The sequence below is a fragment of the Hymenobacter cheonanensis genome (genome assembly GCF_030581075.1).
In the GTDB taxonomy this organism is placed as follows: domain Bacteria; phylum Bacteroidota; class Bacteroidia; order Cytophagales; family Hymenobacteraceae; genus Hymenobacter.
This window is the reverse complement of sequence record NZ_JAUQSW010000009.1, coordinates 166,679-254,226: the sequence shown is the minus strand read 5'-3', so window position 1 is coordinate 254,226 and position 87,548 is coordinate 166,679. Positions and strand designations below refer to the sequence as shown.

80 protein-coding genes, 2 tRNA genes and 1 pseudogene (1 of these 83 cut by a window edge) are annotated in these 87,548 nt (G+C 61.7%); 39 read left to right on the top strand and 44 right to left on the bottom strand.

Going from position 1 to position 87,548, the window contains the following annotated elements; all coding sequences use genetic code 11:
* The first annotated feature begins 3 nt into the window (after nucleotides 1-3).
* The 8 genes from Q5H89_RS17470 to Q5H89_RS17435 all read left to right on the top strand — a co-directional run bounded on the left by Q5H89_RS17470 (nucleotide 4) and on the right by Q5H89_RS17435 (nucleotide 4,403).
* Nucleotides 4-76, top strand: a tRNA-Lys gene (locus Q5H89_RS17470).
* Between the two features lie 208 nt (nucleotides 77-284).
* Entirely contained in the window at nucleotides 285-617 is a 333-nt protein-coding gene (locus tag Q5H89_RS17465; RefSeq protein ID WP_305020627.1) for a hypothetical protein, read from the top strand.
* 869 nt (nucleotides 618-1,486) lie between these two features.
* Nucleotides 1,487-1,699 (top strand): hypothetical protein, encoded by a 213-nt coding sequence (locus Q5H89_RS17460; protein WP_305020626.1) that lies wholly within the window; start codon nucleotides 1,487-1,489, stop codon nucleotides 1,697-1,699.
* 182 nt (nucleotides 1,700-1,881) lie between these two features.
* A complete protein-coding gene (gene hemE, locus Q5H89_RS17455; RefSeq protein WP_305020625.1) occupies nucleotides 1,882-2,907 on the top strand; it encodes a uroporphyrinogen decarboxylase in 1,026 nt (341 codons plus the stop codon).
* Between the two features lie 3 nt (nucleotides 2,908-2,910).
* The gene (locus tag Q5H89_RS17450) at nucleotides 2,911-3,399 is read left to right on the top strand and encodes a hypothetical protein (protein WP_305020624.1); all 489 of its coding nucleotides are present in this window, start codon (nucleotides 2,911-2,913) and stop codon (nucleotides 3,397-3,399) included.
* Nucleotides 3,400-3,530: 131 nt separating this feature from the next.
* Complete coding sequence (locus Q5H89_RS17445; protein ID WP_305020623.1) at nucleotides 3,531-3,902, top strand: hypothetical protein; 372 nt, start codon at nucleotides 3,531-3,533, stop codon at nucleotides 3,900-3,902.
* 71 nt (nucleotides 3,903-3,973) lie between these two features.
* Nucleotides 3,974-4,189: an alkylphosphonate utilization protein gene (locus Q5H89_RS17440; protein ID WP_305020622.1), complete on the top strand. Its 216-nt coding sequence runs from the start codon at nucleotides 3,974-3,976 to the stop codon at nucleotides 4,187-4,189.
* 4 nt (nucleotides 4,190-4,193) lie between these two features.
* Nucleotides 4,194-4,403 carry a hypothetical protein gene (locus tag Q5H89_RS17435; RefSeq protein WP_305020621.1) on the top strand — a complete coding sequence of 70 codons (210 nt, stop codon included), beginning with the start codon at nucleotides 4,194-4,196 and terminating at the stop codon, nucleotides 4,401-4,403.
* Between the two features lie 42 nt (nucleotides 4,404-4,445).
* Here Q5H89_RS17435 and Q5H89_RS17430 read toward each other — a convergent pair whose 3' ends face one another.
* From Q5H89_RS17430 to Q5H89_RS17420, 3 genes are all read right to left on the bottom strand, one after another.
* The gene (locus Q5H89_RS17430) at nucleotides 4,446-5,444 is read right to left on the bottom strand and encodes a bifunctional heptose 7-phosphate kinase/heptose 1-phosphate adenyltransferase (RefSeq protein ID WP_305020620.1); all 999 of its coding nucleotides are present in this window, start codon (nucleotides 5,442-5,444) and stop codon (nucleotides 4,446-4,448) included.
* Nucleotides 5,445-5,747: 303 nt separating this feature from the next.
* Nucleotides 5,748-8,282 (bottom strand): ABC transporter permease, encoded by a 2,535-nt coding sequence (locus tag Q5H89_RS17425; protein WP_305020619.1) that lies wholly within the window; start codon nucleotides 8,280-8,282, stop codon nucleotides 5,748-5,750.
* Between the two features lie 259 nt (nucleotides 8,283-8,541).
* Nucleotides 8,542-9,228, bottom strand: coding sequence for an ABC transporter ATP-binding protein (locus Q5H89_RS17420; RefSeq protein ID WP_305020618.1), 687 nt, complete (start codon nucleotides 9,226-9,228; stop codon nucleotides 8,542-8,544).
* Between the two features lie 296 nt (nucleotides 9,229-9,524).
* Here Q5H89_RS17420 and Q5H89_RS17415 point away from each other — a divergent pair, with 296 nt between their 5' ends.
* On the top strand, nucleotides 9,525-10,205 hold the full coding sequence (locus tag Q5H89_RS17415) for an arylesterase (RefSeq protein WP_305020617.1): 681 nt from the start codon (nucleotides 9,525-9,527) through the stop codon (nucleotides 10,203-10,205).
* The gene (locus tag Q5H89_RS17410; RefSeq protein ID WP_305020616.1) at nucleotides 10,206-10,730 is read left to right on the top strand and encodes a GNAT family N-acetyltransferase; all 525 of its coding nucleotides are present in this window, start codon (nucleotides 10,206-10,208) and stop codon (nucleotides 10,728-10,730) included.
* Between the two features lie 45 nt (nucleotides 10,731-10,775).
* Here Q5H89_RS17410 and Q5H89_RS17405 read toward each other — a convergent pair whose 3' ends face one another.
* Nucleotides 10,776-11,009 carry a hypothetical protein gene (locus Q5H89_RS17405; protein ID WP_305020615.1) on the bottom strand — a complete coding sequence of 78 codons (234 nt, stop codon included), beginning with the start codon at nucleotides 11,007-11,009 and terminating at the stop codon, nucleotides 10,776-10,778.
* Nucleotides 11,010-11,130: 121 nt separating this feature from the next.
* Between Q5H89_RS17405 and murI the strand changes: the two genes are divergently transcribed.
* Both murI and Q5H89_RS17395 read left to right on the top strand, forming a co-directional pair.
* Nucleotides 11,131-11,964 (top strand): glutamate racemase, encoded by an 834-nt coding sequence (gene murI, locus Q5H89_RS17400; RefSeq protein WP_305020614.1) that lies wholly within the window; start codon nucleotides 11,131-11,133, stop codon nucleotides 11,962-11,964.
* Nucleotides 11,964-12,746 carry an energy transducer TonB gene (locus Q5H89_RS17395; RefSeq protein WP_305020613.1) on the top strand — a complete coding sequence of 261 codons (783 nt, stop codon included), beginning with the start codon at nucleotides 11,964-11,966 and terminating at the stop codon, nucleotides 12,744-12,746. Before murI ends, Q5H89_RS17395 begins: the two co-directional genes overlap by 1 nt.
* Nucleotides 12,747-12,758: 12 nt before the next feature.
* Here the strand turns inward: Q5H89_RS17395 and Q5H89_RS17390 are convergent, their stop codons facing one another.
* The 4 genes from Q5H89_RS17390 to Q5H89_RS17375 all read right to left on the bottom strand — a co-directional run bounded on the left by Q5H89_RS17390 (nucleotide 12,759) and on the right by Q5H89_RS17375 (nucleotide 18,123).
* On the bottom strand, nucleotides 12,759-15,770 hold the full coding sequence (locus Q5H89_RS17390) for a PAS domain-containing sensor histidine kinase (RefSeq protein ID WP_305020612.1): 3,012 nt from the start codon (nucleotides 15,768-15,770) through the stop codon (nucleotides 12,759-12,761).
* Nucleotides 15,771-15,900: 130 nt separating this feature from the next.
* On the bottom strand, nucleotides 15,901-16,227 hold the full coding sequence (locus tag Q5H89_RS17385; protein WP_068335803.1) for a HesB/IscA family protein: 327 nt from the start codon (nucleotides 16,225-16,227) through the stop codon (nucleotides 15,901-15,903).
* 156 nt (nucleotides 16,228-16,383) lie between these two features.
* Entirely contained in the window at nucleotides 16,384-16,800 is a 417-nt protein-coding gene (gene iscU / locus Q5H89_RS17380) for a Fe-S cluster assembly scaffold IscU (protein WP_157565727.1), read from the bottom strand.
* Between the two features lie 108 nt (nucleotides 16,801-16,908).
* Complete coding sequence (locus Q5H89_RS17375; protein ID WP_305020611.1) at nucleotides 16,909-18,123, bottom strand: IscS subfamily cysteine desulfurase; 1,215 nt, start codon at nucleotides 18,121-18,123, stop codon at nucleotides 16,909-16,911.
* A gap of 192 nt (nucleotides 18,124-18,315) precedes the next feature.
* Here Q5H89_RS17375 and mce point away from each other — a divergent pair, with 192 nt between their 5' ends.
* Nucleotides 18,316-18,729 carry a methylmalonyl-CoA epimerase gene (gene mce / locus Q5H89_RS17370; RefSeq protein WP_305020610.1) on the top strand — a complete coding sequence of 138 codons (414 nt, stop codon included), beginning with the start codon at nucleotides 18,316-18,318 and terminating at the stop codon, nucleotides 18,727-18,729.
* Nucleotides 18,730-18,832: 103 nt separating this feature from the next.
* On the opposite strand, the gene Q5H89_RS17365 is transcribed toward mce, so the two are convergent.
* The gene (locus Q5H89_RS17365; protein ID WP_305020609.1) at nucleotides 18,833-19,732 is read right to left on the bottom strand and encodes an alpha/beta fold hydrolase; all 900 of its coding nucleotides are present in this window, start codon (nucleotides 19,730-19,732) and stop codon (nucleotides 18,833-18,835) included.
* A 139-nt stretch (nucleotides 19,733-19,871) separates the two neighbouring features.
* On the opposite strand from Q5H89_RS17365, the gene Q5H89_RS17360 reads away from it, so the two are divergent.
* The 4 genes from Q5H89_RS17360 (at nucleotide 19,872) to Q5H89_RS17345 (ending at nucleotide 23,211) form a co-directional block, all read left to right on the top strand.
* Complete coding sequence (locus Q5H89_RS17360; RefSeq protein WP_305020608.1) at nucleotides 19,872-20,444, top strand: L-threonylcarbamoyladenylate synthase; 573 nt, start codon at nucleotides 19,872-19,874, stop codon at nucleotides 20,442-20,444.
* A 94-nt stretch (nucleotides 20,445-20,538) separates the two neighbouring features.
* A complete protein-coding gene (locus Q5H89_RS17355; protein ID WP_305020607.1) occupies nucleotides 20,539-21,996 on the top strand; it encodes a CCA tRNA nucleotidyltransferase in 1,458 nt (485 codons plus the stop codon).
* Nucleotides 21,997-22,278: 282 nt separating this feature from the next.
* Nucleotides 22,279-22,794, top strand: coding sequence for an HPP family protein (locus Q5H89_RS17350; RefSeq protein WP_305020606.1), 516 nt, complete (start codon nucleotides 22,279-22,281; stop codon nucleotides 22,792-22,794).
* A 3-nt stretch (nucleotides 22,795-22,797) separates the two neighbouring features.
* Nucleotides 22,798-23,211 (top strand): DUF1622 domain-containing protein, encoded by a 414-nt coding sequence (locus Q5H89_RS17345; RefSeq protein WP_305020605.1) that lies wholly within the window; start codon nucleotides 22,798-22,800, stop codon nucleotides 23,209-23,211.
* A gap of 7 nt (nucleotides 23,212-23,218) precedes the next feature.
* On the opposite strand, the gene kdsB is transcribed toward Q5H89_RS17345, so the two are convergent.
* Nucleotides 23,219-23,971 carry a 3-deoxy-manno-octulosonate cytidylyltransferase gene (kdsB, locus tag Q5H89_RS17340; protein ID WP_305020604.1) on the bottom strand — a complete coding sequence of 251 codons (753 nt, stop codon included), beginning with the start codon at nucleotides 23,969-23,971 and terminating at the stop codon, nucleotides 23,219-23,221.
* A 196-nt stretch (nucleotides 23,972-24,167) separates the two neighbouring features.
* Between kdsB and Q5H89_RS17335 the strand changes: the two genes are divergently transcribed.
* Both Q5H89_RS17335 and Q5H89_RS17330 read left to right on the top strand, forming a co-directional pair.
* Nucleotides 24,168-25,097: a DPBB and LysM peptidoglycan-binding domain-containing protein gene (locus Q5H89_RS17335; RefSeq protein WP_305020603.1), complete on the top strand. Its 930-nt coding sequence runs from the start codon at nucleotides 24,168-24,170 to the stop codon at nucleotides 25,095-25,097.
* A gap of 175 nt (nucleotides 25,098-25,272) precedes the next feature.
* Nucleotides 25,273-26,031: a TIGR02757 family protein gene (locus tag Q5H89_RS17330; protein WP_305020602.1), complete on the top strand. Its 759-nt coding sequence runs from the start codon at nucleotides 25,273-25,275 to the stop codon at nucleotides 26,029-26,031.
* A gap of 32 nt (nucleotides 26,032-26,063) precedes the next feature.
* Here the strand turns inward: Q5H89_RS17330 and Q5H89_RS17325 are convergent, their stop codons facing one another.
* Nucleotides 26,064-26,465, bottom strand: coding sequence for a hypothetical protein (locus tag Q5H89_RS17325; protein ID WP_305020601.1), 402 nt, complete (start codon nucleotides 26,463-26,465; stop codon nucleotides 26,064-26,066).
* Between the two features lie 692 nt (nucleotides 26,466-27,157).
* On the opposite strand from Q5H89_RS17325, the gene Q5H89_RS17320 reads away from it, so the two are divergent.
* The gene (locus Q5H89_RS17320) at nucleotides 27,158-29,596 is read left to right on the top strand and encodes an endonuclease MutS2 (protein WP_305020600.1); all 2,439 of its coding nucleotides are present in this window, start codon (nucleotides 27,158-27,160) and stop codon (nucleotides 29,594-29,596) included.
* Between the two features lie 27 nt (nucleotides 29,597-29,623).
* Here the strand turns inward: Q5H89_RS17320 and Q5H89_RS17315 are convergent, their stop codons facing one another.
* The gene (locus tag Q5H89_RS17315) at nucleotides 29,624-30,310 is read right to left on the bottom strand and encodes a DUF4919 domain-containing protein (protein WP_305020599.1); all 687 of its coding nucleotides are present in this window, start codon (nucleotides 30,308-30,310) and stop codon (nucleotides 29,624-29,626) included.
* Nucleotides 30,311-30,511: 201 nt separating this feature from the next.
* Here Q5H89_RS17315 and Q5H89_RS17310 point away from each other — a divergent pair, with 201 nt between their 5' ends.
* Together Q5H89_RS17310 and Q5H89_RS17305 are read left to right on the top strand one after the other, a co-directional pair.
* Complete coding sequence (locus Q5H89_RS17310) at nucleotides 30,512-31,642, top strand: alginate lyase family protein (protein WP_305020598.1); 1,131 nt, start codon at nucleotides 30,512-30,514, stop codon at nucleotides 31,640-31,642.
* 105 nt (nucleotides 31,643-31,747) lie between these two features.
* Complete coding sequence (locus Q5H89_RS17305; RefSeq protein WP_305020597.1) at nucleotides 31,748-32,134, top strand: hypothetical protein; 387 nt, start codon at nucleotides 31,748-31,750, stop codon at nucleotides 32,132-32,134.
* A 26-nt stretch (nucleotides 32,135-32,160) separates the two neighbouring features.
* On the opposite strand, the gene Q5H89_RS17300 is transcribed toward Q5H89_RS17305, so the two are convergent.
* From Q5H89_RS17300 to Q5H89_RS17240, 13 genes are all read right to left on the bottom strand, one after another.
* Nucleotides 32,161-33,306 carry a putative sensor domain DACNV-containing protein gene (locus Q5H89_RS17300; protein WP_305020596.1) on the bottom strand — a complete coding sequence of 382 codons (1,146 nt, stop codon included), beginning with the start codon at nucleotides 33,304-33,306 and terminating at the stop codon, nucleotides 32,161-32,163.
* A 140-nt stretch (nucleotides 33,307-33,446) separates the two neighbouring features.
* On the bottom strand, nucleotides 33,447-34,652 hold the full coding sequence (locus tag Q5H89_RS17295) for a sensor histidine kinase (protein ID WP_305020595.1): 1,206 nt from the start codon (nucleotides 34,650-34,652) through the stop codon (nucleotides 33,447-33,449).
* A 9-nt stretch (nucleotides 34,653-34,661) separates the two neighbouring features.
* A complete protein-coding gene (locus Q5H89_RS17290; RefSeq protein WP_305020594.1) occupies nucleotides 34,662-35,093 on the bottom strand; it encodes a response regulator in 432 nt (143 codons plus the stop codon).
* Nucleotides 35,094-35,124: 31 nt separating this feature from the next.
* Nucleotides 35,125-37,434, bottom strand: coding sequence for an ATP-binding protein (locus Q5H89_RS17285; protein ID WP_305020593.1), 2,310 nt, complete (start codon nucleotides 37,432-37,434; stop codon nucleotides 35,125-35,127).
* Nucleotides 37,431-38,003, bottom strand: a complete 573-nt coding sequence (locus Q5H89_RS17280; RefSeq protein WP_305020592.1) for a biliverdin-producing heme oxygenase — start codon at nucleotides 38,001-38,003, stop codon at nucleotides 37,431-37,433. The genes Q5H89_RS17285 and Q5H89_RS17280 overlap by 4 nt, the downstream gene beginning before the upstream one ends.
* 171 nt (nucleotides 38,004-38,174) lie before the next feature.
* Nucleotides 38,175-39,179: a hypothetical protein gene (locus Q5H89_RS17275; protein ID WP_305020591.1), complete on the bottom strand. Its 1,005-nt coding sequence runs from the start codon at nucleotides 39,177-39,179 to the stop codon at nucleotides 38,175-38,177.
* Nucleotides 39,180-39,303: 124 nt separating this feature from the next.
* Nucleotides 39,304-40,347: a UDP-N-acetylmuramate dehydrogenase gene (murB, locus tag Q5H89_RS17270; RefSeq protein WP_305020590.1), complete on the bottom strand. Its 1,044-nt coding sequence runs from the start codon at nucleotides 40,345-40,347 to the stop codon at nucleotides 39,304-39,306.
* A 221-nt stretch (nucleotides 40,348-40,568) separates the two neighbouring features.
* Entirely contained in the window at nucleotides 40,569-41,039 is a 471-nt protein-coding gene (locus tag Q5H89_RS17265; protein ID WP_305020589.1) for a hypothetical protein, read from the bottom strand.
* Nucleotides 41,040-41,380: 341 nt separating this feature from the next.
* Entirely contained in the window at nucleotides 41,381-42,790 is a 1,410-nt protein-coding gene (locus tag Q5H89_RS17260; protein WP_305020588.1) for a sugar MFS transporter, read from the bottom strand.
* Nucleotides 42,791-42,861: 71 nt separating this feature from the next.
* On the bottom strand, nucleotides 42,862-43,338 hold the full coding sequence (locus tag Q5H89_RS17255) for a hypothetical protein (protein WP_305020587.1): 477 nt from the start codon (nucleotides 43,336-43,338) through the stop codon (nucleotides 42,862-42,864).
* Nucleotides 43,339-43,479: 141 nt separating this feature from the next.
* Nucleotides 43,480-44,070: an AAA family ATPase gene (locus tag Q5H89_RS17250; RefSeq protein WP_305020586.1), complete on the bottom strand. Its 591-nt coding sequence runs from the start codon at nucleotides 44,068-44,070 to the stop codon at nucleotides 43,480-43,482.
* A 15-nt stretch (nucleotides 44,071-44,085) separates the two neighbouring features.
* Nucleotides 44,086-44,883 (bottom strand): hypothetical protein, encoded by a 798-nt coding sequence (locus Q5H89_RS17245; RefSeq protein WP_305020585.1) that lies wholly within the window; start codon nucleotides 44,881-44,883, stop codon nucleotides 44,086-44,088.
* A 287-nt stretch (nucleotides 44,884-45,170) separates the two neighbouring features.
* Nucleotides 45,171-46,346, bottom strand: a complete 1,176-nt coding sequence (locus Q5H89_RS17240) for an epoxide hydrolase family protein (RefSeq protein WP_305020584.1) — start codon at nucleotides 46,344-46,346, stop codon at nucleotides 45,171-45,173.
* Between the two features lie 189 nt (nucleotides 46,347-46,535).
* Here Q5H89_RS17240 and Q5H89_RS17235 point away from each other — a divergent pair, with 189 nt between their 5' ends.
* From Q5H89_RS17235 to recQ, 5 genes and pseudogenes are all read left to right on the top strand, one after another.
* Complete coding sequence (locus Q5H89_RS17235) at nucleotides 46,536-47,699, top strand: THUMP domain-containing class I SAM-dependent RNA methyltransferase (RefSeq protein ID WP_305020583.1); 1,164 nt, start codon at nucleotides 46,536-46,538, stop codon at nucleotides 47,697-47,699.
* A gap of 25 nt (nucleotides 47,700-47,724) precedes the next feature.
* Complete coding sequence (locus Q5H89_RS17230; protein ID WP_305020582.1) at nucleotides 47,725-48,393, top strand: hypothetical protein; 669 nt, start codon at nucleotides 47,725-47,727, stop codon at nucleotides 48,391-48,393.
* Between the two features lie 237 nt (nucleotides 48,394-48,630).
* On the top strand, nucleotides 48,631-49,794 hold the full coding sequence (locus Q5H89_RS17225; protein WP_305020581.1) for an alpha/beta hydrolase: 1,164 nt from the start codon (nucleotides 48,631-48,633) through the stop codon (nucleotides 49,792-49,794).
* Nucleotides 49,795-50,040: 246 nt separating this feature from the next.
* Nucleotides 50,041-50,433, top strand: a pseudogene (locus Q5H89_RS23305) (endonuclease domain-containing protein); the annotation flags it as partial.
* A gap of 102 nt (nucleotides 50,434-50,535) precedes the next feature.
* Nucleotides 50,536-52,797: a DNA helicase RecQ gene (recQ, locus tag Q5H89_RS17220; RefSeq protein WP_305020580.1), complete on the top strand. Its 2,262-nt coding sequence runs from the start codon at nucleotides 50,536-50,538 to the stop codon at nucleotides 52,795-52,797.
* Here recQ and Q5H89_RS17215 read toward each other — a convergent pair whose 3' ends face one another.
* Nucleotides 52,798-53,601, bottom strand: coding sequence for a formylglycine-generating enzyme family protein (locus Q5H89_RS17215; protein WP_305020579.1), 804 nt, complete (start codon nucleotides 53,599-53,601; stop codon nucleotides 52,798-52,800).
* Nucleotides 53,602-53,917: 316 nt separating this feature from the next.
* Here Q5H89_RS17215 and Q5H89_RS17210 point away from each other — a divergent pair, with 316 nt between their 5' ends.
* The 4 genes from Q5H89_RS17210 to Q5H89_RS17195 all read left to right on the top strand — a co-directional run bounded on the left by Q5H89_RS17210 (nucleotide 53,918) and on the right by Q5H89_RS17195 (nucleotide 57,349).
* Entirely contained in the window at nucleotides 53,918-54,592 is a 675-nt protein-coding gene (locus Q5H89_RS17210; protein WP_305020578.1) for a DUF2306 domain-containing protein, read from the top strand.
* Complete coding sequence (locus tag Q5H89_RS17205; RefSeq protein ID WP_305020577.1) at nucleotides 54,589-55,431, top strand: hypothetical protein; 843 nt, start codon at nucleotides 54,589-54,591, stop codon at nucleotides 55,429-55,431. Before Q5H89_RS17210 ends, Q5H89_RS17205 begins: the two co-directional genes overlap by 4 nt.
* A gap of 18 nt (nucleotides 55,432-55,449) precedes the next feature.
* Nucleotides 55,450-56,331: a hypothetical protein gene (locus Q5H89_RS17200; RefSeq protein WP_305020576.1), complete on the top strand. Its 882-nt coding sequence runs from the start codon at nucleotides 55,450-55,452 to the stop codon at nucleotides 56,329-56,331.
* A 211-nt stretch (nucleotides 56,332-56,542) separates the two neighbouring features.
* Nucleotides 56,543-57,349 (top strand): XRE family transcriptional regulator, encoded by an 807-nt coding sequence (locus tag Q5H89_RS17195; protein WP_305020575.1) that lies wholly within the window; start codon nucleotides 56,543-56,545, stop codon nucleotides 57,347-57,349.
* A 149-nt stretch (nucleotides 57,350-57,498) separates the two neighbouring features.
* Here the strand turns inward: Q5H89_RS17195 and Q5H89_RS17190 are convergent, their stop codons facing one another.
* The 3 genes from Q5H89_RS17190 to Q5H89_RS17180 form a co-directional block, all read right to left on the bottom strand.
* Entirely contained in the window at nucleotides 57,499-59,235 is a 1,737-nt protein-coding gene (locus Q5H89_RS17190) for a phospho-sugar mutase (RefSeq protein WP_305020574.1), read from the bottom strand.
* Between the two features lie 118 nt (nucleotides 59,236-59,353).
* Complete coding sequence (locus Q5H89_RS17185; protein ID WP_305020573.1) at nucleotides 59,354-59,842, bottom strand: hypothetical protein; 489 nt, start codon at nucleotides 59,840-59,842, stop codon at nucleotides 59,354-59,356.
* A gap of 105 nt (nucleotides 59,843-59,947) precedes the next feature.
* Nucleotides 59,948-60,379 carry an OsmC family peroxiredoxin gene (locus Q5H89_RS17180; protein WP_305020572.1) on the bottom strand — a complete coding sequence of 144 codons (432 nt, stop codon included), beginning with the start codon at nucleotides 60,377-60,379 and terminating at the stop codon, nucleotides 59,948-59,950.
* A gap of 241 nt (nucleotides 60,380-60,620) precedes the next feature.
* On the opposite strand from Q5H89_RS17180, the gene Q5H89_RS17175 reads away from it, so the two are divergent.
* Together Q5H89_RS17175 and Q5H89_RS17170 are read left to right on the top strand one after the other, a co-directional pair.
* Nucleotides 60,621-62,114, top strand: a complete 1,494-nt coding sequence (locus Q5H89_RS17175; protein WP_305020571.1) for a GH3 auxin-responsive promoter family protein — start codon at nucleotides 60,621-60,623, stop codon at nucleotides 62,112-62,114.
* 90 nt (nucleotides 62,115-62,204) lie between these two features.
* A complete protein-coding gene (locus Q5H89_RS17170) occupies nucleotides 62,205-62,699 on the top strand; it encodes a hypothetical protein (protein WP_305020570.1) in 495 nt (164 codons plus the stop codon).
* 38 nt (nucleotides 62,700-62,737) lie between these two features.
* Here the strand turns inward: Q5H89_RS17170 and Q5H89_RS17165 are convergent, their stop codons facing one another.
* Nucleotides 62,738-63,739 carry an SMP-30/gluconolactonase/LRE family protein gene (locus tag Q5H89_RS17165; protein WP_305020569.1) on the bottom strand — a complete coding sequence of 334 codons (1,002 nt, stop codon included), beginning with the start codon at nucleotides 63,737-63,739 and terminating at the stop codon, nucleotides 62,738-62,740.
* Between the two features lie 296 nt (nucleotides 63,740-64,035).
* On the opposite strand from Q5H89_RS17165, the gene Q5H89_RS17160 reads away from it, so the two are divergent.
* The 3 genes from Q5H89_RS17160 to Q5H89_RS17150 all read left to right on the top strand — a co-directional run bounded on the left by Q5H89_RS17160 (nucleotide 64,036) and on the right by Q5H89_RS17150 (nucleotide 66,913).
* Entirely contained in the window at nucleotides 64,036-64,683 is a 648-nt protein-coding gene (locus Q5H89_RS17160; RefSeq protein WP_305020568.1) for a zinc ribbon domain-containing protein, read from the top strand.
* Nucleotides 64,684-64,739: 56 nt separating this feature from the next.
* A complete protein-coding gene (locus tag Q5H89_RS17155; RefSeq protein WP_305020567.1) occupies nucleotides 64,740-65,342 on the top strand; it encodes a Uma2 family endonuclease in 603 nt (200 codons plus the stop codon).
* An 89-nt stretch (nucleotides 65,343-65,431) separates the two neighbouring features.
* Nucleotides 65,432-66,913, top strand: a complete 1,482-nt coding sequence (locus tag Q5H89_RS17150; protein WP_305020566.1) for an NCS1 family nucleobase:cation symporter-1 — start codon at nucleotides 65,432-65,434, stop codon at nucleotides 66,911-66,913.
* A 31-nt stretch (nucleotides 66,914-66,944) separates the two neighbouring features.
* Here the strand turns inward: Q5H89_RS17150 and Q5H89_RS17145 are convergent, their stop codons facing one another.
* The 5 genes from Q5H89_RS17145 to Q5H89_RS17125 form a co-directional block, all read right to left on the bottom strand.
* Entirely contained in the window at nucleotides 66,945-67,571 is a 627-nt protein-coding gene (locus Q5H89_RS17145; protein WP_305020565.1) for a hypothetical protein, read from the bottom strand.
* Nucleotides 67,572-67,635: 64 nt separating this feature from the next.
* Entirely contained in the window at nucleotides 67,636-69,486 is a 1,851-nt protein-coding gene (locus Q5H89_RS17140) for an ABC transporter ATP-binding protein (protein ID WP_305020564.1), read from the bottom strand.
* Nucleotides 69,487-69,711: 225 nt separating this feature from the next.
* Complete coding sequence (locus Q5H89_RS17135) at nucleotides 69,712-70,218, bottom strand: energy transducer TonB (RefSeq protein WP_305020563.1); 507 nt, start codon at nucleotides 70,216-70,218, stop codon at nucleotides 69,712-69,714.
* A gap of 66 nt (nucleotides 70,219-70,284) precedes the next feature.
* A complete protein-coding gene (locus tag Q5H89_RS17130; RefSeq protein ID WP_305020562.1) occupies nucleotides 70,285-71,787 on the bottom strand; it encodes a sodium:solute symporter in 1,503 nt (500 codons plus the stop codon).
* 39 nt (nucleotides 71,788-71,826) lie between these two features.
* Nucleotides 71,827-72,840: an MBL fold metallo-hydrolase gene (locus Q5H89_RS17125; RefSeq protein WP_305020561.1), complete on the bottom strand. Its 1,014-nt coding sequence runs from the start codon at nucleotides 72,838-72,840 to the stop codon at nucleotides 71,827-71,829.
* A gap of 120 nt (nucleotides 72,841-72,960) precedes the next feature.
* Between Q5H89_RS17125 and Q5H89_RS17120 the strand changes: the two genes are divergently transcribed.
* Nucleotides 72,961-73,695: a Bax inhibitor-1/YccA family protein gene (locus Q5H89_RS17120; RefSeq protein WP_305020560.1), complete on the top strand. Its 735-nt coding sequence runs from the start codon at nucleotides 72,961-72,963 to the stop codon at nucleotides 73,693-73,695.
* 94 nt (nucleotides 73,696-73,789) lie between these two features.
* Here the strand turns inward: Q5H89_RS17120 and Q5H89_RS17115 are convergent, their stop codons facing one another.
* From Q5H89_RS17115 to Q5H89_RS17085, 7 genes are all read right to left on the bottom strand, one after another.
* On the bottom strand, nucleotides 73,790-74,617 hold the full coding sequence (locus tag Q5H89_RS17115; protein WP_305020559.1) for an ATP-binding cassette domain-containing protein: 828 nt from the start codon (nucleotides 74,615-74,617) through the stop codon (nucleotides 73,790-73,792).
* A complete protein-coding gene (locus tag Q5H89_RS17110) occupies nucleotides 74,617-75,396 on the bottom strand; it encodes an ABC transporter permease (RefSeq protein ID WP_305020558.1) in 780 nt (259 codons plus the stop codon). Before Q5H89_RS17110 ends, Q5H89_RS17115 begins: the two co-directional genes overlap by 1 nt.
* A gap of 159 nt (nucleotides 75,397-75,555) precedes the next feature.
* Entirely contained in the window at nucleotides 75,556-77,334 is a 1,779-nt protein-coding gene (locus Q5H89_RS17105; RefSeq protein WP_305020557.1) for an OmpA family protein, read from the bottom strand.
* A gap of 247 nt (nucleotides 77,335-77,581) precedes the next feature.
* The gene (locus Q5H89_RS17100; protein WP_305020556.1) at nucleotides 77,582-78,580 is read right to left on the bottom strand and encodes a hypothetical protein; all 999 of its coding nucleotides are present in this window, start codon (nucleotides 78,578-78,580) and stop codon (nucleotides 77,582-77,584) included.
* A gap of 23 nt (nucleotides 78,581-78,603) precedes the next feature.
* A complete protein-coding gene (locus tag Q5H89_RS17095) occupies nucleotides 78,604-79,278 on the bottom strand; it encodes a hypothetical protein (RefSeq protein ID WP_305020555.1) in 675 nt (224 codons plus the stop codon).
* Nucleotides 79,279-79,502: 224 nt separating this feature from the next.
* Entirely contained in the window at nucleotides 79,503-81,890 is a 2,388-nt protein-coding gene (locus tag Q5H89_RS17090) for a M61 family metallopeptidase (RefSeq protein WP_305020554.1), read from the bottom strand.
* A 110-nt stretch (nucleotides 81,891-82,000) separates the two neighbouring features.
* Complete coding sequence (locus Q5H89_RS17085; protein WP_305020553.1) at nucleotides 82,001-82,696, bottom strand: class I SAM-dependent methyltransferase; 696 nt, start codon at nucleotides 82,694-82,696, stop codon at nucleotides 82,001-82,003.
* Between the two features lie 239 nt (nucleotides 82,697-82,935).
* Here Q5H89_RS17085 and Q5H89_RS17080 point away from each other — a divergent pair.
* Nucleotides 82,936-83,017, top strand: a tRNA-Leu gene (locus Q5H89_RS17080).
* A gap of 128 nt (nucleotides 83,018-83,145) precedes the next feature.
* The gene (locus tag Q5H89_RS17075; RefSeq protein ID WP_305020552.1) at nucleotides 83,146-83,877 is read left to right on the top strand and encodes a phosphatase PAP2 family protein; all 732 of its coding nucleotides are present in this window, start codon (nucleotides 83,146-83,148) and stop codon (nucleotides 83,875-83,877) included.
* Between the two features lie 632 nt (nucleotides 83,878-84,509).
* On the opposite strand, the gene Q5H89_RS17070 is transcribed toward Q5H89_RS17075, so the two are convergent.
* Both Q5H89_RS17070 and Q5H89_RS17065 read right to left on the bottom strand, forming a co-directional pair.
* Entirely contained in the window at nucleotides 84,510-86,897 is a 2,388-nt protein-coding gene (locus Q5H89_RS17070) for a GAF domain-containing protein (RefSeq protein ID WP_305020551.1), read from the bottom strand.
* An 83-nt stretch (nucleotides 86,898-86,980) separates the two neighbouring features.
* Nucleotides 86,981-87,548, bottom strand: partial view of a hypothetical protein gene (locus tag Q5H89_RS17065; protein WP_305020550.1) — the 3' portion only. The gene runs 104 nt beyond the window's last position; only the last 568 of its 672 coding nucleotides appear in the window; its start codon lies off the right edge, out of view; it ends in the stop codon at nucleotides 86,981-86,983.

The following is an 87,548-nucleotide window of genomic DNA, read 5'->3' as shown; positions in this document are numbered from 1 at the left end:
ATTGGTTCTGTAGCTCAGCTGGTAGAGCAGTACACTTTTAATGTACGGGTCCTGGGTTCGAATCCCAGCGGAGCCACAATGTGCAGCCTCAACCTTCCCAGGTTGAGGCTATTTTTTTGTCTATTCCCGGAGCGATGATAATGCCCGGGTTTGCCGGCTAAGCAACGAATTGGGGTGCTGGCAAACCGCCGCCCTGGGCCAGTAGGACAATGCCGTAGCATAAGCAGGATTATAACGGGTGCAAGGCCTTGTGCGTAAGTAAATTATATCCTATAACTTGTGTCATGACCAGTTCCTACCTGCAAAGCCTCGGCTTTATACCCACTACCAAAAATTCGCCGGCCTCCTTTGCACACGCCTGGCGCTACCAGTACAACCACCTGGCGGCCGACGGTGCCCGCCTGTTTATTGAGCACCCGCTGGGCATTGATGCGTGCCAGCTGAGCGAGCTGGAGGCCCCGCTGGCCGCCCAGGACGTATTTGCCAGCGTAGGCCTGAACGACCGGCCCGCGCTGGCCGCAGCCATGAAGGCTTTTTATGCAGCCCATGGCGGCATGGGCCCCTCCCTGCCGGCCGTGGCCGACAGCGTTTTCCGGCCTTTCCGCCGCCAGCAGTAGTCGGCGCTGGCTCTCGGGCCGGAGCTTTTGCCGGCCCGGGCGCGTGTAAAAGCTGCCGCGCATGTGTAAATTCAAGGATGGAATACCTCCTGAAAGCTCTTGCCCAGCACGGGGCCCTGAGCCCTGCCCACTACTGGCACCTGCGCCTGCTCAGCTCCATCTCGCTGGGGCCGCTGCTAGGCATCCTGTATCTGCTTTTTTTCGGCAAGCGCAGGCGCTCTGGCTTGCCTGCTGCCGGCCCTGCCGCACCTACTATGTGGGTTAACAGCAAAGGCCAGCTACTGTCGCATTCGCGGTCATAACGCTGCCTCGGCGCAGTCCCAGCAGCTTTAAGGCCCCCTTTTTAGGAGAGGCCGCCGCCTCCCCGGACGCAGGCAGAGCTTCCGGAATTTTCTGAATGACCAAAAAACCAGAGACCCAAAAGGCCTCGTCAATACCTTGACGAGGCCTTTTGGGTCTCTGGTTTGGAAAAGGAAAATGTTGAAAAGGTCAGTAACCCAGCGTAGTGGGAGGGTGCACAAAGAAAGGCTGTTGCCAGAGCCCACAAAAGGAAAACTGTCCTTAATTTGTGACATTGAAAATTCGCTTAAAAATTATTTTAATTAAAAAAAATGTGAGTAAAGTATAATATTTGGGTTAATTTTACTTTGCAATATAGGTTGCTAGCTGGTTACCAGTAGATTAGTTAGAAGAAGGTAAATCAAATTGTTAGCGAGAGAGTGACTTTTAGGAAAATTATAATTTGCTTTTGCACAGAGCTACTAGGGATAATTTTTCGACTTTCTGCTACGCCGGCCCGTTCCTGACCTAAGCGCCGAGGCCATTTCGAGAGGTAAACCTAGTGGTGGGTAGCTTGCGTAGAAGGCCGGATGAAGCAGAACCTGCTGGGTCCGTCCCCTTTAGCGCCCCTTAGCACCGCGCCGCAGCCTACCGTAGAGCTGGCTGAAATTGACCTGATTTTTGTGCAGGACCTCGGCCTCGTGCCCAAGCGGCTCGTGACGCTGAGCCGCCCGGCTACGCCGCCCAATGCCCAGCGAAAGTGGCTAGGAGCTGATTTCTCGCACGTTATCGTTTCGCAGTAGCTCAGCCACCGAGGGGCGGCTGCCGGCAGCTAGGCGGAAGTGGGTACTGCCTGCGGCGGCGGCCGCCGCAGTAGTGGCTGTTTCCGGGGCCGGATGGTGTGCCGGTAGGGCAGGGGCGTGTGGCTGCTACCTTTGCGGCCCGCTAGTGCCAGGCTCCCAGGGCCTGGTTTGCTTTCTCCCTCATGCTCAAAAACGACCTTCTCCTCCGCGCCGCCCAGGGCGAAACCACCGCACGCACTCCCGTTTGGCTTATGCGCCAGGCAGGCCGCATTTTGCCCGAGTACCGCGCGCTGCGCGGGCGGCTCTCCGGCTTCAAAGAACTGGTAGAAACGCCGGCGCTGGCGGCCGAGGTCACCATTCAACCCGTGGATGCGCTGGATGTAGACGCGGCCATCATTTTCTCCGACATCCTGGTGGTGCCCGAGGCGATGGGCCTTACCTACGAGATGATTGAGGCCAAGGGGCCGCTCTTTCCGGAGGTAGTGAAAAATGCCGCCGATGTAGAAAAGCTGCGCGTGGCCGACCCCGAGGAGCACCTGGGTTACGTGCTCGAAGCCCTGCGCATCACCAGGCGCGAGCTGGCCGGGCGGGTGCCACTCATTGGCTTCGCGGGCGCGCCCTGGACCATCCTGGCCTACATGGTGGAGGGCCACGGCTCCAAAACCTTCAGCAAAGCCCGCCGGATGCTGTACCAGGAGCCGGCGCTGGCCCACCAGCTGCTCGAAAAAATTACGGTAACCACCATTGCCTACCTGCAGGCGCAGGTGGCGGCCGGGGCCGACATTGTGCAGATATTCGACTCGTGGGCCGGCATTCTGCCGCCCGCGCACTACGCCGAGTTTTCGACCCGCTACATCAACCGCATTAGCGCCGCGCTAGCCCCGCTGGTGCCCGTTACGGTGTTTGCCAAGGGCGCGTGGTGGGCCGTGGAAGACTTTGCCCACTCGCCCTGCCGCACCATCGGGCTCGACTGGAACCAGGCGCCGGCCCAGGCGCGCCGGCTAGCCCCCGGTAAAACGCTGCAGGGCAACCTCGACCCCTGCGCCCTCTACGGCACGCCTGCCCAGGTAAAGGCCGCTACCGAAGCCATGCTGGCCGAGTTTGCCGGCGGCCCGCACATCGCCAACCTCGGCCACGGCGTGTACCCCGATACCAACCCCGATAATGTGAAGGTGTTCGTGGAAACGGTGAAGGCGTGGCGGGGATAGGCTATGAAGCTGCTCTATGTCACTTGCCTATTCTTCTCCACGCTTCGTTTGCAAGCGCAAAGAGTAAGTGTCAAATTCAATGCAAATGCCATACTAGTCCTAGAGCGAGTACCTTTCAGTGCCGTGGGGAAGAGCTTGAAATATTATCCTAGCAAGGAGACAAATGAAAGGAGGTCAGTTGCTTCTATCAATGGCAAGCCCTTTTTTGGTAGTGATGGAGAAGTGCCTCGGTATACTTTAGCTAAAGCGGTTCTGCTACTTAACGGCCGCCCATATAAGTTGCGAGTTGATAGAATGTACAATCCTTGGTTTGGTAATAGTGACAAGGATTATCCGAATAAAAGGGAATTCAGGTTGTTAAAAAAGGGAAGCAAGTATAAGCTTCGAGGTATGTTTTCTGACGGAGCGGGTGGTTATGTAGCAGAATGGCAGTTTACAGGTAAATCATTTGTACGAACTGTTCTAACGAATGATGAAACCTTCTTTTTTTAAAAACCTTCGGTAGATGCTTTTGCCAAATACAGCAACGGTGTCATTCTCGCCGAAGGCAAACTTAATTCTTCGAAATACTTGGTTACTAAGTAGCTTCCTGGCTAGCCCGCCGCTCTTATTTATCTGCCCCAATGGCATTATTCCGCTCGTTGCAACTGCCGGCTAAATTCCACTTCACCGACCCCTACTTTGCCGGCAAGTCGTTTCGCCTGCTCGACATTGGGGCGGGCAACCACTCGGCCAGCGTTACCAAAAAGTGGTACCCGAGCTGTGAGTATTACGGGGTAGCCCTCGACAAGCACTACGCCAGCGATGAGCAGAATTTCCGGCTGATGCCGGCTGGCTGCGCAATGAGCCCGGAGGAGCAAGCTGGATTACGCCGCCATTCCGGACAATTAATTCACGGCAATCTCCACGTGCTCACGTATTTGCTGCCAGCGCTTTGCAACCTACTGGTGCGCCAGCGGCGCACGGAGCCGGCTGGCAGCACCATGCGCCGCTAGCCGGCTTCAGCGCGCTCACTTCCTTGCGCCCTGTGCCACCCAACGGTTACTAACCAACTTTTTATTGCGCTATGGACGCTCCCACCAAAGACAGCAACGGCACGGTGCTCGCCGAAGGCGACGCGGTAACCCTCATCAAAGACCTCAAGGTCAAAGGCTCGTCGCAGACGCTCAAGCGCGGCACGCTGGTCAAGAATATCCGCCTCACCACCTCGCCTGCCGAGATTGAGGGCCGGGCCGGCGGCAGCACAATGGTGCTGAAAACGGAGTTTTTAAAGAAGGCCTAGCCCCATGCCGCTCGTGAAAGCAGACCTGGGCCTGGGCTTCTACGCCGCGTCGATAGTAGTATCGGCGCTGCTCTTTTTTGGGTGGCGGCGGTTGTTTCGGCGCGTGTTTCGCGCCGAGGCCGTAGTGGTAGTAGCCACCGCGATGGCGGCCATCATCAGCACGCCGCTGGTGCTGCTGGCCCTGCTGTGGGTGCTGCACGCGCTGGCCGGCTAGGCTCAACCAGGTAGCCAAAGCCCACTTGCTGGCTGGCCCGCGCTACAGCCCCGCCGCTTCGGCCTCGGCCAGCAGCAGGGGCTTTTCGATGGGCACTACGCCCACCTGCTCGCACACCAGGCCGCCGCCGAGGTTGGCCAGGGCTGCGGTGAAGGCCGCAGGCTGGCCCAGCGCCACGCACAGCGCGGCAATGCTGATAACGGTATCGCCCGCGCCCGACACGTCGGAGATGGTGCGCAGGTGGGCCGGGAGGTACGTTTTTTCGGCGTTCTGCTGGGCAAAAACGCCGTGTTCGGAAAGCGTGACGAGCACAATCTCGGGCGTGAGCACCTCGCGCAGGCGGGCCACGGCGGCCTCGAAGCCGGGGCGGTCGGCATCGGGGGCGCCAAATTCCAGCTTGAGGCCTTCGCGCAGCTCCTTGAGGTTGGGCTTGAAGAGGGTGCAGTGGCGATATGCCAGAAAATTCTTTTTCTTAGGGTCTACTACCGTGGGCACGCCGCGCTCGCGGGCGCGGGCAATGCACTGGGCAATAACCGCTTCGGCCAAAACGCCCTTATCGTAGTCCTCAAAAATAACCACGTCGGCGCGGGGCAGCAGGTCATCATAAGCCGCTAGCAGCTGGGCGGCTTCCTCGGCATTGAGGTCGGTTTCGACCTCCGAATCGATGCGCACGAGCTGCTGGCCGTGGGCCAGAATGCGCTGCTTGAAGGTGGTGGGCCGGTGCGCGCTGCGGATAATGCCGGTGTCGGGCAGGTGGTGCGTGTGCAGCAGCTGCAGCAGCTGGTCGCCACCCTGGTCGTCGCCCACCACCGAGCACAGCAGCGGCGTGGCCCCGAGGGCCTGCACATTGAGGGCCACGTTGGCGGCGCCGCCGAGGCGGTTTTCGGTGCGGTCTACGTTTACGACGGGCACCGGCGCTTCGGGCGAGAGCCGGCTGGCGCGGCCCCACACGTAGGCATCAACCATAACATCGCCCACGATGAGCACTTGAAGGTTGTTGAAATCGGCGAAGAGCTTGGCTAGGGGAGAAGGGGCAGGCATGAGGCAAAATTAGGCCCGTGTGCGGGTTTGAGCGGCGGAGCAGCCCGGCGGGGCCGCGGCGTGCGTTGCCCCGCCGGGCCGGTAGCCAACCAAAAAGCGCAACCAGTTGGCCGGCGAGCCAAACAAGTTGCGCTTTTTGGCCAGTCAGTTGGCCCCGCTCCCCAACTAGTTCTTCATTTTGACGAACAAGCTGCGCTTTTTTGGCAGCCAGTTGTGCTTGCTGCGAAACAAGTTTCTCTTTTCAGGCAACCAGTTGGGGGCTGACCCCAACTGGTTGTTCTTTTTAAGCAACTAGTTGGGGGCCTAGCCCTCGGCGCGCAGCACGGCCAGCGGCGGCTGGCTCAGCACCGAGCGGCTGTTGAGGCCCCCGATAAGCGCCGTGAGGCCCGCCACGAGCGCCACCAACACCGGCAGCGGCCACAGCGCGCTGAGGGCAAAGGGCGTTTCGAATACCCAGGTAGCCAGCGCCCAGGCGGCCAGGCTAGCCAGCAGCACCCCTGCCAAGGCCGCCAGTGAGCCCAGCAGGGCGTATTCGAGCAGCGTAATGCGCAGAATCTGGCTGCGGCTGGCGCCCAGCGTGCGCAGCAGCACGCTCTCACGGGTGCGCTGGTAGCGGCTGATGAGCACCGAGCTGGCCAGCACCAGCAGCCCGGTGAGGATGCTGAAGCCCGCCATGAAGCGAATGACGAAGGAAATTTTGGTCAGAATCTCGTCTACCGTTTGCAGAATCAGGCCCAGGTCGATGGCCGACACGTTGGGAAAGTCGCGCACCAGCGCGCGCTGGGCGGCGGCCAGCACCGCGTTGCTCGGGGTGCGGGTGAGGATGACGTGGAACTGCGGCGCCTGCTCCAACACGCCGGTGGGGAAAACGACCAGAAAATTGGTTTGCACGCGGCCCCAATCGACCTCGCGGGTGCCGCCTACCACCGTGGCGATGGGCGCGCCCTGCACGTTGAACGTCAGCGTGTCGCCGAGCTTCAGCTTCACGCGCTCGAAGTAGCCGGCATCGACCGACACGCGGGGCAGGCCGCCGGCCGGGGCACGCTGGGGCGGGGTGCCCGCCACCAGCTTCTCGGTTTTGCTAAGGGTGTCGCGGTAGGTCACGCGGTACTCGCGCGTTAGCGCCCAGGGCGGAATGCCGTTGGCGGTATCCTTTTTAAGTTGGGTTACCGACTTACCGTTGATGGCGGCCAGCCGCATGGTCACGATGGGTACGCGCTGCAAAATGGGCAGTTTTTGGGCCGTTAGCAATTGCTCGACGCCGCGCTCCTGCTCGGTTTGAATGTCGAACAACACCAGGTTGGGCTGATTGCCGGCGCCCGAAAGCTGCACCCGGCCCAGCAGCACCGCCTGCGTGAGGTAGAGCGTAGCCAGCAAAAACGTGCCCAGTCCCAGTGATAAAATGAGCGTAACGGTCTGGTTTTGGGGCCGGAACAAGTTGGCTAGCCCCTGCCGGGCCACGTAGCTCCAGCCGGTGGGAAAGAAGCGCCGCAGGGCCCAGCGCAGCCCCAGGCCCAGGCCCGCCAGCGCGCCCAGCGCCGCCAGTAGCCCGGCCGCGAAGCCCAGCGCCAGCTTCCAGTCGCGGGTTTGGTAGTACGAAAAGCCCAGCACAAACGCCCCAATGCCCCCTAGCACCAGCCCGCGCAGCGGGTCGGGCGTGGCGGTGTCTTCCTCCAGCGAGGCGCGCAGCACCCGCAGCGGCGACACCCGCCGGATGCTCAGCAGCGGCAGCAGCGCAAAGAGCACCGCCATGGCTAGCCCCGTCAGCAGCCCCAGGGCCACTGAGGCCGGCGATACCGACACGGCCACATCGACGGGTAGAAAACCACCTAGCACCTTCGGCAGCAGCAGCTGCACCACCGCGCCCAGCCCCGCCCCGATGGCCGCGCCCAGCAGCCCCAGCCCCGAAGTCTGAATCAAGTAAATAAGCAGCGCCTGCCGCCCGCTAGCCCCCAGGCAGCGCAGCACGGCCACGCTGGCCAGCTTTTCCTTCACATAAAGGCTCACGGCGCTGGCCACGCCCACGCTGCCCAGCAGCAGCGCCACGAAGGCCACGAGGCTCAGAAACCGGGTGAGGTCGCGGAAGGCGCGGCCGGTGGCCTGCTGGCGGCTCGCCACGGTATCGGTGTCGATACCCGTCTGGTCGAAGCGCGTTTGCAGGGGCTTGATGGCGGCGGCCACGTCGGCGGTGGGCGCAAACTGGTAGTAGGTGCGGTACTGCACCCGGCTGCCGCGCTGCACGAGGCCGGTTTTAGCTAATAAGGCAATGGGAATAAACACCTTGGGCGCCACGGCGGCGCTGAAGCCGCTCTGGCCCGGCGTTTTGAGCACGCGCCCCACAATGGGCACCGTGAGGCTGCCCACCTTCACCGAGTCGCCCACGCGGGCGTTGAACTGGTCGAGCAGCACGTCATCGACGAGCGCGCCGCTCGCCCGCCCGGCCCGAAACTGGGCGCTGGCCTGCGCCGGCTGCGTTTCCCAGGCGCCGTAGTACGGGAAGCCCGCGCCCAGCGCCCGCACCTGCGCCAGCCGCACGCCCTGCGTGCGCGGAAACGACACGAGCGAGGCAAACGATACCTCCTCGGTGCGGGTGCGGCCCAGCCGCTGCAAGGCCGGCCGCAGGGTAGAGTCGAACGGCTGGCTTGAGGACAGCACCAGGTCGGCACCCACCAGCTCGCGGGCCTGCGCATTGATGCTGCGCGCCAGGTTGTCGCCAAACGAATTGATGCCCACCAGCGCCGCAATGCCCAGCACAATGCTCGACATAAACAGCGCCAGCCGCGAGCGGCTGCGGCGCGAGTCGCGCCACGCCATTGTAATCAACCAACTGAAATTCATAATAATCTGGATACTGGCTGGGTGCTGGCGCGAGTTTAGGCGTAGCCCTAACTCGCGCCTGGCTTTACTGCGGAGGCTGCGCCTCCGCTGCCGCGCTAGCGGCAATTGTTGCTCACTTGGTTAATGCCTTGTTATTCTACACTGTTCTGCCGCAGGATGCCGCTGGCGCGGCAGTGGAGGCACAGCCTCCACGTCATGGTTAAGCACGAGTTACGGCTACGCCTAAACTCGCGCCAGTATTCATCAGCAAGCGCTAGGGCTACACCGCCCGCGCCACGGTTTCCTCCACCACCTTGCCGCCGCGCATACGCAGGATGCGCTGTGTTTTGGCGGCCAGCTCCAGGTCGTGGGTTACGAGCACGAGCGTGGTGCCAGCCTCGCGGTTGAGGTCGAACAGCAGCTCCACCACCGTGTCGCTGGTATCGGGGTCGAGGTTGCCGGTGGGCTCATCGGCGAAGAGAATCTGGGGCCGATTGGCAAAGGCGCGGGCCAGGCTCACGCGCTGCTGCTCGCCGCCCGAGAGCTGGGCCGGGTAGTGGTGGCCGCGCGCCCCCAGCCCCACGCGCTCTAGCAGCGCTAGGGCCTGCTTGGCCACGTTGCGCTCGCCGCGCAGCTCCAGCGGCACCTGCACGTTTTCGAGGGCCGTGAGGGTGGGCAGCAGCTGAAAATTCTGGAAAATGAAGCCCACGTGCTGATTGCGCACCGCCGCCCGCTGGTCCTCGCTTAGCTTATCAAGCTGAATGCCCTGCAGCCACACGCTGCCGCTGGTGGCCCGGTCGAGGCCCGCGCACAGGCCTAGCAAGGTGGTTTTGCCGCTGCCGCTGGGGCCCACAATGGCAAACGTATCGGCGGGCTGCAAGCTAAAGCTGACTTCGTGCAGCACCGTAAGCTCGCGCCCGGCGCTGGGGTAAGTTTTGGTTAAGTTCTCGACTTGGAGGCTGGTCATTCAGTTGCTTGTGAAGTCTAAAGGATGAGGTATGAATTGCTGAGCAGGCGGCGTGGGCGAGCCAGCGGGCGATAAAAACGGCTGTCATGTTAAACGAAGCGAAACAGCTGCGCCGCATCGCTGGCTAGTGCTGGTGAAGCGAGCGAGCTGCTTCACTTTGCTCAGCACGACGCCTTTTAAAACGCGCTAGTAAGCAGGCAACAATCTTTGGGGAAGAAAAACGTCATCCCGGCGGTTATACGCTACGTAGGACGCACAACGCCGGCCTATACTTTCGCCCGATTTTGCCTTTCCCCATGAAGTACCTGCCTGGAAGCGCGCTGCTGCTAGCCCTGCTGGCCGCCGGCTGCCAATCCGACTCTTCTTCCGCCACCAAAACCCCGGCTAGCCCCGCGGCAACAGCCGAGGCACCCGCACCCAAGGGCCAGGCCGCCATCCTGTTCTTCGGCGACAGCATCACGGCGGGGCTGGGCGTGGAGCCCGACGAAGCCTACCCCGCGCTCATCGAGGCGCGCGTCGATTCGCTGCACCTGCCCTACACCGTCGTCAATGCCGGCCTCAGCGGCGAAACCACGGCCGGCGGCCGCTCGCGCATTGGCTGGGTGCTGAGCCGCCAGCCGGTGGGCGTGTTTGTGCTGGAGCTGGGCGGCAACGACGGCCTGCGCGGCCTGCCCCTCACCGATACCCGCAAAAACTTGCAAGCCATCATCGACACCGTGCGCCAAAAGGCCCCGCAGGCCAAAATAGTGCTCGCCGGCATGCAGATTCCGCCCAACATGGGCGCCGCCTACGCCGCCGATTTCAAGAAGCTCTACGCCGAAACGGCCGCCAGGAACAAGCTGACGCTCATTCCGTTTCTGCTCGAAAACGTGGGCGGCATCGCCAAGCTCAACCAGCGCGATGGCATTCACCCCACGCCCGAGGGCCATAAATTGGTGGCGCGCACCGTGTGGCGCACTTTGCAACCCATTCTGTAAATGACCATTCCCGTGCTCGAAACGGCGCGCCTGCGGCTGCGCGCCTACCAGGCCGCCGACCTGGCGCCCCTGCTGGCCATGTGGCAGCAGCCGCAGTTTTACCAATACATTACCGGGCAGCCGGCCACGGAGGCCGACGTGTGGCCCCGCCTGCTGCGCGACACCGGCCTGTGGGTGGTGTGCGGCTTCGGGTACTGGGCCATCGAGGAAAAAGCTACGGGCGAGTACGTGGGCGCCGTCGGCTTTGCCGACTTCCGACGCGATATCGTGCCCGCCCTGGCGTGGCCCGAAGCCGGGTGGTCGCTGGCCCCGCACGCCCACGGCCGGGGCTACGCCACCGAGGCCCTGGGCGCCGCCCTGGCCTGGGGCGATGCGCACCTGCCGCAGCCCCGCACGGTTTGCATCATCAGCCCTGATAATCAGCCCTCCCTGCGGCTAGCCACCCGCCTGGGCTACCAGGAGGTTGGCCGCACCACCTTCAAAAACCAGCCCGTGGTGGTGCTGGAGCGCCTAGCGCCGGCCTAGCCAGCCGCGCAGCGGCGTGTTGGCGCCATCCGTTAAATCTGCGGTCTAGATTATCCGCAGGGCGTCTACGTTCACCTCGTCGCGCAGCAGCTCCAGGTTGCGGTAGGTGCGGGGGCGGCCGGCATCGGTGCTGAGGGCAGGCGGGGCGCCTAGCTGCGCCACATCGAGAATCAGCTGGGTAAACTTGCGCTCGCCCAGGTACACGGCCACCGGGCGGGCCCCGAGCCGGGCGTGGTAGCTGGCCAGGGCCTGGTCTATTTCCAGTAAAACTGTGCTCATAAAATAGTCACTACGAAGGATAAACGAGCGCGAAAAATAGAAACGAACCCAGACTTGTGCAAGTTGGGCTAGCCCCCGCACCCGCCCAAACCGCCGAATTGCCCGACCTTTGCCCGTACCTATGACGACTTCTGCTCCCGACCTAGCCGCCCGGCCCATTGGCATTTTCGACTCCGGCATCGGGGGGCTCACCGTGGCCCGGGCCGTGGCCCAGCGCCTGCCCCACGAGCGGCTGGTGTACTTCGGCGACACCGCCCACCTGCCCTACGGCGAGAAAAGTACGGCCGCCATCCAGGCCTACGCCGTTAAAATCTGCGATGTACTGCTGCGCCAGCACTGCAAGCTCATCCTCATTGCCTGCAACTCGGCCAGCGCCGCCGCCTACGAGCTGGTGCGCGAGTACGTGGGCTCTAAAGCCGTGGTAGTGGGGATGATAGACCCCGTGGTGGCGCACGTGAGCCGGCACTACGCCGGCCGCTCGGTGGGCCTCATCGGCACCAAGCAAACGGTGGGCTCCAACATCTACCGCAAAAAAATCGACCAGCTCGACCTGGGCGTGGACCTGCACGCGCTGGCTACGCCGCTGCTCATTCCGATGATTGAGGAAGGCTTTGCCCAGGGCCGCGTGTCGGAGGAGATTATTCGTGCTTACCTCGACCACCCGACCCTGCAAGGTATTGAGGCCCTGCTGCTGGCCTGCACGCACTTCCCGCTCATCAAGCCCCAGATGGAGGCCTATTACCAGGGCCGCGTGGCCGTGCTCGACCCTTCCGACGTGGTGGCCACCACCGTGGCCGAGGCCCTGGCCGCCCGCCAGCTGCTGGCTAGCCCCGCCGAGGGCGCCAGCCCCGCGCACCACTTCTACGTCAGCGATTTCACGCGCTCTTTTGAGGAAAGCACGCGCCTGTTTTTCGGCCAGGAAGTGCAGCTGGAGCACTACCCGCTCTGGGAGTAGTGGCTAGGGCTGCCCCGCCCGCCCGCGCTGGCCGGCGCCTGGCCCTGAGCGGCCTGCTGCTTGGCCTGTGCCTGTGGCCGCTGGCCAGCCGGGTCTCGGAGATAGACCACATATTAGCCGGCGCGGCGACCCTACTGTACTGGCTGGTGGGGCTGGCGGCCGGCGTGGCTGCGCTAGTAGTGCTGGTGGTGGTAGTGGCCACCCCGGCCGCCGAGCGCCGCACCGGCCCGGCTTGGCTGGCGGGGCTAGCCCTCATCAGCCTGCTTTGCCTGGGCCGGGCGGGGCTGTTCGAGGTACTGCGCGCGGGGTGGGCGGGGGGAGAGGACGAGGCCAGGCCCTTCGGGCTGGTGCTGCCCGCCCGGCAGCCTGCCCCCTCGCCGGGCTTGCTGGCCGAGATAGCACGGGTAAATTCGGCCGATACGGCGCGGCCGTCGCCCATCTATACCTACGTGGCGGCCATGCCGCACCTGCCCGGCGGCGATAGCACGGCGAGCCAGCGCGTGCGGCAACTGCTGCAGTACCCGGCCGCCGCCCGGCTGCACGGGGCCAGGGGGCTGGTGTACCTCAGCTTTCTGGTGGGCACGCGCGGCGAGGTGCTTAACCCGCACGTAGTGAAGAGCTTGGGCTACGGCTGCGACGAAGAGGCACGGCGCGTGCTGGCCGCACTGCCCCCGTTCGTGCCCGGCATCCAGAATGGACGGCCGGTAGTAGTACAGCTGCTGTGGGCATTTTCCTTCCGCCCCAGGCCTCAAAGCGCCGCCGCACCGGTGCGCCGGCCCTAGCCGGCGGGCTGCTTAAGCTTTGGCCGCATCCTGGTCGGGCAGCACAACGGTGAAGGTAGAGCCCACCCCCGGCTGGCTTTGCACCGTAATGGTGCCGCCCGCGTTTTCGACTATTTTTTTCACCATGTACAGCCCCACGCCCGAGCCCTCTACGTGGCTGTGCAGGCGCTGAAACATCTGGAACAGCTGGCTCTGCTGCCCCTCATCAAGGCCCAGGCCGTTGTCCTGCACCTCCAGCACCACCGCGTGCCGGGTGCGGTGGCAGCGCAGCTGTACCACGGGCGCCCGCTCGGGCGCGCGGTACTTAAGCCCGTTGCTGAGCAGGTTATAAATAATACTGCGTAGGTTTTTGGCCGAGAACGCTACCGTGGGGCAAGCCGCCACGTCGAGCGTGAGCGTAGCGCCGTGGGCTAGCTCGGGCAGCAGGTCGAGGCGAATGTCTTCAACCAGCGTGGCCAGGTCTACCAGCTCGGGGGGCTGCGCGTGCGCCTGCTGCAGCTTGGAAATATCGGCGAGCTGGGCAATAGTTTTCTGAAAGCGCTCGACCGAGCCCTGCATCATGGCCAGCAGCGGCGCCACCTGCTCGGCCCGGCGCACGGCCGGGGGCAGCTGCTCGCGCAGCGCCGTCAGCAGCCCCTCAATGTTGGTGATGGGCGCCTTCAGGTCGTGCGAGGCCGTGTAAATGAAATTGTCGAGGTCCACGTTGGTGCGCACCAATTGCTGGTTGGCCTCGTCAAATTCGGTATTGATGGCCCGCAGCTGCTGGTTGGCATGCGCTATCTGCTGGCGGGCGGCCACCTGCTCGCTCACCTCGGTAGCCACAATGGCCACGCTGTCGATGCACCCGGCCTCATCGCGCAGGGGCTGGTACACAAAGTTAAGGTATACCGTATCGAGCTGCCCGTGGCGCTCTAGCAGCGCGCTTACCTCTTGGGCCAGAAAGGGTTGGCCCTCCTGCATCACCTTGGCCAGTATTTCCGGAAAGCCCTGTTCACGCGCCTCCGGCAGGGCATCAAACAGCGGCTGGCCCAGCAATTGCGCCTGGGTGCGCCCCCAAATGCTGGCAATCAAGGGGTTGGCTACTTCTATGAGGTAGTTGGGGCCCTGCACAATGGCAATGGCCACGGGGGCCTGCTCCAGCACGGCTTGTAGCTGGGCCTGCGCGGCGGCGCGCTGCTGGCGGGCCAGCACCTGCTCCGTTACATCGGTAGCAAAAACGGAGATGCCCACTATCCGATTATCCTCCCGATAGGCCTGATAAGTGAAATTGAGGTACACCGTTTTGGCCGGCTCGGGGCCTAGCGGTGCCACTTCGAGCGGCACCTCTACGCCAAAATACGTTTCGCCCGTGGCGTACACGTGGTCCAGCAAGGCGATAAACCCTTGGGTTTCGGCTTCGGGCTGCATGTCGATTACGGTGCGGCCCCGCATGGGGCGCCCACCCAGCAGCAGCTGGTAGGCTGCATTGTAATAGCTTACGCGGTGCTCGGGGCCCCGTAGCAAGCCAATAACGGCGGGCGTATGCTCAAAAACCCGGTAGAAGGTTTCGCGCTCCTGTACCTGGCGCTGGGCAGCAGCCAGCAGCTGCGCCTGCAAGGTTTCGGCGCGCTGCTGGGCTAGCACCTGCGTTGTGACATCGAGGGCAAAAACCAGCACCCCGTCGATGCGGCCCTGCTCATCGTAGCGTGCCTGCTGAATGTAATGAAAGTAAAAATCTTCGAGTGGCCCGCCCTCGTGCTTCGCCACCGCAAGGTGAATATCCAGCTCCTCGTGGGTCTGGCCCGTGGTATATACCTGGCCTAGAGTGTGCCATACCGGCTGGTCGGCCAGCTCAGGCAGGGCTGCCAGCAGTGGCTGGCCCAGCAGTAGCCGGCCCGGAAACAGTTTTTGGTAGGCCGGGTTCACTAGCTCAAATACAAAGTCGGGCCCGTCGAATATGCAAATGGCCGCCGGGGCCTGCATAAAGAAGCGCTCCAGGCGTCGGCGCTGCTGTTCGGCGTCGGCGCGGGCCTCCAGCAGGGCCTGGGTGCGCGCCAGCACCCGGTCTTCGAGCTGCTGGTTGAGCTGCTGCAGCTGCGCCTGGGTGTGCGCCAGCTCGGCATTGCTGGCCAAAAGCTCCCAGTTGGCGGCTAGCAGCTCCTCGTTGGTGGCGGCCAGTTCCTCGTTGAGGTGCTGCACTTGCTGGCGGGCCAGCACCTGCTCCGTCACGTCGGTGGCAATGTCGAGGACCCCTAGCAGCTCGCCCCGGCTGTCGTACAGCGGCTGGTACACAAAATTGAAATAAGCGGTTTCCAGCCGGCCGTTCTGGGGAAGCTGCGCGGCGGCCTCGCGCCCCACAAACGGTACGCCCGTGCGGGCCACGGCGGCAATTTGTTCGGTAAAGCCCTGGCCGCGCAGCTCGGGCACGCCTTCCAGCAGCGGCTTGCCCAGCACCTGGGCCGGCGCGTAGCCCCACATGGCGCAGAGCTGCTCATTAGCCGCCGCCACCCGCTGCTCGGGGCCCTGAAACAACCCAATGGCTACCGGCGCCTGCTGCAACACCGTATCGAGCAGGTTGCGCTCGTGCTCTACGGCCAGGCGGGCGGCCTGCTCGCGCGCCTGGCTGGTACGCAGGGCCTGCTCCACGGTGGCCGGCTCGTAGGCCGAGCTGTCGGTGAGGCTCACTACCAGCAGCTGGCCGCTGCGCTGCGCCGCTACCAGGTAAAAGCCGTCGTGGCCGTCGGTGTGGTGCGTAAAATCATACTTGCTAGCCTCGCCCGTGGTATACACGCGGCGGTAAAAATCCAGCAGCCCATTGGTAACTACGTGCGGAAACAGCGCGCGCAGCGTACCGGCCGGCTGCTCGGGCAGGTTTACAATGCGCTGCGCGGCGGGGTTCAGGTACTCCACCACAAAGTCAATTATCTCACCGCCGGCCCCTGGCACCGGGCGCAGCAGATTAATGGCCGTCAGCGAGACGGCCAGCGTGGCCCGCAGCAAGTCATCGGCCGCAGAAAGCGTAACTGTGGAAGGCGCAAGAGCCATTTATAGCAGAAATTCAATCGGTGCGGCAACGCGTTGGCCACGCCCGGCCGTTGCTGCTGTCAGCAGCGAAGGTATAAAAAAAGGCCTCCGCGTATGCTACGCGGAGGCCTTTTGAAGTCGTAAAATCGGATTATACCGAAAAACTCTCGCCACAGCCGCAGGAGCGCGAGGCATTTGGGTTGTGAAACTGAAAGCCCTTGCCGTTCAGGCCGTCCGAAAAATCAAGCTCGGTGCCGGCCAGGTACAGAAAGCTTTTCATGTCTACCACCACGCGCACGCCCTTGTCCTCAAACTCCTGGTCCATCGGACGCGTTTCGTTGTCAAAGTCCAGCTTGTAGCTCAGGCCCGAGCATCCGCCGCCCGCCACCGAGGCGCGCAGCCGGTACGTAGCATCGAGCTGCGAGTCGCGCATCAGATGCTCCACTTTTTCCTTGGCTTTATCCGAAACGGTAATCATAACAAGTAGGTAGCTAGGGGTCGTAGAAAGAATAGCCGCGCGCCGGGCCCGGTAGGCCGGCGGCACCTTCTTAACAAAGATACCACTAAGAAGGATTCTAAATAACAAAAAAAGACGGCCCCAGGCGGGGCCGTCTTCACAATGGGGTAGGGCAGCCTAGTGGTGCGACTTTTCCAGCTCCAGGGCGGGCAGACCATTTTTTACGCGGTAGTCGTTGATAGCCATTTTGATAGCATCCTCAGCCAGTACCGAGCAGTGGATTTTTACGGGCGGCAGGGCCAGCTCTTCCACAATCTCCATGTTGTCGATGGCCAGAGCCTCGTCCACAGTTTTGCCTTTCAGCCACTCGGTGGCCAGGCTCGACGAAGCGATGGCCGAGCCGCAGCCGAAGGTCTTAAACTTGGCGTCGGTGATGGTGTTGGTGGCTTCGTCTACCTCAATCTGCAGGCGCATTACGTCGCCGCACTCGGGGGCGCCAACCAGGCCGGTGCCCACCGTTTTCTTGCTTTTGTCCAGCGTGCCCACGTTGCGGGGGTTGCTGTAATGGTCGATTACCTTATCGGAGTAAGCCATGGTATTTTGGGAGTTATGAGTTAAAAGTTATGAGTTATGAGTTGTCAGCCACAAGTTTAGAGCGCACAGCGGGCAACTCATAACTCATAACTTTTAACTCATAGCTTTCTAGTGTTCTGCCCACTCAATGGTGCTGAGGTCAACACCTTCTTTGTGCATTTCCCACAGCGGCGACATTTCGCGGAGCTTGGTCACGGCCTCTTTTACGTGGCCGATGGCGTACTCGATTTGCTCGTCGGTGGTGAAGCGGCTCAGGCCGAAGCGCAGCGAAGAGTGCGCCAGGTCGTCGCTCAGGCCCAGGGCCTTGAGCACGTAGCTAGGCTCTAGCGAAGCCGAAGTGCAGGCCGAGCCCGAAGATACGGCCAGGTCTTTCACACCCATCATCAGGCCTTCGCCTTCTACATACTTAAAGCTGATGTTGGTAACGTGCGGCAGGCGGTGCTCGCGGCTGCCGTTCACGTAGCTTTCCTCCAGGGGCAGCAGCGAGTTTTCGAGGTGGTCGCGCAGCTTGCTCAGGCGCTCGGCATCGGCGGCCATTTCGAGGCGGGCCAGCTCACAGGCTTTGCCGAAGCCCACAATGCCGGGCACGTTGAGCGTGCCCGAGCGCATGCCGCGCTCGTGGCCGCCACCATCCATTTGGGCGGTTACTTTTACGCGCGGGTTTTTGCGGCGCACGTAGAGGGCGCCCACGCCCTTGGGACCGTACATTTTGTGGGCCGTGAAGGCCATCAGGTCAATGCCATCGGCCTGCACATCCACCGGGATTTTACCTACGGCCTGGGTGCCGTCGCTCATGAAGAGCGCACCGTGCTTGTGGGCAATGGCGGCAATTTCGCGAATGGGCTGGATAGTGCCCGTCTCGTTGTTGCCGTACATGATGGTAACCAGGATGGTCTGGGGCGTCATGGCCGCTTCCAGCTCGTCCAGGCTAATCAGGCCTTGCTCGTTTACGGGCAGGTAGGTGACCTTGCCGCCGAGCTTTTCGATGTGCTTGCAGGTGTCGAGCACGGCTTTGTGCTCGGTGGTAGTCGTGATGATGTGGTTGCCGCGCTGGCTATACATCTCATATACCCCCTTGATACCCAGGTTGTCGCCCTCAGTAGCGCCGCTGGTGAAAATAATCTCCTTGGGGTCGCAGTTGATGAGCTGGGCAATTTGGTTGCGAGCATAGTCTACGCCTTCCTCAGCAGCCCAACCGAAGGGGTGGTTGCGCGAAGCCGCGTTGCCGAACACGTCGGTGAGGTAGGGCATCATGGCTTCCAGTACGCGCGGGTCGAGCGGCGTAGTGGCGTTGTTGTCCAGGTAGATAGGTAGCTTAAGCATGGCGCTGGGCTGAATTTTCTGGTAAAGGCTAATAACTAGGCGTTGGCTGCAGATGAAACAGAATTTTGGCCTAAACAGTTTTTTCGAATCCACAAAAATAGCTGGAATCTGTCTAAAAACTACACCCTTCTCTGGGCTAGCCCCCGCCGCCGGTAGCTTTGCGCCGCTGGGCTAGCCCCCTGGCTTCTTGTTATGCTTACCAACCTCGAACACTTGGGCCTGGCCGTGCGCGACCTAGCCGCCGCCACCGACCTCTACACCCGCCTGCTCGGCCAGCCGCCCTATAAAACTGAGCACGTGCCCAGCGAGGCCGTAGACACGGTTTTCTTCCAGGTCGGCGGCTCCAAAATTGAGCTGCTGGCCGGCACCAGCCCCGAAAGCGCCATCACGAAGTTCTTGGAAAAAAAGCCTGAGGGCATTCACCACGTAGCGTTCGAGGTCGATGATATTGAGGCCGAAATGGCGCGCCTGCGCACCGAAGGCTTCACGCTACTAAACGAAGCACCCAAGCGCGGCGCCGATAACAAGCTGGTGTGCTTTGTGCACCCCAAAAGCGCGGGCGGCGTGCTGGTAGAGCTTTGCCAGTCGATAAAAGCAGCTGACTAAGGAAATTATCTGTCATGCTGACAAAGGAATCATTTTCTTGCCGCTGAACGAATTATGCGAACCCAGTAAGATGCTTCCTTCGTCAGCATGACGAGTCAGGGGGCTAGTGGCCGCCGACCAGCACCGCGGCCACGATAGCGTCGGGGGCTTCGCGGGGCACGTAGTGGCCCACGCCAGGCAGCACGCGGCGCGCGTAGGGGCCGCTGAAATACTGCTCTTTGCCTTCGGAAGAAGCGACGAGGCTAGCCCCGTCCAGCTCGCCGTGGAGCACGGTGGTGGGCACGCTGATTTTGGGCTGCGGCTCGGTTTGCTTTTCCAGGGCGGCGTAGCGCGGGTCGGGCGGGGCGGCGCCCCAGCGGAAGCAGTAGGCGTGAAGCACCACATCGACCCAGTCGGGGTTTTCCCAGCTGGCGGCGGTGCGCTCGAAGGTGACCTCGTTGAACTGCCAGGTGGGCGACCACAGGTGCCAGATGTAGTGGCAGAATTCGCGGCGGTTGTTTTTCAACGCTTCGTGGCCGCGCTCGGAGTGGAAAAACCATTGGTACCAGTAGGCGTGAATCTGCTCGGCCGGAAGCTGTTCGCCCGGCTTGATGCCCGTTTCGTACCCCACCGAAATGGCCACCATCCGCTCGATGCGCGCGGGCCACAGCGCGGCCAGCAGGTAGGCGGCGCGGGCGCCCCAGTCGTGGCCCACCAGCACCACTTTGTCGATGCCCAGGTGGTCGAGCAGGTCGATGGCATCCTGGGCCAGGGCGGTGGTTTGGCCGCTGCGCATCGTAGCAGCATCCAGGAAAACGGACCCGCCGCAGCCGCGCATGGAGGGGGCCAGGGTTTGGTAGCCGGCGGCCACGAGCTGCTCGGCTACGGCATCCCAGGTACGCAGGTCGTCGGGAAAGCCGTGGAGCAGCAGCGCCACGGGCGCGTGGGCAGGGCCGCGCCGCTCGTAGGCAATGCGCAGCGTGGGCGCCTCGAAGGTGTGGGCGGTGGGGGAGGAAGAAGCCATAAGAGAAACCTGCATCTTTGCAGGTGCTTGGCTGAACGGCCGCCGCGCCGCGCGGTTTCACCACTTGGCTAGCCCCGGCAAAATGCCCTTAGGCTAAGCTGAGCCGTATTTCTGCCTTATTTTCCGTCTTATGTCGTCTATGAATTTTTTTCGCCAGGAAGTAGATGCCGCCGTCGACGAGCTGCTGGCCCAGCAAGTCATTCTGTATCCTACCGATACGGTGTGGGGCCTGGGCTGCGACGCCGAGGTGCCCCGGGCCGTGGAGAAGCTCTACAAGCTGAAGGGCCGCGCCGAGGGCACGCCCAGCATCGTGCTGGTGGCCGACCTGGAGATGCTGCGCCGCTACGCCGCCGAGGTGCCCCCCGCGCTGGAAGCCGCCCTGGCCGCCCAAACCCGGCCCACCACCTACATTGTGCCCGCCAGCCGCGCCGTGGCGCCCAACCTCGTGGCCCCCGATGGCACGGTGGGCCTGCGCGTGGTGCAGGATGAGTTTTGCCACAAGGTGGTGCGCCGCCTGGGCCACGGCCTGGTGAGTACCTCGGCCAACAAAACCGGCCAGCCCACGCCGGCCGTTTTCAGTGAGGTAGACCCGGCCATCGAGCGGGGCGCCGACTACGTGGTGAACTGGCGCCAGGACGACCAAACCCGCACCGCGCCCTCGCGCATTGTGCGGCTAGGGGCCGGCGGCGCCCTCGAAGTAGTGCGCGAGTAATGCGTCAAGCACGAAGTAGCGCGAACTTTGTGGTTCGCATCTCCGCACAACTGCCAGCCCGGCGAGGCGAATTACAAAGTTTGCGCTACTTATTATGACCACCCCCACGCTGCCCGACCTGCCCATCTTTCGCACCATCGCCGACGCTGCCCACGAGCTGGGCCAGCCAGCCTACGTTATTGGCGGCTACGTGCGCGATTTGGCTTTGAAAAGAAGCAGCAAAGACATTGATGTGGTGACGGTGGGCGACGGCATCCGGCTAGCCCAGGCGGTGGGCCGGCGGCTGCCGGGGCGCGGGCGCGTCACGGTATTCAAGAACTTCGGCACGGCCATGCTGCCCACCGAGGAGGCCGGCGAAATTGAGTTTGTGGGCGCCCGCAAGGAAAGCTACCGTGCCGAAAGCCGCAAGCCTGAGGTAGAAGCTGGCACGCTGGAAGACGACCTGGCTAGGCGCGATTTTACCATCAACGCGCTGGGCCTGAGCCTGAACGGCGAGGACTTTGGCGCGCTCGTGGACCGCTACGACGGTATGAAGGACCTAGCAGCTAAGACCATCCGCACCCCGCTGGGGCCCGATATTACGTTTAGCGATGACCCGCTGCGGATGCTGCGTGCCATCCGCTTTGCGAGCCAGCTCAACTTTGATATTGAGCCGGACACCTACGACGCCATCGGCCGCAATAAGGAGCGCATCAAAATCGTGTCGCAGGAGCGCATCACGATTGAGCTGAACAAGATTGTGGAATCGCCGGTGCCGAGCTACGGCTTCAAGCTGCTGTTTCAAACCGGCCTCTTGCAGCTCATTTTTCCGAAAATGGCCCTGCTGCACGGCGTGGAAAAAGTGGGCCAGCACGCGCACAAAGACAATTTTTATCACACCCTGCAAGTGCTCGACAACGTGGCCGCCGCCGGCGGCGACTTGTGGCTGCGCTGGGCCGCCGTGCTGCACGACATTGCCAAGCCCGCTACCAAGCGCTACGACCCCAAGGTAGGCTGGACGTTTCACGGCCACGAGGACAAGGGCGCGCGCTGGGTGCCGGGCATTTTCACCGACCTCAAGCTGCCGCTAGGGGAGGAAATGCGCATGGTGCAAAAGCTGGTGCGCCTGCACCTGCGCCCCATTGTGCTGAGCAAGGAAATCGTGACCGACTCGGCGGTGCGCCGCCTGCTCTTCGAGGCCGGCGACGACATCGACCGCCTCATGGTGCTGTGCCGGGCCGATATCACCAGCAAGGACCACCAGCGCAAGGCCCGCTACCTCCAGAATTTCGACGTGGTGGAGGAAAAGCTGCGCGAGATTGAGGCCAAAGACCACCTGCGCAACTTCAAGCCCGTCATCACCGGTGAGGTCATCATGGAAACCTTCGGCCTGAAACCATCGCGCCAGGTGGGCGAGCTGAAGGAAGCCGTGCTCGAAGCCATTCTAGAGGGCGAAGTGCCCAACGAGTGGGCGCCCGCCTACGCCCTGCTGCTGCGCCGCGGCGCGGCGCTGGGGCTAGCCCCGGCCGTGCAAGTGCCGCCGCCCGCGCTGCCCGCGCCCGCCGCGCAGTAGCCAACCGGGAAAGCGGATGTCCCTTTTCTGCCAACGCATTGGCTAAAAAGGCGAATTCATTCGGCGGCGACCCGAACTCATTCGCCAAAGTGGGCAACTCATTCAGCCGCGCGGCGAATTGAATCAGCAAAAAGGCGAACTCATTCGGCCGCGACCCGAACTTATTGGCTAAAAAGGCGAATGAGTTCGGGTCCGACCCTATTTAATTGGGGTCCGACCCCAATTAAACCACCCACCGGGCGGCCGATTTACCGTAAGAGGCGGAGCTTATTTCTTCGGCCTATGCCCCCTGCTACTACTCCGGCCGCACCGCTCGGCCGCCCGCGCCTGGGCGGGCGCCGCGAGGTGCTGCTAGCCCTGCTGCCCACCCTCACGGTGCTGGGGCTGCTGTGGCTGCTCAAGGCGCTCAGCAATCAGCAGCTGCTGTTTGCTTCGCTGGCCAGCAGCTGCTTTTTGATATACCTCGACCCTAGCCATCCGGCCAATAGTGCGCGCACGCTCGTCGTCAGCCAGCTAGGGGCGGCGGGGCTGGGCTACCTGTTTCATGCCTGGCTGGGGCCGAGCTACGGCAGCGCGGCGCTAGCGCTGGTGAGCGTGATTGGGCTAATGATTGCGACCAATACTATGCACCCGCCGGCCGTAGCCACGGCGCTCAATTTTGCGTTTCGGGCCGGCACGGGCGAGGGCAGCCTGGCTTTGTTTGGGCTGGCGGTGGGCCTGGTGGTAGTGCTGCTGGCCGTGCAGCGCGGCTCCGCGTATCTGGTGCGGCGGTTCACGGCCGCCGGTTTAGTTTCTTAGCCTATGCTACTTGCTGTCGAAAATTCCGTCACGTTGTTTGCCCGCACCGAAGAGGGCGTGGTGGCCGGCGTGCAGTGGCTCAAACTGGGGGTAGAAGTAGTGGGCGCCTCCATCATCGCGCTGGGTATTCTCACGGCGGGCGGCCTGCTGGTGAAAGCCCTGCTGGCCCGGCGCACGGCCGATTTTACGGCCATCCGGCTCACGCTGGCCCGCTACCTGGCCCTGGCCCTGGAATTTCAGCTCGGGGCCGATATCCTCAGCACGGCCATTGCCCCAAGCTGGGAGCAGATTGGCAAGCTCGGGGCCATTGCCGTTATCCGCACGGCGCTCAACTTCTTTCTATCTAAGGAGATGGAGGAGGAGCGCAAGCAAAGCGGCGACGAAAAAGAAGTAGTAGCCCGCTCGCTAAAAGAGTAGGGCCAGGCTAGCCCACCCCCAGCCGCTGGCGCGCCCGGGCCACGTCCTCGGGCGTGTCGATGCCGAAAGCATCCAGCTCGGTAATGGCCGTTTGGATGACAAAACCGGCCTCCAGCCAGCGCAGCTGCTCTAGGCTCTCGGCCAGCTCCAGGGGCGAGGGCGGCAATTGCGTGAGTTGGCGCAGCACCGCGGGCTGGTAGGCATACAGGCCCAGGTGCCGGTAGTAGCGGTGGTGGGCCAGCCACTGCTGGCTAGGGTGCTGGCGCTGGTAGGGCAGGGGGTGGCGGCTGAAATACAGCGCCTCGCCCCGCTGGTTGGTTACCACCTTGGGCAGGTGCGGGCTGAATAATTCTTCCTCCGTGAGCACCGGCTTGATGAGCGTGGCAATGGCCGGCGCGGGCTGCTGGGCAAACAAGTCCACCAGGGCATTAATCTGTGCCGGCTGGATAAACGGCTCATCGCCCTGAATATTGACGATGCAGCTCACCTCGCCAGGCTGGCCCAGCAGCGCAAAGGCTTCCCACGCGCGGTCGGTGCCGCTGGGGTGGTCGGCGCGCGTGAGCACCGCCTCACCGCCGAAGCCGCGCACGTGGTCGAGAATGCGCTCATCGTCGGTGGCCACCACCACCCGGTCTAGCCGGGCCTGGCGGGCCTGCGCCACCACGCGCTCAATCATGGTGCGGCCGCCCAGGTCTACGAGGGGCTTGCCGGGCAGGCGGGTAGAGGCGTAGCGGGCCGGAATAATGCCGAGGGCAGCCATAGTGGGCAGGGGCGAAGACGGGAACGGAAGCAACGAGCACTAGGCCCTGGCCGGTACTAACCCGGCCCGATTGCCCGTTAAGAAAGGCCGAAACTACGGCGGGCCGGCCGCTGCGTAGTTACTTTGCCTACCGCTGGCCCTGGGCCGGGGCCGGCCCAGGGCCGGTTTTGGTACACCTTTAGCTTTGCTTCTGCGCATGAGTCTGCTTGCTTCTTTCTTGATACTTAACTCGCTGCACGGCCCCCTGGCCCCGCTGCCCCCTAGCCACCGCCTGCCCACCGACTCTATTGGCCAGGAAATGCGCGGTGGCCAGCGCTTTGTGCGCCACCGCGTGGCCCAGGGCGAAACCATGTTTGCCCTCAGCCGCCGCTACCACGTAACGGTAGACCAGATTACCGCCGCCAACCCGCAGCTCAAAACCGGCCTCGGCATCGGCGAGGTGGTGCTGATTCCGCGCGGGGCGGCCGGGGGCACCAAGGCCGCAGCGCCGGCCGCTGGCCCGGCCCGGCTGCCCACGGCCGCCGCTACCGCCGTGCCCGACCGCTACACCGTGGCCAAGGGCGAAACGCTCTTCGGCATTGCCCGGCGCTTCAACCTGGCGCCCGCCGACCTGATTCTCTACAACCACCTGCCCGCCGGCGGCGCGGTGCGCGTGGGCCAGGAGCTGCTGCTGCGCGCCGCCGAAGGCGGCACCCCGGCCGTAGCGGCTAGCCCGGCGCCCGCCGCGCCCGAGGCGCCGGCCCCCAAAATCAACCCCGCCGCGCCCGCCCAGGTAGCTACCGTAACGCCCGCCACGCCCGCCGAGCGCCGCGAGGAAGCCGCCGAAACCAAGAGCCCTACCCACGCCAGCGAGCTGGTGCAGCGCAAAACCGACGTGGGCATCGCCACGGCCATCGCCAACAACGGCACCGACAAATACCTGGCCCTGCACAAAACGGCCCCCGTGGGCACCATTATGCAGGTCAAAAACCAGATGAACGGCCAGTCGGTGTACGTGCGCGTTATCGGCACGCTGCCCGACACGGGCGAGAATGAGAACATCCTGGTGCGCCTCTCGCCCCGCGCCGTGCAAAAGCTGGGCACCACCGACGCCAAGTTTCGGGTCGAGACGAGCTACGTGCCGTAGGGCCGGGCTAGCCGCCCCAATTGCCGCGTCATGCTGAGCGCAGCGGAGCGGAGCCGAAGCATCTTGCCCGGTGAACTAACCCCTGGCGTTAGGTTTTACTGCACCGGGCAAGATGCTTCGACTCCGCTTTGCTGCGCTCAGCATGACGTTTTGCTTTTTTCTTATCTCGAAGTAGATGCCTAAACTAGACCTGGCGGCGCTGCGCGCCCTGCTCGACGCCCGCGCCAACCAGTACAACCAGCCCACGTTTCTGCTCAAAGACCCCGTCAGTATTCCGCACCGCTTCACGCGCTTGCAGGATATTGAAATCAGCGGCCTCTTTGCCGCGCTGCTCGCCTGGGGCCAGCGCCCTACCATTCTGAAGAAAACGGCTGAGCTGATGACGCGCATGGATGATGCGCCCTACCAGTTCATCACCCAGCACCAGGACGAGGAGTTAAAAAAGCTGCTCGGCTTCTGCCACCGCACTTTCTGCGATACCGACCTGCTCTACTTTGTGCACTGGCTGCGGTGGTTTTACGAAAGCCATACTTCGCTGGAAGACGCCTTTTTGCACGGCACCACCATGCGCGAGCGCCTGATAAACTTCCACAACCTGTTTTTCAGCTTGCCCGAGGCGCCGGCCCGTACCCGCAAGCACGTGGCCACGCCCGCCCGCAATTCGGCCTGCAAGCGCCTCAACATGTACCTGCGCTGGCTGGTGCGCCGCGACAATAACGGCGTCGATTTTGGCCTCTGGATGCGCATCAGCCCTAGCGAGCTTATCTGCCCCATCGATGTGCACGTCGAGCGCCAGGCCCGCCTGCTCGGCCTGCTCCAGCGCGATAAGGTAGACTGGCCGGCCGCCGAGGAGCTGACGGCTAACCTGCGCCTGCTCGACCCCAGCGACCCGGTAAAGTATGACTTCGCGCTCTTCGGCGAGGGCGTGGGCTAAGGCAGGGCAAGCGTTGGCTTGTCTGTTTTACCCTACGCGCCCGCTCCCGTCACTACCGGCAGCAGCGCATCTTCGCCGCTGCGCGTGAGGCGGTGGTAGCGGGTGCGGCCCCGATAAAACCATTCGGCGAGGCCCCATTCGGCCAGGCGCAGCAAGTGGCGGGCCGTCATGCGCGGGCCCAGGCCCGCGGCCGAGGTGAGCGCGGCCGTAGGCGCCTCGGGGTGGGCTAGCAAGTGCAGCAGTAGCTGGGCAAAAGCGGCGCGGGCGCGGTAATCGCGCACGTGGTGGGTTGTTTCGAGCCAGTGCGCCAGCCGCTGGGCAATGGCTTCGGGCGTCTGGCTTGGTGGCTCGGGCGGGCGCACCACGTCGCGCTCGGCCACGCGCCGGGCAAAGCTGGCCGCCAGGTCGGCGGGCAGGGAAGTGGGAAGAGGCATAGGAAGGGGCTGCGGTGGGTAGGGCGCAAGGTAAGCTATCCGCGTCATACTAGCTAGAGTAAGCGTCTGTCTGGCTCCAAAACAAGTCTTTTTGTGTTTAAATAAAGTCTCTTGATGAGAAGCTAAGGTCTTACAGCAGATAATACAGGTACTCTGGGTGAAAACCTAAGCCACACTACTCGTAGCGTGCGTCTGCTTTGAGTGAAAAAGAGTACTTTAGTCTGTATTACACGTCCTACAAGCAGTAGTATGCGTCGCCCGGCTGGCAATTCAAGTCTTACTGGCCAGCACCGGCACGCGTTACGCCGCGTAACCTCGCGCCAGTGCTGGCCGGTAAAGAAGCAGGCTAGCCACTCGCCGGGCTCGGAACGTATAGCGTACCATGCTTCAGCATTCTAAGAGCGTGTTTGGATTTTCAATTTCCGGGTCATGCTTCGACAAGCTCAGCATGACAAAAACCGTGTTTTTTACACTTTCCAAACACGCACTCAGCGCGGCCTGGGTGGCGCGATGCCTAAGCCAGGGAGCGAGCGGCCTGGCTTACTTGCCGCTGTTGCTACTACTGCCTTACCTGGCCAGCTGGGCCAACTTTTACTATGAGCGCCGCTAGCCCTGCGTTTTGCGAATCTTCCCGCCCCGATTGCTGTTTTACCTTCGCGGCCAGTTAGTCAGTTTCCCCGCTTGTATTCGATTTGTTAGCTCCCCAAAATTTTGAAGCCAAGATTGGCTTCGCCACCCTGCGCGAGCTGCTCGAGCAGCTCTGCCTTTCGGCGCTAGGCCGGCAGCACGTGGCCAACATGCAGTTTATCACCCAGCACGAGCAGCTCAGCAAGTTGCTGGCCCAGACCGACGAGTTTCGGCAGCTGCTGAGTGGCGGCAGCGAGTTTCCGGGCGCGTTTTATTTCGACGTCACGGTGCACCTCAAGCGGGCCTCGCTGCCGGGGGCTTACCTCGACGCGGCGGCGTTTTACGAGGTGAAAATGAGTTTGCGCACCATCCGGGCGGCGCTCACCTTCTTTACCCACGCCCCCGAGCCGCTCTACCCCAACCTGCGCCTGCTGGGCATCGGCATTCAGGCCGACCGCAACCTGCTGGCCGCCATGGACAAAGTGGTGGACGACGAGGGCCACGTGCGCGACGATGCCTCGCCGCTGCTGCGCCAGGTGCGCCAGGAGCTTATTCAGCGCCAGGGCCAGCTGCGCAAGCAGATTGCCAGCGTGCTGCGCCACGCCAAAAGCGAGGGCTGGATTCCGGGCGATGCCGAGCCTACCATCCGCGGTGGCCGCCTGGTGCTGCCCGTGGTGGCCGAGCACAAGCGCCGCCTGCGCGGCCTCATCCACGATGAGAGCGCCTCGGGCCAGACGGTGTTCATCGAGCCGGCCGAGGTGTTTGAGCTGAACAACGACATTAAAGACCTCGAAAACGCCTATCAGCGCGAGCTGATTCGTATTCTCACCAGCCTCACCGACCAGCTGCGCCCGCACCTGCCCGACCTGCGTAAGGCCTACGGCTACCTCGGCCTGCTCGATTTCATTCGGGCCAAGGCCCGGCTGGCCCGCGAACTCGACGCGCAGCTGCCCGAGCTTAGCAGCCGGCCGCTTATTCGGTGGCGCGGGGTGCGCCACCCGGTGCTGGCGCTCACGTTTAAGGAGCAAAACAAGGCCGCCGGCAAAGACGGGGAGAAGCGCGAAGTAGTGCCGCTCGATATTGAGTTGACGCCTGAGCAGCGCATCCTCGTCATCTCGGGGCCGAACGCGGGCGGCAAGTCCGTGTCCCTGAAAACGGTGGGCCTGGTGCAGTACATGCTGCAGTGCGGCCTGCTCATTCCGTGCGACGACTACTCGGAGGCCGGCATGTTTGAGGATATTCTGCTCGACATCGGCGATGAGCAAAGCCTCGAAAACGACTTGAGTACCTACTCCTCGCACCTGCTGGCCATGAAGCAGTTCGTGACGGTGGCCAATAAAAAGAGCCTGGTGCTGATTGACGAATTCGGCACCGGCACCGAGCCCAGCCTGGGCGGTGCCATCGCCGAGGCCGTGCTTGAGCAGCTCAACCAGGCCCGGGTTTTTGGAGTGATAACCACGCACTACACCAACCTCAAGAACTTCGCCGAGAAAACCGAAGGGCTGGTGAACGGCGCCATGCGCTACGACCCCGAGCGCTTGCAGCCCCTCTATCGCCTCGAAATCGGCAAGCCAGGCTCGTCGTTTGCCATCGAGATTGCCCGCAAAATCGGCCTGCCCCGGCAGCTCGTCGAGCGGGCTAGCCAGCTGGTGGGCAAGGATAAAATTCGCTACGACCGCCTGCTCGAAGGCCTGGAGCGCGACAAAACCGAGCTTGAAACCAAGCTGCGCGACACCGAAAAGCTGCAAAACGGCCTGCGCAAGTTCACCCAGGAGTACCTGGATTTGAAGAAGCACCTCGAAGACACCCGCCTCGAACGCCTGCGCGACGCCAAGCAGCAGGCCCAGAAGCTGCTCAAGGATACCAACCAGCAAATCGAGGCCACTATCGGCGAAATCCGCCGCTCGCAGGCCGAGAAGGAAACCACCAAGCAGGCCCGCCAGAAGCTTGACACCTTCGTGCGCGAAAAGCTGCAAGTAGAGCCGCCCAAGGCCCGCCCCACCCGCGAGCTGGCCGATGCCAACACGCTCGGCGCGGGCGACCGCGTGGCCATTCTGGGCCAGGAGGGCCACGGCGAAGTGGTGAGCGTGAAGGGCAAAACTGCTGAAGTGCTCTTCGGCGGCATGAAGACGCTGGTGAAAGTGGCGCTGCTCGAAAAGCTGAGCCGCGCCGAAGTGCGCGAGCGCGAAGCCGCCGCCCGCAAAACGGCCGCCGCCAACAACAGCGGGGCTAGCCTCGACCTCACCGGCCGCATGGCGGGCTTCAGCCCCACGCTCGACCTGCGCGGCGAGCGCGCCGAAGACGCCCTCACCAAGCTCATGTCGTTTGTGGACGACGCGGTGATGTTTGGTATTCCGGAAATCAAGATTCTGCACGGCCGCGGCAACGGCGTGCTGCGCCAGATAGCCCGCGACTACCTGCGCCGCAACCGCACCATTGCCAGCGTGGGCGACGAGCACGCCGACCGCGGCGGCGACGGCGTGACCCTGGCCGTGCTGAAATAAGCAGGCAGGCAGTAGGGGGCTAGCCCCCTACTGCTTGCCCTTGTACTCGCGGGTGAGGGCGGCCAGCGACTGCGTGACGTCGAAATACACTTCGCGGGCTTTTTCGCCCGTGGGCTGGCCGTTGTCGTCGACTGGCGTGGCGGTCAGCACATCGGTATGGCCCACCAGCGCCTGGCGGCTAGAGCTTAGGCGCTGCTCTTTGAGCACCTCGTACTCGTCGTGCACCACGGCTACTACGTAGGCCGTGGCGATGCTTTGGCCATCGCCGCTGCGCATGATAGCATTCAGCAAGCCATAGTACTGCCGGGCATACTGCCTGGCGTGTGGCCGGTCGCCGAGCACGTGGTAGCACACCAGCAGCTTAAATAGCATGTTCAAGTCGAGCGGGGCCGCTGCCAACAGCTTTTCGCCCAGCGGAATAGCCTCGGCGTACTGCTGCTTGTTGTAGAGCGTCCGGAAATCATCCTGCTTGCCCCCGCCGTAGGGTGCGTACTGCGCCGTAAATACCTGGCCGTAGTACAGGTAGCTATAATCCTGGCGGGTGAGTGTGGTGTCGGCCGCCTGAAACCGGGTGAGCAAAGCCGGGAAATAACGGCTTGAGTTAGCCTTGCGGGTTTCGGTACGCACGCTGTCGAAGTCGATGCGGGAAATGCGCTGCGCCAGGGCCGGTGAGGCGCCGCCTAAAAATGCGAGGAAAAGTAACGTGTAGCGCATGGCGTGAAAAGTGTGGGCAGTGGGTGAGCATAGCAGCAATGACAGCAGCAAGATGCCAAACAAGCCCAAATTCACCACCAGGCAGCAGAATTTCAGCAAGCCCCCGGCTAGCCCTGCCGCGCCCACCCAAGTGCTTTGAGCCGTGCTACTTTTGGCCCGGCCAGCTGCTTGTGCTGCTGGTACCCTCCGCAAGCCCATCCGATGAACGCTCGTTTTCCTTGGTTTCTACCAGCTGGCCTGGGACTGGCCGCCCTGATAGGGGGCGCCCGGCCGGCTGCCGCGCCGGTGGCCCCGCCTACCTTTCGGCACCCCGGCGTGCTCAATACCCAGGCTAGCCTCGACCAGGTGGCTGCGCAGCTCAAGGCGGGCGACAAGGCCCGGCAGGCGGGCTATCAGCAGGTGGTAGCTTACGTAGCTAAGCACCCTGTTCCCAGTACGTTCCCCAGCGTGGTGTATGCCGTGGCCGGGGCCGGCAGCCCCACCGAGGACCAGATAAGACGCGATGCGGAGCTGGCCTACGCCTGCGCCCTGCGCTGGGCTACCACCGGCGAAGCCGCTTATGCCCGGCAGGCCCGGCAGGTGCTCGATGGCTACGCCCGTACTTTCCAGCGCTACAGCACCGCGCCCAAGCCCGATGGCTCGCCCACCGAGTTTCGGCAAACCTACCTGGAGGCGGCCTGGGTGGCGCCCACCTTCGTGGCGGCAGCCGAGATTATCCGCTACTACCGGCCCGGGGGCCAGGCGGGCGCCGGCTGGCCCGCTGCCGATGTAGCCGCCTTCAGCGGCTTTCTGAAAAAGCTGCAAACCGACTACGTAGACCCCCTGCCCGCCGGCGCCAACTGGGTGAACAACTGGCAGGTATCGTGCGCCTACGCCCAGCTGGCGCTAGGGGTGTGGTTTGATGATAAGGCCGAGTACGAAAAGGGATTTCGCTACGCGCTGGCCGTGCAGCCGCAGGTGTTTTACGCCAATGGCAACGTGAAGGAGCTGTGCGACCGCGACTGCCACCACCCGCAGTACACCCTCACCGGCCTCACCAACGCCGCCGAAATTGCCCGCCTCCAAACCGGCGATACCACGCTCTACGCGCTGCACAACCAGCAATTGCGGGTGGGCTGGGAAAAGCTGCTCGACGCCCTGGAACTCGCCCCCGGCAGCTGCACCGACTGCTCGGCGCACCCCGCCGTGTGGCCCGGCATCGAAACGGCGTATGCCTACTACCGCACGCCCCGGCTAGCCACCCTGCGCGCCCGCGGCGCCCCTTACGGCGTGCCCGGCGATGACACCTTTGCCGGCTTCACTTCGCTCACGCAGCCCGGCGGTGGGCACTAGGTTAGGGCGCACCGGCCCCGGCCGTTAAAAATAAGCTGCGGCAAAAGGCTGCTAGCAGCGTATTTTTGACGGCTTATGCCGGCTACTGCTGATTCTATCATTCTTTTGCGCAATTCTGCGGGCCAGGTAAGCTTCGAGCCGGCCGGCTATGTGCGCCTGGATTGGGGACGCCAGCCGCGCTCCTTTGCGGCTACCTGCGCCATCTTCAATGCAGCGGCCCAGGCTATGCAGCAGTACGGCTCGGGGCGCGTGCTGGTCAATCAGACTGAGATGCAGCCTTTTACCTCCGAGGAGCAGCTGTGGATAAGCCAGCAGTGGCTGCCGGCTGCCGTGCGCGACAGCGGCTACCGCTACGGGGCCGTGGTGCTGGCCGCCAACGTCCTGACGCGCCTGGCTACCGCTTTTGTGACGAGCACGCCCGTGCCCGGCCTCAAGTACCGCTCTTTTGGCAATGAACCGGAGGCCCTGGCCTGGCTGCTGCAGCAGGTATAATAAGTTGGTTTGCTGGCAAATAGCTGTCAAAGCAGCAGCACATCGATGCGGTGGGCGTGCACCACCTGCAAGGCTTCGGACCACGAGAAAACGGTGAAGTTGCCGTCTTGCGAGGCCACCATAGCCAGGGCATCGTGCTGGTCGTGCACAAACTGGGCGGCCGCCAGGTGGCGGGTGCCGCCGTTTTTGGCCGGGTGCAGGCGGGTGGCACTGCTGCCCACCACCGGCTCCGTCACCACGAGGTCTTCGACCGAAGTGCCGTCGGCGCGCCGCGTTACCTTGGCCCCGAAGGCTAGCAGCTCATAGTGGCTAGTGAGCACGGTGGCCCCGTCTACGGCCGTGAAGCCGCCCACTATCTCAATGGCATCCAAGATGTTCTCCTGCCAGTCGCGGTGGCTGCGGTCGGCGCTGGAAAGCAGCGTCGCGATGCTGCCGAAGGCTGGCGCCACCGGGTAGCCCAGCGGCTGCACCACCGAGGCGCGCCACTCATCGGCGCCGGGCGGCACCAGCAGCAGCAGGCCGCCGCGGCCGTGGGCGCGCATGGCGCGGGCCAGCTCCAGCAGCACATCTACCTTCACCTGGCGCGGGTCGTAGGTACCGGGGCAGGGAATGGGCGGCAGCGAGGCGCGCAAGGCCGGGTAGTCGGCCAGGCCCTGGCTTTCTTCATCCACCACCCGTATCTGGTCGCCGCGCAGCACGGCCACGTTCACAAATTTGCCAAAGCCATCGGCCCGGCGGTGCTTGGCTACCAACAGGCCAGGCTCCACGACTTCGAGCACAAAGCACACCGGCGGCACCTGGCTGGCCGTGCCCCACACGTAGAGGCCCTCCTCGTCGAAGCCCACGCCGAGGTGAATGCCCGGGTGCTCCACGGCCGGCGCCAGCTTGATGAGCACCTGCGGGGTAAGGCGCAGCCGGTGCCCAAACAGCAGGGGCTGCCCCGCGTCCTCGGGCTCAAGCAGGGCTAGTGAGATGCGCGGTGGGCGGCCTTCCTCGCGCCGCAGGCTAGCCCAGAAAGCCACATCGATAATGGCTTCGAGCAGGCTGGCGGGTGGGGGTGAGGGCAGCGGCGGCCCACCCAGCCGCGCGGCCTCGTCGCGGTGCTGCGCGAAGTGGTTGGCGAGGGCCGGGGCCACCATGCGGGCCGCCAGGTAAGTTGGTTCGGAAAGCATAAGAAAGGAAGGGCACAGCCTGGTAACCCAGGCCGGCTGCCCGGCAGCCAAACAAGCCAACCCCCTAAATTGCTTGCCGCCGACCCCAAAAACGGCCGCCCTTTCGGCTAGGGCCACCCGCTGCCGCTCACGCCAGCTGCCTAAAAAAACACGCTGAACGTGGTGCCGCAGTCGGGCTGGCTAGCCACCTCCAGGTGGCCGCCCTGCGCCTGCACTAGCCGGTTTACCAAAAAAAGTCCTACGCCCGTGCCCGGCGCCGCCTCAGGATGGAAGCGCCGAAACAGCTGAAACAGCTCAGCGCCGTGCCGCTCCAGGTCGATGCCCAGGCCATTGTCTTGCACCTCCAGCACGGGGCGGTTGCCGGCTAGCCGGGTGCGCAGCTGCACGTGCGGCGGCTGGCCCGGGCGGTGGTACTTCAAAGCATTGGCCAGCAGGTTGAGCAGGATGGTGCGCAGGCTGCGCGGCACGTAGCGCAGAGTAGGCGCCGCCGCAAAATCTGTAGTAATAACGGCCTCGGTATCAGCTATCTGGGGGTGCAGCGTTTGCAGGGCCTCGGCTACTACGTCGGTGAGGGCTACTTCTTCGGCCAGCTCCTGGGCGGGGCGGCGCTCTTCCTGCACCACGGTGGCCAAGTCGGCAATGGTGGTGGCCAGCACCCGCAGCGAGTCATCGGCCAGGCGCCACATGTGCGGCGCGGCTGGGTCTTCAAACGTAGCGGTGTGGCGCAGCTCCTCAAATAGTCCACGCAGGTTGTTCACCGGCTGCTTCAGGTCGTGGCTGGCCGCGTACACAAAGTTGTCGAGGTCAGCGTTGGTGCGGGCCAGCTGCTGGTTGGTAATCTGCAATTCAGCATTTTTGGCGCTCAGGGCGCGGCGCGTTTCCTCCACCATATCCAGCGACTCGCGCAGCTGCTGGTTCATCAATTGCACCTCGTGGTGGTAGCGCGCCTCGTACTGCCGCCACTCGTTTTTCTCGATGGCGTGGCGCACCGTTTTGCCCAGCAGCTCGGGGTCGAACTGCTGCTTCACCAGGTAGTCGAGGGCGCCGGTGTTGAGGGCGCGCACGGCCAAGGCCTCGTTGCCGCCGCCCGTTATCATCACCACGCACAGGCCGTTGGGCGGGGCTAGCTCCTTTAGTTTTAGCAGTAGGTCGAGGCCGTCGGTATCGGGCAGGTTGTAGTCGAGCAGCACGCAATCGGGTTGCGAGGCCGTGAACTGCGCCACCGCCTCGGCGCCCGTAGTAGCCTCCACAATGGCTACCCGCTCGTGGCCCAACTGTTTGCCCAGATACCGCCGGTACAGCTGCCGGTCTTGCTCATTATCATCAATCAGCAGAATCTTCTTCACGCGGCGCGGCTAGTTCAAGGGGGGCAGTTCCGAGGTGCCCAGCCAGTAATTAATAGTAAGGCGGATTTTTTCTTCCAGTGCCGCGTACTCGATGGGCTTGGTGAGGTAGCTGTTGGCCCCTAGCCGGTAGCAGTCCTCGATATCGCGCACGTTCGAGGAAGTGCTGAAAATAATGACGGGAATAGAGTGCAGCAGCGGGTCTTGCTTGAGAACATTGAGTACTGCCCGCCCGTCGGTGCCGGGCAGGTTCAGGTCGAGCAGCACAATGGCAGGCAGCGTGGCCGGCCAGCCAATGGCCTTGCCATAGCCCTGCAGGTAAGCCAGGGCCTGGTCACCGTCCTCACAGCGCAGCACGGGGTTTTGAAGCGCGTGCTTACGGAAAGCCCGCCCTAGCGCCGTGAAGTCCTCGGCACTGTCTTCTACTACTAATACGGGTTTCAATGCGCTAGTAATCACGGCTTTATTTTCTTAATTATAGGGCAGCTATTTCTTTGGGCAGGGCAAAATAAAAGGTAGCTCCCTGACCTAACACAGAGTCAACCCAGAGGCGGCCGCCATGTTTTTCAATCATTTTCTTGGCGATGGCCAGCCCGGCCCCGGTGCCCCCGCCATATTTCTCCTGCGCGTGCAGGCGCTTGAAGAGCTTAAAGATATTTTCGTGGTGCTTGGGGTCAATTCCAATGCCAAAGTCTTGTACGTAAAAAACGTGATAGGCGGATGAAGCCTCGCCCGCGCCGGGCAACGCGGTGCCGGCGGGCGCCTGGCCCACCACCACCGTTTTGGTAGGTTGGTCGCTGTACTTTATAGCGTTGGTCAGCAAGTTGTTGAACACTTCCATAAGCCGCACCCGGTCGGCGGGCACGCTGGGCAGCGGGCCCTCTACCACCACTGTGGTATGGGTTTGCTCGAGGCGCGGCTGCAACAGGTCGAGTACTTCGGCCAGCAGCTCGTTCAGGTCAACTTCGGTGAGCGCCAGCTCGGTGCGGCCCACGCGCGAGAGCTGCAGCAAGCCCTCAATCAGCCCCTCCATGCGCTGGCTCAGGCGCACCAGGGTTTGCAGTTTGTTTACGCCGTCGGCATCGAGCTGGTCGGCATAGTCTTCGAGCAGAAAGAGCGAGTAGTTGTGGATGCCCCGTAGCGGCTCCTTGAGGTCGTGCGAGGCTACGTAGGCAAAAGAATCAAGCTCATCATTGCTGCGCTCCAGCTCGGTATTGAGGCGGCTCAGGGCCTGGGCGCGGCTGTGCAGCTCGTTGAATACCTTGAGGCGCACGTCGGAAATATGCAGCCGGATTTCGGTGGCCGCCTTTATTTCGAGCGGCTTCCAGGGCGCGCTGGTGTTTTCCACCAGCTGCTTCCAGGCCTCGAACGACTGCCGGGGCGAGAGGAAAAGCTGGCCATCAGCCAGCTGCTGGGGCTTCTCGTTCTGGCCGGCCCAGCTCACGGTTTGCACCACTTCGGGCCGAAACCAGAGCAGGTAGTTGCCGGGCGCCTCGGCCAGCGAGGCCGCAATAAAGCCGCTGGCCGTGCCGCGCAGGGCTAGCCCCGCCGGGTTGAGCGCGGCGTAGCAGGTGGTATGAAAGATGTCCTGCTGCACGTTGGCTTGCAGCCAGGCCAGCAGCTCCTCAATCTGGGGCTGGCTAGGGGTGTTGCCCAGCGTAACTATCTTATCGTCAAAACAAATGGCCGCCCCGCCGCAGTCGAAGATGTCCATCAGAGTCGGGGTTTTCTGATAGAGCCCCTCGGTAAAGTTGGGCGTGTTGGATACGTGCTCGAACAGCCGTGCCTGGCGCTCGCGCACCTGCAGCTGATACACCTGCTCGTCTTGCCGCTCCTTGGAGCTAAGCAAAGCCGAAAACGTTTTGGCAATAAACTGGCACAAATCGCGCAGCTCGTAGCTCACCAGCTTGGGCGTGAGGTGGTGGCAGGTTATCATGCCCCACAGCTGGCCATCCTGGATGAGCGAGATGGTCATGGTGGCCGCCGAGCCCAGGTTGTGCAAATACTGGATGTGGATGGGCGACACGCTGCGCAGCACGGCGTAGGTCATGTCGGGCGGGCGGCTGGCGCGGGGCGGGCGCAGCGGCACCAGGCGGGCCGGCACGTAGCTGGCATCCGGAATAAAGCGCAGCCAGTTTTTGAGGTACATGGCCCGCGCCTGCTGCGGAATGTCGGAGGCTGGGTAGCGCAGGCCTAGCCAGGGCGCCAGGTCGGGCCGAATGGCCTCGGCCGCGACCTCGCCGCTCTCATCGGCCGCAAAGCGGTAGATGGCCACCCGGTCGAAGTCCGTGATGGCGCGCACCTGCTCCACGGCATACTGGCAAAACTCGGCCACCGAGCCGGCCGCCAGCATCTGGCTCAGCGCCGAGTTGAGGTAGGGCAGGTCGAGCCTGGCGGGCCCCGATTCCTCTACCGGCTCAAACTCCAGCCACAGCAGCTGGTCGTAGCGGTGCATGATGAGCTTGTAAAACGGCTGGCCCGCCACCCGTTCGAGGCGCACGCCCAGCAACTGGTGCACCTCAGTGAGCGAGGCAAAGCACGCTTTAAGCTCGGCTACCCGCTCGGGGGCTAGCAGGTAGTCCAGGCCCGCGCCCACCAGTTCGGCGGGGTCGATGCCGAGCAGCGCCTGCGTGTTTTCGCTGGCGTAGGCCACGTGGTGCGACACCTCATCGAGGCACAGCATAAAGCCGTAGGGCTGAATGGCGCCCGGAATATGAATGGGCTCGCGGTCGCAGTTAGTCAGCGTAATGGGCTGGTCGAGCAGGTTCTCGTCGGGTAAGCTCACGGGCGGGCTAGCCAGGCGGCTAGGTGTTGAAACGTATGAATGGCCGACTGCACAATTTCCTCCTCCGTGGCGGGGGTGGCGGCGGCGGCCAGCAGCTGGCAAAACGCCTTCCAGCGCGGGCCGGTTCGCTCGCCGTAGCCCACGAAGTAGCGGCGCAGGTCGCTGCCGGCCTTGGCCAGCTGCCGGGCCAGCACCTGGCCGCCCAGCGTCGAGCCCTCCAGCACGTACATGGCCCCTAGCACCTGCGGCACGGTAGCCAGCGGCGGCAGGGCCGGGCACAGCGGCAGCTGGCCGGGCGCGGCGCGCAGGTCTTCCAGAATAAGGTGGGCGCGCAGGCGCTCGGGTATTTCCCAGGCGGGGCCCAGCGCGGCGGCGTGGCCTAGCAGCGCCGCCTCGTAGGGCGCCAGAAAGCCATACATCTTGGCCAGAAACCGGGCCGTGGCCGCCTCGCTCGGGGTGCCGGTGGCCAGCGCCTGGTTGAACTCGTTCTGCTCCACGGCATCGTGGTAGGGGCGGGTTTCGGCGCGCAGGCGGGCCAGAATGGACGCGGGGGCAGGCGGGGTGAGCAAGGCAGAAAGGCGGGTAAGCAAAAAGCAGAAACCGCAAATTAACCGCCAAACGGCCAAGTAAAAAGCAAGACGCTCCTTCCAGCCTCCCGCAAAAGCACGTAGCCCGCTCAGCCTCAGCCGAACGGGCTAGCGACGGTGCAGCTTAGCTTGCTAAACGTGCGGCGCGGCAGCCTAGCGGCGGCTGCGGCTGCCCTTTTTACCGCCCGTAATGATGGGCACCGCCGGGGCCGTGGCCGTGCCGGCGGTATTGCGCGAGGCCACCTGCACGTAGTAAGTAGTGCCCGGCTCCAGGCCATCGACCGTGATGCGGTGCTGGGTCGAGAAGCCCTCGGCTACGCGCTCCTCGGTAAGCTCGGTGGCCGAAGGGCCGAATTTAAGGCGCGTATCGCCGGGGTACAGCGTGGTGTATTCCAGGGTAAAGCTCTGGGGCGTAGTGCCCACCGGCACCGGCTCGGCCGTGATGCGGGGCAGCCCGCCGCCGCGCACCAGGTCGCTGCTCAGGCGCGGCAGCAGCTGGTAGCCGCCCGTGCCGCTGGGCGAAAACTGACTCAGGATGCCGCGCACGTCAAAAGTTTCGCCCTTGGGCACGGCCGCGTCGATGACGCCCCCGGGGCCAGTGCTGGAATTGGTGACGCGCAGGGCCGCTGCCTTGTCGCCATCGAGCAAAAAATTGGCGTTGGCCGCCAGCGTTTCCACCGGCGCGCCCGCCGGGGTCGTGAGCTTGCTCACCCCCGTTATTTCGAGCAGGCGGCCCTCATTGGCCTCCACGTAGGCACTGCTGATGTCCTTCACCGGCACTTTCAGCACGCGCACCTTGTGGCCGCCGCTGATTTTGCGCACCGTCGCGATGGGGTCCAGCTCCAGCAGGCCGTTGTAGCTTTTGAGCTGCCCGGTTACCTGCAGGCTGTCGCCGGCCCGCAGCTCGTCGTAGCCCGGCACGCGGGTGGGCAGCGCGTACAGGGCCAGGCCCGCTTCCGCATCCTGCACAAAGCGCAGCGCCCCTAGCTCGGGCCCGTTGCTGACCACGCCCCGCACCGTAACGGTGGCGCCGGGCCCCAGGGCCTTAGCCGCTTTTATCGTGAGCACCGCCGGGCCGGGCGGCGCTGGCTTGGGGCCGGGGCCGGCTGCCAGGTGGCTGCCCAGGCTAGCCAAGAGCAGGGAAGTAGAGAAGAGCATAAGCAAGCTGAAAAAGGCTGAATACGAGCTGTCAGCGCAAAATAACGGCGAAAACTAACTGGACCGCACCCCGTGCTTGTTAAGCCTGCGTTAAGCGGCGCGGAAGGCTGGCTAAGCGCTTTATTTATAAAATGTTAACTTCCGGGTGTAATTCGATGCCGAACTGGGTGCGCACGGCCCGGATTATTTCCTCGGCCAGCTCGCGCAGCTCCTGGCCAGTGGCCCCGCCGTGGTTCACGAGCACCAGCGCCTGGCGGTCGTGCACGCCGTGGGTGCCCGTGCCGGTGCCCCGCCGCAGCCCCTTAAAGCCGGCTTGCTCGATAAGCCAGCCGGCGGGCACTTTCACGGCGCCCGGCACGGGGTAGCCGGGCAGGCCCGGGTAGCGGCTTTTAAGCTCGTCGAACTTGGCCGGCGATACCTCGGGGTTTTTGAAAAACGAGCCGGCGTTGCCGATTTCGGCCGGGTCGGGCAGCTTTGAGCGCCGGATGTGTACCACGGCCTGGCTCACGTCGCGCGGGGTGGGCTCGGCCTCAATGCCTAGCTCGGCCAGCGTTTCCTGAATGGCGCCGTAGCTGCTATTGGTGGGCCGCTGGGCCTCGGCGCGGTGCAGGCGCAGCACCACGGCCGTAACCACGTACTGGTTTTTGAGCGGGCCCTTAAACACGCTTTCGCGGTAGCCGAAGCCGCATTCTTCCTTCGAAAACACGCGCAGCTCGCCGGTGCCAATGGCTAGGGCCTCCAGCCGCTCGAAGGTGTCTTGTAGCTCGGCGCCGTAGGCGCCGATGTTCTGGAGCGGCGCCGCGCCCACCGTGCCGGGGATGAGCGACAGGTTTTCGACGCCACTCAGGGCTTGGTCGAGGGCGAATTCGACCAGGCCGTGCCAGCTTTCGCCGGCGCCGGCGCGCAGCAGGGCGGTGTGGGTGTCGGCATCTTCCGAAATGATTTCGAGGCCCTTAAGCTCGTTTTTCAAGACTACGCCGCCGAAATTCTGGGTCAGCAGCAGATTAGAGCCGCCGCCCAGGATGAGCAGCGGGCCGGCCTGCGCCTCGGGGCTGGCCAGCAGCTGGCGCAGCTCCGCTACCGAAGTGAAGCGGGCAAAATAGCGGGCCTGCACATCGAGGCCAAAGGTGTTGTAGGGGCGGAGCGAAACGTTTTCTTCGAGCTGCATGGCCGCAAAGGTCGGCAGGTAGCGCGGACTTTGTAATCGGCGCTGCCCACCGCCGGGGTCGCCTGGTACTACTGGCTAGCGAGGCGCCGCCGCCCAGAAGCCGGGCAGCGGCGAGCGGCTGATTGAGGCCAGGCCACCGCAGTGCTTACGTGAGCTGCCAATATTAAAGAACGGGTACAGAGCCAGGTCTGTACCCGTTCTTATTGGCCCGCGCACCGCCGCTAGGGCAGCGTGGCGCGCACGTTGAAGCGCGAATCGGCGCGCACATCGGTGTTCTGGCGCAGCGTTTGGGCCAATTCGGCGGTGGTGGTCAGGGTATACGAATCGCCTTTCAGGTACTGGTCGAGCTTGCCGCCCGCCGGCGTCAGGCTGATGCTGGTTTGGCCCGTGGGCACGGCGGCCAGCGAGGCCAGCAGCATTTTGTTGGAGCCCGCCGCGTCGGTCGAGATGTAAATGCTGATGCTTTTCAGGAAGTCAAAATTCTGCGTCGAGGGATTGGTAACCGTGAGCGTGAGCCGGTCAAGCGTCACGTCCTGCACGTAGGCGGCCGAGGTATTATTGTTCTGGTAGGTGCTCTGGGCGGTGGTGCGCACCGTCAGGACCGGAAAATTGATGGCTGCCCCCGTGATAAACGGGGTGCCCGGCACCGTGAAGCTGCTAGAGTCGCTGACCTGGAAGGTAATCAGGTTCACAAGCTTTTTGCAGCTCAGTACACTTATAAGCAAAAAAGGTAACAGTAACAGATAAGATTTTTTAAGCAAAACAGTGCGCATAGTGTATTGCAGAGTAGGGGGTGAAAAGGATTATACAATGAACAACCAAACTAAATTACGAAGCTGGCCTGGCAACTGGTTTTTTCGCTCAACCCAGGCGGCGGGTGGGTAAAGGGCTAGCCTGCACTAGTAAGGCCGCGCCAATACTGCCGGGCTTACCGGCCAGGTGCAGGCTTTTAGGAGCAGCCACCAAAAGGGATGCCCCAGCGAGCTACTCGAAAGAAGTAGCTCGCTGAGGCATCCTACTAGCTCGGTAAACCCTACCGCACCCGGTAGCCGCTGAGCGCATAAAACAAGAGGTAGGCGTAGCACAGCGCGGGCACCAGCATGGCCACCCGCAGCCCGCCGCCGTGCGTGGAAATAAAGCCCATGAGCGGCGGAATAATGGCCCCGCCCACAATGGCCATTATCAAATACGACGACCCTTGCTTGGTGAACGGCCCTAGCCCGGTAATGGCCAGCGGGAAGATAACGGGCCACATAATCGAGTTCATCAGCCCGCAGAGCACAACGAGCCACAGCGCGGTTTCGCCCTGGCTCAGCACCGACGCGCCCACCAGCGTTACGCCCGCTGCGCACACCGCCACCAGCAATACCCGGTTGTGAAACTTAAGCAGGAGCGGAATACCCACCACGCGCCCCACCAGCGACCCAAACCAGTACGACGACACCAGCACCGCGCCCACCGCCTTGGTGAAGCCCGCCGCCGTATCGAGCGGGCTAGGGGTGGCGCCAAACAGGAAGTAGGCGTAGTTGGTGGCCGCGTTGAGCCCCCGCACCAGGCTTTGGGTGAAGGCCGAAAGCTGCTGAATGTGCTGGCTTTCGCCGTAGCGAATCAGGAACGAGCCCAGCCCCACTTCCACGCCCACGTACACAAAAATGGCCCCGATGCCCAGCACCAGGTGCCGGTAGTTGAGGGCCGAGCGGCGGCCGGCCGCTACCGGCTGATGCTCCAGCGCTTCCTCCTCGGGCAGGCTCTCGATGTCGGGCAGCCGCACCACGAAAAACAGCCCCGCCAGCACCACCAGCAGCGCCGCCAGGCCCAGGTACGGGCCCTTTACCAGCTGCGCCTTCAGCGCCAGCTGCTGCATCAGGGGCAGCGCCGCCAGGCGCCTGGCCGCCGCGCTGCTGGCCGCTACCGCGCTGCCAAACAAAATAAGCCCGCCCACCAGCGGCGAAATAGCCCCGCCAAAGTTGTTGGCCACGCCCACGATGCTCACCCGCGAGGCCGCCCGCCGGGCCGGGCCCAACACGCTCACGTAGGGGTTGGCCGCCACTTGCAGCAGCGTAATGCCCGCCCCCAGCACCGCCAGCGCCGTGAGGAATAGCGGGAACGCCCGCGTATTGGCCGCCGGCACGAAGAGCAGCGCCCCGCCCGCCATCACGAGCAGCCCGACTACAATGCCACGCTGGTAGCCTAGCCGCTCCAGCACTTTGCCCGCCGGCAATGACATCAGAAAATACGCCCCAAAAAACGCCGACTGCACCGCCGACGATTGCAGGTCAGTGAGTTGGCACACGTCCTTGAGGTAGGGCATGAGCACGTCGTTGAAGTTCGTGACCGCCCCGAAGAGCAGAAACAGCAGGGTCATGAGCACCATCGGCCCGGCGTAGGAGCGCGTGACAGTGTCCGAATTGGAGCGGAGGGGAGAAGTAACGGGAGTAGCCATACGGGGCGGAAGGTACAAAAAAAGCCGGCTGCGGGGCCGGCTGGGGGGATAGATGCTTGTCTTGGTTTCCGCTAGTCCTCATCCGCAAACCAAGCAATGCCTATTTTATCAGTATCACAAACGATGAGGCCCGAATCAAAGGTTGCTTCAGTGAAGGAAGTCCAGGATGTTTGGCCCAGTTCAAAGTACTTAGTTGCCTCGCAGTATTCATTTTTGTTCCAAGTCGAATTTGAAAAATACACGGCTTGTTCGCTGAATAAGGAGATGAATGCACCAGCGAGCGAACTGGCTTTTCCCCGCGGTATTATTTCTGTGCCGTAAGCGAGGTCATGGTGGAGTAGTTCGGTTAGAATATCGCGAGCAAGCTTACTAGTACCAATTCTAGTCAGAGACGCTTTGAAGTTATCTGCCGGGATACAAGTCGTTTGCAGATGCTCTAGGACGGATGACTCCCATTCAAAATCAATAGATTTTTCATAAATGGTTAAATAGACATTGCCGCAGTCACGACTAGCTGTTATCTCCTGCAATAATTCGCTTGTGGTCATTGGTGCAGAAAATAATGTTAAGGCTTTAGCCGCACAATCTTTCCTTCACGCATCACTACAACCTCACTGTTCTTCTGGCGCTTAAATTCCAGCATCCGCTCGTAGGCGAGTTCTAGGCCAGCCAGAATTTTCTGTCGCCGCTCAATTTGCGCTTCCGGTTTCATAGGTGCTTCTTAACTGCTGATACAATACGTCATTCTCAATGTGAAAGCTCCCGGCTAGCTTCTCCGCCAATAAAACAGGCTTGCCGTTTGAGTTATCAAAAATCAGTGCTCTATACACCAGCGGCAAATAACTATCGAAAAGCCGGTTGATTCCCTGCCAGTACCGCCGCTCAATTACGTCGGGCGGAATAGAATGGCCGCCTTCCCGCACCCGCGTTTTCACGCGCTCCTGGGCTAGCTCGGGGCTGCTGAGCCAAAAATACAGCAGCGTAACGGAATAGCCCTGCTGCTGCGCGGCCCGGATTTTCTGCTGATAAATCTTCGTGGCTAGGGTGGTTTCGAGCGCGAAGGTTTCGCCGCGGCGCAGCAATTCCTCCACGCGGTGCAGCATGATGCGGCCGGCTTCGAAAGCTACTTTTTCGGGCTGAAAAGGCGACAAGCCACGGGCGATTTCGTCGGCGTTAACAAACTCGCGGCAGTCCAGCACTTCGGGCAGGATGGTGAAAGAAGCCGTGGTTTTGCCCGCCCCGTTGCAGCCCGCAATGATATACAGATTCTTGTTCGGCATGACTAGGGTAATGAATCAAAGCTGCCAGTTATGTTTCAGCGCATCGAGCCGGGGCACAAGGCACGATTTAGTTTCGTCGGTGTCGGAAACGAAAATGTCAACCGCGTCGCCGAATTTCTTTTCCCGCACCAGCAGCAGGTCATCGGTCGGCGACTCGCCCGCGAGCTTTTGCCCGGTGAGACTCGCGTAGTCGTAGCTCACCACCAAAACGCTTTGCTGGCTGTGGCGCGACGTGGAAATAACTCGGCTCGAAATGCCCGTTACCGTTGCCTTTCGCACAATGCCGTGCCGGTAGAGCTGGTAAGCGCGCCAGGCCGGCAGGAAGCCCCACAGAAAAAAGGGTAGCCCCACAAGCAAAAAAACGCCCGGCAGAATGAAAAAATAGCCAAACGGGAAGCTAAACGGCCGTAGCGACGGGATGATGCTCTGCTGGTTCAGCGCCCGGATGCGGATGGTGTCGCCCGCTTGCAGGCCGCCGAGCTTGGCTAATTCCAGCGTCTGAAACTGGTCGGCCACATTGCCAGCCGGGCTAGGGTAGGTGTAGCTGATAACGCGCGGATGCTCACCGTTGATGGTGGTATTCAGCACCGGCGTGATACTGATAATATGGGCCGTGGCCACCGTGCCGTGGTCCCGGATGGCGTCGTAGTCGTAGCGCTCGTAGGACTGCGTGAAGTTGCGAGAGGCGACGAGTAGCGCCGGCGTCAGCACAAAAAGCGACCCCAGCACGAAAACCAGCCCGAGTACGCCCGCGGGCCCCCGGAGCCTGCTTAGCTTCAGCAAAACGGTGAGTGGTACGGGTCTGTCGGGCATGGGGAAGGGGCTAGCCGGTAAAGTAGATGATACCAAGGAAGGCTGCCCCTACTGGCGCGAGTTTAGCGCAGCGTAACTCGTGACAAAACTATGAGGCGGAGGCTGTGCCTCCACTGCCGCCCTAGCGGCAAACTTGCGCCTGGGTAGAGCTGGTTTTTAGCAAATGCTTGTGGATAAGCAACGTCATTTTGCCGCTGGTGCGGCAATGGAGGCGCAGCCTCCACGTCATAAGCAGCACGGGTTACGCTGCGCTAAACTCGCGCTAGCCTAGAGGGCTGGCAACAATTTTACGGCTTGATTTCCAGCTCGTCGGCAAATGCCCGGATGTCGCTGGCCAGAAGCTGGGGCTGCTCCATGGCGGTGAAGTGGCCGCCTGCGGGCATCTTGGTCCAGCGCTGAATGGCAAAAAAGCGATTGGCAAAATCCTTAGGCGGCAGTAGGTCGGTTTTAAACTGCGCAACGGCCGTGGGCACCTTTATTTTGCTGCCAGTTCTATCAAACGGATTCAGCTTGGCCAGCGGGTTGAACATTTCCCGGGCTATATCCTGCATCGTTTCGTGGTAGCGCCGGAAGGAAGAATTAATGGTGTGGGTGGCCCAGTAAATGGTGATGTTGGTTAGCAACTCATCCTTGGTAAAGCAGCTTTCCAGGTTGCCGTGGCAGTCACTCCACTTGTAAAACTTCTCTATTATCCAGGCGGCCAGGCCAGTGGGCGAATCGTTCAGGCCGTAGGCCAGGGTCTGGGGCCTAGTGCTTTGTATCATGTTGTAAGCCCCTTCGGTCTGCTGCCACTTCGTTACCTCGGCTTTGTAGGCTTTTTCCGCGCTGCTTAGCCTGGCCTCATCTGCCACGATAATGTGGTGGTAGGGAATATCAGTCAGGTGGATGCCCAGCAGCGCATCGGCGTGGTAAAGGCCTAGCTGCTCCGTTATTTCGCTGCCCGCATCGCCGCCGTGCGCCAGAAACTTTTTGTAGCCCAGCTCCTCAGTCATGAGGCTAGCGAATAGCTTGGCAATCTGCCTGTTGTTCATCCCAGGCTTGGTTGGAATAGCAGAGAAGCCGTGGCCGGGAATGGAGGGCACTACCACATCAAAGGCAAAGCCGTGCGCATCGGCCTGGGTCAGCAAGGGAATGATTTTCAGAAAGCGCACAAAAGAATCGGGCCAGCCGTGGGTTAGCAGCAGCGGCAAAGAATTGGTGCCCTGGCCTTTGTGGTGAAGGTAGTGCAGGCCAGTGCCATCAACCGTCGTTTTAAAATGGGAAAAGGAATTCAGGTAATCCTGCTGCTTTTGCCAGTCAAAGCTGTGCTGCCAGTAGGTGCACAGCTCCCGCAGGTAAGTCTCGTTGGTGCCGTATTGCCAGTCGGCATTATCCACCTCATCGGGCCAGCAGGTGGCGGCTAGGCGGCGCTTTAAATCACTGAGTACAGATGGCTCAACGGCAATTTGAAAATTGCTTTCCATGACCATTACCAGGTTGATTTAGTGAAAAATGCAGGGTAAATGGGCTTGCTGGTCGGCGCGGGCCAGCCAGTAGTAACTACGTACGTAGCAGCCCCAGGCGAGTTAAGCCCGCCACTGGCTAGCCCGTTGTGCAGGTGCCAGCCCGGCCGACAGGGCTATTTCTCGGGCGCTAGCCCCGACCTTTGCGCCATGCACCTTACCGCCACCACCCAATTTGGCCTCGAAGACGTACTGGCCGAAGAGCTAAGCCAGCTCGGCGCCACCATCGACTACGTGGGCAGCCGCGCCGTCGAGTTTAGCGGCGATAAAAAGCTGCTCTACAACACCATCCTCTGGAGCCGCACGGCCATGCGCCTGCTGCGCCCCTTCGCCGATTTCTACGCCCCCGACGAGCGCGGCCTCTACGACGAGGTATTCAAGATTGACTGGAGCCGTTTCATCCGCCCCGGCCAAACGTTTGCCATCACGGCCGTCGTCAACAAGTCGAGTTTCGAGCACTCCCTGTATGTAGCCCAGCTCACCAAAGATGCCATCGTGGACCAGTTTCGGGAGCGCACCGGCGAGCGGCCTAGTATTGATACCAAAAATCCCGACATCCGCATTCACCTGCGCATGCTCGAAAACGAGGTGATTCTGAGCCTCGACGCGGCCGGCGACTCGCTGCACCGCCGCGGCTACCGCCAGGGCACCAACGAGGCCCCGCTGAATGAGGTGCTGGCCGCCGGCCTCATCCTGCTCAGCGGCTGGGACAGGAAAAGTCCGCTCATTGACCCCATGTGCGGCTCGGCCACCATCCTCACCGAGGCCGGCCTGCTAGCCCAGCGCATTGCGCCCGGCCTATTTCACCAGGGCAAGTTCGGCTTTGAGAACTGGCCCGACTTCGACGCCAGCCTCTGGCAGCAAGTGCGCGAAGCCGCCCAGGCCCAACGCATCGAAGAGCCGCAGGCCTACCTAGCCGGCTCCGACCTCGACCCGCGGGTGCTGGAGCAGGCGGCGGCCAACATCGAGGCCGCCGGCCTCGACGAGTGCATCCGCCTGAGCGTGCGCGACGTGCGCGATGCCCAGCCGCCCCAGGGCCAGGCGCCGGGCCTGGTCATCACCAACCCGCCCTACGGCGAGCGGATAGGGGAGGAGGCGCAGATGGATGAGCTGTATAAAACCATTGGCGACGCGCTGAAAACGAATTTTCAGGGCTACGACGCGTTCATTTTCACCGGCAACCTGGAGGCTGCCAAGCGCATCGGCCTAAAGGTGTCGCGCCGCATTCCGCTCTTCAATGGGCCAATTGATTGCCGCCTGCTGAAATATGAGCTGTACCGCGGCTCGCGGCGGGCACCGGCAACGCCAGCTTAGCTTTAGAGAAATAATGAGTTATGGTATGACTAAGCCTCAGCGCACCTCTTTCGCAGTTATAAAGCACTTGCTGCCGCCCGATGCCTGGGCGGTGTGGCGTAATGAAGTACACCACGGAGAATTTGACGATGAGCCGGTCTTAGTGTATGCTTCTGATACGGTTCTCGAATCTCTAAACCTGGATTTCTCAACCCAGGAGGTAGAACACGTTTTCCTTATTCTGGTCGAAGGGAATTTGCAAGTCAAAACCTTTATTTACAACAACAATACTGATGGTGCAACGGGCTTGGTAATACTAGGCGATTTGCGCGCTAGTACGATGCTGGTTGGCGGCCAGGAAATCTACGTTACGGGAAATATTGCGGTAGAAGAGCTTTTTTGGGGCGACTACAACCACGGCAGCTTGCGAGTGCTGAGCGATGCCAGCGTAACCGTTTTTGCAGCAGTTGACTATGACGTTCAAATAAATGGTGAAACCAGAATAGGTATCAACTTAACGCCGGAGGATGAAAGCAGCAATTGGCAGGGTATAGACATTGCCTTGCTGCAAGCAACTTTAGTAGAGAAGATTTATCAATTGGATAACGTCATTATTGATGATGAAACCGGCGAGGAAGAAGCTGAAGTAGAATTGCTGCGGGGCGAGGAAACCCTAAATTGGCTGCAAGCTGGTAAATCACTGCTAAAGACGTAAAGCATTCGCTGCCGCCTGCTGAAATGTGAGCTGTATCGCGGCTCGCGGCGGGCACCGGCTGCACCGGAGTACGGCGTGGCTTAGGCGTTGACTCCGTGTAGGTAAGCCAAGGCGTTACCAACTAAAAAGCAGCTGAAAGCAGGCGAGTAATTTGCTTGCTTTCAGCTGTTTTTCGTATCCATTAGCGGCTGCGGGCCGTAAGGGACAGCTCAATTAGTCACTACTTTCTCATTTACCATGCGCCTTACCTGGACAAACGCCGCCGCCCGCTGGGCCGCCCCGGCCGCCGCCCTAGCCCTGCTCGCTTCGTGCAGCAGCAGCCAAACCACCGAAACCACTACTTCTGCTGCGGCCAACGACTCGACGGCTACCGCCACCAAGCCCGCTGCCGACAGCTCGGCTGCTGGCCGGGCAATGGCCGTGAAGCCCAGCGGCGCCAAGCCCGCCTGGGGCCCCGACCTGCACCCCGAGATGCAGACCGTTATCGAGCAGCTCACGGCTATGAGCGGCCCCACGCCAATGGCTAAAATGACGCCACAGGAAGCCCGCAAGGCCCCTAGCGCCACCGATGCCACAATGGCCGTGATGCAGAAATTCAATATCCCCACGCCGCCCGCCACCGCCGATACGATGAGCCGCGTGCTGATGCCCGGCGTGAAGGTGCGCATCTACACGCCCAAGGGCGCTACGGGCACGCTGCCGGTTATCGTGTATTACCATGGTGGCGGCTGGGTTATTGCTAACCTCGACACCTACGACCCATCGGTGCGCGCCCTAGTTGAACAAACGGGTGCTATTATCGTGTCGGTAGCTTATCGCCAGGGGCCGGAGCATAAATTTCCGACCGCCCACAACGACAGCTTCGCTGCTTACCAGTGGACGCTCAAAAACGCTGCTAGTTTCAAGGGCGACCCCGCTCGCGTAGCCGTGGCCGGCGAGAGCGCCGGCGGCAACCTGGCCTGCGCCGTGAGCATGATGGCCCGCGACAAAAAGGTGCAAATGCCCAAACACCAGCTGCTCGTGTACCCCATTGCGGGCTACGACCTGAACACGCCTTCGTACCTGGCCAATACCCAGACCAAGCCGCTCAACAAAGACCTGATGGCGTGGTTCTTCAAATACTATCTGCGCACCCCCGCCGATGGCAAGAGCCCGCTGATTGACCTCGTGCACGCCAACCTGAAGGGCCTGCCGCCCACTACCCTCATCACCGACCAGTACGACCCGCTGATGAGCGAGGGTAAGATGCTGGCCGATAACCTCCAGAAGGCCGGCGTGACCGTAAAATACCAGAACTACGACGGCGTAACCCACGAGTTCTTCGGCATGGCCGCCGTGGTGCCCGAGGCCAAGCAGGCCCAGGCCCTGGCAAGCGGCGAGCTGAAAAGCGCGCTGAAGTAAGCAGGTTCACCTGGTGCTTACCTCACCCCCCGGCCCCCTCTCCTGCGGAGAGGGGGAGCCTAATGACAAATAGCGTAGTAAAAAATAAAAGAGGCTTTCAGCATTTGCTGAAAGCCTCTTTTTGGTTGTACAGCAACCGCATACCAATGCCGTGGCTCCCCTCTCCGCAGGAGAGGGGGCCGGGGGGTGAGGTGAGCGCCGGGCGAGCCCGCCACTTTTCCCGGACTGGGTTTTATCTTGCTACTTATGCAGGAGCCAGCGTCAATTCCCAGCCCTGGCGAAGTAGCTACCTACGTCTTCACGGCGGAAGGCCAGCCCTGGCGTAAGAATCTAAAGGAATATGCCCGTCATAACCGGCACAATGCTACCAAAGCCGAAGTCTGCCTGTGGCAAGCCTTGCGCAATTCCCGGCTAGGCGTTCGCTTTCGCCGCCAGCACGCTATTGGTTCCTACATCGTAGATTTTATTTGTATAAAATCTTCCCTCACCATCGAGCTAGACGGTGAGGTACACTACGAAGATTCGCAAGCTGAATATGACCGGGGCCGCACCCACGTGCTGAAGGAATTAGGCTACCGCGAATTGCGTTTCACCAACCACCAAGTCCTGCACCACCTCCCACAGGTGCTAATTACGATACAAGAGTACTTAAATTGCCAAAGCCCGCCCGCCCCAGAGTCGTCAGGCTCCCCCTCTCCTGCGGAGAGGGGGCCGGGGGGTGAGGTACCCCGCCCAAACGATATGTCCGCCCTCACCACCGCCTCCACCGTTTCCCTCACCGCCGCCCGCCAGGCGCTTAAGCGCTACTATGGCTACGATAATTTTCGGCCCATGCAGGGCGATATTATCCAGAGCATTCTGGGCGGCCAGGACACGGTGGTGCTCATGCCCACGGGCGGCGGCAAGTCGGTCTGCTTTCAGATTCCGGCCGTGGTGAGCGAGGGCGTGTGCGTGGTGGTGTCGCCGCTCATCGCCCTCATGAAAGACCAGGTGGAGGCCCTGAAAGCCAACGGCATCGTGGCCGCGTACATCAACAGCAGCGTGGGCCAGAGCGAGGCCACCGACATCACGCGGGCCGCCCTCAGCGGGCACCTCAAGCTGCTCTACGTGAGCCCCGAAAAGCTGCTGAGCGACGGCTTCATGCAGTTTCTCACCAGGGTCAACGTCAGCATGTTTGCCATTGATGAGGCGCACTGTATTTCGAGCTGGGGCCACGATTTCCGGCCTGAGTACACCCAGCTAGGCGCCTTGCGGCAGCACTTTCCGAGCACGCCCATCATCGCGCTTACGGCTACGGCCGACCGCCTCACGCAGCGCGACATCAAGACCCAGCTCAACCTGCACGAGCCGCAGGTGTTCCTTTCCAGCTTCGACCGGCCCAATATCAATTTGGTGGTGCGCCCCGGCCAGGACCGGCTAGGGCAGATGCTCGACTTCATTGCCCGCCACCCCGGCGACGCGGGCATCATCTACTGCCTCTCGCGTAAAACTTGCGAGACGGTGGCCCAAAAGCTTCAGCAGAAGGGCATTAAGGCCGGCTACTACCACGCCGGCATGACGCCCAACCAGCGCGCCGACGCCCAGGAGAAATTCTTGCAGGATGACTTGCAGGTTATCGTAGCTACCATCGCCTTCGGCATGGGCATCGACAAGAGCAACGTGCGCTGGGTGATGCACTACAACCTGCCCAAAAACATCGAAGGCTACTACCAGGAAATCGGCCGCGCCGGCCGCGATGGTAGCCCCGCCACGGCCATGCTGTTTTACAGCTTCGCCGATGTGATGTCGATGCGCGAGATGGTGACCAAGGACGTGCCCCAGCGCCAGGCCCAGCTCAACACCGCCAAGCTCGAACGCATGCAGCAGTTTGCCGAGGCCGCCAGCTGCCGCCGCCGCATTTTGCTGCACTATTTTAGTGAAGACCTGGGCCACGACTGCGGCAACTGCGACATCTGCCGCAACCCGCCCACTACCTTCGATGGTACGCTGCTGGCCCAGAAGGCGCTCTCGGGCAGCGCCCGCGCCCAGCAGCGCGTGGCGATAAATTTACTCATTGATATTCTGCGCGGTATGCGCAACCAGGCCGTGCTGCAAGGCGGCTACGACCAGCTCAAAACCTACGGCGCGGGCCAGGATTTGCCCTACCTCGATTGGTACAGCTACATCCACCAGATGCTGAACGACGGCCTGTTCTACATCGCCTACGAGGAAGGCTACGCCCTGAAAATAACCGAGCGCGGCCAGCAGGTGCTCAAGGGCCAGCTGCCGGTATCGCTCAAGAAATTCCAGGTGGCCGAAAAGGCCGAGAAGCAAACCCGCGCCAGCAAAAAAGCCGCTGCCGAAGCCGCCGTGGCTGGCGCCGGCACGCCCGAGGCCAGGCTCTTCGAGCGCCTGCGCCAGCTCCGCAAGCGCATTGCCGACGAGCAGGGTGTGCCGCCCTACGTGGTCTTTACCGATACCACACTCCAGGAAATGGCCCGCGAGCAGCCCACCAGCCGCATCGCCATGCTCTCGGTGTCGGGCGTGGGCATGAAGAAATTTGAAACCTACGGCGAGGCGTTTATCGAAGCCATTTTGCAGCACGGCCCCGCTAGGCCCGTGCCTGAAGCCACGGACGACTCGCTAAATGTGCCGCCTTTCAACGAGGACGAGTACGTGCCCGCGCCCCGCTCGGCGACCCCCAAGGCCGCCGACGGCGCCGTAAACGGCACCGAGGATACTACTTTTCAACTGCACCGCCAGGGCCTCAGCCCCGAGCAGATTGCCGAGCAGCGCGGCCTGGTGGTGGGCACCGTGCGCGCCCACCTCGAGCGCGCCTACGCCAAGGGCCTCGACCTGCGCCTGCACGAATTTCTCTCCGATTCGCAGCTGGCCGAAATTGCCGCCGCCCGCGCCCAGCTAGGGGGCGCGCCCGCCCTGCGCGACCTCTTCGACCACCTGCGCGAGAAGTACGACTACTTCCAGCTGCGGCTGGCAAGCATTAAAGCGCAGCGCGGGCGGTAGTCAGGGGGTGGGCCTGCTTACCGTGGCCGCCGCCCGGAACCCAATGTGGGGAGCCGGGCCCGCATAAGTGCCGCGCGCGGCAATGCGGCAGTCGCTCAGCGCGTCGCGGTAGCTGCCGCCCTTGGTAACGCCTTTTTCCTGCACAAGCTCGGCCGCGTTGCCTAGCAGCTGATAAAGCCCATAATAATTTACCGGCCGCTGGTAAACGTAGCCCGGGGTTTGGCTGCGCAGAAAGTAAGGCGCCTCCCGGGCACAAGTAATAACAGCCAGCGTAGGACGGGTTTTATTATAGGCAATAATATCCGCCTGAATTTCGGCTACCGGCTTGGTGCTGCCCGACCTTTGGCGCAGGTAAGCGGCGGCAGCTGGCACCAGCTGCACCGGCAGGGTGGGGCAGGCCGTGCCGAAAGGCAGCTTGCTTTGCAGCGCAGCGGCGGCTTCCCATTCCCGCTCCGTCGGGAGCCGGTAGCGGCAGCGCACATAAGCCGGGTTGAGCGAGTCGGCCAGGGCTACGTGGTTTCGTTGGTTGAGCAACGCAGTGACCACCTGGCTGCGCCATTTACAAAAAGCCTGCGCTTGCTCATAGCTGATTCCTACCACCGGGTAATAGGTATAGAAACGGTTGGTATAGTAGTCCGGCACGGGCTGCGCCGCCGCGCTGGGGGCTAGCGCGGCGGCGGGCACCCCGGCTTTTACTTGCTGCAGCTCGTATTGCCGCCACTCCTGGTTGGAGATTTCGGCCTCGTCAAGCCAAGCGTTCGCATTGTCAACCCACACGGCCCCGGGCGGATAAGGGCTTTTCATGCTACGGAAAGGCTCATGCAGTTCGGGTAAGCGGAACGTGTCGGTGCAGGCTTTATGCTCAAACCGAAGAACCCGGTAATCCGGCCATTGCACGGAAGAAGCCGGCAAGCTGTCGCTCAGCAAGCGCTGGCCGGTAGTGGCGCTGTAAAGCCCGGGCTGGTAGCTGGAAGGGGTAGTAGCCGCATTATAAACGGTGCAGCCACTGAACAGGGTGCCCAAAAAGAAGCCGTAGCGTAGGAGTTGCTTCAAGATATGCCGTGCTTTACTGGGTGAGGTAGCGCGAGTTTAGCGCAATATTGCGCCAAACTTTGTGGCTATGCTGCGCAAATTTCTGCTAGCCCTCGCCGCCCTGCTCATCGCTGCCTTCGCGGCCCTGATGCTCACCAAAACGCTGCCCTACTACTCCTTCGAGAAGGGCATCAGCTTCCTCACCACCAAAAGCGACGAAACCAACGACAACCCGTGGTTTCGGCTGGGATTCTACGTGCACATTACCACGAGCCTGGGGGTGCTGGTGCTGGGCCTGCTGCAATGGCTGCCGGGAGTAGCCAGCCGGGGGCCGCGCCTGCACCGCCGGCTGGGCTACGGCTACGTGGGTGGCATTCTGGGGCTGGCCGCGCCCTCGGGCCTCGTGCTGGCGCGCTTTGCCAATGGCGGGCTGGTGGCGCAGGTGGGCTTCTCGCTGCAATGCCTGGTGTGGTGGCTGGCCACCTGGGCGGCCTACCGCGCCGCCCGCCGCCGGCAGTGGCCCCGGCACGTAGAGTGGCAGGTGCGCTCCTATGCCGTGACGCTGGCCGCGCTGGCCCTGCGCGGCGAGAGTTATCTTATGTACTACGCCTTCCATACCAAGCCGATAGAGACGTACCTGACAGTGACCTGGCTTTCGTGGGTGGGCAACCTGATTCTGGCCGAAGTGCTGCTGGAGCTGGGCCTGGGCCGGTATTTTCTGCGGGAAATAATGAGGAGGTTACGACCTAATTTGGCGGCATGAAAAAGTTGTTAATGGCCGGGCTGGCGCTGAGTACGGCGTGTAAGTCTGGCTCGGGAGAGACGCAGAAAATAGCCGCAAAAGCTGCTCCGGGCAGCGGCAGCCAGTCGCCGCCGGCCGTGGCCGCCGCTGCCATTAGCTCGGATAGCGCGCTCACACCCAATGCGTTGGCAATGCTGCGCCGATACGACTTATCGCCCCTGTGGGCCAACCAGACGGAGATGATGAAAACCCATCCAACCCTGGAAGGATTTTACGGCCCTGCTTATTACCGTATCTCCTTCTACTTCAGCAGCGTGCGGCGCGATGCCCGGCAGCCCAATGTATTTCATGTTGAGGGCCTCGACCGTTATAAGCGGGTAATTACGCCCTTTGTGGGTACCATTACGGTGCAATCGGTGCGGCCTTTTACCAAGGCGATGTTTGCGGATTTGGATTCGACCGGGCGGGCCTTCACGGCGGCCGGCCGGTTTGAGTTTGCCGAAGACCCCGCTACCAAAGGTGCGGGCCGCTACGCTGGCCAGGCCCTGCTGGACTTTAGCCTCGATGCGCAGGGGCACCTCGACCACGCAATCCAGTTAGTTGGTCCGGATAATGAAAACCCCACCAAAGGCTGCGGCTTGCTCTTTCGCGGCACGCAGGTCAGCAACAAAACCGGCCAGCGCCACTCCGTAGCCTTCGCCAATTATTACGGAGCCGTAGTGCCCCAGGCACTTAAGAGCCTGGGCCTGGGCGACCGCAGCGAGGAAGTCAACCCTAATCTGGCCAAGCTAGGCTGGAACGAGGCCTGGGAAAACGACGAGTGGTGGGCCAAATCGCCCAAGCCTGGCCTGGCCCTGTGAGCTATGAGAAAACAGCTTATGCTCTTCGCGCTGGCTTGTGCCGGCGTCGCCTGCCAGCCGCAAGCCGCTCAAACCACCGCCGCAACGGTTCCTCCCAAAGAGCCGTCGGCCATTGCCCAGCCGGCTAACCCGCTTGCCGCCACCCAGCCAACACTAGCCACACTCGCCGATTCGCTGACGCCAGAGATGCAGGCCACCCTGCGGCGCGTCGATTTAAGTAGCTTGTGGAAGAAGGCTGGGGTGCTAGACGGCTTCTTCGGCCGCGACCCGCAGCGGCTGTCGCTAGTCATTTTGCAGGCCGCACGCGATAGCCTTAAGCCGGGCCTTTTTCACGTAGCTGGCAAGGCGCGCTACAAAAAGCAAGTAAGTAGCTTTGTTGGGCTAATTCAGGTAGCACAACTAACTGATTATTATGAGCAAGGAATGTTGCTTTCGCAAGGCGATGATGACTTGGCTTACGTGGCAGATAGCACCAACGAAGCCGGCGGTTACATCGCTAACGCACGTGCCTATTCAGCCAGCTCCTCATTTGAATTTACCGGCGCCGCGCCATCATCCTACCTACTTGCCGGGCGGATGCTGCTGGACTTTTGGTTGAATGACAAAGGAAAAATCGGCTTTATGAATGCGCCAGCCGAAGGCCAGATTCTGGAAAAAAGCCCAACCAAAGGCAGTGCGCTGGTGGTAAAAGGAAATTGGCAAGATGTGCCCGGTAAGCCGGCGAAACCATTTCTGCTTAGCCGCGACATCTTTTTACTTTCCCCAAGTCTTATCGCTGATTTTGGCATCGGCGACCGCGGCGCGCAGGTAAACCCAAAATATGTTAAGCAAGGCTGGCGTAATTATTGGGAAAACGATGAGTGGTGGGCCGACTCACCCAAGCCCAGCCTGAATTTGTAAGTCCTTTCAAGGAATTTATAAAAACAGCCGCCCCTAGCCAGGGCGGCTGTTTTTGCGTCTGGTTACTCAAAATTTCATTTCCCCCAACAATTCCCACCCCGTTAGCGTTGGCAAGTCTAATGGAATTAGTAACTTGCAGCCGGTGTTGCCGATTTTGTGCGTCGCGTGCCCTCCGCGTTGGGTTTTTCATCCCCTTGTCTTTCCTACCGTTATGATTAATACCAACCTCAAGTTCTGGCGCCGCGAGCTGGGACTTACGCAAGCACAGCTGGCTGATAAACTGAATATTAAGCGCTCACTGGTGGGGGCTTATGAAGAAGGCCGTGCCGAGCCCCGCCTGGCTACGCTTGTCAACATGGCCCGGCTCTTCAATATTCCGCTCGACTCGCTAGCAACCACCGACTTTACGAAGCGCAAAAACGCTAAAACTGCCGCCGCCCTACGCGAAGCCGGCCCGCTGGTAGACACCCTGCCTGAAGACAAGCCGCTGCGGGTGCTAGCCTTCACGGTGGGCCCCGACGACAAGGAAAACATTGAACTGGTGCCTCTGAAAGCTGCCGCCGGCTACCTCAATGGCTACGCCGACCGCGAGTTTATTGAAGAGCTGCCGCGCTTCCGGTTGCCCATGCTGGCTAGCACGGGCACCTACCGTGCCTTCGAAATCGCCGGCGACTCGATGCTGCCCCTGGCCAGCGGCACCACTATCGTGGGCCGCTACGTCGACGACTGGGCCAGCATTAAGGATGGCACGCCCTGCATTGTGGTGAGCCAGAAGGACGGCATCGTTTTCAAGCGTGTGTATAACAAGCTGAAACAGAACTCGATGTTTGCCCTGCAATCTGATAACCCGCTCTATTCGCCCTACGATGTAAAAGCCGAGGACGTGCTCGAAATCTGGGAAGCCAAGAGCTACATCAGCAGCGCCTTTCCCATTGGCGGCGTGTCGCTGGAGCACCTGGCTAGCATGGTAATGGACCTCACGCAGCAAGTAAAGCAGCTGCAGTTGCAGCGGGCGTAACGGCCATTGTTTTTCCCGGAGAGAAACCAAAACGTCCGTCATGCTGAACGCAGTGAAGCAGCTCTACCGTGTCGTTGGACGGTGCGGTAGAGATGCTTCACTGCGTTCAGCATGACGGACGTTTTTATTAACGCCTGTTTTCTCGGACGCTATTTCAGCTGCATCTCTTCAATAATGCGTTGAATCTTGGCCTCTGCTTTCTTGTGCACTGGCTCATAATCAGCTATCGAGGCTAGCGGCTCTTTTACGCTGAAGTAGAACTTGATTTTGGGCTCGGTACCGCTGGGACGGGCCGAAATTTTGTCGCCGGCCGCCGTGAGGAATTGCAGCACGTTGGAGCTCTCCACGCCCGTGCTTTCTTGCTGGCCCGAGGTGAGGTGGTGAATCTGGCCGGTCTGGTAATCGCGAATTTCTACTACCGGCGAGCCAGCCAGGGTCTTGGGTGGGTTCTGGCGCAGCTCCACCATCATTTCCTGAATTTCCTCGGCACCGCGCTGGCCCTTCTTGGTCAAGGAAATAAGGTCTTCGACGTAGAGGCCATACTCAGCGTACATCTTCTGCATTTCCTGATACAGGGTGCGGCCCTGGCCCTTGGCCACAGCGGCCATCTCGGCCACGAGGGCGCAGGCCGTTACGGCATCTTTATCGCGCACAAAGTCGCCGATTAGGAAGCCGTAGCTTTCCTCGCCGCCGCAGATGTAGTTCTCCTTACCCGCCAGGTCGCGGATGAGGCCCGCGATGTATTTGAAGCCGGTGAGCGTGCGGTACGATTTTACCTGGTAGTGCTTGGCGATGTCGCCCAGGATTTCGCTCGTCACGATGGTGTACACGATGAAATCGTTGGGCTGGGCCTTACCGGCCTGCTGGCGGGCCGAGAGAATGTAGTGCGTAAGCAGCGCGGCCGTCTGGTTGCCGTTGAGCAGCACCCACTCGCCCTTGTCGTTTTTCACGCCCACGCCCACACGGTCGGCGTCGGGGTCGGTAGCCAGCACAATGTCGGCATTCTGTGCCTTGGCTTGGTCGAGGGCTAGCTGCATGGCCGATTTCTCCTCCGGGTTGGGCGACTGCACGGTGGGGAAGTTGCCGTCGGGCGTGGCCTGGGCCTGCACCACACTCACGTTGGTAAAGCCAAACTCAGCCAGCGCCGGCGGTACCAGCTTGATACCCGAGCCGTGGATGGGCGTGTACACGATGCCCAAATCGTGCTGCTGCTGAATAGCGGCGGGGTTGATGCTCAGCTTCTTGACCTCGGCCAGGTAAGCGGCGTCCACTTCCGGCCCGATGATGTGGATGCGGCTAGGGTCGCCGGCAAACTTCACCTCCTCGGGGCTCGTGATTTTGTTGACCTCCGTAATAATGTTCTTGTCGTGCGGGGCCACTACCTGCGAGCCATCGTTCCAGTACACCTTGTAGCCGTTATACTCCTTAGGGTTGTGCGAGGCCGTGATAACGCAGCCACTCTGGCAGCCCAGGTGCCGGATGGCAAACGAAAGCTCGGGCGTGGGCCGCAGGCTCTCAAACAGATACGCCGTGATGCCGTTGCCCGAAAAGATGTTCGCCACCGTTTCGGCAAACAAGCGCGAGTTGTTGCGCGAATCGTGGGCAATCGCCACTTTAATTTCCTGGTTCGGAAAGCTGATTTTCAAGTAATTGCACAAGCCCTGCGTGGCCATGCCCAGCGTGTAGCGGTTCATGCGGTTCGAGCCCGCGCCCATGATGCCGCGCAGGCCGCCGGTGCCAAACTCCAGGGTGCGGTAGAAAGCATCGTTGAGCTGGTCGTCCTGGTGCGTGTCAACGAGCTGTTTGATTTCGGCCTGGGTATCAGCATCGTAGGCGGGCGAGAGCCAGGTGTTGATGCGCTGCTGAACGTCGGGGGAGAGAGGCATGGGTGTGGGAGGTTGAAGAGGCGGATATCGGACAAAAGTAAAGACGCCGGCGGGCGTCTTTACAAGGAGTTACTCTACGATAGGGAACCCCCGAAGTTGGGCCGGGGCTAGCGCTGGGTTAGCTAGCGGCGCTGTCTTCGCGCAGCTCCACCCCGTAGCGTTTGGCAAAGCCCTCAAGCTGGCCGCGCAGCACGGCGCGGCGGCGGGTGCCCTTCACCTCGCGCATATTCAGCACATGAATGTCGCCGTCTTTGAGGCGCACCCGTAGCTGGCGGGGCAGCAGCTCCAGCATGCTCATGCTTTCGGCCGCAAATACTTGCTTGGCCCGAAACAGGCCCGCCTTATGCACCAGGTAGCCAGGCGCAAACTCGAAGTAGCTCTGGGTGCCAAAAACCGGCGCGTTGTGCACCAGAATAAAGCCCAGGTACACCACGCAGCCGGCCAGAAACACGTAGCTGAGCCAGTAAAAATCCTGGGTGTCGGGCGAGTTGCGCAGCATCAAAACTGCGTAGGCAATGGCAAAAAGGGCCAGCGAAACCTGCACCCCGAAAGAGAGGCGCGACGAGTTAGCAGGGCGTAGGCGAATGCGGGTGGTACCAGTGGGCATGGGGCAAAGCTAATTATGAGTTAAAAATTATGAGTTATGAATTAACTCGGCAGCTGCTTAAGCAACTGTGAGCCAACTCATAACTCATAATTCATAACGCATAATTTACGAAAGCCTGGCTTCCAGCGTCATTTCGGGTACCGCGCTCAGCACCTGCGACACCGGGCAGTTGGCCTTGGCAAACTCGGCGTGCTTCTGGAAATCTTCGGGCGTGATGTTGCCGCCGGTCACTTTACCCTCGGTGCTCACGTGGATTTTGGTGATTTTGGGCGGGCTCTGCGTGGGGTCGAGCGTCACGGTCGAAGTCGTGGTGATGGTGTCTACCGTGTGGCCGTGCTGGCCAAGCACATTGGTCAGGAACATGGTGTAGCAGCCGGCGTGGGCCGCGCCAATCAGCTCCTCGGGGTTGGTACCCTTCTGGCCCTCAAAGCGTGAGCCCACCGAATACTGGGCCTCCACTACGCCACTCTGGGTCGAGATGGTGCCGTGGCCCTTCATGTCGCCGTTCCAAACAGCTTTACCGCGTTGGTTAATCATATTAATCGAAAAAGAAAGTAGAAAATAGCCGCTGGCTACCCAGCCAGCGAACTGCATACGGCCGTCGGGCCTGAAAGATTTTGTTTAATTTTTAGGTTGGTAAAGCTAAACAAAAATTTCGAATGCCAGCCAGGTTTTTTTCAGGAGCAAGGCGGGCCAGGGCCACCCTGCTGCCCACCCCGGCCGGCTACCCAGTACGTGGGCTGCCTAGCCACTTGTCAGCGGGCTATTTTTGCCCTCGATGGGACTAAAAGCTACTTTGAGCCGCCCGCTGGCCGCTTATACCGTGCACCGCTACCGGCAGTGGCAGCAACGCCCTGCCGCCACCCAGCTAGCCCTGCTGCGCGCGCTGGCGCGCACGGCGGCCGGCACGGCCTTTGGCCGCGCCCACGACCTGGCGGCGGTGCGCACGCCGGCCGACTTTGCGGCTAGGGTGCCCATCCGCGACTACGAGGCCCTCAAGCCGTATTTCGACCGCGTAAAGGCCGGTGAGCCCAATATTTTGTGGCCCGGCCGGCCGCTGTACCTGGCCAAAACCAGCGGTACCACCAGCGGCGCCAAGTACATTCCGATTACCTCGGCTAGCATCGGCAACCACATCAACGGGGCCAAGGATGCGCTGCTGCACTACGTGGCCGCCACCGGCCGCAGCCGCTTTCTCGATGGCAAGCTGATTTTCCTTTCCGGCTCGCCCGAGCTGGAGCGCGTGGGCGGCATCCCGACCGGCCGGCTCTCGGGTATCGTTAACCATCACGTGCCAGCTTATTTGCGTAGAAATCAGCTGCCTAGCTACGCCACCAACTGCCTCGACGATTGGGAAACCAAGCTCGACGCCATTGTGCGGGAAACGCTAGGGCAAGAAATGACGCTCATTTCCGGCATTCCGCCCTGGGTGCAGATGTACTTCGACCGCCTCGTGGCCCGCACCGGCCGGCCGGTGGGGGAGGTGTTTCCCAATTTCAACCTCTTCGTATCGGGTGGCGTGAGCATGGGGCCCTACCGCGCCCGCCTGCTCGAAAGCATCGGCCGGCCGGTCGATAGCATCGAGCTGTTTCCAGCTTCCGAAGGCTTTCTGGCTTTCCAGGACCAGCCCGGCAACCCCGGCCTGCTGCTGCGCCTGGCCAGCGGCATCTTCTTCGAGTTTGTGCCCGCCGAGCGCTTTTTCGAAGAAAACCCGCCCCGCCTTACCATTGCCGACGTGGAGCTGGGCCAGCAATATGCCGTGGTGCTCACCTCCAATGCCGGCCTGTGGGCCTACTCGCTCGGCGACACCGTGCGCTTTGTCGATTTGCACCCGCATCGCGTGGTGGTTACGGGCCGCATCAAGCACTTTCTCTCGGCCTTCGGCGAGCACGTTATCGGCGAGGAAGTGGAAGCCGCCCTGCGCGAGGCCGTGCGCCAGCATCCCGAAGCGGAGGTCACCGAGTTTACCGTTGCCCCGTTGGTGAGCGACGACCCTGGCCAGCCCTCGCGCCACGAGTGGCTGGTTGAGTTTGCCCAGCGCCCGCGCGATGCCGCGAGCTTCGCCGCCGCGCTCGATGGGGCTTTGCGCCAGCGCAATACCTACTACGACGACCTGCGCCAGGGCAATATCCTGGTGCCGCTGCAACTCACGCCGCTGCCGGCGGGCGCGTTTCAGCGCTATATGAAAAGCGTGGGTAAGCTGGGCGGGCAGAACAAAGTGCCGCGCCTGGGTAATGACAGAGGGCTAGCCAAGGGGTTATTAAGCATCTAGCTTCACTTAGCCCACGCAACGACAATGATTTACCCAAGTCTACTACGGCCAACTGCGAGTGAGCAGCTGGTGTGTGAGACACAGATAGTTGTGGTTCCAAAAGTAGAATTACAGCTGCGGCGCTGGTCGGGCGAACCTATTGCCGATAGTTTTGGTGGTAAGCCGGTAATTGATTTTGCCGGAAGGCCAATGTTTGCAGAGTTAGCTGTATACGAGTTATTTAGGCTATCTGGCTGGGAGGCGCGCTGGATTGAAACCTACGGCGCACCCACCCAAAGTCCAAAGCATTATGTCGATTGGCACCCCAGCTTACCCAAAGAGCTGCGTAAAACCCAACTGCATCAGGCTATCGCGGATGAAGAAATGCTGACCGTGTTGCAGAAAGCGGCTGCGGCGAATGGTGGTAGCTTCGCCGGCTGCTGGGATGTACTTGGCTGGCAAGGTGATAAGCTGATTTTTGCGGAGTGCAAACGCCATCGCAAAGACAAGTTGCAGGCTACCCAGCCGCGCTGGCTGCAAGCCGGCCTAGCAGCGGGCTTGCAGCCTGAAAATTTTCTGCTGGTAGAATGGGATTTTTTGGCTTAATCCGCAAATAATCCGCAGACATGCGGCGTGGTTACCGTTTAAAAAACCGCCTTCGTAATCGCAAACCGCGGCGAAGTGGCCGTGTAAGGATACAGCACAAACGCCTCCGTGCTATTGCGGCGCGTGATGGTGGTGGGGCTCACGGCCCCCGTGGCGAAGCTGCCGGTGGCGCGGGTGGTGGCCCAGGCATCGGTGCTGGCCATGCGGAAAACGGTGCTTTGGCTGCCGGCTACTACGAGCAACGTGTTGTTGTCGAGCAGCAGCAGGCCGTCGGCGCCTGTCAGGCTCTGCGTACTGGTCACGGTGGTAAAGCCGGTAGGGTTGGCTAGGGGTACTTTGTATAGCGTGCCATCGGTGGATTTGGCCACCAGCAAATAGCCATCGGGGTGATACACAATACCATTGAGGCCAAAGGCAGTGCCGCCGCTGAACTGCGCGTTTTCCAGAAAAACTGTGGCCACGCCCGCCGCATCTACCTTGTAGATGATGGGCGACAGGCTATCCGTGATATAGGCATTGCCCTGCGCATCCACGGCAATGTCGTTGGCGAAGTGCGGTAGCGCGGGCCGCAGCGCTCCTAAATCGACGTAGCTGAGCAGCGCGCCGCTGCTGGGGTTGAAGATGGCGAGAGCGGCCAGCTTGCGCAGCGTAGTGGCCGTAGAGCGGGTGGTGTTGGCCCCGGCATCCGACACGGCGGCCAGCAGGCGCTGGCGGGTGGCGTCGAGGTTCAGGCCGATGGTCGAAACCAACCGGGGGTCGTCGGCCAGCTGGGTATAGGTGCTGTCGTCGCGCACGGTGCCGATGCGCCCCTGGGTGCGCGAACTCACGATGAAGCGCTTGTTGGCTTCATCATACTGAATGCCTTCCGGCGAAAGCGCCCGCTGCGGCACCGTTATTTTAGTAGGGCTAGCTGCCGCGGTATTGTCATCTTTGGAGCAGCCAGGCAGCAAGCCCAGCAAACCTACTGCTAGGGCTGCTGGGCCCACCACGCGCGGCAGCGCAATTGCTTTAGAATGAGCTGATAGGAAAGAAGAAAACATGGCCGGTAGCTTAAATGAATGACAGATGAAGCTGCTTGTACGGCTAGCCGCCGAGAAAGCTGCCAGCCAGGCCCGACCGGGCCGTAAAAGCGGGGCGCCCGACCAGCGTGCGACAGGGAAAAGCTGGCTAGCCTGAGCGCGGACCGCAACGAGCGGCGGCCAGAGCCCGGAAGGCTGTAATGGCTCGGCCCAGCGCAGCGATGAAGGGACTGGCTAGCCAACGCATAGGCTGGCTACTGTTCTGTTTAATAGGGACGCGCCCTACATTTGCCGCCACCGACCCCAACGCCCGCGCCATGAGTAATATGATTCAGTTTGTCGCCAATTACGACGACCTATCCACTGATAAAGGCTTCCAGTTTAAGTTTCACTGCGACCAGTGCCACAACGGCTACATGTCGCGGTTTCAGCCCAATGCGCTGGGCATTGCGGGCAGCCTGCTGAGCGCGGCGAGCAACTTTTTGGGCGGCCTGAGCGGGGTGCAAAGCGCCACGTACCAGATTCAGCAAGCTGTGGGCGGCAAAGCCCACGACGAGGCCCTCGAAAAAGCGGTGCAAGAAGGCAAGCAAAGCTTCAAGCAGTGCACCCACTGCGGCCACTGGGTGTGCCCCGATGTGTGCTGGAACGCCGCCGCCGGCCTCTGCGAAGCCTGTGCCCCCGACGAGCAGGAATCCATGCGCTCGCTGCAGGCCCAGGCCACACGCGAGCAGATTCGCCTCAAAACCCGCGCCACCGATTACACCAGCAACCTCGATTTCTACGGCAAAGACGCGCTTTTGCAGTGCCCCAACTGCCAGGGCAAGCTCGCGGCCGACCAGAAATTCTGCCCTGGCTGCGGCACCGCTAACCCCGCCGCCCAAACCCAGGAGCGGCACTGCACCGGCTGCGGCACCACTCTGAAGCCCGAGCAGAAGTTCTGCGCCGAGTGCGGCACCAAGAACTAGCCAAGGGTGCTGCAAAGCCACCATACGTTCTGGAAAACCAGCGTATATTTCAGCTTATGGCCCCCATCACCGACATCTCGCAGCTCGACCAGGACCAGCTTTATACCTACGCCGACTATCTGAGCTGGCGCTTTAGTGAATACGTAGAGCTTATTAAAGGGAAGATTCTCCGCAAAATGTCAGCTCCGACTTCGGAGCATCAGCAGCTTGTTTCTAACCTGCATGGGATAATATGGAGTCATTTGCGCCGTCAAAAGTGCCAGGTGTTCACGTCGCCCTTTGACGTGCGCCTGCTGCGCAGTACCGGCAATGGCGACGCCCAGATAAAAACCGTGGTGCAGCCCGATATCAGCGTTATCTGCGACCTAGGCAAGATTGACAAGCGCGGCTGCCTGGGCGCCCCCGACTGGATTGTCGAAATCGTGTTGCCCAGCTCGCTGGTGCTCGACACGCGCACCAAGTTCGACCTCTACGCCGAAAATGAGGTGGGCGAATACTGGATTGCCTACCCCGGCGAGCAGATTATTACGGCCTACGCCCTGTCGGCCGCCGGCCAGTATGAGCTGACCGGCACCTACGCCGAGGCCGGGCCGATGGCGTCGAGCAGCCTGCCCGAGCTGGCCATCGACTGGGCCGACATTTTTGAGGAAAGGCTCTAGCCCAGTGCCGCCGCTTGCCTAAGTGCCGTTGTGCGAGTAGCTTGCGGCGGTGGCCCGGCGCGTAGCATCCCCGCCGGGCGCCCTTGCGCATGGAAATTCCGTACCCCGCCCTGGCCGAAGAGCGCGCCCCCGCCGCTAGCCTCACCAGCGACGACCTGGCACCCACCAGCCCCGCCGCCCGCACCTGGGGCACCTGGAACTACGCCGCGCTCTGGATTAGCATGAGCCTGTGCATCCCCACGTACATGCTGGCCAGCTCGCTCATCCAGGGCGGCATGAACTGGTGGCAGGCGCTGCTGACCATCTTCCTGGGCAATGCCATTGTGCTCATTCCCATGCTATTGAATGGCCGGGCGGGTGCCCGCTACGGCATCCCGTTCCCGGTGTTTGCGCGGGCCAGCTTCGGAGTGCTGGGGGCCAATGTGCCGGCGCTGCTGCGGGCCGTTATCGCCTGCGGCTGGTTTGGCATTCAAACCTGGATTGGCGGCTCGGCCTGCTACCAGGCGGCCGTGCGCTGGTGGCCGGGGCTAGGCACGCTGCCCGCCGTGTTTCCGGCCAGCTGGGGGCTAGCCACCGGGCCGGCCATCACGTTCTTTCTGTTCTGGCTGCTCAATATGTACGTGGTGTATCTGGGCGTTGATAGCATTCGCAAATTGCTCGTTTTCAAGGCGTTTTTCCTGCCGGCGGCGGCGCTGGCGCTGCTGCTGTGGGCCATCTCGGCCGGCCACGGGCTGGGGCCTATTCTGGCGCAGCCGGCGCACTTCACCACGCCGGGCGGGTTCTGGAAATTCTTCTTTCCCTCGCTCACGGGCATGGTCGGCTTCTGGGCCACGCTCTCGCTCAATATTCCCGATTTTACGCGCTACGCCACCAGCCAGCGGGCGCAGCAGGTGGGCCAGGCACTGGGCCTGCCCATCCCGATGACCCTTTTCTCCTTTGTGGGCGTGGCCGTTACGTCGGCTACGCTCCTCATCTACGGCACCACCATCTGGGACCCGGTTGTGCTGGCTGGCCGCTTCGAGGGCCGCTGGCTCGTGACGCTGGCCATGCTGGCCGTGGCCCTAAGCACCCTGGCCACCAACATCGCGGCCAACATCGTGAGCCCCGCCAACGACTTTGCCAACCTCGCGCCGCAGCGCATCAGCTTTCGGATGGGTGGGTATTTCACCGGCGTGGTGGGCCTGCTCATCTTCCCCTGGAAGCTCATCGCCGACCCCAGCGGCTTCATCTTTACCTGGCTGGTGGGCTACTCGGCACTGCTAGGCCCCATCGGCGGCATCCTCATCACCGACTACTACCTGCTGCGCCACCAAGAGCTGGCCCTGAGCGACTTGTATCAGCCCGAAGGCCAGTACACGTATAGCCGGGGCTTCAACCCAGTAGCTATGGTGGCCCTGGTGCTGGGCATTTTGCCCTGCGTGCCCGGCTTCCTGGCCGCCATTGGCGTGCTCGATAAGGCCAGCGTGTGGCCCTGGCTGCTGGAGGTGTATAACTACGCGTGGTTCGTGGGCTTTTTCGTGGCTAGCGGGGTGTATTGGGCGCTGATGCGCGGGCGCAGAAAGGTTGATTAATTGCCGTTGCGGTGGACGTTCTACCAAGAGTTTAGGCGTAACAATGCGTTAACAGATATAGCCGGTTGATTTTTCGTTGTTGAAATAAATTCACCAAATGCATCACCAGCGAAGCCTTGGTTTGAGCATCAATAGCTAAGTAGATACCAGCGGGCATGTTGGTTAATGCGGGCGAAAGCATCTGGGCACGTTCAACGCAGTCTAGTAATTGAGTTTTCGAGAGTGCATGGCTATCCGTAGCTTCTAAGTTGGCAAAAGCCGTTCTAGGAGCGTAGGCTTTTTTAGCGGTTAGCTTTTCTAGCCTGACCGCTAAAAAAGCTGTTGACTTCAAATTTGTCAATTCGGCAGTCGAAAAGCGCACGCCGTATTTTTTGCCCATTTGCTCAAGAGTAGCCAATTGCAGACTAGGTTCGGAGGTGGCAAACGAGACTCGCCCATTAGCTGTCAGGCAAACATAAATCTGGGTGTGATTTGGTGCATTAAAACAAGCGTTGCACAGCACGCGAGGCGTTTCTTCCAGCAAAACAAGGCCCGTTGGTGGCCTTTTAAGGGTGGCAGTAAGCAGCCAAAAACAGCCAATAAGCAAAAATAGGCTTGCGAATGAAGTCACGTCAGGCCGATTCAGGTCTGCTTTACAGTTTCTTATTCCCTTGCTCATTGTAGCTGCTTAAATTAATGTCAGCTACTTGATGCAAAAAATAAGAAAACTGCACACGCGGCGCCTACGCCAACTCAAACTGTAAGCGCAGTAAATTAGCATACAGCCCACCTTCGCGGTCGCTCAATTCCTCATGCGTGCCAGCCTCCACAATGCGGCCGCCGTCGATAACGAGAATCTTGTCCACCTTGCGGATGGTGCTGAGGCGGTGGGCGATGATGAGGCTGGTGCGGTTTTGCATCAATTCATCCAAGGCGCCCTGCACGAGCTTTTCACTCTCGCTGTCGAGCGACGACGTAGCTTCATCCAGAATGAGCACCGCCGGATTTTTGAGGATGGCGCGGGCAATGGCCACGCGCTGGCGCTGCCCGCCCGAAAGCTTGATGCCGCGGTCGCCAACTACCGTATCGAGTGCCTCGGGAAAGGCGCTGATAAACTGCCAGGCATTGGCGCGGCGGGCAGCTTCAATTATTTCGGCGTCGCTAGCCCCCGGCTTGCCATAGGCGATATTCTCGCGGATGGAGCCGCCGAAAAGCAGCGTTTCCTGCGGCACAATGCCAATGTGGCGGCGCAGGCCGGTGAGGTCGTAATCCTGGATGTCGTGGCCGTCGACCAGGATGCGGCCGCCGCTGAGCGGATAAAACTGCATCAGCAGGCCGGCAATGGTGCTTTTGCCCGCGCCGCTAGGACCTACCAGCGCGATTTTCTCGCCCGCTGCAATGTGAAAGTCAATGTCTTGCAGCACCGCAATATCGGGCCGGGTGGGGTAGCGAAAGGCTACGTGCTCGTAGCGGATATCGCCCTGGATTTTGGCCGGCACCAGGCCCACGGTCGGCTCCAAGTGCGTGGGCTCGGGCGTTTCGTCCAGGATTTCGAGGATGCGCTCGCTAGCCCCCAGCGTGCTCTGCACCTTGCCATAAATTTCGCCCAAGCCGGCCACCGAGGCGCCGATAAAGGCTGTGTAAATAATAAAGGCCGTGAGGTCGCCGATTTTGAGGTGGTCGGGGTCGGTGATGGGCGTGTGCACCAGCGTGGCCCCGCGCCACAAAATCAAAATGATGCCCCCAAAGAGGCCGATAATGACGAACGACACGAAGCCGCCCCGGTACAAGTTACTTTGCAGCGCCGCCCGCACTACTTTGCTCAGGGCCGAGTTGTAGCGGCCCTGCTCAAAGCGCTCATTGGTAAAGGCTTTCACCGAATTGATGGCCTGTAGGGTTTCCTCCACAATGGTGTTGGTGTGGGCTAGCTCCTGCTGCACGGTCTTAGAGAGCGTGCGGATTTTGCGGCCAAATAACCCCGCCGCCAGCACGATGGGCGGGAAGGTGAGCAGCATGAACAGCGACAGCTTCCACGACACGACCATGATGAAGGCGATGCCGCCCACCAGCGTAAATACCTGCCGAAACAGCTCGGCCAGCGTCAGCGAAAACGAGTCCTGAATCTGGCCCACATCGGAGGTAATGCGCGAGGTAACGGCGCCCACGCGGTTTTGCTCGAAAAAGGGGATGGGCAGCTGCACAAACTTGGCATAGAGCGCCTGCCGGATATCGCGCACCGTAAACTCGCTCACCTGCGTGAAAAACCAGATGCGCCCAAACGAGAACAAGCCTTGCAGCACCGTCACCAGAAATAGCCCAATCGCCACCCGGTTGATATCGAGCACTAGCCCCCCCGGCAGCACCAACGGCTCGCCCGTAGCCACGTTCACCAGCTTGCCCGAAATCCAGGGAAACGACATGGTGCTTAAACTGCTGAGCACCAGCAGCACCATGCCCACGATAAACTTGCGCCGGTAGGGCAGCACGTAGCGGAATATCCGCAGGCCGCGCTTGAGCGAATCCTTATTTACTTTCGGTTTGGGTAAGTCGGCGGTGGCGTCGCTGCCACTGGTATTAAATCCACTACGGGCCATAATTCAATCTGGCCGGCTAGGGGCCGACCCACTTATTTACTAGACGAGCAAAGGCCGCGCTTGCTTTAGCTGCGTTGCCTTGCTTACATAATTTAACTAATAACGTCTGTCATGCAGACCGAAGGGAAGCATCTCGCTCGCCTCGTTGCTTACGCCGTGATTACTGCGCCACGCGAGATGCTTCCCTTCGGTCTGCATGACAGACGTTTTCTGTTTTTAGTTGATTTAATTCAGCCCCGGCGCGTCCTTGGTCGAGCGGGGCACTTTGCGGTCGTTCTCAAACTTGGTGATGCCGGCATTGTCGAACGGCACGGGCACCTGCACCATCACCGGCACGGGCACGCCGCGGCGGGTGGCGGGCTGCCAGGCGGGCAGGGTTTGCACCACGCGCAGGGCCTCGGCATTGCACTCGGGCGTGAGGCCCTTGGCGATTTTGGGGTTGGTGAGCTTGCCATCGGTGCCCACGGTGGCGGTCACGAGCACGTCGCCGGTCACGCGGGCTTGCTTGGCTTTTACCGGAATCTGCACGTTTTGGGTGAAGAACTCGCCCATGGCCTCCTCGCCGCCGGGGAAGGTAGGCGGGTGGTCGGGGCGATTTTCGGCACCGCCGCCGGCTTGCAGCTGCATATTGCCGGGCGTGAGCACGATGGGCGCCTTGGCCGGAGCCGGCTTGGTTTGGGCCAGCGCGGCTAGGGGCGCGGCCAGCAGAATAGCGAAAAAGTACGAGCGCATAAGGCTATAAAAACGGGGCAAAAAGAATAGGTAATCCGTAAAGATACCCACCGCTAGGGCCTCTGGTTAGGACAATTGCGCGGCGGCTTCGGTTCGGTCGGCGGGGCGCGAAATCAAGAGTAGGCCCAGGTAAATGAGCGCCCCATTAAGCAGCAGAATTTCAAAGCCGAATTTGTAGCCGCCCAGCCACTCCACGGAGTGCGACACGATGAGATAAGTAAGGGCCACGCCCGCTACGCAGGTGGGCAGTACCAGCCCATCGCGCAGCTGCCGCGTGGTGAAAATGCCGAAGGCAAACAGCCCCAGCAGCGGCCCGTAGGTGAAGCCCGCCGCCTTGTACACGGCATCAATCAGGCTCTGTTCGTTGAGGGCGCGGAAAATGAGGATAATCACAATCAGCACCACCGACCAGCCCAGGTGCGTGAGCTGACGCAGCCGCGTTTGCCTGGCCTCGTCGTACTGCCGGATATTCAGAAAATCAATGCAAAACGACGTGGTGAGCGAGGTCAGCGCCGAGTCGGCCGAGGCGTAGGTGACGGCGATAATGCCCAGAATGAAGATGATGCCCGCCGCCAGCGAAAACTGCGTGGTGGCCAGGTACGGAAATACCTTATCGGTATCGAGCGTGCCCTTCACGTTGAGCAACTGGGGCATGTGCGCCAGGTCGAGGCCCTGGGCGGCGGCGTATTTGTAAAGCAGCACCCCTAGCGTGAGGAATAGAATATTGACGCTCACGATGACCGGGGTAAACCAAAACAGGTTTTTTTGCGCCTCGCCGAGGCTGCGGCAGCTCAGATTTTTCTGCATCAAATCCTGGTCGAGGCCGGTCATCACGATGGTGATAAACATGCCCGAAGCAAACTGCTTCCAGAAGAACTTATCGTCCCGAAAATTATCAAAATACACCTGCGACATAGGGCTTTCGCGCACCGTCGAGATGAGCTGCTTGAAGGAGTAGTTCAGCGCATCCGACATGAAGTAGATGCTCAGCGCCACGCAGCTCAGCATGGCTAGGGTCTGAAAAGTATCGGTCCAGAGAATAGTCTTGAGCCCACCCTTAAACGTGTAGAGGTAGATGAATAAAATACTGACTACTACCGTTATGCTGAACGGCACGCCCATCGAGTCAAACACGGCCAATTGCAGCACGCCCGCCACTAGGTACAGCCGCAGGGCCGACCCTAGCGAGCGCGAAATCAGGAAAAACAGCGCACCCGTCTTGTAGCTCCAGTACCCAAACCGCTGCTCCAGATACGAATAGATACTCACCAGCTGCAGCCGGTAGTAGAGCGGCAGCAGCACCGTGCCAATGACCACGTAGCCCGCCACGAACCCTAGCGCCACGGCCAGGTAGCTCCAGCTTTTGCCGTACACGTTGCCCGGCACCGAGATGAACGTGACGCCCGAGAGCGACGTCCCAATCATGGCAAAGGCCACCATATACCAAGGCGCGTTGCGGTTGGCAATGAAGAAGCTCTCGCTCGTAGCCTTGCGTGAGGTGAGCACGGCGATGATGATAAGCACGGCGAAATAGCCGGCAATCAAACTTAAAATAAGGGTCGGCGACATAGGCGGCAAAGGTACTGCCGGTCGCCACGCCGGGCTAGCTTATTCCCACTCCGGCCAGCGCATGATTTCGCCCACGGCGGGCGCATGCAGTGCGCCGCGCAGCAGCCCGCCCGCTGCCACCTCGGTAAGCAGGCGCAGTGGCTCGGAGGCGGGCTCGTCGCTGAGGTCGAAGGTGCCGTAGTGCATGGGCACCACGTGACCAGCGCGTAGCACGTTGGCGGCCTTGGCCGCCTCGTGCGGGTTCACGTGGCTCAGGTGCATCATAAACGGCGGTTTGTAGGCCCCGATGGGCATGAGCACGATGTCGAGGGGGCCAAACGCCTGCTCTATCTGCTCGAAGTGGTCCCCGTAGCTCGTGTCGCCGGCAAAGTAGATGAGGCGGTCGTCGGTTTTAATTAAAAAGCTGCCCCACAATACCTTATTCAAATCGGTGAGGCCGCGGCGGTGCCAGTGGCTGGCGGGTAGGTAGTAAATTTCAAACGGCGCCTCGGGGCCCAGGTCGTACTGCTGCCACCAGCCGGCCTCCTGCACCGCTAGGGTGGGGGCCATGCCACGTACCAGGCTAGCCATACCCAGCGACGACAGCACCCGCAGCTGCGGATTCTGCTGCGCCAGCAGCTTGATGGACCGCTCATCGAGGTGGTCGCGGTGGCCGTGCGAGAGCAGCAGGTAGTCAATGTTGCGCACCTCCTCGGGCCGGCAGGGCAGCGCGTGGCGGTGCCGCAGGCCTAGCGACGAAAACAGCACCGGGTCAAACAGCAAGCTTACGCCCTTAATGCGCAGCAGAAAGCCCGCGTGCCCTAGCCACACCAGCATATCTTCGGTCGAGAAAAACGCCTCGGCGCAGGGCACTACGGCCGGCGCCCAGGTGTCTTTCTTCTTCTCTTCCTTCTGCGGGTTGGCCGTGAGCTGCCAGCGCAGCGCCGTGCCAAAGGACGGTTCAAACAGCGCCTCGCCGTTGCAGAATTCGGCGCCGACGAGCTTATTGCCCACGTAGCCGGGGCGGATGGTGCGCAGCGCCTCGTTGCGGCGGTAGTGGACGGGAGCGGACATAAAGACAGGCAAAAGACGCGGCACGAAACGGCCGCAAAATTGTTATACTACCAACAGTAACGGCCAAAGTTCGTAAGTTGGCTGTTACAACCTAGTTCACTTCCTTCATCACCTTTTTTCATGAGCGATAATCAGTTTCTGCCGGACCGCGACCGGTCCGTCGCCCACCAGCTCTCGGCCGAAGATGCCGCACGCATTCAGGCGCAGTTCTTTGCGCAGGTCTACGGCTGGATGGCCGCCGGCCTGGCCCTCACTGGCGGCGTGGCCCTGTTTGCCGCCGGCACGCCCGCCATCCTCGACGTTGTTTTCGGTACCCGCTTCGTATTCATTGGCCTTATCATCGCCGAGTTGGTGCTGGTGGGCTTTCTATCGGCTCGCATCTTTCAGTGGAGCCGGGGGCAGGCGCAGGCCGCTTTTATTGGCTATGCGCTGCTTAATGGCCTCACGCTGAGCGTAATATTTCTGGCCTACACGGCCAGTTCTATTGCCTCCACATTCTTCACCACGGCCATTATGTTTGGGGTGATGAGCGCCTTTGGCTACTTCACCAAGTCCGACCTGTCGGGCTGGGGTAAAATGCTGAGCATGGCCCTGATTGGCCTGGTTATCGCCATGGTAGTCAATATGTTCTGGGGCAACTCGACCCTCAATCTACTTACCTCGTTCGTTGGCGTTATCCTCTTCACGGCCCTCGCCGCCTACGACACCCAGAAGCTCAAGCAACTAGCCTTCCTGGGCGTGACGGACGGCGAGGAGATGCACGACAAAGCCTCTATCCTGGGCGCCCTTACGCTGTACCTCGACTTCGTCAACCTGTTCCTGTTCCTGCTGCGCTTCTTCGGCCGCCGCCGCTAGGCCGGCCACAGTGATACAAGCAAAAAGCCCCGGCCGAAATTTTCGGCCGGGGCTTTTTGCTGCTTATGGGTTGCCAGATGCGGTCCTCATCGTGCTACAGGCTCTGCCGAATCTCATTCTTCAGGTGTTGCACCAACTCCGCAAATTTGGGGCGGCCCTCAATGCCGGGCTGCCAGGCCAGCCCCATTTGGGCCAGGTTGTACTGATGCTTTTCGGTGATGGTGGCGCCCGGCAGGCATTGGCCGGCCGCATCGCGCTCGGGGGCCAGCAGCCACAGCGTATCGGAAATGGCGGTGGTCGTGGTCAGGTCGTGCGACACGATGATGACCGTGTTCAGGTCGTGCAGCGTGGTAACTTCCACAATGATTTTCTTGACCTCGTCAATCATCGCGATATCGAGGCCCGAAAACGGCTCATCGAGAATAATAAAGTGCTCGGAGCAAAGGAGTTGCTGCGCAATGGCCGCCCGCTGGCGCTGCCCGCCCGAGAGCATGGCCGGAAACTTGCGCCGGTGCGCGGCTAGCCCGAAGCGCTCCAGAAAGCTTTCGGCGCGGGCCTGGGCTTCGGCGGCGGGATGCTTGCGGGCGGCGGCCACCAGCAGGTTATCGAGCAGCGTGCGGTGGTTGAAAAGCGGGTAGCGCTGCTGCACAAAGCCTACGTCGCCGGTGCGCACGGGGTGCGCGGGTGTGCCCACTTCCACGGTGCCGGTGCTGGGCGGCAGCAGCCCCGCCAAAATGCGCGACAGCACCGACTTGCCCAGGCCCGAGCGCCCGTAAAAGCCCACCACCTGCCCCTGCTGGATGCCCGGCCGGGTTATGTTGCGCACCTGTAAGTTGATGTCGCGCAGCACCAGCTCGCCCTCAAACTGCCGCGACACGTTGCTGAGCGTCAGCAAGGGTTCTTGATAGGTAAACTCAGTCATTACTTGGCGGCGGTGAGGGTGGCGTAGGGGAAGAACGTGCGGCGCAGCCACTCAAACATGTAGTCTTGCAGCGTGCCGGTGGCCAGAATAACCAGCTGAATAGCCACCACGCCTGCCAGGTGCAGGTAGCGGTTTTGCTTGTAAAGCAGCAGCCCGATGCCGCCTTCCGATTGATAAAGCGTCTCGACCAGCGTTATCATCGTCCAGATAATGGCGAAGTTCTGGCGCACTACTTCGAGCATATCGGGCAGCTTGCCCAGCACCACCACCTCCAGAAAGCTGCGCCACTCGCTCATGCCCAGCGTGCGGGCGTGGTCCAGCTCCTCCTGCGTGGTGCTGAGGATAACGCTCGTCATGCCCGTAACCAAATACACCGTGGCCCCAAAAATGAGCACCGAGAGCTTTACCTGGTGCCCCGAGCTGAGCAGTAGCGCCATAAAAAACGTGAGCCCGGTGAGCGTCAGGTAGCGCATTTTGCTGGCCGCAAAGGCTAGCGGCCGAAAAAACGGCAGCGCCGTGAGGTAGGCAATCAACAGCGCCAACACCGTGGCAATGCCCAGCGCCGCCAGCGCCGTAGTGAGGCTGGCCCACAGCTCCTGCACCAGCCCCTGCGTTTGCACCAGGTCTTTGAACGAGGCCAGCACCTCGCCTAAGGTCGGGAATACTTGCAGCGGGTACACCAGCCACAGTAGCAGCAAGGCGGCTACCTGCGCGGCCACCATCGACAGAAATACCGACCGCCGGGGCTGGGCGTTGGGGGTAAACAGCGTTTTGAGCATAGAGCGTGGGTTGATTAAAAACAGAACGTCATGCTGAGCTTGCCGAAGCATCCTGCTCGCATCGTCAGGTTAGTGACCCTAGCGGCGCGGGCAAGATGCTTCGGCAAGCTCAGCATGACGTTTTTTAGGTAAGCGCATGAAGCGCGCAGGCGCACAGGATTAGTTGCCCAGCACAATCTCTACGCGGCGGTTTTGGGCTTTGCCGGCGGGCGTGTTATTGCTGGCCACCGGCTCGGTGGCGCCGTGGGCAAATACCTGGATGCGGCCCTGCGGGAAGGAGCTGGCGCTTTTGGCCTCCAGCCAGTGGCGCACGGCCATGGCGCGGTCTTCGCTCAGCTGCTGGTTTTTCTGGGGGTCGCCGGTGTTGTCGGTATGGCCGTGCACGGCCACTTTCAGGCTGCCGGCCACTACTAGGTCATCGAAAAGCTGGTTCAGCTCTTTCTGCGCGGCCGGGGTGAAGGTGCTTTGGCCACTGTTAAACTCAATATTCCAGGCGCGCTGGCTCACGTTGCGCCGAATCTCGTCGCCGGCTACAAACTTGGGCTTGTCGGCCGGGGCAATGTTCTTGCCCTTGTATTGGGCCTGCATGGTGCGGAGCAGGCTCAGGTCGAGCATGTCATTGAGGGGTACGTAGCTGGGCAACTCCTTGGGGTAAAGCTTGCTCTGCACGTCGCCAAAGGCCTTGTACACCGAGGCGTAGATGTTAGTGCCGCCCTCGTTGAGGCCAAACAGCGCCAGGTTGTCACTGAAATTGAAAGCCTTGCTGCCGCCCAGGCTCACTACGTTGCCATCGCGGTCGGCCTCCTCGGTGCCTTTGTAGTATTTCAGCCAGTAGCCACCGTTCTTATCCTTGTCGCCATACACGTCGGCCGAGATGTCGGCGCCGCGGGTCAGGGCTTCGGGGTGGCTCTTTACCTGGTCGCCGGCTAGGGCAAAGGCCGTCATCATGCCGGCCACTTCCTTCTGGTGGGCATCGTACCAGCGCTTGGTCGTCACCATAATGTTGGGCATCTGGTTCGAGTATTCCTTGGTCGAAACGATGCTCACGAGGCCACCTTTCTGCTTGGCGATGTTCACGTCGCCGGGCGTCCAGGTGGCTACGGCGTCGGCCACCACATCCACTTTCACGCCGGTGTTCTTGCCATCTACCACCTTGCTGCGGCTCTCGGGCTTGCCGGTGATGTACTTCTCGGCGGCCACCAGAAAGTCGCTGCTCGACATAAAGTTCACGGCCTGCGGGTCGTAGGTCGTTTCGTCGGGGTTCACTTTCAGGCCGTTATCGGCACACCATTTCAAGGCGATATTCTGGTCGCCGTCGCGCAGGTAGCAGGCAATGGTTTTGCCCAGCGCCGCCTTGGGGTTATCAATCCACTCCTTGGGGCCCATCAGCTTGTCTTCGCCAAAGCTTTTGCCCACCGAGTACGGAATAATCTGGAGCTGCGTGCCCGCCTTTTTCAGCTCGGTTTGCACGGCCGAAAAGCCCGGCAGGCCATCGCCCATGATGCTCACCACCAGGCCCGGCGCGCTAGGGTTGCTTTGCAGGTCGAGGGCGTTCTTCACCAGGTCGGCCTGCATCTTCGACACGTCGTCCTGCCGCACTATCTGCAGGTTGAGGCCGTTGGCGGCCATGGCCGAACCCTGGGTCGAGCGGGGGCCACCGTTGGCCAGCATGCCGGCAATCTGGCTGTTCCAGGCCATTACCTCCCAGGTCACGGGCGTGCCCTTATCGGCGGGGGTGGCGGTGGGCAGCGCGGCGAGCGGCACCACGTTGGTTACGCCGTCGGCGCCGGTCGAGGCCGGTAGCTCAATCGAGTTGAGCACCACCGACTGCGTTTCGGCTTTTTTAAATAACAGGTTGCTGGACAGTAGTTTGGTGATGCCAAAATACAAGCCAATTACTACCAGAAGGGCAATAACAATCTTACCGCGGGTGGTCATTCAGAAAAAGGTGAGGAAGTGAAATGGTGCTAGGAAATGGCTAGACTAACGGCCTACTGCTGAGAGGCTAGGGTGTTGCTGGTCCACTGGTTCTTCAGAAGCCGAATGATTCAACTGCCTGTCATTGCGAGGAGGAACGACGAAGCAATCGCATCAGGACGAGAGCTGTTCAGGTGTGATTGCTTCGTCGTTCCTCCTCGCAATGACAGGCGATTTTCAGTTTTTAATTAACTTAAACCGCTAGCCCTCAATCGAGCAGCTTGCCGTAGGCGTCGTCGGTGGCTTTGGCCGTTTGGGCGGTGGTAAGGCGCACGGGGGGCTGGTCCTGCATGATGGCGTTGAAATCGCCCTTCTGGTAGCGGTCGAGCAGGCGCTGGCCCTTCTCGCTCATCACGCCGTTCTGGATGTCCATCTCCTTCACAAACTCCTGCGAGTAGCGCATGGCCTGCTTTATCTGGCCGAGCTGCTGGGCCATGTCCTGGGCTACGCGGTCGGTGGCCAGGTCGAAGAAGTACTTCTTGTCGGGGTCGCCGCGCAGGATGTTCATGGCGGCGCGCATGCCCGAGCTGGTGCGCTTCACCAGCTCGTACTCATCCTTCAACAAGTTGACCTTGAACTTGCTGCTGTCAATCTGGCGCAGGGCGGCTTTCAGAATCTGGCGCATCACTAGGCTCACGTTGGCCGTAGTGGTGGCCATGGGTTGCAGGCGCTTGCTGTAGTCTTCGAGCTGGGCGGCGCGGCTGGCGTAGCTCTCGGCGCTGTCGCGCTCGCCCTGGCGCTGGGCGGCGTCGGCCAGGGCCAGGTACTCCTGCATCTGCTGGCGGTTGGCTTCGAGCTTGCGCTTCACCAGTTGGTGGGCGCCCTCGATGTGGCCCACTTCGGCCTCCATGTTGCGGGCTTCTTTCTCGGTGTTCGAGATGTAGTCTTCCATGATGCCGATGGGGTCGGTATTCACGAAAATGCCCGCCAGCATCCGGAACGTGCGCTGCCCCAGGTACCAGAGCCCCGCCTGAATCCGCTTGTTGGTAGCCAGCAAAAACAGCACGAATAGCGCCCCCAGCCCGATGGCCAGCTTCACGCTATTGAACACAATGTCAACGAGGTAGGGTAGTATCTGGCCCCAGTAGTACACCCCGGCGCCGGCCAGGGCCGCCACAAAAACCCAGGCGGCTACTTTTTCCGGTTTTTGCCAGGCGGGCAGGTTGCCGTCGCGGCTGGGCGGCGGGCCTAGTAAAGGTGAATCCATAGACGAAAGCGGAAAAGCGGAAGCTATTTGGCGGCGGTGCCGGGCAGCAAAAACGACTCGGCGGCGCGGTGGTGGGCTTGCAGCTCGGTGAGGGCGGCGGCCTGGGCCAGCTGGTAGCTGGCCAGGGCCGACTGCGTTTTCTGGCGCTCCTCGGCGAGCTTCTGCTGGGTTTCGGCCAGCTGCTGCTGCTTGGCTTGCAGCTGCTGGCTGAGGTCGGCGAGGGCGGCGGCGAGCTTGCGCTCCTGGTCGGCGAGCTGCACCACGGCGCTGGGGGCGCCGCTACCGGCCACTTCGCCCATCTTTTCGCGGTGGCGGGCCAGCACCTTGTCACGGTCGGCCGTCAGGGCATCCTCAAACTGGTTGGCCGAGGCTAGCAGGCCCGGCACGGTAGCGCCGTTCACGGCCGAAAACGCATTGAAGGCCGTTTGGTAAAGCAGCGTGCCGCTCAGGCCAGCGGCGGCCAGGCTTTTCACCATCTTCAGGTAGGCCGGAAAATCCTTGCCATCGCCGGCCAGCAGCCCGGCAATGTGGTCGATGTGGCGCTGCTCGGCCTGCACCACGGCCGGGCCGGCAAACGCGGCGCCCGGGGCAGGAGTAAAGGGCGTAGGTTGGGCCGCGCCAGCAGCGGGCTTGGCACCGTCCTCGGGCTCCACAAAAAAGTCTTTGGCCGCTTTGGCCAGGTTATCAAAGATTTCCATAGAATAAAGCTGAGGAATTGCGAGAAAGCGGCCGGAAGGTACGGCAAAGAAATAGCCTGGCTACTACCCCTTTAGATTGCCAAACGGTATTATCCGCAAGGGTGGCACCGTGCCAAAGGTAAGGCCCTGGCGCAGCTAACGAAAGGCCCCGCCGGCCTAAAAAAAAGTAGCCGGACGCTGCAACAGCAGTCCGGCTACCAAACCAGGCGGAGGGAGGCTAGCGCTTACTTGGCGGCGCTGGCCAGCCAGGCGGCGCGCTGCTCTTTCTGGGCGGCGGTGGCGGTCATTTTTTCCACGCTTTCCATGGCCTGCACCTGCACGTTGGTGTCTTCGGTCAGCACCACCTGCACGTTGCGCTCCACGCCGGCGCGGCTGCGCACCTTCACGGGCACGAGGTCGGCGGGGGTGTGGCGGCGCATGATGCCTTCGAGGGTGGCCATGTTGTCGATTTTCTCGCCGTCGAGGGTCACAATCTGGTCGCCCCGGTCGATGCCGGCCTTGTAGAGGCCCGAGCCGATGGTGGTGTTGCGGTTCAGGATGCAGCGGCCTTCCTCGTCAAACTCGACCTGGCGGGGCAGGGCGGCGGCCAGCGCCTTCACCGGCACCACGGCCAGGCCCATCGTGGCCAGGTTCTCGCCAAAGCGCGGGGCCTCGTGCCCGTAGATGTAGCGGCGGAAAAACGAGCCCGCAAAGGCCGTATCCTTGGCCACGGTGCCCAGCACGCGCTGCAAGTCGGCTACGGTATAGGCCTTGGCGGGGGCTAGCGCGGCCGTCTGGGGCTTGCCAAATTCCTGCCACATGGCCTGCATGTATTTATCGAGCGAGGTGTGGTAGCGCTGGCGCAGCTGCAAATCGAGGCACAGCGCCAGGCCCGCACCCTGGATGTAATAGGAGAGGTAGGTGTTGTTGCGGTTGGTGGGGTCCAGCGACACGGCGGCGTCGGTGAAGGCAGCCTGGCGGCTCATTTCCAGTGGCGAAGCATAGCGGGCACCCGGCGCGTTGAGGCGGGCATTCACCCAGGAGCTTACTTTCTCGAAGAACTGCTCGTCGTCGTAGAAGCCCGCCCGGCGCAGCACCAGCTCGCCGTAGTACTGCGTAAAGCCCTCGCCGAACCAGAGGGCATCGCTCATGTTTACGCGTTGAAAATCAAAGGGTTCCAGGCCCTGCGAGCGAATGCGCTCGGTATTATAGGAGTGGAAAAACTCGTGCGATACCGTGCTCAGGTTGCGCAGCGCGCCTTCCTCGCGCAGGGGGTGCGACGAGGTGAGCGAGGTGGAGTTGCGGTGCTCCATGCCGTCGCCGGTGGCCTGGGGCAGGTAGTCGGCCAGGAAGGTATAGCGGCCAAAGTCGAACTGCGGATACTCGCCGCCGTACACGCCGGCCGCTTCGCGCACCACTTTCTGGGTCTTTTTCACGAAGGCATCAACCTCGCTGCTCGGGCCGGTGTAGTAGGTCGCCATCTCGAATGTGCGGCCGCCATCCTGCCAGGTGTGCAGAAACTGCGTGGCGCCCAGCACCGTGGGGCTATCCATGAAGTACTGCAGGTTGGGCGCCGTGAAAGTCGTTTTGTCGGCGCCGCTGGGCTTGAGCTGGGTGGCCACTTTCCAGTTGGTCGGCAACTCAAACTTCACCTCGGCCGGCCGGTTTTCCATTCCTTGCGCGTAGCAGAAGGTGGCCGGCATATTCAGGTGCGCGTGCTGCTGGTCGATGCCTACGAAGGTGCCGTCGCTGCGGTCGCCATATAGGGTGTAGTTGAACTGCACGGTGCCATCGGCGCCCGGCGTCACCTCCCACGAGTACGGGTCGGGGCGGTTGATAGGCAGCAGCTTACCCGCGCCGTCGGTGGCTACGGTGTAGTACACGTTCTTCACAAAGTCGTGCAGTGCGTAGCGGCCCGGCGACGAGCGCGGCATACGCACCACCAGCTTCTGGCCCGGCGCTAGCCCCGCAAAAGTAGCCGTGATGCGCGCCTCGTGGTGCACGGCATTCGGAAACGTAACGGCGTAGTGCACGGCCGGCCCGTCGGGTGCCAGGCGGGCTGCCGGCGCCGCTTTGCGAGCGGGTGCGGCAGCCGGCGCCGGCTGGGCGGCGGGCACCGCTGCGCTGGCTGCCGGCGCGGGCGCCGGGGCTGACTTAGCAGCAGGTGCTACGGGCTCCTTAGCAGGCGCTGCGGGCGCTTTGGCCGCGGCAACTGGCTTAGCTGCCGGCACTGTGGCGGCTTTTGCGGGCGCTGCCGGCGCCTTAAGTACTGGCTTGGCGGCTAGGGGCAGCTTGGCGGCCGGCGCCAATGGTGCCTTAACCGCGAGAACTGGGGCCGCCTTTGCCGGGGCGGCGGGGGCTGGCTTGGCGGCAGCAACCAGGGCACCGGGCTTCGCGGCAGGGCGGGGGGCAGGCTTAGCCGCAGCGGGGGTAGCGGCCTTGGCGGCCGGGCCGGTAGTGGCGGGCTTAGCGGCCGCCGAAGCCGGCTTGGTAGGCGGGCTGGCAGTAGGCTTATGGGCTGCAACGGGTACCGTTACGTTGGCCAGCAAGCCCGGTGCCTGGGCCAGGGCCAAGCCGGGCGAGCCAACCAGCGCCAAACCTACTAAGCTTCTCGTGCGAAGAAGTTTTTTCATAAAAACCAGTTGAATAATACTAAATTGTATTGATAATGGGACGGGACTATTTTTAGCCGATGCAAAGTAAGTAGGAAATAAGTACTGCTAGTGGGTTTTTTCAGCCAAATTCATTCATTTTTTGTTGAGCAGTCATTTAGGACTATCCCGGCCATGGCTTTGCCAAAAAAAAGCGCTTCCCAGCCAGGTTGCAGGCCTAGCGCGGCCAGCTCGGTGGGCCAGGGGGGCATTTGCCGCGTCCGCAGGCCCACGGTCAGGCCAAAAAACCAGTACATCAGTTGCAGCAGGCCGCGCCGCCAGCCGCGCCGGGCGGGCCGAAAATCGGCTACCAGCCAGGGCGCGCCGGGCCGGCGCGCCGCCTGCAGCCGGGCCAGCGCCCCGGGCAGCGCGGGCGCCGGAAAGCAGTCGAGCACAAAAAACGTAACGAGCACGTCGAAGCGCTCGCCGGGCGCCAGATTGGCCTCGGTGCCCTGGCGCAGCTCCACGGCGGCGCCCGGCGGGGCGGGGTGGCGCCGCAGCCGGGCCCGGGTGCGCGCCAGCATTGCCGCCGATACTTCGAGGTACAGCACCTGCGCCTGGGGGCGCTGGCGCCAGATTTCGCTCAGCACCCAGCCGGCGCCGCCGCCCAGCACCAGCACCCGGGGCGCCGGGCCGGCCGGCAGCCCCGCCGCCAGCGTGGCCCGCTGCGCCCGCCGCAGCGCCCCGCCAAACGCCAGCCCCGCCAGCGCATCGTAGCAAAAAGCCACTGGACTAAAATCGGCCCCGGCAGGATTGGCGGGCGCGGAGGAAGTAGTGGCAGGAAGCATCAGAAAGAGGGAAAAAGCCGGGAAGTTGGCGCTTGAACGCGAACGGCGCGCCGCCGCCGCAGTTTTTTTAACAAAAAAATGACGACGCAAGTAGCTGAAAAACAATTTTCCTGGCTAGCGGCGGCTGGGCCGCGCAGTAAAAATGCGCTTGCTTGCTTGTGCGAAGGCCCAGTAGCTAGCTATCTTTGCAGCACCAACAGCAACCACCAACCGGGTGGCCCTGCTGCCGGGCTTCGTTTGCGCTTGTGGCGAAATTGGTAGACGCGCTGTCTTCAGGCGGCAGTTCCGCAAGGTGTGAGAGTTCGAGTCTCTCCGAGCGCACGATTTTTAAATGAAAAGCCAGCCCCGCAACGGGCTGGCTTTTTTGTTGTTGCAGGGCGCCCGGCGGCTACACGCAGCCAAAGCTGAGGAAATTCCGTTCAACGTAGTTTTCCATTCTTTCGCCCGCCATGCCCGTCCCCGTTGCGCCCCCCGATACTCCTGCCACTCCTTCGGCGCGCGCGGCCGGGCTAGCCGGCATTTTCACGGCCGAGGTACTGATAGGCGGCGGGCTGTTTTTGCTGGCCTTTGGCTTGTTTTTTTACCTCACGCGGGTGGTATTTCGCGAGCATTCGCAGGTGTTCGACAACTGGGGATTTGCCCAGATGGACGCCCTGCGGGCCGCCCACCCCGGGCTGACGCCCTGGGTATTCCGGCTCACGTTTTTTGGCTCGGTGTGGTTTTTTGTGCCGGCTGCCCTGCTAGGGCCGCTGCTTTTGCACTGGCGCGGCTACCGCCGCTACGCCATCGAGCTGCTGCTGTCGATGGCCGGGGGCGCGGCGCTCAACGAGCTGCTAAAGGCCTGGTTTAAGCGCGACCGGCCCACCACGGCGCTCATCTACCAATATGGCCTGAGCTTTCCGAGCGGCCACGCCATGATGAGCATGGCCTTCTATGGCTGCCTGGCCTGGCTGGCCGTGCAGCACGGAGGCCGCTGGGGTTGGGCTATTTTATTGGTAATGTGGTCGTTGCTGATTGGCTGCACGCGCATGTACCTGCACGTGCACTACCCAACCGATGTGGTGGCGGGCTTTGCCGGAGGCGTGGCGTGGCTGGTGCTGCTGCGCACGGGCGTGCGGCTTTTTTGGAAGGAGGAGCGCCGGTTGGAAAACCCACCCGCTCCGTTGCCCGAGCAGGGCTAGCCCTCGGCTAGCTTGCTGCTAGGCCAAAGGCGCCAGCCGCACCACCGCCAAATAAAAACGGCCCCCTTAGAGGTGGCCCGGTAGGTAAATAGCGTAATGATAGAACGATAATTAGTAACGCACTGCTAGCTGATAAAATAGAGCACTAGGGTAAAAAACCGATAAAATAGTAGGCACTAATTAACTGAACTTCTGGCTGCCCAAAGCCGGCGGCCACGAGGGCCGCCGGTGGGCTCACCAATAAAATAATGGGATAAGCGAAGCGGATAAACCGAGTAAAATAGGGAGATAAAGTAGTGGATAACTCGAATAGGATAGGGGGTAAAAAAGTAAAGTAACTAAATAGAATAACAGGATAAAACGAGCGGTAGACCGAGTAGGATAAGCAGTAAACTAAGTGGATAAGTCGACTAGAATAGGGTAGTAGTAAATTGTACTTAACAAAAATACACGGCCTATCGCAAAGTAGAATAAAAAAGAGCTAATTACTTGAAAACTTACAAGTAGTTAGCTCTTTTGTGCTTTTATAGGTGAAAAAACCAGTCTTTAGGACAAGTTGCGATTGTGAGATTATTGCACTCTGCAAATAAAAAATTTAGTTGGTGCTAATCTGTTGCGAGCTGCCGGCCCAGCTATAGCTTCACGGTTACGCGCAGGGCTAGCAGGCCTTTTACGCCCTGCAGCTCTTCCAGCTCCAGCTCTTCCACGCCGGGCTCCAGCAGCTTGCGGTCTTGCAGGTAGTCGATGTATTCGAGGTACTCGGCGGCGTCGCGCGGCTGGGCATACACGAGGGCTAGCTGGCCGGGCTGGGTGAGGCGCTCGCCGGTACCAAGCACCGTGGCCTTGTCGATGCGCTTCTTGATTATCTCGTAGCGAATGTTGTAGGCGCCGTCCACGTCAAACTGCCGCTCATCCTGCCGGAAGCGGATGCTCAGGGGCTGCGAGTGAATGAGGATGAGCTGGGTGGTATCGAGCGGCACAGGCAGCTCGGCCTTGAGGGCGTGGGTGCGGCGCGTAATTTCGACCATCACCAGTAACTGCCACAGGCGCAGGTTTTTCAGGAAAACCAGGTCGAAAGGCTTGTCCTGCACCAGGCTGCCACCCACGTAGATGTTGTGCTCCACGCCATCGGTTTTGAGGCGCTGGAAGTAGTGCGGAAACATCTGCTGGGCCTTGGCCTCCTCCTCATCGAGGTAGTCGCTGATGGTGTCGTTGATGCGCGTTACGCTCTCCTCAAAGTCGCGGCGGCGGTGGTAGAGAATACCCAGGCGCGGGTCTATCTGCTGCCAATAGGCCGCAATGGTGGGGCGCAGCTCCACGTTGTTCTGGGCCAGGTACTCAAATAGGGGCTCTACCTCGGTGCGCAGCGAGTCGTAGATGCTCACCTCGTCGCCGCTGATAATGCCTTGCCGCAGACGGCGCAAGTTCTTGGTAACGTAGAACTTCAACTCGTCGAGAATGGGCAGCTGCTGAAAATCGGACGCCTTTTTGAGCACCCGGTTGGCCAGGGTCAGGTGCTCGATGAGGTCGCCCTGCACGGCCTCGTTGCGGGCCACGCTGCTGCCCCGGATGTCGCAGGAGCCGTGCAGCGGGTACACTTCCTCAAACACAATGGGCTCCATCTCGGCCGTGCGGTTGCCGTCTTCCTGCTTGGCCAGCAGGCGGCGGGCGGCATCGTTGAAGCGCCACTCCATGGTGGGGTGAATGGCCGTAAACTTCTCTTTGATAACCGACTGAATGCGGGTTTCCAGGTCCTCGGCGTTACGCTTCACGGCCACCGCAAACAGCGGCACAAACTGGTTAACTAACTCCAGGTCAAACTCATCGAGGGTATTGGCCTCCGGCGACCCTAGCTCCAGCAGGCCCACCGTATCGGGGCCGTAGGGCAGCAGCGCCAGGATGGCCGACTGAATGCCCAGCCGCAGCATTTGCTGGCGCAGGCCCTCCGGGATATCGGGCTCGGTGGCCACGTCTTCGAGCACCAGCGGGCGGCGCTCGGCCAGCAGCCGGTCGTAGAGCTGCCGAAACTCGCCCTCCAGCTGCTGGCCCTGCAGCTGCTTGGTGAGAAAGCTGTGGTTGATTTTGCGGCCAAAATCCACGAAGGCTTTCTTGCGCTCATCGTATGCCGCGATGCCGAGCTGCAAGGCCGGCCGGGCGAAGAGCACCCGCAGCTTTTCCTGAATCTGCTCCAGCCGGTCGGAGGCTTGCAGCACGTCGCGCTCCAGCAGGTCGTACTTCAGCTCCGATAATATTTCCTGGGTCGTCACGTCTACCAGCTGCAACACGTGAAAGCCCTCAAAAACAAAGTGTTCGGGCGGCAGCAGCTGCCGCCACAGGTCGAGCCGGTGGCGGTTGCGCACCAGGTCCTGCACCTGCTCGGGGGTGAGCACGGGCTTATCACCCACCACCCGCACCTGCACAAACGACGAGTCGAAGCTCAGCCCGTAGTGCCGGTACAGCCCAATGCGGTAGTCGGGCACGGTGAAGATAAACGCGCCCTGGTCGGGCACTTCGGCCCCGTACTCGCGCACCAGGATGAGCAGGTACGCCATGCGCGTCATCTGCATTTCCAGGGTGGCCATGTCCACGTTGAGCGGCTGCTTGATGGTGCGGTCGCGGCCTAGCAGTACCTCGGCAAAGCGCGGCGTGTAGTAAAAGCTCTGGCGCTGAAACGGCACCCCTGCCCCGCTGATGGCCGTATTCATGCTGGCGGGCGGAAACACGGCCGTCATCAGCGTGTCTACCACCGCCGGGCACTCGTTCAGGGCCCCGATATCGGCCAGCGGGCCCCGGCAGGCGGGGGTGCTGCGCACCTGCTCCATCACGGCGCGGGCCAGCAGGGCCACGCCGGGGTTGGCATCGTGCTCGCGGGCCTGCCAGTAGGCAATGAGCGGCTCCAGGCTCAGGCGCGTGGCAAAGGGAAAGCCCGCCGGCGCCTCAACCGGCGCGGGCTCGGTGCCGGGGGGCGGCGCCAGGGCCTCGGTAGCGGCTGGCGAGAGGAGAGGGGCGGGGGCTAGCATAAGGCGTAGGAAAGGATAGCGAGGCAGGCAGCAGGGGCAGCCAGCATGTACGTAGCCAGCGGGCCGGGCGGCTCGCTGGCCGCTTAGTTGGCTTCGTTTTTACTCAGTACCGTAACAATGGGCTGGCCACTGGTTTCGGTTACCACGGGGTCGGGGCTCAGCTTGCCGCCGTTCACCTGAAAGCGCTTGCCGGTGTTCTCGTAGCAGGTGGTGCAGCCATCGGCATAGTACTGGCCCGTGAGCTGAATATTGCTGATGTCAAACAAGTACCTCTTCTGATTCTTTACCGACCTGTCCTGCACCGTCAGCACGTAGTTGTAGGCGCTGAGCTTGCCGCCCGTAGTGCTGGGCGAGAAAGGCGAGTTATTGCTGATAATCAGCGTGGTATAAGGAAGATTGGCCCCGTCGAGCTTGCGCACTACCGCGCTGTTAAGCGTAGCCTTGGTTTGCTTGGCGCGGATGATGGCCTGGGGGTCCGATAGGGCGCCGGCCGGCTGCGCCGGCGTGGCCGGGGTGGTAGCGGTAGCGGGCTTGGCGGGCCTGGCGGGCGCGTAGCGTTGCAAATACACCGTATCTAGCTCGGCGTCTGTGAAGTACGACATATCGCCCGGCACGTTCGGGTTCGGCACGCTTCGCAGCGTGAAATAAAGC

What these genes read in the sequence shown, in the direction of transcription:
- iscU (WP_157565727.1), bottom strand. Translation starts at nt 16,800, where the DNA reads ATGGCTTACTCCGATAAGGTAATCGACCATTACAGCAACCCCCGCAAC.
- Q5H89_RS17300 (WP_305020596.1), bottom strand. Translation starts at nt 33,306, where the DNA reads ATGCTTTCCGAACCAACTTACCTGGCGGCCCGCATGGTGGCCCCGGCC.
- Q5H89_RS17415 (WP_305020617.1), top strand. Translation starts at nt 9,525, where the DNA reads ATGAAGTACCTGCCTGGAAGCGCGCTGCTGCTAGCCCTGCTGGCCGCC.
- Q5H89_RS17110 (WP_305020558.1), bottom strand. Translation starts at nt 75,396, where the DNA reads ATGCTCAAAACGCTGTTTACCCCCAACGCCCAGCCCCGGCGGTCGGTA.
- Q5H89_RS17165 (WP_305020569.1), bottom strand. Translation starts at nt 63,739, where the DNA reads ATGTTTTCTTCTTTCCTATCAGCTCATTCTAAAGCAATTGCGCTGCCG.
- Q5H89_RS17460 (WP_305020626.1), top strand. Translation starts at nt 1,487, where the DNA reads ATGAAGCAGAACCTGCTGGGTCCGTCCCCTTTAGCGCCCCTTAGCACC.
- Q5H89_RS17425 (WP_305020619.1), bottom strand. Translation starts at nt 8,282, where the DNA reads ATGAATTTCAGTTGGTTGATTACAATGGCGTGGCGCGACTCGCGCCGC.
- murB (WP_305020590.1), bottom strand. Translation starts at nt 40,347, where the DNA reads ATGCAGCTCGAAGAAAACGTTTCGCTCCGCCCCTACAACACCTTTGGC.
- Q5H89_RS17125 (WP_305020561.1), bottom strand. Translation starts at nt 72,840, where the DNA reads ATGTCCGCTCCCGTCCACTACCGCCGCAACGAGGCGCTGCGCACCATC.
- Q5H89_RS17435 (WP_305020621.1), top strand. Translation starts at nt 4,194, where the DNA reads ATGCCGCTCGTGAAAGCAGACCTGGGCCTGGGCTTCTACGCCGCGTCG.
- Q5H89_RS17225 (WP_305020581.1), top strand. Translation starts at nt 48,631, where the DNA reads ATGCGCCTTACCTGGACAAACGCCGCCGCCCGCTGGGCCGCCCCGGCC.
- Q5H89_RS17245 (WP_305020585.1), bottom strand. Translation starts at nt 44,883, where the DNA reads ATGCCCGACAGACCCGTACCACTCACCGTTTTGCTGAAGCTAAGCAGG.
- Q5H89_RS17235 (WP_305020583.1), top strand. Translation starts at nt 46,536, where the DNA reads ATGCACCTTACCGCCACCACCCAATTTGGCCTCGAAGACGTACTGGCC.
- Q5H89_RS17200 (WP_305020576.1), top strand. Translation starts at nt 55,450, where the DNA reads ATGCTCTTCGCGCTGGCTTGTGCCGGCGTCGCCTGCCAGCCGCAAGCC.
- Q5H89_RS17240 (WP_305020584.1), bottom strand. Translation starts at nt 46,346, where the DNA reads ATGGAAAGCAATTTTCAAATTGCCGTTGAGCCATCTGTACTCAGTGAT.
- Q5H89_RS17335 (WP_305020603.1), top strand. Translation starts at nt 24,168, where the DNA reads ATGAGTCTGCTTGCTTCTTTCTTGATACTTAACTCGCTGCACGGCCCC.
- Q5H89_RS17105 (WP_305020557.1), bottom strand. Translation starts at nt 77,334, where the DNA reads ATGACCACCCGCGGTAAGATTGTTATTGCCCTTCTGGTAGTAATTGGC.
- Q5H89_RS17430 (WP_305020620.1), bottom strand. Translation starts at nt 5,444, where the DNA reads ATGCCTGCCCCTTCTCCCCTAGCCAAGCTCTTCGCCGATTTCAACAAC.
- Q5H89_RS17445 (WP_305020623.1), top strand. Translation starts at nt 3,531, where the DNA reads ATGGCATTATTCCGCTCGTTGCAACTGCCGGCTAAATTCCACTTCACC.
- Q5H89_RS17410 (WP_305020616.1), top strand. Translation starts at nt 10,206, where the DNA reads ATGACCATTCCCGTGCTCGAAACGGCGCGCCTGCGGCTGCGCGCCTAC.
- Q5H89_RS17350 (WP_305020606.1), top strand. Translation starts at nt 22,279, where the DNA reads ATGCCCCCTGCTACTACTCCGGCCGCACCGCTCGGCCGCCCGCGCCTG.
- Q5H89_RS17390 (WP_305020612.1), bottom strand. Translation starts at nt 15,770, where the DNA reads ATGGCTCTTGCGCCTTCCACAGTTACGCTTTCTGCGGCCGATGACTTG.
- Q5H89_RS17085 (WP_305020553.1), bottom strand. Translation starts at nt 82,696, where the DNA reads ATGCTTCCTGCCACTACTTCCTCCGCGCCCGCCAATCCTGCCGGGGCC.
- Q5H89_RS17210 (WP_305020578.1), top strand. Translation starts at nt 53,918, where the DNA reads ATGCTGCGCAAATTTCTGCTAGCCCTCGCCGCCCTGCTCATCGCTGCC.
- Q5H89_RS17310 (WP_305020598.1), top strand. Translation starts at nt 30,512, where the DNA reads ATGAACGCTCGTTTTCCTTGGTTTCTACCAGCTGGCCTGGGACTGGCC.
- Q5H89_RS17365 (WP_305020609.1), bottom strand. Translation starts at nt 19,732, where the DNA reads ATGGCTTCTTCCTCCCCCACCGCCCACACCTTCGAGGCGCCCACGCTG.
- Q5H89_RS17230 (WP_305020582.1), top strand. Translation starts at nt 47,725, where the DNA reads ATGACTAAGCCTCAGCGCACCTCTTTCGCAGTTATAAAGCACTTGCTG.
- Q5H89_RS17315 (WP_305020599.1), bottom strand. Translation starts at nt 30,310, where the DNA reads ATGCGCTACACGTTACTTTTCCTCGCATTTTTAGGCGGCGCCTCACCG.
- Q5H89_RS17075 (WP_305020552.1), top strand. Translation starts at nt 83,146, where the DNA reads ATGCCCGTCCCCGTTGCGCCCCCCGATACTCCTGCCACTCCTTCGGCG.
- Q5H89_RS17465 (WP_305020627.1), top strand. Translation starts at nt 285, where the DNA reads ATGACCAGTTCCTACCTGCAAAGCCTCGGCTTTATACCCACTACCAAA.
- Q5H89_RS17150 (WP_305020566.1), top strand. Translation starts at nt 65,432, where the DNA reads ATGGAAATTCCGTACCCCGCCCTGGCCGAAGAGCGCGCCCCCGCCGCT.
- recQ (WP_305020580.1), top strand. Translation starts at nt 50,536, where the DNA reads ATGTCCGCCCTCACCACCGCCTCCACCGTTTCCCTCACCGCCGCCCGC.
- Q5H89_RS17145 (WP_305020565.1), bottom strand. Translation starts at nt 67,571, where the DNA reads ATGAGCAAGGGAATAAGAAACTGTAAAGCAGACCTGAATCGGCCTGAC.
- Q5H89_RS17100 (WP_305020556.1), bottom strand. Translation starts at nt 78,580, where the DNA reads ATGGATTCACCTTTACTAGGCCCGCCGCCCAGCCGCGACGGCAACCTG.
- Q5H89_RS17095 (WP_305020555.1), bottom strand. Translation starts at nt 79,278, where the DNA reads ATGGAAATCTTTGATAACCTGGCCAAAGCGGCCAAAGACTTTTTTGTG.
- hemE (WP_305020625.1), top strand. Translation starts at nt 1,882, where the DNA reads ATGCTCAAAAACGACCTTCTCCTCCGCGCCGCCCAGGGCGAAACCACC.
- Q5H89_RS17185 (WP_305020573.1), bottom strand. Translation starts at nt 59,842, where the DNA reads ATGCCCACTGGTACCACCCGCATTCGCCTACGCCCTGCTAACTCGTCG.
- Q5H89_RS17355 (WP_305020607.1), top strand. Translation starts at nt 20,539, where the DNA reads ATGACCACCCCCACGCTGCCCGACCTGCCCATCTTTCGCACCATCGCC.
- Q5H89_RS17175 (WP_305020571.1), top strand. Translation starts at nt 60,621, where the DNA reads ATGGGACTAAAAGCTACTTTGAGCCGCCCGCTGGCCGCTTATACCGTG.
- Q5H89_RS17190 (WP_305020574.1), bottom strand. Translation starts at nt 59,235, where the DNA reads ATGCCTCTCTCCCCCGACGTTCAGCAGCGCATCAACACCTGGCTCTCG.
- Q5H89_RS17405 (WP_305020615.1), bottom strand. Translation starts at nt 11,009, where the DNA reads ATGAGCACAGTTTTACTGGAAATAGACCAGGCCCTGGCCAGCTACCAC.
- Q5H89_RS17090 (WP_305020554.1), bottom strand. Translation starts at nt 81,890, where the DNA reads ATGAAAAAACTTCTTCGCACGAGAAGCTTAGTAGGTTTGGCGCTGGTT.
- Q5H89_RS17160 (WP_305020568.1), top strand. Translation starts at nt 64,036, where the DNA reads ATGAGTAATATGATTCAGTTTGTCGCCAATTACGACGACCTATCCACT.
- kdsB (WP_305020604.1), bottom strand. Translation starts at nt 23,971, where the DNA reads ATGGCTGCCCTCGGCATTATTCCGGCCCGCTACGCCTCTACCCGCCTG.
- Q5H89_RS17420 (WP_305020618.1), bottom strand. Translation starts at nt 9,228, where the DNA reads ATGACCAGCCTCCAAGTCGAGAACTTAACCAAAACTTACCCCAGCGCC.
- Q5H89_RS17450 (WP_305020624.1), top strand. Translation starts at nt 2,911, where the DNA reads ATGAAGCTGCTCTATGTCACTTGCCTATTCTTCTCCACGCTTCGTTTG.
- Q5H89_RS17275 (WP_305020591.1), bottom strand. Translation starts at nt 39,179, where the DNA reads ATGCTCTTCTCTACTTCCCTGCTCTTGGCTAGCCTGGGCAGCCACCTG.
- murI (WP_305020614.1), top strand. Translation starts at nt 11,131, where the DNA reads ATGACGACTTCTGCTCCCGACCTAGCCGCCCGGCCCATTGGCATTTTC.
- Q5H89_RS17195 (WP_305020575.1), top strand. Translation starts at nt 56,543, where the DNA reads ATGATTAATACCAACCTCAAGTTCTGGCGCCGCGAGCTGGGACTTACG.
- Q5H89_RS17180 (WP_305020572.1), bottom strand. Translation starts at nt 60,379, where the DNA reads ATGATTAACCAACGCGGTAAAGCTGTTTGGAACGGCGACATGAAGGGC.
- Q5H89_RS17385 (WP_068335803.1), bottom strand. Translation starts at nt 16,227, where the DNA reads ATGATTACCGTTTCGGATAAAGCCAAGGAAAAAGTGGAGCATCTGATG.
- Q5H89_RS17070 (WP_305020551.1), bottom strand. Translation starts at nt 86,897, where the DNA reads ATGCTAGCCCCCGCCCCTCTCCTCTCGCCAGCCGCTACCGAGGCCCTG.
- Q5H89_RS17440 (WP_305020622.1), top strand. Translation starts at nt 3,974, where the DNA reads ATGGACGCTCCCACCAAAGACAGCAACGGCACGGTGCTCGCCGAAGGC.
- Q5H89_RS17140 (WP_305020564.1), bottom strand. Translation starts at nt 69,486, where the DNA reads ATGGCCCGTAGTGGATTTAATACCAGTGGCAGCGACGCCACCGCCGAC.
- Q5H89_RS17215 (WP_305020579.1), bottom strand. Translation starts at nt 53,601, where the DNA reads ATGAAAAGCCCTTATCCGCCCGGGGCCGTGTGGGTTGACAATGCGAAC.
- Q5H89_RS17330 (WP_305020602.1), top strand. Translation starts at nt 25,273, where the DNA reads ATGCCTAAACTAGACCTGGCGGCGCTGCGCGCCCTGCTCGACGCCCGC.
- Q5H89_RS17255 (WP_305020587.1), bottom strand. Translation starts at nt 43,338, where the DNA reads ATGACCACAAGCGAATTATTGCAGGAGATAACAGCTAGTCGTGACTGC.
- Q5H89_RS17375 (WP_305020611.1), bottom strand. Translation starts at nt 18,123, where the DNA reads ATGCTTAAGCTACCTATCTACCTGGACAACAACGCCACTACGCCGCTC.
- Q5H89_RS17250 (WP_305020586.1), bottom strand. Translation starts at nt 44,070, where the DNA reads ATGCCGAACAAGAATCTGTATATCATTGCGGGCTGCAACGGGGCGGGC.
- Q5H89_RS17115 (WP_305020559.1), bottom strand. Translation starts at nt 74,617, where the DNA reads ATGACTGAGTTTACCTATCAAGAACCCTTGCTGACGCTCAGCAACGTG.
- Q5H89_RS17135 (WP_305020563.1), bottom strand. Translation starts at nt 70,218, where the DNA reads ATGCGCTCGTACTTTTTCGCTATTCTGCTGGCCGCGCCCCTAGCCGCG.
- Q5H89_RS17325 (WP_305020601.1), bottom strand. Translation starts at nt 26,465, where the DNA reads ATGCCTCTTCCCACTTCCCTGCCCGCCGACCTGGCGGCCAGCTTTGCC.
- Q5H89_RS17260 (WP_305020588.1), bottom strand. Translation starts at nt 42,790, where the DNA reads ATGGCTACTCCCGTTACTTCTCCCCTCCGCTCCAATTCGGACACTGTC.
- Q5H89_RS17360 (WP_305020608.1), top strand. Translation starts at nt 19,872, where the DNA reads ATGAATTTTTTTCGCCAGGAAGTAGATGCCGCCGTCGACGAGCTGCTG.
- mce (WP_305020610.1), top strand. Translation starts at nt 18,316, where the DNA reads ATGCTTACCAACCTCGAACACTTGGGCCTGGCCGTGCGCGACCTAGCC.
- Q5H89_RS17155 (WP_305020567.1), top strand. Translation starts at nt 64,740, where the DNA reads ATGGCCCCCATCACCGACATCTCGCAGCTCGACCAGGACCAGCTTTAT.
- Q5H89_RS17205 (WP_305020577.1), top strand. Translation starts at nt 54,589, where the DNA reads ATGAAAAAGTTGTTAATGGCCGGGCTGGCGCTGAGTACGGCGTGTAAG.
- Q5H89_RS17120 (WP_305020560.1), top strand. Translation starts at nt 72,961, where the DNA reads ATGAGCGATAATCAGTTTCTGCCGGACCGCGACCGGTCCGTCGCCCAC.
- Q5H89_RS17130 (WP_305020562.1), bottom strand. Translation starts at nt 71,787, where the DNA reads ATGTCGCCGACCCTTATTTTAAGTTTGATTGCCGGCTATTTCGCCGTG.
- Q5H89_RS17345 (WP_305020605.1), top strand. Translation starts at nt 22,798, where the DNA reads ATGCTACTTGCTGTCGAAAATTCCGTCACGTTGTTTGCCCGCACCGAA.